Origin of the sequence: Enterobacter sp. SORGH_AS_0287, assembly GCF_031453695.1 — a bacterium.
Taxonomy (GTDB): Bacteria; Pseudomonadota; Gammaproteobacteria; order Enterobacterales; family Enterobacteriaceae; genus Enterobacter; species Enterobacter ludwigii.
The window spans coordinates 1609664-1723072 of sequence record NZ_JAVIZW010000001.1; the positions used below are offsets into that span (position 1 = coordinate 1609664).

Annotated in this window: 112 protein-coding genes and 2 pseudogenes (2 of these 114 only partly in view); 54 read left to right on the top strand and 60 right to left on the bottom strand. The window is 54.1% G+C overall.

Annotated features, from left to right (window positions below):
* Positions 1 to 1464 carry the 5' portion of a threonine--tRNA ligase gene (thrS, locus tag QE396_RS07650; RefSeq protein ID WP_014169692.1) on the bottom strand. The gene continues 465 nt to the left of window position 1, outside the view, so only the first 1464 of its 1929 coding nucleotides appear in the window; the start codon lies at positions 1462 to 1464; its stop codon lies beyond the left edge, outside the window.
* 323 nt (positions 1465 to 1787) lie between these two features.
* On the opposite strand from thrS, the gene yncL reads away from it, so the two are divergent.
* Complete coding sequence (gene yncL / locus QE396_RS07655) at positions 1788 to 1880, top strand: stress response membrane protein YncL (RefSeq protein WP_021241082.1); 93 nt, start codon at positions 1788 to 1790, stop codon at positions 1878 to 1880.
* Positions 1881 to 1979: 99 nt separating this feature from the next.
* The gene (yniD, locus tag QE396_RS07660) at positions 1980 to 2087 is read left to right on the top strand and encodes a small membrane protein YniD (RefSeq protein WP_008500658.1); all 108 of its coding nucleotides are present in this window, start codon (positions 1980 to 1982) and stop codon (positions 2085 to 2087) included.
* Between the two features lie 198 nt (positions 2088 to 2285).
* Here yniD and QE396_RS07665 read toward each other — a convergent pair whose 3' ends face one another.
* Together QE396_RS07665 and QE396_RS07670 are read right to left on the bottom strand one after the other, a co-directional pair.
* The gene (locus QE396_RS07665) at positions 2286 to 2519 is read right to left on the bottom strand and encodes a hypothetical protein (protein ID WP_014169691.1); all 234 of its coding nucleotides are present in this window, start codon (positions 2517 to 2519) and stop codon (positions 2286 to 2288) included.
* Positions 2520 to 2791: 272 nt separating this feature from the next.
* Positions 2792 to 3550 carry a YdiY family protein gene (locus QE396_RS07670; protein WP_025204400.1) on the bottom strand — a complete coding sequence of 253 codons (759 nt, stop codon included), beginning with the start codon at positions 3548 to 3550 and terminating at the stop codon, positions 2792 to 2794.
* Positions 3551 to 3845: 295 nt separating this feature from the next.
* Here QE396_RS07670 and pfkB point away from each other — a divergent pair, with 295 nt between their 5' ends.
* From pfkB to QE396_RS07685, 3 genes are all read left to right on the top strand, one after another.
* Positions 3846 to 4778, top strand: coding sequence for a 6-phosphofructokinase II (gene pfkB / locus QE396_RS07675; RefSeq protein ID WP_020884409.1), 933 nt, complete (start codon positions 3846 to 3848; stop codon positions 4776 to 4778).
* A 105-nt stretch (positions 4779 to 4883) separates the two neighbouring features.
* A complete protein-coding gene (ghoS, locus tag QE396_RS07680; protein WP_014169688.1) occupies positions 4884 to 5174 on the top strand; it encodes a type V toxin-antitoxin system endoribonuclease antitoxin GhoS in 291 nt (96 codons plus the stop codon).
* Positions 5175 to 5279: 105 nt separating this feature from the next.
* Positions 5280 to 6140 (top strand): fructosamine kinase family protein, encoded by an 861-nt coding sequence (locus tag QE396_RS07685; RefSeq protein ID WP_014169687.1) that lies wholly within the window; start codon positions 5280 to 5282, stop codon positions 6138 to 6140.
* Positions 6141 to 6176: 36 nt separating this feature from the next.
* Here QE396_RS07685 and QE396_RS07690 read toward each other — a convergent pair whose 3' ends face one another.
* Positions 6177 to 6713, bottom strand: a complete 537-nt coding sequence (locus QE396_RS07690) for a YniB family protein (RefSeq protein ID WP_014169686.1) — start codon at positions 6711 to 6713, stop codon at positions 6177 to 6179.
* A gap of 148 nt (positions 6714 to 6861) precedes the next feature.
* Between QE396_RS07690 and hxpB the strand changes: the two genes are divergently transcribed.
* From hxpB to QE396_RS07710, 4 genes are all read left to right on the top strand, one after another.
* A complete protein-coding gene (gene hxpB / locus QE396_RS07695) occupies positions 6862 to 7533 on the top strand; it encodes a hexitol phosphatase HxpB (protein WP_020884410.1) in 672 nt (223 codons plus the stop codon).
* A 130-nt stretch (positions 7534 to 7663) separates the two neighbouring features.
* Positions 7664 to 8425 (top strand): 2-dehydro-3-deoxy-D-gluconate 5-dehydrogenase KduD, encoded by a 762-nt coding sequence (gene kduD, locus QE396_RS07700; RefSeq protein WP_020884411.1) that lies wholly within the window; start codon positions 7664 to 7666, stop codon positions 8423 to 8425.
* A 93-nt stretch (positions 8426 to 8518) separates the two neighbouring features.
* Positions 8519 to 9109, top strand: a complete 591-nt coding sequence (locus QE396_RS07705) for a metal-dependent hydrolase (protein WP_020884412.1) — start codon at positions 8519 to 8521, stop codon at positions 9107 to 9109.
* A gap of 127 nt (positions 9110 to 9236) precedes the next feature.
* Complete coding sequence (locus QE396_RS07710; RefSeq protein ID WP_014169681.1) at positions 9237 to 10628, top strand: L-cystine transporter; 1392 nt, start codon at positions 9237 to 9239, stop codon at positions 10626 to 10628.
* 51 nt (positions 10629 to 10679) lie between these two features.
* Here the strand turns inward: QE396_RS07710 and cedA are convergent, their stop codons facing one another.
* Entirely contained in the window at positions 10680 to 10934 is a 255-nt protein-coding gene (gene cedA, locus QE396_RS07715; protein WP_071605472.1) for a cell division activator CedA, read from the bottom strand.
* A gap of 187 nt (positions 10935 to 11121) precedes the next feature.
* Here cedA and katE point away from each other — a divergent pair, with 187 nt between their 5' ends.
* Positions 11122 to 13371 carry a catalase HPII gene (gene katE / locus QE396_RS07720; RefSeq protein WP_020884413.1) on the top strand — a complete coding sequence of 750 codons (2250 nt, stop codon included), beginning with the start codon at positions 11122 to 11124 and terminating at the stop codon, positions 13369 to 13371.
* Positions 13372 to 13456: 85 nt separating this feature from the next.
* Here katE and chbG read toward each other — a convergent pair whose 3' ends face one another.
* From chbG to osmE, 7 genes are all read right to left on the bottom strand, one after another.
* The gene (gene chbG / locus QE396_RS07725; RefSeq protein ID WP_020884414.1) at positions 13457 to 14215 is read right to left on the bottom strand and encodes a chitin disaccharide deacetylase; all 759 of its coding nucleotides are present in this window, start codon (positions 14213 to 14215) and stop codon (positions 13457 to 13459) included.
* 11 nt (positions 14216 to 14226) lie between these two features.
* Positions 14227 to 15582 (bottom strand): 6-phospho-beta-glucosidase, encoded by a 1356-nt coding sequence (locus QE396_RS07730; RefSeq protein WP_020884415.1) that lies wholly within the window; start codon positions 15580 to 15582, stop codon positions 14227 to 14229.
* A gap of 110 nt (positions 15583 to 15692) precedes the next feature.
* The gene (gene chbR / locus QE396_RS07735) at positions 15693 to 16532 is read right to left on the bottom strand and encodes a transcriptional regulator ChbR (protein ID WP_014169676.1); all 840 of its coding nucleotides are present in this window, start codon (positions 16530 to 16532) and stop codon (positions 15693 to 15695) included.
* A gap of 8 nt (positions 16533 to 16540) precedes the next feature.
* A complete protein-coding gene (chbA, locus tag QE396_RS07740) occupies positions 16541 to 16888 on the bottom strand; it encodes a PTS N,N'-diacetylchitobiose transporter subunit IIA (protein ID WP_020884417.1) in 348 nt (115 codons plus the stop codon).
* A 47-nt stretch (positions 16889 to 16935) separates the two neighbouring features.
* Positions 16936 to 18294 carry a PTS N,N'-diacetylchitobiose transporter subunit IIC gene (chbC, locus tag QE396_RS07745; protein WP_014169674.1) on the bottom strand — a complete coding sequence of 453 codons (1359 nt, stop codon included), beginning with the start codon at positions 18292 to 18294 and terminating at the stop codon, positions 16936 to 16938.
* Between the two features lie 79 nt (positions 18295 to 18373).
* Positions 18374 to 18691, bottom strand: a complete 318-nt coding sequence (gene chbB, locus QE396_RS07750) for a PTS N,N'-diacetylchitobiose transporter subunit IIB (RefSeq protein ID WP_008500676.1) — start codon at positions 18689 to 18691, stop codon at positions 18374 to 18376.
* 281 nt (positions 18692 to 18972) lie between these two features.
* The gene (gene osmE / locus QE396_RS07755) at positions 18973 to 19317 is read right to left on the bottom strand and encodes an osmotically-inducible lipoprotein OsmE (protein ID WP_014169673.1); all 345 of its coding nucleotides are present in this window, start codon (positions 19315 to 19317) and stop codon (positions 18973 to 18975) included.
* Positions 19318 to 19549: 232 nt separating this feature from the next.
* Between osmE and nadE the strand changes: the two genes are divergently transcribed.
* Positions 19550 to 20377: an ammonia-dependent NAD(+) synthetase gene (gene nadE / locus QE396_RS07760; RefSeq protein ID WP_020884418.1), complete on the top strand. Its 828-nt coding sequence runs from the start codon at positions 19550 to 19552 to the stop codon at positions 20375 to 20377.
* A gap of 123 nt (positions 20378 to 20500) precedes the next feature.
* On the top strand, positions 20501 to 21379 hold the full coding sequence (cho, locus tag QE396_RS07765) for an excinuclease Cho (RefSeq protein ID WP_014169671.1): 879 nt from the start codon (positions 20501 to 20503) through the stop codon (positions 21377 to 21379).
* Here cho and ves read toward each other — a convergent pair.
* The 7 genes from ves to QE396_RS07800 form a co-directional block, all read right to left on the bottom strand.
* Positions 21357 to 21914: an environmental stress-induced protein Ves gene (gene ves / locus QE396_RS07770; protein WP_020884419.1), complete on the bottom strand. Its 558-nt coding sequence runs from the start codon at positions 21912 to 21914 to the stop codon at positions 21357 to 21359. The two genes, cho and ves, sit on opposite strands and share 23 nt — an antisense overlap.
* A 297-nt stretch (positions 21915 to 22211) precedes the next feature.
* On the bottom strand, positions 22212 to 22709 hold the full coding sequence (spy, locus tag QE396_RS07775; protein ID WP_020884420.1) for an ATP-independent periplasmic protein-refolding chaperone Spy: 498 nt from the start codon (positions 22707 to 22709) through the stop codon (positions 22212 to 22214).
* Positions 22710 to 23047: 338 nt separating this feature from the next.
* On the bottom strand, positions 23048 to 24013 hold the full coding sequence (gene astE, locus QE396_RS07780) for a succinylglutamate desuccinylase (RefSeq protein ID WP_279256845.1): 966 nt from the start codon (positions 24011 to 24013) through the stop codon (positions 23048 to 23050).
* Between the two features lie 10 nt (positions 24014 to 24023).
* Positions 24024 to 25349 (bottom strand): N-succinylarginine dihydrolase, encoded by a 1326-nt coding sequence (gene astB / locus QE396_RS07785; protein WP_309950602.1) that lies wholly within the window; start codon positions 25347 to 25349, stop codon positions 24024 to 24026.
* Positions 25336 to 26823: a succinylglutamate-semialdehyde dehydrogenase gene (gene astD / locus QE396_RS07790; protein WP_020884423.1), complete on the bottom strand. Its 1488-nt coding sequence runs from the start codon at positions 26821 to 26823 to the stop codon at positions 25336 to 25338. The genes astB and astD overlap by 14 nt, the downstream gene beginning before the upstream one ends.
* Positions 26820 to 27854: an arginine N-succinyltransferase gene (gene astA / locus QE396_RS07795; RefSeq protein WP_044857183.1), complete on the bottom strand. Its 1035-nt coding sequence runs from the start codon at positions 27852 to 27854 to the stop codon at positions 26820 to 26822. Before astA ends, astD begins: the two co-directional genes overlap by 4 nt.
* The gene (locus QE396_RS07800) at positions 27851 to 29071 is read right to left on the bottom strand and encodes an aspartate aminotransferase family protein (protein WP_309950608.1); all 1221 of its coding nucleotides are present in this window, start codon (positions 29069 to 29071) and stop codon (positions 27851 to 27853) included. Before QE396_RS07800 ends, astA begins: the two co-directional genes overlap by 4 nt.
* Before the next feature lie 433 nt (positions 29072 to 29504).
* On the opposite strand from QE396_RS07800, the gene xthA reads away from it, so the two are divergent.
* From xthA to QE396_RS07830, 6 genes are all read left to right on the top strand, one after another.
* The gene (gene xthA, locus QE396_RS07805; RefSeq protein WP_020884424.1) at positions 29505 to 30311 is read left to right on the top strand and encodes an exodeoxyribonuclease III; all 807 of its coding nucleotides are present in this window, start codon (positions 29505 to 29507) and stop codon (positions 30309 to 30311) included.
* A gap of 30 nt (positions 30312 to 30341) precedes the next feature.
* Entirely contained in the window at positions 30342 to 31001 is a 660-nt protein-coding gene (locus QE396_RS07810; RefSeq protein WP_153852333.1) for a TVP38/TMEM64 family protein, read from the top strand.
* 15 nt (positions 31002 to 31016) lie between these two features.
* Positions 31017 to 32177, top strand: coding sequence for an ABC transporter substrate-binding protein (locus tag QE396_RS07815; protein ID WP_395017140.1), 1161 nt, complete (start codon positions 31017 to 31019; stop codon positions 32175 to 32177).
* Positions 32150 to 33679: a thiamine ABC transporter permease gene (locus QE396_RS07820; RefSeq protein ID WP_309950614.1), complete on the top strand. Its 1530-nt coding sequence runs from the start codon at positions 32150 to 32152 to the stop codon at positions 33677 to 33679. Before QE396_RS07815 ends, QE396_RS07820 begins: the two co-directional genes overlap by 28 nt.
* Positions 33679 to 34299 carry an ATP-binding cassette domain-containing protein gene (locus QE396_RS07825; protein WP_047744471.1) on the top strand — a complete coding sequence of 207 codons (621 nt, stop codon included), beginning with the start codon at positions 33679 to 33681 and terminating at the stop codon, positions 34297 to 34299. The genes QE396_RS07820 and QE396_RS07825 overlap by 1 nt, the downstream gene beginning before the upstream one ends.
* A gap of 73 nt (positions 34300 to 34372) precedes the next feature.
* Positions 34373 to 35680 carry a rhodanese-like domain-containing protein gene (locus QE396_RS07830; protein WP_309950617.1) on the top strand — a complete coding sequence of 436 codons (1308 nt, stop codon included), beginning with the start codon at positions 34373 to 34375 and terminating at the stop codon, positions 35678 to 35680.
* On the opposite strand, the gene QE396_RS07835 is transcribed toward QE396_RS07830, so the two are convergent.
* Positions 35677 to 36294 carry a CDP-alcohol phosphatidyltransferase family protein gene (locus QE396_RS07835; protein ID WP_032677958.1) on the bottom strand — a complete coding sequence of 206 codons (618 nt, stop codon included), beginning with the start codon at positions 36292 to 36294 and terminating at the stop codon, positions 35677 to 35679. The genes QE396_RS07830 and QE396_RS07835 overlap by 4 nt on opposite strands.
* The gene (locus QE396_RS07840) at positions 36287 to 36856 is read right to left on the bottom strand and encodes a carboxymuconolactone decarboxylase family protein (RefSeq protein WP_309950620.1); all 570 of its coding nucleotides are present in this window, start codon (positions 36854 to 36856) and stop codon (positions 36287 to 36289) included. The genes QE396_RS07835 and QE396_RS07840 overlap by 8 nt, the downstream gene beginning before the upstream one ends.
* A 75-nt stretch (positions 36857 to 36931) precedes the next feature.
* Here QE396_RS07840 and QE396_RS07845 point away from each other — a divergent pair, with 75 nt between their 5' ends.
* Positions 36932 to 37348 carry a pyrimidine (deoxy)nucleoside triphosphate diphosphatase gene (locus tag QE396_RS07845; protein ID WP_025204417.1) on the top strand — a complete coding sequence of 139 codons (417 nt, stop codon included), beginning with the start codon at positions 36932 to 36934 and terminating at the stop codon, positions 37346 to 37348.
* On the opposite strand, the gene QE396_RS07850 is transcribed toward QE396_RS07845, so the two are convergent.
* Positions 37308 to 37580 carry a YnjH family protein gene (locus QE396_RS07850; protein ID WP_032677956.1) on the bottom strand — a complete coding sequence of 91 codons (273 nt, stop codon included), beginning with the start codon at positions 37578 to 37580 and terminating at the stop codon, positions 37308 to 37310. The genes QE396_RS07845 and QE396_RS07850 overlap by 41 nt on opposite strands.
* 228 nt (positions 37581 to 37808) lie before the next feature.
* Between QE396_RS07850 and gdhA the strand changes: the two genes are divergently transcribed.
* Positions 37809 to 39152, top strand: coding sequence for an NADP-specific glutamate dehydrogenase (gene gdhA, locus QE396_RS07855; protein WP_014169652.1), 1344 nt, complete (start codon positions 37809 to 37811; stop codon positions 39150 to 39152).
* A 49-nt stretch (positions 39153 to 39201) separates the two neighbouring features.
* Here the strand turns inward: gdhA and QE396_RS07860 are convergent, their stop codons facing one another.
* The 3 genes from QE396_RS07860 to QE396_RS07870 all read right to left on the bottom strand — a co-directional run bounded on the left by QE396_RS07860 (position 39202) and on the right by QE396_RS07870 (position 42825).
* Entirely contained in the window at positions 39202 to 41109 is a 1908-nt protein-coding gene (locus QE396_RS07860; protein ID WP_309950624.1) for a DNA topoisomerase III, read from the bottom strand.
* Positions 41110 to 41113: 4 nt separating this feature from the next.
* Positions 41114 to 42157: a selenide, water dikinase SelD gene (selD, locus tag QE396_RS07865; protein WP_309950627.1), complete on the bottom strand. Its 1044-nt coding sequence runs from the start codon at positions 42155 to 42157 to the stop codon at positions 41114 to 41116.
* Positions 42158 to 42273: 116 nt separating this feature from the next.
* On the bottom strand, positions 42274 to 42825 hold the full coding sequence (locus QE396_RS07870) for an NAD(P)H nitroreductase (protein ID WP_309950630.1): 552 nt from the start codon (positions 42823 to 42825) through the stop codon (positions 42274 to 42276).
* Positions 42826 to 42992: 167 nt separating this feature from the next.
* On the opposite strand from QE396_RS07870, the gene sppA reads away from it, so the two are divergent.
* From sppA to QE396_RS07890, 4 genes are all read left to right on the top strand, one after another.
* A complete protein-coding gene (gene sppA / locus QE396_RS07875; RefSeq protein WP_014169647.1) occupies positions 42993 to 44849 on the top strand; it encodes a signal peptide peptidase SppA in 1857 nt (618 codons plus the stop codon).
* A 63-nt stretch (positions 44850 to 44912) separates the two neighbouring features.
* Positions 44913 to 45929, top strand: coding sequence for an asparaginase (gene ansA / locus QE396_RS07880; RefSeq protein ID WP_020884438.1), 1017 nt, complete (start codon positions 44913 to 44915; stop codon positions 45927 to 45929).
* 9 nt (positions 45930 to 45938) lie between these two features.
* Entirely contained in the window at positions 45939 to 46580 is a 642-nt protein-coding gene (pncA, locus tag QE396_RS07885) for a bifunctional nicotinamidase/pyrazinamidase (RefSeq protein ID WP_309950633.1), read from the top strand.
* 170 nt (positions 46581 to 46750) lie between these two features.
* Complete coding sequence (locus QE396_RS07890) at positions 46751 to 48010, top strand: glycoside hydrolase family 18 protein (RefSeq protein WP_063925075.1); 1260 nt, start codon at positions 46751 to 46753, stop codon at positions 48008 to 48010.
* 54 nt (positions 48011 to 48064) lie between these two features.
* Here QE396_RS07890 and QE396_RS07895 read toward each other — a convergent pair whose 3' ends face one another.
* Together QE396_RS07895 and msrB are read right to left on the bottom strand one after the other, a co-directional pair.
* Positions 48065 to 48328 carry a YeaC family protein gene (locus QE396_RS07895; RefSeq protein ID WP_153852331.1) on the bottom strand — a complete coding sequence of 88 codons (264 nt, stop codon included), beginning with the start codon at positions 48326 to 48328 and terminating at the stop codon, positions 48065 to 48067.
* A 56-nt stretch (positions 48329 to 48384) separates the two neighbouring features.
* On the bottom strand, positions 48385 to 48798 hold the full coding sequence (gene msrB / locus QE396_RS07900; RefSeq protein WP_020884441.1) for a peptide-methionine (R)-S-oxide reductase MsrB: 414 nt from the start codon (positions 48796 to 48798) through the stop codon (positions 48385 to 48387).
* 341 nt (positions 48799 to 49139) lie between these two features.
* Between msrB and gapA the strand changes: the two are divergent.
* Positions 49140 to 50136, top strand: a pseudogene (gapA, locus tag QE396_RS07905) (glyceraldehyde-3-phosphate dehydrogenase).
* 74 nt (positions 50137 to 50210) lie between these two features.
* Positions 50211 to 51095, top strand: a complete 885-nt coding sequence (locus QE396_RS07910; RefSeq protein ID WP_014169640.1) for a D-hexose-6-phosphate mutarotase — start codon at positions 50211 to 50213, stop codon at positions 51093 to 51095.
* A 47-nt stretch (positions 51096 to 51142) separates the two neighbouring features.
* Here QE396_RS07910 and QE396_RS07915 read toward each other — a convergent pair whose 3' ends face one another.
* Positions 51143 to 51997 carry an aldo/keto reductase gene (locus QE396_RS07915; protein WP_020884443.1) on the bottom strand — a complete coding sequence of 285 codons (855 nt, stop codon included), beginning with the start codon at positions 51995 to 51997 and terminating at the stop codon, positions 51143 to 51145.
* 91 nt (positions 51998 to 52088) lie between these two features.
* Positions 52089 to 52838 carry a MipA/OmpV family protein gene (locus QE396_RS07920; protein ID WP_014169638.1) on the bottom strand — a complete coding sequence of 250 codons (750 nt, stop codon included), beginning with the start codon at positions 52836 to 52838 and terminating at the stop codon, positions 52089 to 52091.
* 433 nt (positions 52839 to 53271) lie between these two features.
* Between QE396_RS07920 and yeaG the strand changes: the two genes are divergently transcribed.
* The 3 genes from yeaG to QE396_RS07935 all read left to right on the top strand — a co-directional run bounded on the left by yeaG (position 53272) and on the right by QE396_RS07935 (position 57206).
* Entirely contained in the window at positions 53272 to 55206 is a 1935-nt protein-coding gene (gene yeaG / locus QE396_RS07925; RefSeq protein ID WP_014169637.1) for a protein kinase YeaG, read from the top strand.
* A gap of 101 nt (positions 55207 to 55307) precedes the next feature.
* Entirely contained in the window at positions 55308 to 56591 is a 1284-nt protein-coding gene (locus tag QE396_RS07930) for a YeaH/YhbH family protein (protein WP_014883442.1), read from the top strand.
* A gap of 114 nt (positions 56592 to 56705) precedes the next feature.
* Positions 56706 to 57206, top strand: coding sequence for a YbaK/prolyl-tRNA synthetase associated domain-containing protein (locus QE396_RS07935; protein WP_014169635.1), 501 nt, complete (start codon positions 56706 to 56708; stop codon positions 57204 to 57206).
* A gap of 28 nt (positions 57207 to 57234) precedes the next feature.
* Here QE396_RS07935 and yoaI read toward each other — a convergent pair.
* Positions 57235 to 57330, bottom strand: a pseudogene (yoaI, locus tag QE396_RS07940) (small membrane protein YoaI); the annotation flags it as partial.
* A 145-nt stretch (positions 57331 to 57475) separates the two neighbouring features.
* On the opposite strand from yoaI, the gene QE396_RS07945 reads away from it, so the two are divergent.
* The gene (locus QE396_RS07945) at positions 57476 to 57922 is read left to right on the top strand and encodes a DUF441 domain-containing protein (protein ID WP_014169633.1); all 447 of its coding nucleotides are present in this window, start codon (positions 57476 to 57478) and stop codon (positions 57920 to 57922) included.
* Here the strand turns inward: QE396_RS07945 and QE396_RS07950 are convergent.
* Positions 57906 to 58697, bottom strand: coding sequence for a helix-turn-helix transcriptional regulator (locus QE396_RS07950; RefSeq protein ID WP_020884444.1), 792 nt, complete (start codon positions 58695 to 58697; stop codon positions 57906 to 57908). The two genes, QE396_RS07945 and QE396_RS07950, sit on opposite strands and share 17 nt — an antisense overlap.
* Before the next feature lie 99 nt (positions 58698 to 58796).
* Between QE396_RS07950 and QE396_RS07955 the strand changes: the two genes are divergently transcribed.
* Positions 58797 to 59984, top strand: coding sequence for a CynX/NimT family MFS transporter (locus QE396_RS07955; RefSeq protein WP_020884445.1), 1188 nt, complete (start codon positions 58797 to 58799; stop codon positions 59982 to 59984).
* Between the two features lie 30 nt (positions 59985 to 60014).
* On the opposite strand, the gene QE396_RS07960 is transcribed toward QE396_RS07955, so the two are convergent.
* Positions 60015 to 60722, bottom strand: a complete 708-nt coding sequence (locus QE396_RS07960) for a CTP synthase (protein WP_014169630.1) — start codon at positions 60720 to 60722, stop codon at positions 60015 to 60017.
* Between the two features lie 151 nt (positions 60723 to 60873).
* Between QE396_RS07960 and QE396_RS07965 the strand changes: the two genes are divergently transcribed.
* Positions 60874 to 61218, top strand: coding sequence for a DUF488 domain-containing protein (locus QE396_RS07965; RefSeq protein ID WP_014169629.1), 345 nt, complete (start codon positions 60874 to 60876; stop codon positions 61216 to 61218).
* On the opposite strand, the gene QE396_RS07970 is transcribed toward QE396_RS07965, so the two are convergent.
* Positions 61219 to 61524 carry a hypothetical protein gene (locus QE396_RS07970; RefSeq protein WP_020884446.1) on the bottom strand — a complete coding sequence of 102 codons (306 nt, stop codon included), beginning with the start codon at positions 61522 to 61524 and terminating at the stop codon, positions 61219 to 61221. It lies immediately after the preceding gene.
* A gap of 80 nt (positions 61525 to 61604) precedes the next feature.
* Positions 61605 to 61859 (bottom strand): DUF333 domain-containing protein, encoded by a 255-nt coding sequence (locus QE396_RS07975; protein ID WP_020884447.1) that lies wholly within the window; start codon positions 61857 to 61859, stop codon positions 61605 to 61607.
* Between the two features lie 303 nt (positions 61860 to 62162).
* Between QE396_RS07975 and QE396_RS07980 the strand changes: the two genes are divergently transcribed.
* Genes QE396_RS07980 through yoaJ form a run of 3 tightly spaced genes read left to right on the top strand, consistent with a single transcriptional unit; the run spans position 62163 to position 63410 of the window.
* Positions 62163 to 63191: a sensor domain-containing diguanylate cyclase gene (locus tag QE396_RS07980; protein WP_020884448.1), complete on the top strand. Its 1029-nt coding sequence runs from the start codon at positions 62163 to 62165 to the stop codon at positions 63189 to 63191.
* A 45-nt stretch (positions 63192 to 63236) separates the two neighbouring features.
* The gene (locus QE396_RS07985; RefSeq protein ID WP_014883431.1) at positions 63237 to 63335 is read left to right on the top strand and encodes a YoaK family small membrane protein; all 99 of its coding nucleotides are present in this window, start codon (positions 63237 to 63239) and stop codon (positions 63333 to 63335) included.
* Positions 63336 to 63410, top strand: a complete 75-nt coding sequence (gene yoaJ, locus QE396_RS23500) for a protein YoaJ (protein WP_071605476.1) — start codon at positions 63336 to 63338, stop codon at positions 63408 to 63410.
* 54 nt (positions 63411 to 63464) lie between these two features.
* Here the strand turns inward: yoaJ and QE396_RS07990 are convergent, their stop codons facing one another.
* The 3 genes from QE396_RS07990 to QE396_RS08000 all read right to left on the bottom strand — a co-directional run bounded on the left by QE396_RS07990 (position 63465) and on the right by QE396_RS08000 (position 67163).
* Positions 63465 to 63713: a GlsB/YeaQ/YmgE family stress response membrane protein gene (locus QE396_RS07990; protein ID WP_006174788.1), complete on the bottom strand. Its 249-nt coding sequence runs from the start codon at positions 63711 to 63713 to the stop codon at positions 63465 to 63467.
* A gap of 275 nt (positions 63714 to 63988) precedes the next feature.
* Complete coding sequence (locus QE396_RS07995) at positions 63989 to 65461, bottom strand: sensor domain-containing diguanylate cyclase (RefSeq protein ID WP_020884449.1); 1473 nt, start codon at positions 65459 to 65461, stop codon at positions 63989 to 63991.
* 181 nt (positions 65462 to 65642) lie between these two features.
* Positions 65643 to 67163 (bottom strand): cyclic diguanylate phosphodiesterase, encoded by a 1521-nt coding sequence (locus tag QE396_RS08000; RefSeq protein ID WP_020884450.1) that lies wholly within the window; start codon positions 67161 to 67163, stop codon positions 65643 to 65645.
* A gap of 237 nt (positions 67164 to 67400) precedes the next feature.
* Here QE396_RS08000 and QE396_RS08005 point away from each other — a divergent pair, with 237 nt between their 5' ends.
* Entirely contained in the window at positions 67401 to 68912 is a 1512-nt protein-coding gene (locus tag QE396_RS08005; RefSeq protein ID WP_047366431.1) for a cyclic diguanylate phosphodiesterase, read from the top strand.
* Here QE396_RS08005 and QE396_RS08010 read toward each other — a convergent pair.
* The 5 genes from QE396_RS08010 to icd form a co-directional block, all read right to left on the bottom strand.
* Entirely contained in the window at positions 68909 to 69604 is a 696-nt protein-coding gene (locus QE396_RS08010) for a hypothetical protein (protein WP_020884452.1), read from the bottom strand. The two genes, QE396_RS08005 and QE396_RS08010, sit on opposite strands and share 4 nt — an antisense overlap.
* Positions 69605 to 69847: 243 nt before the next feature.
* A complete protein-coding gene (locus tag QE396_RS08015) occupies positions 69848 to 70093 on the bottom strand; it encodes a YmjA family protein (RefSeq protein ID WP_014169620.1) in 246 nt (81 codons plus the stop codon).
* Positions 70094 to 70169: 76 nt separating this feature from the next.
* Positions 70170 to 70520, bottom strand: coding sequence for a DUF1304 domain-containing protein (locus tag QE396_RS08020; RefSeq protein WP_020884453.1), 351 nt, complete (start codon positions 70518 to 70520; stop codon positions 70170 to 70172).
* A 199-nt stretch (positions 70521 to 70719) separates the two neighbouring features.
* The gene (locus QE396_RS08025; protein WP_020884454.1) at positions 70720 to 71766 is read right to left on the bottom strand and encodes a glycosyl hydrolase; all 1047 of its coding nucleotides are present in this window, start codon (positions 71764 to 71766) and stop codon (positions 70720 to 70722) included.
* Between the two features lie 588 nt (positions 71767 to 72354).
* Positions 72355 to 73605, bottom strand: a complete 1251-nt coding sequence (gene icd, locus QE396_RS08030; RefSeq protein WP_014169617.1) for an NADP-dependent isocitrate dehydrogenase — start codon at positions 73603 to 73605, stop codon at positions 72355 to 72357.
* 117 nt (positions 73606 to 73722) lie between these two features.
* Here icd and rluE point away from each other — a divergent pair, with 117 nt between their 5' ends.
* The 8 genes from rluE to QE396_RS08070 all read left to right on the top strand — a co-directional run bounded on the left by rluE (position 73723) and on the right by QE396_RS08070 (position 81530).
* A complete protein-coding gene (gene rluE, locus QE396_RS08035; protein ID WP_020884455.1) occupies positions 73723 to 74376 on the top strand; it encodes a 23S rRNA pseudouridine(2457) synthase RluE in 654 nt (217 codons plus the stop codon).
* Between the two features lie 9 nt (positions 74377 to 74385).
* Positions 74386 to 74859 (top strand): NUDIX hydrolase, encoded by a 474-nt coding sequence (locus QE396_RS08040; RefSeq protein ID WP_020884456.1) that lies wholly within the window; start codon positions 74386 to 74388, stop codon positions 74857 to 74859.
* A gap of 40 nt (positions 74860 to 74899) precedes the next feature.
* Positions 74900 to 76012 carry a tRNA 2-thiouridine(34) synthase MnmA gene (mnmA, locus tag QE396_RS08045; protein WP_032670452.1) on the top strand — a complete coding sequence of 371 codons (1113 nt, stop codon included), beginning with the start codon at positions 74900 to 74902 and terminating at the stop codon, positions 76010 to 76012.
* A gap of 27 nt (positions 76013 to 76039) precedes the next feature.
* Entirely contained in the window at positions 76040 to 76669 is a 630-nt protein-coding gene (hflD, locus tag QE396_RS08050) for a high frequency lysogenization protein HflD (protein ID WP_014169611.1), read from the top strand.
* A gap of 19 nt (positions 76670 to 76688) precedes the next feature.
* On the top strand, positions 76689 to 78059 hold the full coding sequence (gene purB / locus QE396_RS08055) for an adenylosuccinate lyase (RefSeq protein ID WP_020884458.1): 1371 nt from the start codon (positions 76689 to 76691) through the stop codon (positions 78057 to 78059).
* A gap of 122 nt (positions 78060 to 78181) precedes the next feature.
* Entirely contained in the window at positions 78182 to 78853 is a 672-nt protein-coding gene (gene phoP, locus QE396_RS08060; protein ID WP_032670531.1) for a two-component system response regulator PhoP, read from the top strand.
* A complete protein-coding gene (gene phoQ / locus QE396_RS08065) occupies positions 78854 to 80317 on the top strand; it encodes a two-component system sensor histidine kinase PhoQ (RefSeq protein WP_020884647.1) in 1464 nt (487 codons plus the stop codon).
* 91 nt (positions 80318 to 80408) lie between these two features.
* The gene (locus QE396_RS08070) at positions 80409 to 81530 is read left to right on the top strand and encodes a cupin domain-containing protein (RefSeq protein WP_020884648.1); all 1122 of its coding nucleotides are present in this window, start codon (positions 80409 to 80411) and stop codon (positions 81528 to 81530) included.
* A gap of 58 nt (positions 81531 to 81588) precedes the next feature.
* On the opposite strand, the gene pepT is transcribed toward QE396_RS08070, so the two are convergent.
* Positions 81589 to 82812, bottom strand: a complete 1224-nt coding sequence (gene pepT / locus QE396_RS08075) for a peptidase T (protein WP_047366429.1) — start codon at positions 82810 to 82812, stop codon at positions 81589 to 81591.
* 233 nt (positions 82813 to 83045) lie between these two features.
* On the opposite strand from pepT, the gene potA reads away from it, so the two are divergent.
* The 4 genes from potA to potD are packed head-to-tail and all read left to right on the top strand — an operon-like array spanning position 83046 to position 86857.
* Positions 83046 to 84197, top strand: a complete 1152-nt coding sequence (potA, locus tag QE396_RS08080) for a spermidine/putrescine ABC transporter ATP-binding protein PotA (protein WP_171032980.1) — start codon at positions 83046 to 83048, stop codon at positions 84195 to 84197.
* A complete protein-coding gene (gene potB, locus QE396_RS08085) occupies positions 84181 to 85038 on the top strand; it encodes a spermidine/putrescine ABC transporter permease PotB (protein ID WP_020884651.1) in 858 nt (285 codons plus the stop codon). Before potA ends, potB begins: the two co-directional genes overlap by 17 nt.
* On the top strand, positions 85035 to 85826 hold the full coding sequence (potC, locus tag QE396_RS08090; RefSeq protein ID WP_014169603.1) for a spermidine/putrescine ABC transporter permease PotC: 792 nt from the start codon (positions 85035 to 85037) through the stop codon (positions 85824 to 85826). Before potB ends, potC begins: the two co-directional genes overlap by 4 nt.
* Positions 85823 to 86857, top strand: coding sequence for a spermidine/putrescine ABC transporter substrate-binding protein PotD (gene potD / locus QE396_RS08095; protein ID WP_014169602.1), 1035 nt, complete (start codon positions 85823 to 85825; stop codon positions 86855 to 86857). Before potC ends, potD begins: the two co-directional genes overlap by 4 nt.
* 47 nt (positions 86858 to 86904) lie before the next feature.
* On the opposite strand, the gene QE396_RS08100 is transcribed toward potD, so the two are convergent.
* Positions 86905 to 88134 (bottom strand): EAL and HDOD domain-containing protein, encoded by a 1230-nt coding sequence (locus tag QE396_RS08100; protein WP_020884653.1) that lies wholly within the window; start codon positions 88132 to 88134, stop codon positions 86905 to 86907.
* Positions 88135 to 88371: 237 nt separating this feature from the next.
* Between QE396_RS08100 and QE396_RS08105 the strand changes: the two genes are divergently transcribed.
* Entirely contained in the window at positions 88372 to 90303 is a 1932-nt protein-coding gene (locus QE396_RS08105; RefSeq protein ID WP_020884654.1) for a methyl-accepting chemotaxis protein, read from the top strand.
* A 46-nt stretch (positions 90304 to 90349) separates the two neighbouring features.
* Here QE396_RS08105 and cobB read toward each other — a convergent pair whose 3' ends face one another.
* The 5 genes from cobB to lolC are packed head-to-tail and all read right to left on the bottom strand — an operon-like array spanning position 90350 to position 95289.
* Positions 90350 to 91171, bottom strand: a complete 822-nt coding sequence (gene cobB / locus QE396_RS08110; protein ID WP_014169599.1) for a Sir2 family NAD+-dependent deacetylase — start codon at positions 91169 to 91171, stop codon at positions 90350 to 90352.
* Positions 91172 to 91185: 14 nt separating this feature from the next.
* Positions 91186 to 92097 carry an N-acetylglucosamine kinase gene (gene nagK, locus QE396_RS08115; RefSeq protein ID WP_025204444.1) on the bottom strand — a complete coding sequence of 304 codons (912 nt, stop codon included), beginning with the start codon at positions 92095 to 92097 and terminating at the stop codon, positions 91186 to 91188.
* A gap of 54 nt (positions 92098 to 92151) precedes the next feature.
* Positions 92152 to 93396 (bottom strand): lipoprotein-releasing ABC transporter permease subunit LolE, encoded by a 1245-nt coding sequence (gene lolE / locus QE396_RS08120; protein WP_014169597.1) that lies wholly within the window; start codon positions 93394 to 93396, stop codon positions 92152 to 92154.
* On the bottom strand, positions 93396 to 94097 hold the full coding sequence (gene lolD / locus QE396_RS08125; RefSeq protein WP_020884656.1) for a lipoprotein-releasing ABC transporter ATP-binding protein LolD: 702 nt from the start codon (positions 94095 to 94097) through the stop codon (positions 93396 to 93398). The genes lolE and lolD overlap by 1 nt, the downstream gene beginning before the upstream one ends.
* Positions 94090 to 95289, bottom strand: coding sequence for a lipoprotein-releasing ABC transporter permease subunit LolC (gene lolC / locus QE396_RS08130; RefSeq protein ID WP_032681244.1), 1200 nt, complete (start codon positions 95287 to 95289; stop codon positions 94090 to 94092). Before lolC ends, lolD begins: the two co-directional genes overlap by 8 nt.
* A 256-nt stretch (positions 95290 to 95545) precedes the next feature.
* On the opposite strand from lolC, the gene QE396_RS08135 reads away from it, so the two are divergent.
* The 3 genes from QE396_RS08135 (at position 95546) to QE396_RS08145 (ending at position 101330) form a co-directional block, all read left to right on the top strand.
* A complete protein-coding gene (locus tag QE396_RS08135; protein ID WP_047366428.1) occupies positions 95546 to 96619 on the top strand; it encodes an acyltransferase family protein in 1074 nt (357 codons plus the stop codon).
* 148 nt (positions 96620 to 96767) lie between these two features.
* Positions 96768 to 100214, top strand: coding sequence for a transcription-repair coupling factor (gene mfd, locus QE396_RS08140; RefSeq protein ID WP_025204447.1), 3447 nt, complete (start codon positions 96768 to 96770; stop codon positions 100212 to 100214).
* A 150-nt stretch (positions 100215 to 100364) separates the two neighbouring features.
* Positions 100365 to 101330: a L,D-transpeptidase family protein gene (locus QE396_RS08145; protein ID WP_032681246.1), complete on the top strand. Its 966-nt coding sequence runs from the start codon at positions 100365 to 100367 to the stop codon at positions 101328 to 101330.
* A 90-nt stretch (positions 101331 to 101420) separates the two neighbouring features.
* Here QE396_RS08145 and bhsA read toward each other — a convergent pair whose 3' ends face one another.
* On the bottom strand, positions 101421 to 101678 hold the full coding sequence (gene bhsA, locus QE396_RS08150) for a multiple stress resistance protein BhsA (RefSeq protein WP_013097102.1): 258 nt from the start codon (positions 101676 to 101678) through the stop codon (positions 101421 to 101423).
* A gap of 244 nt (positions 101679 to 101922) precedes the next feature.
* On the opposite strand from bhsA, the gene comR reads away from it, so the two are divergent.
* Entirely contained in the window at positions 101923 to 102558 is a 636-nt protein-coding gene (gene comR / locus QE396_RS08155; RefSeq protein WP_014169591.1) for a TetR family copper-responsive transcriptional repressor ComR, read from the top strand.
* 60 nt (positions 102559 to 102618) lie between these two features.
* Here comR and QE396_RS08160 read toward each other — a convergent pair whose 3' ends face one another.
* The 8 genes from QE396_RS08160 to hinT form a co-directional block, all read right to left on the bottom strand.
* The gene (locus QE396_RS08160; protein ID WP_008500779.1) at positions 102619 to 103158 is read right to left on the bottom strand and encodes a glycine zipper 2TM domain-containing protein; all 540 of its coding nucleotides are present in this window, start codon (positions 103156 to 103158) and stop codon (positions 102619 to 102621) included.
* A gap of 192 nt (positions 103159 to 103350) precedes the next feature.
* Positions 103351 to 104655, bottom strand: coding sequence for an NAD(P)/FAD-dependent oxidoreductase (locus tag QE396_RS08165; RefSeq protein ID WP_025204449.1), 1305 nt, complete (start codon positions 104653 to 104655; stop codon positions 103351 to 103353).
* Positions 104656 to 104891: 236 nt separating this feature from the next.
* The gene (ycfP, locus tag QE396_RS08170) at positions 104892 to 105434 is read right to left on the bottom strand and encodes an alpha/beta hydrolase YcfP (RefSeq protein WP_013097106.1); all 543 of its coding nucleotides are present in this window, start codon (positions 105432 to 105434) and stop codon (positions 104892 to 104894) included.
* Positions 105435 to 105468: 34 nt separating this feature from the next.
* Positions 105469 to 106494: a beta-N-acetylhexosaminidase gene (nagZ, locus tag QE396_RS08175; protein ID WP_020884661.1), complete on the bottom strand. Its 1026-nt coding sequence runs from the start codon at positions 106492 to 106494 to the stop codon at positions 105469 to 105471.
* Positions 106495 to 106505: 11 nt separating this feature from the next.
* Positions 106506 to 107330 carry a thiamine kinase gene (thiK, locus tag QE396_RS08180; protein ID WP_047366427.1) on the bottom strand — a complete coding sequence of 275 codons (825 nt, stop codon included), beginning with the start codon at positions 107328 to 107330 and terminating at the stop codon, positions 106506 to 106508.
* Positions 107311 to 107958: a penicillin-binding protein activator LpoB gene (gene lpoB / locus QE396_RS08185; protein WP_014169586.1), complete on the bottom strand. Its 648-nt coding sequence runs from the start codon at positions 107956 to 107958 to the stop codon at positions 107311 to 107313. The genes thiK and lpoB overlap by 20 nt, the downstream gene beginning before the upstream one ends.
* Before the next feature lie 10 nt (positions 107959 to 107968).
* The gene (locus QE396_RS08190) at positions 107969 to 108343 is read right to left on the bottom strand and encodes a YcfL family protein (RefSeq protein ID WP_014169585.1); all 375 of its coding nucleotides are present in this window, start codon (positions 108341 to 108343) and stop codon (positions 107969 to 107971) included.
* A 1-nt stretch (position 108344) separates the two neighbouring features.
* Positions 108345 to 108704 carry a purine nucleoside phosphoramidase gene (hinT, locus tag QE396_RS08195; RefSeq protein WP_309950658.1) on the bottom strand — a complete coding sequence of 120 codons (360 nt, stop codon included), beginning with the start codon at positions 108702 to 108704 and terminating at the stop codon, positions 108345 to 108347.
* Between the two features lie 350 nt (positions 108705 to 109054).
* On the opposite strand from hinT, the gene fhuE reads away from it, so the two are divergent.
* On the top strand, positions 109055 to 111244 hold the full coding sequence (gene fhuE, locus QE396_RS08200; RefSeq protein ID WP_047366426.1) for a ferric-rhodotorulic acid/ferric-coprogen receptor FhuE: 2190 nt from the start codon (positions 109055 to 109057) through the stop codon (positions 111242 to 111244).
* Between the two features lie 57 nt (positions 111245 to 111301).
* Here the strand turns inward: fhuE and ptsG are convergent, their stop codons facing one another.
* Positions 111302 to 112735 carry a PTS glucose transporter subunit IIBC gene (gene ptsG, locus QE396_RS08205; protein ID WP_014169582.1) on the bottom strand — a complete coding sequence of 478 codons (1434 nt, stop codon included), beginning with the start codon at positions 112733 to 112735 and terminating at the stop codon, positions 111302 to 111304.
* 297 nt (positions 112736 to 113032) lie between these two features.
* Positions 113033 to 113409, bottom strand: partial view of a metal-dependent hydrolase gene (locus QE396_RS08210; RefSeq protein ID WP_014169581.1) — the 3' portion only. 418 nt of this gene lie beyond the right edge of the window; only the last 377 of its 795 coding nucleotides appear in the window; its start codon lies off the right edge, out of view; it ends in the stop codon at positions 113033 to 113035.

A 113409-nucleotide genomic window follows, 5' to 3' on the forward strand; every position in this document is an offset into this window, starting at 1 on the left:
GGAGAAGTCCAGCTGTACAGTACCGCACTGCCATGCGCGATCGAGGCAGTCATACAGGGTAAATTCAATTTTCGGACCGTAGAATGCGCCCTCGCCCAGCTGGTATTCGAACGGAATGCCGTTCTCTTCCAGCGCCACGGCGAGATCCGCTTCTGCGCGATCCCAGGTCTCATCGCTACCGATACGTTTTTCCGGACGCGTTGAGAGTTTGACGACGATCTTCTCGAAGCCAAAGGTGCTGTACATATCGTAGACCATACGAATACAGGCGTTAACTTCATCACGAACCTGATCTTCAGTACAGAAGATATGCGCATCATCCTGAGTAAAGCCACGAACACGCATCAGACCGTGCAATGCACCTGATGGCTCGTTACGGTGGCAGCTACCGAACTCTGCCATACGCAGCGGCAGATCGCGGTAGGATTTCAGACCCTGGTTGAAGATCTGAACGTGGCCAGGGCAGTTCATTGGCTTAATGCAGTATTCACGGTTCTCAGAAGAGGTGGTGAACATCGCATCTTTGTAGTTGTCCCAGTGGCCGGTTTTTTCCCACAGCACACGGTCCATCATGAACGGGCCTTTCACTTCCTGATACTGGTACTCTTTCAGCTTGGAGCGTACGAACGTTTCCAGTTCACGGAAGATAGTCCAGCCGTCATTGTGCCAGAACACCATACCCGGCGCTTCTTCCTGCATGTGGTACAGGTCAAGCTGCTTACCGATTTTACGGTGGTCACGTTTAGCCGCCTCTTCCAGGCGCTGCAGGTAGGCGTTAAGGGCTTTTTTATCGGCCCACGCGGTACCATAGATACGCTGCAACATCTTGTTGTTGCTATCGCCACGCCAGTAGGCGCCCGCGATTTTCATCAGCTTAAAGTGATGACAGAAGCGCATGTTCGGCACGTGCGGACCACGGCACATGTCGACGTATTCTTCGTGATGGTACAAGCCAGGCTTGTCATCATGAGAGATGTTTTCATCAAGAATAGAGACTTTATAGCTCTCGCCACGCTTCACGAAGGTTTCACGCGCTTCGTGCCAGCTGACTTTCTTCTTAATGACGTCATAGTTAGTTTCGGCGAGCTCGTGCATACGTTTTTCGAGCGCGTCGATATCTTCCTGAGTCAGGGTATGGTCAAGATCAACGTCATAGTAGAAACCGTTGTCGATAACCGGACCGATCGCCATTTTGGTGTTCGGCCACAGCTGTTTGATCGCATGACCTAACAGGTGTGCGCAGGAGTGACGAATGATCTCCAGACCTTCTTCGTCTTTCGCTGTGATAATAGACAGCTGCGCATCGCTTTCAATCAGGTCAGATGCATCAACCAGCTCACCATTAACACGGCCAGCGATGGTTGCTTTCGCGAGTCCAGGACCAATGTCCAGGGCAACATCCATTGGGCTTACAGCGTGGTCGTAATGGCGTTGGCTGCCATCAGGAAGAGTAATTACAGGCATTTTATATCCTTATTTGCAGTGATGCCCCACACATAAGAGCATATACAAAGAAAATAATCGTGATTTGACAATAGATTACGACACCATCTGACCAACAATCGTCAAATTGGCTCGCGATCATTCACCCGCCGAAAATCAGATAAATGCGGATTTACGGCAAGCCCTGCAATGGTAACACTAACAAAAGAGAGATTGCACCCTTTGCGGGCAGATTGCTGCGCTGGCACTTTCGCATGAATTTGCAGGGCGCATATCTCCGGTGCTCGCATTCCAGAGATGCTGGGCTACTCTTGAACAAGTCTTTAAACCCAAAGGTGCATACCATGAACGTATCAAGTAGAACGGTTGTGATATTGAACATCCTTTCAGCCACCGGTTTATTGTTGATTCTTGCAGAACGATTCCACTGGTTCTAACCGAACCGGAAGCAGGCATAACCTGATTCACCACTGGAGAAGGGGCATTTCCCCGCCCTGTTTGGTAGACTGTTCGCATCAACTTACAAGGATCAGGTTATGCCAACAAAACGATTTGCCGTAAAACACTGGAAAATGGTACTGGTGCTGATTGCCATCTGCGGCGCGATGCTGCTTCTGCGTTGGGCGGCAATGATTTGGGGCTGAACGTGAATATAAATAACTGCGCAGGGAATAACATCGTTATCCGTAATAACCTTTTGCGGGTATTCACCGCCAGGACGAAATACGGACGATAGGTTTACGTCAAATAGGTTTACCGCGAAAAAACCGGTACCACAAAATCCGGTTTTTTTGGCGCGTTGAATTAGCGTTTAAACGTCAATAACAACACGGCAAAACCCATCAGGACCATTCACCTGCAACCAGTTTATGGACGTCAAAAGCATCATTCATAGACTGACCGGTGGACTGAGAGGCTGGCGCGATGTTAGACCCGGCTTCAACGTCAGCGGCTTTCGCAATGCCGATTTGGCTGTGGGTCTCACTGGCTGTCGGGGTGGTTTCATCAGCAGCAAATACGCCAAAAGACAGTGCGGAAAGCACCATCGCTGCTGCGGCAGTTTTGATTTTTTTCATAATGTTTTTTCTCTTTCTACATTTAATACTAATAATGCTAAATACCTTAAGGCCGAATTCTGCCCGTGCTAAGAGTGTAGATCCAGATCACACTTTTGCCTAGCCTGTTACGTTATCAATTCGTGTCAAATAAGCCGCAAATTAATGAAAGTGCATTATGAAGAAATTATGGAGATATCAGCAGACCAGATATTTCAAAACAGTGTTTAATATAAAACAGCACAGTTTCAAAAAATAAAAAACGGGCCGATAGCATAATCGGCCCGAGAATATTACATTTTATAACCCAGTGAAACCGTGGTTCTGCGGTCGGTATGATCCGGAGCAGAATCAGGAGGAGAAGAGTTCCAGGTGACGTTGTAGGCCACTTTCAGGCCAAAGTGTTCGTTGATGGCCACGTTCAGCGCTGTTTCTGAGTTCAGCGTCGTATCGTCGGCACCAAACACAGACACCCCCTGGGTAAATTTGGTGTTGTCAGTCATCTGCCAGGCATAGGTGCCGGAAGCGTAACCGAGCGGTTGAGTTTTGGTTTCGCCGTCGGTGTACTCGTCGTAGCGCACACCTGGACCGAATTCAAAACGTAAACTGTGTACCGGACCGTTCAGGAACTGACGACCATAACCGGCAGTGAACACATCACGCTGGCGATAGCCGTTGTAACGGTCAGTTAACCAGCTGGCCTGACCAAACAGATAGTCAAAGTCGGTCATGTTGTAACGGCTACGTCCGCCAACCGCATATTTCTCGGAAGAGCGTTCGTCATTCGCGGAGGTGTTACTGGCATTTCCCCACAGAGACCAGGCGGTGGTATTACCGTACCAGGTCAGCGTACTGTCCGCCGTGAGAGAGGAGCTTTTCGTGTTACCGGATTGTGCAAGATAGCCAGCGTTCAGGTTACCTTCAAACGGTTTTTGCGCGGTGGCTGGATCGTCCATGACAGTAAAAACGGAATCATCTGCGGTCGCGTTCATTGCAGCAAACACGCCACCCGCCAGCATCAGTGCAGCGGGTACTGTCTTCAAAAGCTTCATTTTATTAAGGAGTCCGTACAACAAAAAAAGAGACCACACGGTCCCGGAAACTTTCTTGAGGATCAATGACAAGGCGTCCAGAGAAAGGTAACAAATTATAAAAAGCCGCAAATAACATAGCAATGATTTCTTATTTCATTTTTTGAATAAGAACGATCTCAAAAAGCGTTTTATTTTATATAAGCCGCAGCAGACTTTATGTCAGTATTCATATTTAAAATCATACTGTTATTTACATTGCCTTCCTGACAAATGGTGCCAGACTAAAAGGAACCCACGCTAAAAGGAGGTAATGATGGTTTCTATCTACACCCTGACGCTCTCCCCTTCCCTCGACTCCGCCACCCTGACGCCCCAGATTTACCCGGAAGGTAAATTGCGCTGCAGCGCCCCGGTGTTTGAGCCCGGCGGCGGCGGTATCAATGTGGCGCGAGCCATAACGCACCTCGGTGGAAAGGCGACAGCAATTTTCCCCACAGGCGGCGCGACCGGTGAGCACCTGGTCTCTCTGCTGGCCGATGAACAGGTGGCCTCGCAGACCGTCGAGGCCAAAGACTGGACGCGGCAAAACCTGCATGTGCACGTGGAGTCCAGCGGCGAGCAATACCGTTTCGTCATGCCGGGTGCAAAACTCAGTGAAGATGAGTTTCGTCAGCTTGAAGAGAAGGTGCTGGCCATTGAGAGCGGTGCTCTGCTGGTGATAAGCGGCAGCCTGCCGCCCGGTGTCAGCACGGAAAAACTGACGGCGCTGATTCGGGCCGCGCAGCAACGCGGTATCCGCTGCATTGTCGACAGTAGCGGCGAGGCACTGCAGGCAGCCCTGACGCCGGGCAATCTTGAGCTGGTTAAACCCAATCAGAAAGAGTTAAGCGCGCTGGTGAACCGCGAGCTGAACCAGCCGGACGATGTCCTCACCGCCGCGCAGGAGCTGGTTCACAGCGGCAAAGCGCGACGGGTCGTGGTCTCCCTTGGCCCGCAGGGTGCCCTGGCTGTGGACGAAACGGGGTCCGTTCAGGTTGTCCCGCCGCCGATGAAAAGCCAGAGTACCGTGGGCGCAGGTGATAGCATGGTTGGAGCGATGACCCTGAAACTGGCCCAGGGTGCTTCATTACTGGAGATGACACGCTACGGCGTCGCAGCGGGTAGCGCTGCCACCATCAACCAGGGCACACGTCTCTGTTCGCTTAGCGACACGCAAAAAATCGTCGATTACCTGTCCCGAAATTAATCCCCCTTTTCCCCTTCTCTGTGAAGGGGAAATACGCGGCATAGTCGCCAAACGCAGCCTATCGACTATGCTAAGAAAACTTCCAAGATAACAATGAGGTGAATTATGAGCAGTGGTGACATCACCCGCTACGTCGTTACCATCAACATTCATCAAGCGTCGCTGACCGAGCTTAATGAGCTCAACAACGCCTTTACCCGGGCCAATTTCCTGCTCACACTCACGGATGACGAGGGCAATATCCATGATTTAGGCACCCTGACGTTTGGCCTGATCAGCGCCCTGAGTAAAGAAGAGGTTCACGCTCTGGCGGCCAGTCTGGTCGAAAGCGTGACCGACAAAGCGGCAGAAATTGATCTTGATACCTGGGAAAGCTGGCAGAAAAAAGAACAATAAGTGCCCTGCATGAATTTAAACCGCTCAGGTGTGCGTTAGTTCGTATTTTTTTACCGCAATTATGCGCTAACTTTATGATCTGGCAGACAACATGGGAGAGACAACATGTGGCAGGCTATCAGTCATCTTTTAAGTGAGCAACTGGGTGAAGGTGAAATTGAACTGCGGAACGAACTGCCAGGCGGAGAAATCCACGCCGCATGGCACTTACGCTACGCCGGGCGCGATCTCTTTGTTAAATGCGATGAGCGAGAGCTGCTTCCGATTTTCACCGCCGAAGCCGACCAGCTGGAACTGTTGTCGCGCAGTAAAACGGTGACGGTCCCGCAGGTCTGGGCCGTGGGCAGCGACCGCGACTACAGTTTTCTGGTCATGGAATTTCTTCCTGCCCGCCCGTTAGACGCCCATAACGCCTTCATTCTCGGCCAACAGTTAGCGCGACTGCATCAATGGAGCGACCAGCCGCAGTTTGGTCTCGATTTTGACAACGACCTCTCCACCACTCCACAACCTAATGCCTGGCAACGACGCTGGTCGACATTCTTTGCTGAGCAACGCATTGGCTGGCAGCTGGAACTGGCTGCGGAGAAAGGTCTGGAGTTTGGCAATATCGATGCCATCGTCGAACACATTCAGCAGCGTCTGGCATCCCACCAGCCTCAGCCGTCTCTGCTGCACGGCGATTTGTGGTCAGATAACTGCGCGCTGGGTCCTGACGGCCCCTATATCTTCGACCCGGCCTGTTACTGGGGCGACAGGGAGTGTGACCTGGCGATGCTGCCACTGCACCCTGAGCAACCGCCGCAAATTTACGACGGGTACCAGTCCGTGCTGCCTCTGCCGCAGGGTTTTCTTGAGCGCCAGCCGGTGTATCAGCTGTACACACTGATGAACCGCGCCATTCTGTTTGGCGGAGAACATCTGGTCAATGCCCAGAGGGCACTTGAACGTGTGCTTGCCGCGTAATGGCGGGACGGGTGGCTATGTCGCCACCCTTATCGGTTACAGGAATCCCAACAGCGAAAAGAAGAAGTACCCCGCCACGATGATAATGACTGGCAGGATATACAGCGGGAAAATTTGCAGGAAAATGGTGTGACGCGGCACAACAATGCGGGACTCAATCTGCTCGCGGCTCATCCCTTCCGGGCCTTTCGCCTGTTCGAGAATCATCTGGTCTTCCACACCTTCGCGTAAAAAGCGCGTCTGACGGCTCATGCGTGCGCCAGAGGCCTGCAACGCCATACCAATAAAGATCAGCGCGTAGATCACCCAAAACCCGAGATTCAACTGCTGATGAAAATTCGGCGTCGGCGAATTGAACCAAAAGACATTCAGAAACGGCGTGTTAAAACGCATCATTTCAATCATGACATGAGCAAAATCAAGCATTACCGCATTAATACCTGGCTGTTTTTCACTGTGATCGTACATAAACTTGAGCACAGAGATCAGCGTCGAAATGACGGCTGGAATAAAAATTACCCAGCCAGCAATACGTTTTAAGACAGCAATGCGTCCAGCTTGTTGATACGTCATCAGTTCCCCTTCATAAAGACGCGTTATTTCTGCCTAAGTCTACCTGCTGACCATCATTTTCGCCCGCTCTTTAAAGGCAATATGCTAAATTGCAGAGTGCACTTAGCATTTATCGTCTGTCGTACACCCTGGATAAGGAGACGTTGTGATGTCGACACCGCGCCAGATTCTTGCCGCAATTTTTGACATGGATGGATTACTGATCGATTCCGAACCGTTGTGGGATCGCGCCGAACTGGACGTTATCGCCAGCCTGGGCGTTGATATCAGCCGCCGTAATGAACTTCCGGATACGCTTGGTCTGCGCATCGATATGGTGGTGGACCTGTGGTATGCCCAGCAGCCGTGGGTGGGACCCGACCGCGACGAAGTGACCGCGCGTATTATCAGCCGCGCCATCTCACTGGTGGAAGAGAGCAAGCCCCTGCTGCCCGGCGTGCGTGAAGCCGTCGCGCTGTGTAAAGCGCAGGGGTTGAAAGTTGGCCTGGCGTCAGCTTCACCGCTGCATATGCTGGAAAAAGTACTGACCATGTTTGAGCTGCGCGACAGCTTCGACGCGCTGGCCTCAGCGGAAACGTTGCCATACAGCAAGCCGCACCCGCAGGTCTATCTCGACTGTGCCGCTAAACTCGGTCTTGATCCCCTCTGCTGTGTCGCGCTGGAAGATTCCGTTAACGGAATGGTGGCCTCGAAGGCCGCACGCATGCGCTCGATTGTTGTTCCCGCGGAGGAAGGCCGACACGATCCCCGTTTTGCCCTTGCCGACGTAAAGCTGTACTCACTGGTTGAGTTGACGGCGCAGCACCTGCGCGGCGAGTAACCCGCCCTTTTCAGGCAGCGTCAGGCTGCCTGCTTTAAAAACAAAACATCGTTTCATTTTGTTTGCTTTTCTTATCCCCCGCTTCTATCCTTAGCGTCAGAATGACAATAACCTTACTTCTGAGGCGCGTATGATACTGGATAACTTCACTCTGTCAGGAAAAGTGGCCATCGTCACCGGATGCGATACCGGTCTGGGACAAGCCATGGCCATTGCGCTGGCGCAGGCGGGATGCGACATCGTGGGTGTTAACCGCAAAGCGCCGGAGGAAACGGCTGCCTGCATTAGCGCGCTCGGAAGGCGGTTCAGGGCGATTCGGGCCGACCTCAGTCAGCAGGAGAGTCTTCAGGACGTTGTTGACAGCGCGGTTGCTGAGATGGGGCGAGTCGATATTCTGGTGAACAATGCCGGGACCATACGCCGTGAAGATGCTCTCGCGTTCAGCGAAAAGGACTGGGATGACGTCATCAACCTGAATCTGAAATCGCTTTTTTTCCTCTCCCAGGCCGTGGCTAAACAGTTTATTGCGCAGGGCCAGGGCGGGAAAATCATCAATATCGCCTCGATGCTCTCATTCCAGGGTGGCATCCGCGTGCCCTCTTACACCGCGTCCAAAAGCGGCGTGTTGGGGATCACGCGTCTGCTGGCCAATGAATGGGCGACACACGGCATCAATGTTAACGCCATCGCGCCAGGCTACATGGCGACCAACAACACTCAGCAACTGCGGGATGATCAGCAGCGCAGCCAGGAGATCCTCGACCGGATACCTGCCGGGCGCTGGGGAGTACCGGAAGACCTGCAGGGACCGGTGGTCTTTTTAGCCTCCGCCGCCTCGGATTACGTGAACGGTCATACGTTAGCCGTCGACGGGGGCTGGCTGGCGCGCTAGGCGCGTTTGTGACATACAGTTACACCGTCACCTCTTTCGTCTACTGTATAAAAACCCTATACTGTATGAATTGACAGTTTTGTGGGTTTTATCATGACGGCGGAAGGCCATCTGCTTTTTTCCATTGCGTGCGCAGTTTTTGCCAAAAACGCTGAACTTACCCCTGTGCTCGCACAGGGGGACTGGTGGCATATTGTCCCGTCCGCCGTGTTGACCTGTCTGCTGCCCGATATCGACCATCCAAAATCGTTCCTGGGACAGCGGCTAAAGTGGATATCAAAACCCATCGCCCGCGCGTTTGGTCACCGTGGGTTTACCCACAGCCTGCTGGCTGTATTCGGCCTGCTCACCCTTTTCTATTTAAAAGTCCCTGAGAGCTGGATAGTGCCCGCCGATGCCATCCAGGGAATGGTGCTGGGTTATTTAAGCCATATCCTTGCCGATATGCTGACACCTGCGGGCGTGCCGCTGCTCTGGCCATGCCGCTGGCGGTTCCGTTTGCCCATTCTTGCGCCGCAGAAAGGTAATCAGCTTGAGCGTGTGTTGTGTATGGCGCTCTTTGCCTACGCCGTCTGGATGCCGCAAACCTTGCCCGAAAACAGTGCAGTGCGCTGGTCATCCCAGATGATCAATTCGCTGCAATTTCAGTTCAATCGTTTCATTAATCACCAGATTGAACACTAAGCACACAAATTATTTCCATTTGTCATAACCCATTCCATTTGGATATAAGCGCCACATCACACTTCTGATAATCTTGCGCCAACAGGATCGGTAAAAACCGACCGTATAATAAATCAGGAGAACGGGGATGAATTTTCCACTCATCGCGAACATTGTGGTGTTCGTTGTATTGCTATTGCTTCTCGCGCAGGCGCGCCACAAACAGTGGAGCCTCGCGAAGAAAGTGCTGGTTGGTCTGGCCATGGGTGTCGTGTTTGGTCTGGCGTTGCAGGCTATTTACGGCTCCGATAATCCAGTTCTGAAAGATTCTATTCAGTGGTTCAACATCGTCGGTAACGGCTATGTCCAGCTGCTGCAGATGATCGTTATGCCGCTGGTGTTTGCCTCTATTCTGAGCGCCGTTGCCCGTCTGCATAACGCCACCCAGTTGGGTAAAATCAGCTTCCTGACCATCGGTACGCTGCTGTTTACCACGCTGATTGCAGCTCTGGTCGGTGTGCTGGTCACCAACCTGTTCGGGCTGACCGCTGAAGGTCTGGTCCAGGGTACGGCTGAAACGGCGCGTCTTACCGCGATTCAGACCAACTACGTGGGTAAAGTCGCTGACCTGACGGTGCCACAGATGGTGCTCTCTTTCGTGCCGAAGAACCCGTTTGCTGACCTGACCGGTGCCAGCCCAACCTCCATTATCAGCGTGGTGATCTTTGCGGCCTTCCTCGGTGTGGCGGCGCTGAAGCTGCTGAAAGACGACGCGCCGAAAGGCGAGCGCGTGCTGGTGGCTATCGATACCCTGCAAAGCTGGGTAATGAAGCTGGTCCGTCTGGTGATGCAGTTGACCCCTTACGGTGTTCTGGCGCTGATGACCAAAGTGGTTGCCGGCTCTAACCTGCAGGACATTATTAAGCTGGGTAGCTTCGTCGTCGCCTCTTATCTGGGTCTGGGCATTATGTTCGTGGTGCACGGTATCCTGCTGGGCGTCAATGGCGTTAGCCCGCTGAAATACTTCCGTAAAGTGTGGCCGGTACTGACCTTTGCGTTTACCAGCCGTTCCAGCGCCGCGTCTATTCCGCTGAACGTTGAAGCGCAGACCCGTCGTCTGGGCGTACCGGAATCTATTGCCAGCTTCTCTGCCTCCTTTGGTGCCACCATTGGTCAGAACGGTTGCGCAGGTCTCTACCCTGCAATGCTGGCGGTAATGGTTGCTCCGACCGTGGGTATTAACCCACTGGATCCCGTTTGGATTGCCACGCTGGTCGGGATTGTTACCATCAGCTCCGCAGGCGTTGCGGGTGTTGGCGGTGGCGCAACCTTCGCCGCGCTGATTGTCCTGCCGGCCCTGGGTCTGCCGGTGACGCTGGTTGCCCTGCTGATCTCCGTTGAGCCGCTGATCGATATGGGTCGTACTGCGCTGAACGTGAGCGGTTCCATGACCGCCGGTACGTTGACCAGCCAGTGGCTGAAGCAGACCGATAAAACCATTCTGGAAAGTGAAGACGACGCTGAACTGGCGCACCGTTAATCACGGATGGATAAATGAAAAAAACCGCCTGATGGCGGTTTTTTTTGGCTGTTATTCTTCAATCTCTTCATCCTGGCGGACCTGGTTCGCCCATCGCTGGGCCGACTCCGGCCCCGAAAACGCGGGCGAACGGCGGAAGTGTTCTCCCATCAGAACAAACGCTACGTATTTACCGCGCAGTTGCCAGACATCACGAAAACCATCCACCTTCAGGGCGTGTTCGGGCGGCGCGGGTTCGACGCGGGGCACGTAGCTAATGACAGGGCGGTTTTGTTGACGAAAAGGTTTCATAAGCGACGGGTTCACTAAAGCACATTCTGGAAGCAGGAAAATTCTATGATAGCCGATCCTCCCCCCACGCGTCGCGCCCTGCATCGCTCTGATAGCGCATTCCTTAACCAGGTCATCTGAAAACTCTTAGTTCGCCCGCCCTTTCGCCACATTGTTCTATAGTTAACAAGGTTTTTAGCAATGGATAAAGGAGAAGCGTGCAATGTCGAACAAAGATAAAACACATCAATCACCCATTCATGGCACTGAAGAATCTCAACCAGGCATGGACTCTCTGGCCCCAGCGGACGGCTCTCACCGCCCGTCCCCCGGCCCTTCCGCACCTGGCGAACAGCCTACCGCGCCGGGAAGTATGAAATCCCCGGATACCGGAAACGAGAAGCTGAAATCCCTTGAGTCCCACCGTAAAGGCGGCGAAGGTTTTGCACTTACCACCAACCAGGGCGTGCGCATTGCTGACGATCAGAACTCGCTGCGTGCGGGAACGCGCGGACCGACCCTGCTGGAAGACTTTATTCTGCGGGAAAAAATCACCCATTTTGACCATGAACGTATACCTGAGCGCATCGTTCACGCGCGTGGCTCCGCGGCACACGGCTACTTCCAGCCCTACAAAAGCCTCAAAGAGATAACCAAAGCGGATTTCCTTTCCGATCCGGACAAAATCACACCGGTCTTTGTCCGCTTTTCAACCGTACAGGGCGGCGCGGGTTCGGCAGATACCGTGCGTGATATCCGCGGCTTCGCCACCAAATTTTATACCGAAGAGGGTATTTTCGATCTCGTCGGCAATAACACCCCGGTGTTCTTCATTCAGGATGCGCATAAATTTCCTGACTTTGTCCATGCGGTAAAACCGGAGCCCCACTGGGCCATACCGCAGGGACAAAGTGCGCATGACACCTTCTGGGATTATGTCTCACTGCAGCCAGAAACGTTACACAACGTGATGTGGGCGATGTCAGACCGGGGCATTCCGCGCAGCTACCGCACGATGGAAGGCTTTGGTATTCATACCTTCAGGATGATCAACGCGGACGGGAAAGCCACATTCGTGCGCTTCCACTGGAAGCCTGTGGCGGGCAAAGCCTCGCTGGTGTGGGATGAAGCCCAGAAGCTGACCGGGCGCGATCCGGACTTCCACCGTCGTGAGCTGTGGGAGTCGATTGAAGCCGGTGACTTCCCGGAATATGAACTGGGGTTACAGCTGATCCCGGAAGAGGATGAGTTTAACTTCGATTTTGACCTTCTCGACCCGACAAAGCTGATCCCAGAGGAGCTGGTGCCGGTTCAGCTGGTGGGTAAAATGGTGCTCAACCGTAACCCGGACAATTTCTTTGCCGAAAATGAGCAGGTCGCGTTCCACCCGGGGCATATCGTTCCGGGGCTGGATTTCACGAATGATCCCCTCCTGCAGGGGCGGTTGTTCTCCTATACCGATACGCAGATCAGTCGCCTTGGCGGGCCCAACTTCCACGAAATTCCGATTAACCGTCCAACCTGTCCGTACCACAATTTCCAGCGCGACGGGATGCATCGCCAGGATATCGATACCAATCCGGCTAACTATGAGCCGAACTCCATCAACGATAACTGGCCGCGCGAAACGCCGCCGGGACCGAAACGCGGTGGTTTTGAGTCGTACCAGGAGCGCATCGATGGCAATAAAATCCGCGAGCGTAGCCCGTCATTCGGCGAGTATTATGCCCAACCTCGCCTGTTCTGGAACAGCCAGACGCCGATCGAGCAACAGCACATTATCGGCGGCTTTAGCTTTGAACTGAGCAAAGTGGTGCGGACTTACATCCGCGAGCGCGTGGTCGATCAGCTCGCCCATATCGATATTCAGCTTGCCCAGAGCGTGGCGGATAACCTTGGCATTACGCTGACGGACGAGCAACGCAATGCGGCCCCACCGAAAGACGTTAACGGACTGAAGAAAGATCCGTCCCTGAGTCTGTATGCGGTGCCGGGTGGCTCGATAAAAGGCCGGGTAGTGGCCATTCTGCTGAATGACAAAACCCGTGCCAGCGACGTGCTGGGGATTATGCAGGCGCTGAAAACCAAAGGCGTTCACGCCAAACTGCTCTATTCCCGCATGGGGGAAGTGACCGCCGACGACGGTTCAGTGCTGCCGGTTGCGGCCACCTTTGCCGGAGCACCATCGCTCACCGTTGATGCGGTGATTGTGCCGTGCGGCGACATCGACAGTCTGCTGAACAATGGCGATGCGATTTATTATCTGCTGGAAGCCTATAAACACCTGAAGCCGATCGCCCTTTCCGGCGATGCGCGACAGTTTAAAGCGCACCTGAAGGTGGCTGAGCAAGGCGAAGATGGCATTGTCGAAGGCGATAATGTCGATGATGCGTTTATGACCAAGCTGTTCGATCTGCTCGCAGCGCACCGTGTGTGGTCACGCAGCAGTAAGATTGATCGGATACCGGCATAAGAAAAGCCGGGTCTGGCTTTGCCCGACCCGGCGCTGATTGACATCGTTTACTCAGCCCGGCAGGCACCGCGCCTCCGGGCTATTTTCATACATCCTCAAAGGTGCCCAGATGGTACCCACGCTCGGCAATGGCGTATTTCAGCGATGCCGACGTCAGCACATCCAGTTCCGCCAGTCGCGGCCAGCAGTAGGCACTTTTACGCACAATGTTATCGACAAACGCAGGGTGTGCCATCACTTCCAGCGACCGTTCCCCGCGCGCGGCGGACTCATCCAGCACCTGCAGAAACAGCGCTTCGCTAATCTCGTCGCCGTAGAACGCGCTACTGAACCCGTCCGTTGTGGACACAGAAGACAATGACAGCCCGTGCAGCGCCTGCACCTCACGATCCACGCGCATTGCCACACCTTTGCGCTGTGCAAATTCCGCCACTGACGGGAAAAGTGCCGGGATCATATGCACGTGATGATGGCTGTCAATATGCGTGGGTTCACGGCCAAAGAGATCGACGAAACGGTTGAACTGACAGTCCAGCTCGCGGGTAATCTCCTCGAGCGGCAGCGTGCCCTGCTCTGCCTGCTCCCAAATCCATTTGCCCAGCTGTCCGTCCCGCGTCAGTCCTGGCATCGGTGAAAGCGGCATCCCGAGCGTCAATACAAAGTGCATGCCGACGCCCAGCGCTGGCACCTCGCGGCTGAGCTGCGCCGCGTGTTCAACCGCGTCACCATTAACCAGTGCCGTAGTTGAGGTCACCACACCCCGGCGGCAGGCTTCAATAATGCCGTAGTTTTGACCTTTTGAGAGGCCAAAATCATCAGCATTGACGATCAGCAGGTTTTCCATCACACATCCTCTCAGTGCTGTTTGAATTTCAGCTTCTCAATCGTGGCGGTAAAATTAGGCAACCATTTTTCATGCGCCAGAATCATTTCGCTGGCCAGTTGCTCGGCATCGCGATCGGAATGGACCAGCGGGCTGAGATTGAGTGCCAGAAGAACGTCATTGAGTTCACCGCTCAGCGCCGCATTGCTGGCTGCCACTTCAAACCCTTTGATGGTGTGGATCAACCCCATCACTTTGTCGTCAAAGTGGGTAATCCGTGGATGCGGCCTGGCGCCATCACGTCCCAGAATGCAGGTCATCTCAACGGCCCAGTCAGCCGGGATGTTGTCGATATGGCCGTGATGCGGCACATTGACGTAGTGCTCGGCCTGCTTGTCGTTGTAAATGGCGTTGATCACTTCGCACGCCGCATCGGAATAATACGCTCCGCCGCGCAGCTCAAGCTCTTTCGGTTTCACGTTCAGGTTCGGATCTTTATACAAATCAAACAGCTGCTTTTCAACTTTCTGCACCACCTGAGCGCGTGCGCCACCCTTATAGTACTCACCCATCTCGATGGCCAGCATCTCTTTCTGTTTGAAGTAGTAAAGCAGGTATGAGCAAGGCAGCAGATTAAGCGAGCGGATCAGCCCTTCGCTGAACGGCAGGTCAAAGATGTTTTTCACTGACGCAGCGGTCAGGCGTCCGGAGGCTACGCCGTCAAGCAGTTCGCTAAAGCGAGACTGACCATTCACGATGACATCTTTGATAAACACCATGTGGTTCAGGCCAAAGAGATCGATAGAAAGATCGTCGGTATCGGTCAACTCCAGCACATCGCTGATGAACATCTTCATGCCAATCGGAATATTACAGACGCCGATAAAGCGTTTGAAACCGGTGTGGCGATAGACCGCCTCGGTCACCATCCCGGCCGGGTTGGTGAAGTTAATCACCCACGCGTTGGGGCAGATCGCTTCCACATCGTTGATGATGTCAAAAATGACCGGAATGGTACGCAGCCCCTTGAACAGGCCGCCCGCGCCGTTGGTCTCCTGCCCCAGATAGCCGTGGCTCAGTGGAATACGTTCATCCATTTCACGCGCTTTGAGCTGGCCGACGCGCAGCTGGGTCGTTACGAAGTCGGCATCCTGCAGCGCCAGGCGACGGTCGAGGGTTTTATGCACGGTCAATGGCACACCGGCTTTCGCGACCATCCGCTTGCAGAGCTCAAAAATGATATTCAGTTTCTCCTGACCTTCCTCAACGTCCACCAGCCATAATTCGCTGACCGGTAATTCATGATAACGTTTCAGGAAACCTTCGAGTAATTCCGGGGTATAACTGCTGCCGCCGCCAATGGTTACGACTTTTAATTTCTTCTGCATAATATCTCCCTTAGCATATCAGGTTAATCGCCTGCAAGGTGTAGCGTACTCTTCCCGCTCTGTGGGCAAGCAATCAAGGCAATATTTGTGGCGGGTAAATCCGCCGAAATTTAATTAATTACCGTCAGGTTCTTCCGGTAACTGTTCGGTGTGAACGAGGTCAATTTCTTAAAGGTCTTAATAAACAAGCTGGGGCTACTGTAGCCTGACTCATAAGCAATATCGGTAACCGAGTAGTTGGTTATTTCCAGCTGTTTTTTAGCAAAATTAATGCGGATTTCATTAATAATTTGCACTGGCGTTTTACGATAATAACGCTGAGTTGCTCGGGTCAGATATTCCTGTGATTTACCGGACAAAGCGACCATATTTTCCAGCGCATTTTCGCTGAATTGCCCTTTATCGTGCATCAGTTCAACCGTACTGCGCAGCCACTGCGGAATATCATCGCTTACCTGCTGCTCTTCACGATGATGGCGCAGACGGTTCATCACATAAAACGTCACCGTTTCAATAAACTCATCAAATTCATTCTCGCGAAAGTTAAGCGAGGCGATAACCGTTTCAATCCAGGTCATGAACTCGTTTTTGATGCGATAGACCTGCGAGGCCACAAAGCAGAACGGCACCAGCGGCAGATAGTGTTTCTCAAAGAAGCGTCTGCTGACACCTACATTAAGAATGCGGGTTGCACCAAATTCATAAAAGCTCTGGTGATGGGACCCCATCGGCAGGAAGACGAAATCTCCCCGCTCAAGCAGGACGCGCTTGCCGTTGATTTCCTGGTAGTAGCGACCGGTCAGAACAATCGTGAACTCATAGTAGTCATGCTGATGCAGACCGCTCGCGCTCTCCGTCTTGTTGTAAATAATCACGTGAAAATTTTTGCCATTAAACAGTTGCTGTTCAAGTGCGGTTTTTATTTCCATCGCGCTGACCTCCTGCTGCAAAATCTGCCTTACTGCATCTTCTCGTGAAGCTCAATTAACTCGGCCACCAGTTCACGTGCCAGCATCGACGTCATCAGATGATCCTGCGCATGCACCAGCACCAGACTGACCTTCATCTTGCCTTCACCCTGGTCGCTTTCGATAAGCTTTGTCTGCACCAGGTGCGCTTCATTCAGCGCCGTACGGGACTGTTCCATCATGGTTTTCGCGGCTGCGAAATCACCCTGCTTGGCCTGCTTGAGCGCGGCATACGCCAGGCTACGCGCCTGCCCGGAATTGATGATAAGCCCCATCACCACCTCTTCCAGATCGTTCTCTGCGGTTTCTTCTGCGACAATACTGTCCAAATCTAACATTTTTAAGCTCCTTTTGGCTGGCGCGGGTTGCCCCGCGCCGTGCAATTTTAGAATTTCAGTGCGAGGGCGATATCCTCTTCGCTCTCTTCTTCATCGATAACGGTTGCAGCTTTGTTTGCTATCGCCACGAATGGCATATAGAGCAGTGTTGCAATCCCGAGGTTGAATATCGCCAGCAGGAAGGCAGCCACGCTACCGTTGGTGTTGAAGAACGCCCCCAGACCCGCCGGCATGGTCCACGGCGCAATGTTGGTGACGGGCGGGATAATGCCCAGGTAATAGGCCGTCAGGGTAATGGCCGCCAGCAGTGGCTGAACCAGAATGAACGGAATGAACATTACCGGGTTCATGATGATTGGCAGACCAAACAGAATCGGCTCGTTTATCTGGAAGATGCCTGACGGCAGTGCCAGCTTCGCAACCTGACGATGGTCAGCGCGACGAGAAACAATAAAGACCGCGATGATCAGACCCAGCGTCGCCCCGGTACCCCCCAGGAAGATATAAGAGTCGAGCATCGGCTTCGCCCACACATGGAAGGTTTTACCGGCTGCCAGCGCCGCGTCAACAGAGCCGTACTGCTGGTAAAGTGCAACGTTTTCCAGTGCCCATGGGGTCATGATACCGCTGTCCAGCGCCGCCAGTGCCAGTGAACCATGCACGCCAAAGAACCACAGCAGGGAGGTGAAAATCACATACGCCCAACCGACCACGCTACCCATTGACGCCAGCGGCGTTGAGATAGAGTCCATGATGATCTGGTGGAAGTTAGTGCCCCAATGAGAGAGCGCCCAGGCGATAATCCCCATGATGGAGAGAATAATGAAGCCTGGAATCAACGCGGAAAATGAACGAGAAACGGACGCCGGCACGCTATCCGGTAAACGGATAACCCAGTTGCGACGAATAATAAAGGTGAACATCTCCGCAACCACCAGACCGATAACGATACCGGAGATAATATTAGCGCCCCCCAGCCAGTTGGCCCCTACGGCATAGGCCTCACCGACGCTGTATGGCGTCACGGTCATAAAGGCGGCAATGGATAATAAACCTGCGGCCAGCGGATCCACTTTCCGCTCTTCCGCCAGTGCCATGCCAATAAAGAAAGGTGCCATCAGCGACATAATACCTAACGTACCGTTATATACGTTGCCGCCGATGGCTTTTAAACCATTAAGGGTTTCAATTGTGGAAGCGTCTAATCGAATTCCTAATGAATAAAAAAAGGAACCTTCACCAAAGCTCAGAAAAACGTTGTTAATTAAAACGAACATTGCCCCAGCCAGCGTCAACGGCATTAATCTAATAAAACCGTTTTTGATGGCATTAACGTGAGGCTGCTTTCCTATTTTAACAGCAAAAGGAAGGAGTACCTTTTCAAGTGAAGCGATGACTTTACTCATAGGAAAATACCCTTAAATGCCGCAACGCGGGTTACGGCGTATTGTGTGTGAAATAACTCTTTGACGGGAAAAATAAAAATTAATTAGCAGCTTTTTTAATTGCTGCAACAGCAGCTTTCAATACACCTAAACCATCAATCTTGCCGTACAATCCCGAATCGATCACTTCGACCGGTTTATTGGGTAACAGACGTTGAATTTCGGGCAACATATAGGCAATTTGCGGCCCCAGTAAAACGACATCGGCTGTCTGGCCTTTTTCGCCCGCCAGCGTCTCCGGAAACGCTTCGATCACCACCGGGACTTCATACTTCTCAGCCTGAGCACGCATCTTTGACACCAGAAGCGAGGTTGACATGCCTGCTGAGCAGAACAGATAGATATGTTTCTTTTCCATAGTAACTTCCCTCTCGTATGACTACCTGCCATCGCGCTATCACTCGACTCGCTATCCTGGCAGACAGGTAGTTTGCTTACTGTTGTTTGTCGTTGGAGTGAGTATACGCAATGGTACAGACAGGAGATAATTCTGCACAGGGGCAAATTGTCTCTCATTGACCTGTCGTGTTGACTACCTTCACATTTCAGGCAAATAATTCGCGAGAAGAAATAAGATTTACGTATGTATAAAAAAACCGGCCCAACGGCCGGTTTGTTAACATACTCAGGCAAGAAGGGTTACTGCGCCTTAGGTGCCTGCGGATCGGTATCGTATTCAGTACAGGTCTGGTAACCGGAGTTGATCACATGACCAGTCTCATCCAACGCAACGAAGTAGGTCTCTGCCTTACCATCACGTTGACCCAGGATATAGGTCTGGCAGGTACCGCGTGCATGAATCATTGTCACTTCCGAAGAAGGCTTGCCGGCAATCGCAGCCACCTGCGAACGGGTCATGCCTTTTTTGACATCTTTCACTACGGGCTGTGTAAACTGATCTTTGGTGCGGTCGTAGGCCGTACACCCTGCCAGCATAGTCAGTACCGCCGCTGCGCTAAGAATTCCTGCTACGTTCTTGTTCATATTCCGTCCTCTTGTTTATCAGCGTGTTATCTAAGCATGGAATAAAAAGTACTATTGTTCAACTTTGTGAATTCCGCCAGACGAATTTCGGAAAATTCTAATAAAACAACGATAACCTGCTAAATCGCCGCAATTTAGCGCACTCGAAACTGTGATCCTTGTCGTTTCTCGTTCAAAGGGTTAGTTTTAACAGTTAACACAATCTGTTTATGTTCTGCATATGGAGGGCGTGATGGCTCTGCAACAAGAGATTATTCAGGCGCTGGGCGCGAAGCCCGCGGTAGACGCACAAGAAGAGATCCGCCGCAGCGTGGATTTTTTAAAGTCTTATTTAAAAACTCACTCGTTCCTGAAATCCCTGGTGCTGGGCATCAGCGGCGGTCAGGACTCTACCCTGGCCGGTAAACTCTGCCAGATGGCAATTTCAGAGCTCCGCGAAGAGACGGGTGATGACGCGCTGCAGTTTATTGCCGTGCGTCTTCCCTATGGCGTGCAGGCTGATGAACAGGATTGCCAGGATGCCATCGCCTTCATCCAGCCCGATCGCGTGCTCACCGTCAATATCAAAGGATCGGTGCTGGCCAGCGAGCAGGCGCTTCGCGAAGCAGGCATTGAGTTGAGCGATTTTGTCCGCGGCAATGAAAAAGCCCGTGAACGTATGAAAGCGCAATACAGCATTGCCGGGATGACCAAAGGCGTTGTGGTCGGTACCGATCATGCGGCAGAAGCCATCACGGGTTTCTTCACCAAGTATGGCGACGGCGGTACCGATATTAACCCGCTCTTCCGTCTGAACAAACGTCAGGGTAAGCAGCTGCTTGCCGCGCTGGGTTGCCCGGAGCACCTTTACAAGAAAGCGCCAACGGCGGATCTGGAAGACGATCGCCCCTCCCTGCCGGATGAAGCGGCCCTGGGTGTCACCTATGACAATATTGATGATTATCTGGAAGGCAAAAAACTGGATGAAGGTACCGCGAAGATCATTGAAAGCTGGTATCTGAAAACCGAGCACAAGCGTCGCCCACCGATCACCGTGTTCGATGATTTCTGGAAAAAGTGACACTCTGGCACCCTCTCTCTGGGGAGGGGGTGTTCTCCCGCACCGTCCGTTGCGCCATCCGGCTCTTTTTTAACCAAACCGGCTCTGCTACACTGTATGCCTGAACAGTATATGGAGTAGTATGTGAGCAGGCGTCAATCCGCCCCGCGTCTTGAGTTTGAAGCGGCGGCTATCTACGAATATCCCGAACATCTTCGCCCCTGGCTTGAGGAACTGCCTAAACAGCCGGGCGTGTATATCTTTCACGGTGAGAGTGACACCCTTCCGCTCTACATTGGCAAAAGCGTAAATATTCGCAGCCGGGTCATGTCTCATCTGCGTACGCCAGACGAGGCGGCAATGCTGCGCCAGTCGCGACGCATCACCTGGTTTCGTACCGCCGGAGAGATGGGCGCGCTCTTACTGGAAGCCCGGCTGATCAAAGAGCAACAGCCGCTGTTCAATAAGCGTCTGCGCCGCAACCGGCAGCTCTGCTCCCTGCAGATAAACGCCGGTAAGCCGCAGGTTGTCTACGCACGCGAAGTCGATTTTTCTCACGCCCCCAATCTCTACGGGCTGTTCGCAAATAAACGGGCGGCTCTGCAGGCTCTGCAAACGCTGGCCGATGAGTTACAGCTGTGCTACAGCCTGCTAGGCCTCGAAGCAACCACCCGCGGGCGTGCCTGTTTCCGCTCAGCGTTGAAGCGCTGCGCAGGTGCCTGCTGCGGGAAAGAAAGCATTGAGGAACACCACGCCCGGCTCCTCGCAGGGCTGGCAGCGCTTAGCGTTAACTGCTGGCCGTGGGAGGGTGCCGTTGCGCTAAAAGAAGTTGGTGACGCGATGACCCAGTATCACATCATCAATAACTGGCTCTGGCTGGGTGCTGTTGACGATGTAAACGATGCGGCAACCTTGCTGCGCACACCCGCCGGTTTCGACCACGATGGCTACAAAATTCTCTGCAAGCCCGTGCTAACCGGCAAGTATGAGGTCATAGAGCTTAGTGCCCCGGCAGCCAGTTAATTTCGCTGAATAATAAGGTGCCTTGAGCCTCCAGCAGGCGGAGAGTATGGACGCCCTCCTCCCAGCTGGCGCCCTGATCGGCCGTCAGCAACTTATCGCCAAGCTGCCACGCCCCGCTTAACACGAACGCGACGCCCCCGCGGGAGCCGAACGTGGTAAAGGTGCGGTCAGCGACACGCACTTTCGCCTGACAACGGTCACGCCGGGTCATGATGTTGAAATCCATCGACATCCGTCCTTCGGAAAGCAGCGCTTTCACCGGCTGATCGCCGGAAAAATGGTATGGCTGATGATGTTTCAGGGTATGGCAGAACGCCTGACCGGCATCCAGCGTTACCTCACCCCCTTCAAGCAAGGTAATCACCCGATCGACACCGGGAAAAGAGGAGAATTCGCCATTGCTGGCGATGGTCGCGATACTGGCACGCCAGTAAAAATCGCGCGTTGCGGGCGGAAAACAACAAATTTCCCGCGTCTCGCCTGCGCCATTGCGCCAGAGGCTGACCGGCATCTTACGGATATCAAAGAACTCCATCACCACTCCTGAAAGGCACAACCTGTGCTAGGGCAAGGATATCGCTATCGTTGCTGTCTTGTTTGTTATCGTTGGGTTTTCACAGACACAGTATCGGCAGCAAAGCGGGCAGGCCTTAGCGGAACGTTAATAAAAATTATAACGCCATGACTCTGCAAACATTCTCTGAAGCGACTACAGGAGAATACCGCTCTGGCGGCGGCAGACAAGAGGGCAGGAAAGAAAAACCGCCGGTCCTGTCCACAGCGTTAGCGCTTTTGTGGACAGGATCCCGGCGGTCTTAAGATGTTGAACCGATTATTCAGTTGGTGCTGGCATTTTACCTTCCATTGCTGGACGTTCTGTCAGACGCTTCTCAAAATTGGCATTAAATTGTTTTTTCTGTTCCGGCGTCAGAATGTTGTAGATCTTGTTCTGGGTTTCCATATGCGCCAGCATGCGGGCTTTATGCTGCTCAGCCATTTTGTCGATCTGCGCTTCGGCTTTTGCTTTATCGAAGCTGTCGCTGGCGATGATGTCATGCATCGCGCGGCGTTCGTCCAGTGACGGACGTTTCATCTGGTCGCGCTGGCTTTTCATGATGTCGCGGACCTGCTGTTTCTGTGCATCCGTCAGGTTCAGATCTTTAAACATCATCATCTCGTGGTGCATACCCGGCTTGCCTTTATGATGCATCATCATTTTGCCTTCGACAGGCGCGGCAGTGGTGGTGGTCGCGGTATCTGCAGCGAACGCCATGCTGGTAGCGCCCAGAGCCAGGGTAGAAGCAACAAACAGTGCAGTAAACTTACGCATAATTTATTTCCTTACTTTCAGTTATTCTTCGGCGCTATGCCGTGTTGACGAGATTAACTTTACGGGGTTTATCGTCAATTAATCAGAGCAACAGTAAAACAATGAAAGTGTAAAAAACAAATTACCGCCAAATGTGGAGGAATTAAGGATAAAGGATGGAGAGTTGCAACGAAAATATTCAAAATGATGATTTTCAAAGCAATTTAGAAAAGTATAGCGAAGTGAAGACCAATAATAAAGCAATTCACCAGGAATATTCTGCAATAGTTGTCATTGCGCTTTAATCGCTAAGAAAAATATTTTGACGCTCCCCTCTCAGGCAATGAGAGGGGAAATGTTCAGGACACTTTTTCCAGCATCAGCCCGGCACGCAGGCCAAACGCTACCGATGGATTAGGGAACAGAACATATTCAGTGGTTTTCTGCACCTCGTAACGCTCGTCGCCATCTTCCGCCAGCAGAACGCCTTTGCGAAAAGGGGTGAAGTTCAGCGTGTGGGCGGCCATATGCAGCCGGAAGGCCTCGCTGCGGCGAGTGATCTGCTGTACGACCCGATAGCGCACGACAGTCTGTTGCGTTGGCTCGGGTGCCAATCCTCCAAGCAGCGCGCGAAGCGCAAGGTGCGTTGGCGCGAAGCGCGTGAGATCGTTCTGGCCAAACGGTAGCGCTTTTCCCAGCTCCAGCGTGCAGGCCAGCGCGCCGAAATGCTCACAGGTGAAATGGGTAAATGTGCCCCCCGGCGACTGATGAAACACCAGAGCCTCCAGCCCGGCGTCGCCCAGCCAGCTCAGAAACGCCTCCTCCCACGGCTGGTTACGCTGGGGCAGAACACCAAAGCGCACATGATAAGAGGCGCGAATTGCCGTATGCAGGTCGAGATGCCAGCGCACGGGACCGGCCGCGGCGAAAAATGTGGCAACCACGTGCTCAAGCCACTGCGCCCGCGACGTTTCATCGCCCGGCACAAACTGTGACCAGCGGCCGCCAAACATGCGGTTAAGGTCGCTCTCAAGATAACGTTTGTTTTGCGCCAGCGCAGGCGGGTTGCCAAACACCACCAGCAGACGGCACTGCAGGGTGATATCTCCCCGATACAACGCGCGCAGCAGCAGGTCGACAATTTCAACCGGCGCGGTTTCATTGCCATGGATGCCGGTTGAAAGCAGCAGCGATAACTCACTCTTCGCGGTCGGTGTCAGTTCAAGGACGCCGCGGCCCAGCCACCGCCAGTGAAATGAGGGGCCCTCCCCCTCACGCTGTTCGGGGGTCTCATCGGCCAGTGTCAAGGCCAGTAAATTTTCCATAACCACTCCTTTAGCGCTGGAACGGATAAACCGCTCCCAACTGCAGGATTGTTGTTAACGCGTCCAGTGCCTCACGCCCTTCACGCAGTAGCTGAGGGTCGACCAGATCGGCCTGCGTTAATCTGTCGCGATAGTAACGATCCACCCAGTCATTCAGGGAGTTAAACAGCGTCTCATTCATCATCACGGCCGGATTAACAGCCTGCATTTCGTTCTGCGTTAGCACTACGCGCAGGCGTAAACAGGCCGGACCGCCGCCGTTGGCCATGCTTTCGCGCAGGTCAAAGACGCGCAGTTCATCGATCGGGTTATCGGCTTTCACCAGTTCAGACAGATAACGCCACACCCCTTTATGGTCCTGCGACTCTTGCGGCAGCACCAGCATCATGCTGCCGTCCTCACGGCTCAACAGCTGGCTATTAAAGAGGTAAGTTTCAACCGCGTCCTGCACGCTGACCGCCTGGGTCGGCACCTGAATCGGCATAAACCCCGGCACCCGCTCATGCAGCGTAGCGAGCAGCTTCTCCTGATGGGCAAACGCCTGTTCATGGCAGAACAGCACCTGGCGGTTAGAGACGGCAATGACGTCGTTGTGGAAAACACCCTGGTCAATCACCTGTGGGTTCTGCTGAGCAAAAATCACCTGTGAGGGATTCACCTGGTTCAGCCGCGCGACGGCCTGGCTTGCCGCCAGCGTCTGGCGGGCGGGATAACGGACAGGCGCCGAATGGCCGCCCTCTTCTCGCCCGTAAATGAACAGCTGCACGCCGGGATCGCCATAATCCCCCCCAAGACGGTTATGGTTTGCCGCTCCTTCATCCCCGAACATGGCCACCTGTGGCAACGCCTGATGGACCTCAAAGTGGGCCTCATCACGGAAAATCGCACGCAGTACGCGCTCGGTCGTCTCCGCTTCGGTAGCACGGTGGAATTTGTTATTCAGGTTCGCCACCGTTAAATGCACTTTGCCATCCAGCGTATCAGCCGACGGTGCAACGGTAGCAGCGTTTGCCACCCACATCGACGAGGCAGAGCTCGCCGCTGAAAGCAGGTGCGGCGTCTGCGTACCCGCTTTTTCGATAACCTGCTCATCGCTGCCGCTAAAGCCGAGCTGACGTAACACCGCCACGTTCGGACGCTCCTGCGGCGGGATCACCGCCTGCGGGAAACCGGCATCCGACAGGGCTTTCATTTTCAGCAGCCCCTGCTTCGCTGCCAGTTTCGGGTTGGAGACCTGAAAACGGTGCTTCGTCGAGGCTTCATTACCAAACGAGAGGCCGGCATAGTGGTGCGTCAGCCCCACCAGCCCGTCAAAGTTAACTTCACGCGCTTTCATGACGATCCCCCTGAGTAAAATCCAGCCCCGGACTCAGCGTTTCCGGCAGCGTCAGCGCAGGCGTTTCCAGGCTCGCCATCGGCCACGCGCAGTAATCTGCGGCATACCATGCGCTGGCGCGGTGGTTACCCGAAGCGCCTACCCCGCCAAACGGTGCCGTACTCGCCGCACCGGTAAGCGGTTTATTCCAGTTCACGATCCCGGCGCGTGCTTCGAGCAGCAGCTGATCAAATTTCTCACGATGCGGGGAAATCAGACCGCTCGACAGGCCATAGCGGGTGTGATTGGCCATCTCAATGGCACTGTCAAAATCGTCATAACGCCAGACGCAGAGCAGCGGGCCAAAGACCTCTTCATCCGGCACGTTGCGTGCGCCACTCATCTCAACAATGCCCGGCGTCAGGAGCGATGTTCCGGGCTTGATTTGCTTTGGCTCAAGCAGGGTTTTCGCCCCGCGCGCCACGTGATCCTGCCAGGCTTTCAGCACGTTCAGCGCGGCCTGCTCGGAAATCAGCCCCCCAATAAATGGCTGTGGGTCGGCATCCCACTGCGCAGGCACCAGACGCGCGCTGATTTCCACCAGCCGCGCGAGGAAGGCATCGCCCTGTGCACCCCGTTTCACCAGCAGACGACGCGCGCAGGTGCAGCGCTGTCCGGCGGTAATAAACGCTGACTGGAGGGTCAAATGCACCGCCGCGTCGATATCATCAGGATCTTCAACGATCAGCGGGTTGTTACCGCCCATCTCCAGCGCGAGAATTTTTTCCGGCTGCCCCGCCAGCTGGCGATGCAGTTGGTAGCCTGTTCCGGCGCTGCCGGTAAACAGCAGGCCGTCGATATCACTCAACGCACTCAGCGCCTGGCCGGTTTCACGTCCCCCCTGCACCAGGTTGAGCACCCCGTGCGGCAGACCAGCCTGTTCCCAGAGCTTCACCACCACTTCACCGGTCAGTGGCGTTAACTCACTCGGCTTGAAAATCACGCTATTGCCCGCCAGCAGCGCGGGCACGATATGCCCGTTCGGCAGATGCCCCGGGAAGTTATAGGGGCCAAATACCGCCAGCACGCCGTGCGGACGGTGGCGCAGCGTGGCCGCGCCGTCAGGCATATCGGTATGTTGCTCGCCGGTACGGGTATGGTACGCCTTCACCGAAATGGCGATTTTATTGATCATCGCCGTCACTTCCGTGGCCGCCTCCCAGCGCGGCTTGCTGGTTTCCTGAGCGATAACGCGCGTCAATTCGGCTTTATTGGCCTCCAGCAGTGATGCAAATTTCTCGACTATTCCCTGACGTACGGAGAACGGTTGTTTCGCCCATCCCGGGAAAGCGCGACGGGCAGCGTGACAGGCCTGTTCGACCTGTCCGGCGCTGGCGTCATTTCCCTTCCAGAGCACTTCTTGTCCGACCGGATTGGTCTTTATGCGCGGCTCGCCTTCGCCCGTGACCCAGTCACCGTTGATCCATAAAGTCATGCTGTTTTCTCCTCAGGGCAGAGACGCACCAGGCGAACCGTGTCGCCGGCGTTACATTTCAGGGCATCCAGTTGCGCGGCCGTCAGCACCAGACGTTCACATTTCGGGTTGGTTCGCACCAGCATGGCGCGGAAATTGTTGTACTGCTCGTTAGCCACCAGACATGCTGGCCACTCACCCGGTGCAGGCTGGCCTTCGGAAACCTCAACCAGCCGGCTTTTACGGATCGCACGCACGCGGTCGATATCGCACTCCAGGGTGGGTCCGCCGTCAAAGATGTCCACATAGTTACGGTAGCGGAAACCCTCTTTTTCCAGCACCGCCCGGGCCGGCGCGGTTTGCGGGTGCACTTCGCCAATCACCGCCTGCGCCTGTGGGCTTAAGAAATGGGTATAGATGGGGTGTTTCGGCATCAGTTCGGCGATAAACGCTTTCTGCCCGGTGCCGCACAGATAGTCCGCCCGGCTGAACTCCATCGAGAAGAAGCGCTCGCCGAGGCTCTCCCAGAAAGGTGAATAGCCGGTGTCGTCGATCACGCCGCGCATCTCGGCGACGACCTTTTCGTTAAAACGATCGCGGAACGCGGCCATAAACATGAAGCGCGACTTGGAGAGCAGATAACCGTTGCCCTCTTTCCGCCACGCAGGATCGAGGAACAGCGTGCAAAGCTCGCTGGCTCCCGTGTGGTCATTACAGAGAAAAAGCGTGGGCAGCGCGTTATAGACGTTCAGCTCTTTTGAGGCGTGAACCATCGTACCGACACGGTAGTTGTACCACGGGTCGTTAAGCCCGACGGCCACTTCGATTGCGCAAATGCCGGCCACGGTACCGGTGTCGGTATCTTCGAGAACGAACACATAACCCTGTTCGCTTTTTGGCAACGTCCCCTGCCAGGTTTGCAGGGCGCGCTCAATGCGCGCCGACAGCGTTTTTTCATCGGCAGGAAGCGAGGTCAGCCCGCCTCCCGTCTTACCGGCAAGCTGCATGAGCCCGGCGATATCGCCGCGCTCAACGGGACGGATGACCATCATGATGACACCCCGGACTTCACATGTTCACAGGCCAGTGCAAAACGGTCTAAACCGGTTCTCACCTCTTCCTCGCTGACAATCAGCGCAGGGGCAAAACGCACCACGTTGGCACCGGCAATCAGTACCATCACGCCCATTTTTGCCGCTTCCTGTGAAATAAGTTTAGCTTTTCCGGCAAACTCAGGTGTGAGTTCGCAGCCAATTAACAGACCCAGACCGCGGATCTCTTTAAACAGTCCCGTCTTGCTGTTGATGGCGTTCAGGCGCTCAACAAACCAGTCATGACGTTGTTTAACGCCCTTGAGCACTTCCGGCGTGTTAATGATGTCGAGAACCTGCCCGGCCACGGCGGTAGCCAGCGGGTTACCACCGTATGTTGTACCATGCGTACCCACGGTCATTACGCTGGCGAATTTATCAGTGGTCAGCATGGCGCCAATCGGGAAGCCACCGCCCAGCGCTTTCGCCGTAGAGAGCACGTCCGGCGTTACACCGTAGTGCATATAGGCATACAGCTCACCGGTACGCCCCACCCCCGTCTGGACTTCATCGAAAATCAGCACCGCGTGATGACGATCGCACAGCTCACGCAACCCCTGCAGGAACGCTTTTTGCGCCGGAAGGACCCCGCCCTCACCCTGCATAGGCTCGACGATCACCGCACAGGTGGTGTCGTTGATAAGCTCACTGGCGGACTGCAGATCGTTATACACGCCGTGACGAATATCCGGCGGCAGTGGCGCAAAATCCTGCGAGTATGACGGCTGACCGCCGGCGCTGACGGTAAAGAGCGTGCGGCCGTGGAACGCGTTTTTAAACGCCACAATGCCGCTCTTATGAACGCCAAATTTATCGTGTGCATATTTGCGCGCCAGCTTCAGGGCCGCTTCGTTTGCTTCCGCACCTGAGTTACAGAAAAAGACTTTTTCGGCAAACGTTGCGTCATTCAGCTTTTTCGCCAGTCGCAGAGCGGGCTCGTTGGTAAAACCGTTACCGGTATGCCAGAACTTCGCCGCCTGGTCGTTTAACGCCTGACGCAGCGCAGGGTGCGCGTGACCCAGCGCGTTTACCGCAATCCCGCCTGCAAAGTCGATATACTCTTTGCCCTGTTGATCCCACAGGCGTGAGCCTTCCCCCCGTACCGGAATAAAAGCCGCCGGAGCGTAAACCGGCATCATCCATTCATCGAAATTTTCACGCGTAATTGACAGAGACATAGCGACCTCATCCGGTAAATAAAAGGTTATTTAGATGTTAAATAATTGAGTGTTTGCACTGTGAATGTAGATTGCAGCCTTCGTGCCAGCCAGCGATAAAAATGCATAAACGGGTTAGGGTTACAGAATATCAATAAGTTACGATATGGAGTTATTCACTGTTATTGCATAAAAAGTGAATATTTTTACGACAAGCGGCGCTTTGCCGCACGAAAATAAGAAAGAGTATGCAGAAGCCAAATATAATTCTGGAATTGTGATCGCTCGCGAAATTTATCGGTTCTTTACGCCCTGCTGGGGGGCAATGCGCGTCAGAATGGTGCAAATATTGCACCGTTGGTATGATCTGTCGCAGTTATTGGTCGAACCCCGTAACAGTTGACGCAAATTCTGCTACCATCCATGCACTATTCACCTTGCATTGGCAGCGACTATGAAATTTGTCTCTTTTAATATCAACGGCCTGCGTGCCCGCCCTCACCAGCTTGAAGCAATTGTTGAGCAACATCAGCCAGATGTGATCGGCCTGCAGGAGACAAAAGTTCACGACGATATGTTCCCCCTCGAAGAGGTGGCGAAGCTCGGTTACAACGTCTTCTATCACGGACAGAAAGGTCACTATGGCGTGGCGCTGCTGACCAAAGAGACGCCAGTTTCCGTACGTCGTGGCTTCCCGGGCGATGATGGCGAAGCGCAACGTCGCATCATCATGGCGGAAATTCCCTCACCACTTGGCAATATCACGGTGATTAACGGGTATTTCCCGCAGGGTGAGAGCCGCGACCATGAGACAAAATTCCCGGCCAAGGCAAAGTTTTATCAGGATCTGCAGGATTACCTGACCACCGAACTGAAAAAAGAGAATCCGGTGCTGATCATGGGCGACATGAATATCAGCCCGACCGATCTCGATATCGGCATTGGAGAAGAGAACCGCAAACGCTGGTTGCGTACCGGTAAATGTTCTTTCCTGCCGGAAGAACGCGAGTGGATGGAACGCCTGCTCGGCTGGGGTCTGGTTGATACTTTCCGCACCGCCAACCCGGAAACGCAGGATCGCTTCTCGTGGTTTGACTACCGCTCAAAAGGCTTTGATGACAACCGCGGTCTGCGTATAGACCTGCTGCTGGCCAGCCCGCCGCTGGCGGAACGCTGCATCGAAACCGGCATCGACTACGATATCCGCAGCATGGAAAAACCGTCTGACCATGCGCCGGTCTGGGCGAAATTCAAACTGTAACCTCGTGTGAACACGCAAAAAAGACTCCTGATGTGCGCCCTTCTGGGCGCATTTGTTCTGACCTTCGTCTTTCTTCCGCCGGGGACGCTCTCCCTGGAAACCATCAAAACGCACCAGCAGTCGCTCCTCTCGCACGTGGAACAGGCACCGTGGCAAAGCGCGTTTTTCTTTTTCGCCCTCTACGTGTTGGTCTCCGCCCTGTCGATACCCGGTGCGGCGATACTGACGCTGCTGGCGGGAGCGCTGTTTACGCTGTGGGAAGGCACCCTGCTGGTCTCGTTTGCTTCTACCCTCGGCGCCACGCTGGCGATGCTTGCCAGCCGTTATCTGCTGCGCGACTGGGTACAGCGGCGATTCACATCGCAGATGAATACGGTGAATGCCGGTATGGCGCGAGACGGTGCAGGGTATCTTTTTGCCCTGCGACTGATGCCCTTGTTCCCGTTTTTTCTGGTGAATCTGCTCATGGGGCTGACCCGTATTGCGGTCAGTCGCTACTGGTGGGTGAGCCAGGTCGCCATGCTGCCTGCAACCATTATCTTTCTGAACGCCGGACGCGCGCTGGGGAAAGTGAATTCGCTTCGCGATATTTTATCGCCGGGACTGATATTCGCCTTTACACTACTGGGGTTATTGCCGCTGGCGACGCGCTGGCTGTTTTCCCGTTTTACCCCTTCATCAAAAAAGTGAGGCATTATGCGCCGTGTGCGTTTTTGCACGTTTCTGAGCGGTCTGCTGCTGGCAGCCCCGCTGTTTGCAGCGGACAACTGGCAGGCTATCCAACAACAAGCCAAAGGCCAGACCGTCTGGTTTAACGCCTGGGGCGGCGATCGGGCGGTAAACCGCTACCTCGAGTGGGTAAGCGGTGAGATGAAAACGCATTACGACATAACCCTTAAAATCGTCCCACTGGCGGATGCCGCCGATGCGGTCAAACGTATTCAAACAGAAGCCGCCGCAGGCCGGAAAACGAACGGGTCAGTCGACCTCTTATGGGTCAACGGTGAGAACTTCCGTACCCTGAAAGCCGCTAACCTGCTGCAAACCGGATGGGCGCAGACCTTGCCCAACTGGCGCTATGTCGATACCCGTAAACCGGTTATGGAGGATTTTGCTGTCCCCACCGATGGCGCGGAATCCCCATGGGGCGGTGCGCAGCTCACCTTTATTGCCCGCCACGCAAGCCTGCCTGCGCCCCCAAACGATCCTCAGGCGTTACTGGCGTATGCGCAGCAGCATCCGGGCAAAGTCAGCTACCCACGCCCGCCCGATTTTACCGGTACGGCATTTCTGGAACAGTTGCTCCTGACCCTCACCGCTCACCCGGAGGCGCTGCAAAAAGCCCCTGATAACACATTTGCCCAGGTGACGGCTCCGCTGTGGCACTACCTGGACAAATTACACCCGCTGCTGTGGAGAAAGGGAGAGGACTTTCCTCCCTCGCCCGCCAGAATGGATACCTTGCTTGCCAGCGGTAGCCTCAATCTCTCCCTGACCTTTAACCCGGCACATGCGCAGCAAAAAGTGGCCAGCGGTGAACTGCCTGCCGACAGCTACAGCGTTGGTTTTGACAACGGAATGATAGGCAACGTCCATTTTGTGGCCATTCCGTCGAATGCCAGCGCAAGCGCAGGTGCGAAGGTGGTCGCCAATTTCCTCCTTTCACCGCAGGCGCAAATCCGCAAGGCCGACCCGGCCATCTGGGGAGACCCGAGCGTACTGGATGCGAAAACACTGCCCGAAAAAGAAGCGAAGCAGCTCACTGCCCATACGCCGGCAGGGCTGCCAAAAATGCTTCCCGAGCCGCACGCTGCCTGGGTTAACGCGCTGGAGCAGGAATGGCTGCGTCGTTACGGCACCCGCTGAGCTGGCTCGTCTGGCTGGCGATGGCGGTCATCTATCTGCCGTTGCTTCCCGCCGCCGCCATACTGTTTGCCCCGGCATTCTCGCTGAACAACTGGCAGTTGCTGTTTAACGACCCGCAGCTGCCACAGGCTACGGTCGCCACGCTGGTCTCAACGCTTATCGCGACGCTGGGGTCGATGTTTATCGCTCTGGTGATCGTGGCCCTCCTGTGGCCGGGCGAGCGCTGGCGACGGCTCAGCAGCCGGCTGACGTGGCTGCTCGCCGTTCCTCATGTGGCCTTTGCCACCAGCGCTTTACTGCTGTTTGCCGAAGGGGGCCTGTTGTATCAGGTGTGTAGCGTCTGTACGCCGCCGCTTGACCGATACGGTGCAGGGCTGGGGCTGACGCTTGCGGTAAAAGAGAGCGCGTTTGTGCTGTGGGCCCTTTACGCCGTCCTGCCGGAAAAACGCCTTGCGCAGCAAAAGGTCGTGCTGCATACCTTCGGCTACGGGCGTTTTCAGGCGCTGAACTGGCTCATCCTTCCAACGATCGCGCCGGCTCTTGGCGCGGTGATGCTGGCGGTGCTGGCCTGGTCCCTGTCGGTTGTGGACGTGGCGATGGTGCTCGGGCCTGGCAATCCCCCGACGCTTGCCGTACTGGCGTGGCAGTGGCTCAGTCAGGGCGATGCGCAGCAGCAGACAAAGGGAACGCTGCTGTGCCTGCTTCTCCTTCTGCTGCTGGCCGCGTTTTCTGCACTGGGTTACGGCGCATGGAGACTCTGGCGTCGCACGTTACCGGACCTGAGCGGACGCCGTCGAATGTCGCTTATCGCGCCACCAGCGCGTCTGTTCAGCGGATTTCTGCCCGCCTGCGGGGTGCTTTGCGCGGTCGTGCTGCTCATGCTGGCGCAGCGGGACGACATCGGTGCGGTTGGCACCAGTCTCTCCTTTGGCCTGCTCGCCAGCCTGATTTCGCTGGGGGTAATTGTTCTCTGGCTTGAGTGGGGACCGCAGCGAGGCACACAGTGGGTGTGGTTGCCGCTGGCGCTGCCGGCGCTGCCCCTCGTTACTGGGCAATACGTTATCGCGTTGCGACTGGGTATCGACGGGCACTATGCCGCCGTGCTGTGGAGCCATCTGCTGTGGGTTTTACCGTGGATGTTGTTGGTCCTCCAGCCAGCCTGGCAGAGGATCGATCCCCGGCTGATCCTTACCGCCAGAACGCTCGGCTGGCGGCGGGGAAAAATCTTCTGCTTACTGAAATGCCCCTTGCTGGTACGCCCGGCGCTGCTGGCTTTCGCGACCGGGTTTTCCGTCAGCATGGCGCAATACATGCCAACCCTCTGGCTGGGCGCAGGCCGTTTTGCGACGCTGACCACTGAAACCGTGGCGCTCAGCAGTGGAGGCAGCATTCCGCTTCTGGCTAACCGGGCGCTGGGGTTGCTGTTGGTCACGGGGAGCGTGTTTGCCCTCGCCGCCCTGCTATCCCGGCTCGCAAGCCGTTACCGACGAGGATTACGTTAATGCTGCAGGTCAGCAATCTCACCATTGAACCGCTTTTCCGCGAGGTCAATTTTTGTGTGCCACGCGGCGAAATAGTCACGCTGATGGGGCCTTCCGGCAGCGGAAAATCAACCCTTTTTGCCTGGATGGTGGGCGCACTGTCAGACGACTTTCAGGCTCAGGGCGAACTGTGGCTTGATGAACGTCGCTGCGACGGACTGCCCGTGGAGGCCCGCGGGTTGGGGATCCTCTTTCAGGATGCCCTGCTGTTTGACCATTTCAGCGTCGGACAAAATTTGCTGCTGGCATTACCTGAACGGATTGTCGGACGAGCGCGGCGGGAAGCGGTCGAGCAGGCGCTCGGTTCTGCCGGGCTTGCCGGGCATTACGCCAGCGATCCGGCGACCCTTTCCGGCGGCGAACGTGCCCGGGTCAGTCTGCTGCGTGCCCTGCTTGCAGAGCCGCAGGCGTTACTGCTGGATGAACCGTTCAGCCGTCTCGATAATGCGTTACGCGCCTCGTTTCGGGCATGGGTATTTGACACTACCCGCGCACGCAATATTCCGGTGGTTCTGGTCACGCATGACGACGAAGACGTGCCCCCGGGCGGCGAAGTGATTGAGATTTCTCGCTGGCAATAATGTGCTAACGCAATGTTTTACCTTTCAGGAGAGACGACAATGCCCCCCTCTTTTACTGACGTCAGGTTATTCGATGAAACGTGTTTCTCAACTGACCGCGCTGGCCATGCTGTGCGGCCTCGCTTCATTTTCCTCTCTGGCTGCTGATATGCCGCACGCCATGACGCTGTCTCAACTTCAGGCACAACACGGCGCGGTGATCGACACCCGCGCCAGCGCGTTTTACAACGGCTGGCCGCAAACGCTGAGCGCGCCCTCCGGGCATGAGCCCGCCGCACTTAACCTTTCCGCCTCCTGGCTTGGCGCGATGAGCGATGACCAGATTGCCGTCTGGGCCAGACAGCACCAGCTTACGCCGGCCATGACGATCGCGCTCTACGGTCGCGACGCCGATAATCAGGCGGTCAAAGCGCGGCTGGAAAAAGCCGGCTACCACCAGATTTCCGTGCTCAACGATGCCCTGCAGGTACCTGAGCGTCTGCAGCGTTTGCCGCACTTTGAACAACTCGTCTACCCGGAGTGGATCCACCAGCTTCAGCAGGGTAAACCCGTCACTGCCGCGCCGACGGGCGACTGGAAAGTCATTGAAGCCGCATGGGGCGCGCCGAAGTTTTATCTGCTGAACCATATTCCCGGTGCCGGCTACATTGATACCAACGAAGTGGAAAGCGAACCGCTGTGGAATAAAGTTTCTGACGACATGCTAAAAGCGATGCTGGCGAAGCACGGGATCCGTCACGATACGACCGTCATTCTGTATGGCCGTGACGTATATGCCGCCGCCCGCGTGGCGCAGATCATGCTGTATGCGGGCGTGAAGGGCGTCCGCATTCTTGATGGCGGCTGGAAAGCCTGGTCTGACGCGGGTCTGCCGGTTGAACGGGGAATGCCCAAAGACGTGAAGCCCGCCCCCGATTTTGGTGCACCGATCCCTGGCCAGCCGCAGTTGATGGTGGATATGGCGCAAGCACGCGGGATGCTGCATCGCCAGGACGCGTCGCTGGTCAGCATTCGTTCCTGGCCGGAGTTCATCGGCGAAACCAGCGGCTACAGCTACATCAAGCCAAAAGGTGAGATTGCCGGTGCCCGCTGGGGGCATGCCGGTAGCGACGCCACCCATATGGAAGATTTCCATAATCCGGATGGCACCATGCGCAGCGCTGACGACATCGCCGCCATGTGGAAAACCTGGAACATCCTGCCGGAACAGCACGTCGCGTTTTACTGCGGCACCGGCTGGCGTGCGTCCGAGACGTTTATGTACGCACGGGCGATGGGCTGGAAAAATGTCGCCGTCTATGACGGCGGCTGGTACGAGTGGAGCAGTCATCCACAGAACCCCGTCTCCAGCGGAAAACGCGGGCCAGAAAGTTCACGCTAACGGGTAAGTGACTTCAGCGTCACATACCCGCTCCAGATGCGCGTTGTGGTGGTCAGCCAGCACAACGCGCCAAATATCCACGCCAGCACGCTGAAGTGCGCCGGAAAGAGGCAGCACAGCACAAACAGCGCGATCGTCTCCGTCCCCTCCGTTAACCCACCAATATAGTAAAACGACTTATGCGCGTAGCCGGGGTTGTCGATGTTGTGTTTCGCTGCCAGCGCGGCAAATGCCAGAAAACTGCTCCCGGTACCGATAAAGGCAAACAACAGCCAGCCAGCGGCAAGCGCATTCTCTGCGGGGGCCGCCAGCGCGAATCCGAAGGGAACCAGCGCGTAAAACAGAAAATCGAGGGCAATATCAAGAAAGCCTCCCGCATCCGTCAGCCCGCGCCGTCGCGCCAGCGCACCGTCCAGACCATCCAGCAGGCGATTCAGCACGATGGCGACGAGCGCCGCCGGATACCAGCCGAGGGCCAGAAACGGTAAGGCCAGCACGCCTATGGCAAACCCGGTCAGGGTTAATCCGTCAGGCGTGATCCCCGGCTTATCCAGTACTGACACCAGCCGGTTGAGCGTGGGTTTAATCCGCGGGTGCAGATGACGATCAAGCATGGGGATCCTCTTTAAACGTGGCACATAACCCCTGCGCCGGGATGTCCAGTGCGGCATTAAAGCGTGCAGAGAGATTCTGAAACGCAATCAGCGCCGTCATTTCGGCGATCGCGTCCTCGTTGAAATGGCGTGTGATCTCACTTTTGATTTCGTCATCCACGCGGGGCGGCGTCGCGGTGACAGCCTCGGCATAGGCCAGCGCTGCACGCTCCTCTTCGCTAAAAAGAGCGGAATCACGCCACGCGTTGACGGCCTGAACCTTATCCAATGCGCCCGAGCGTTCCGCCAGGCGCAAACTGTTGGCATCGATACAAAAAGCACAGTGACAAAGCTGCGATACCCGGGTCATTAACAGCGAACGAAGCACCGGCGACAGGCGCGCGTGACGACGTTCGAGAAAACCGACGAACAATGCCACCAGCCAAAAAAGACGTGGCATCCTTCCCCACCAGCGCGTGGGGTTAAGCACGGCACCAAAGTGTTTTTTCTGCATGGCGGCAATCGGTTTTATGCTGACCGGAAGGGTGGCGATGGGATCTACCCAGGTGGACGTCTCTTTCACCTGATTCTCCTGATGGCTGGACTCTTAGAAAGGGCACGATAATATGGTGTTTTTCGCTAACAAGTATTGACGACCATGCTAAAAACAGTCGATGTCGTTGCGGCAATCATCGAAAAAGACAACAAAATTTTACTGGCCCAGCGCCCGGCTCATGCCGACCAGCCGGGCATGTGGGAATTCGCAGGCGGAAAAGTAGAAGCCGGTGAGACGCAGCCCGAGGCGCTTGTCCGCGAGTTGCACGAAGAGCTCGGCATCCACGCGCAGCCAGGTGAGTATGTGGCAAGCCATCAGCGTGAGGTGTCACAGCGGTTAATCAACCTTCACGCCTGGCACGTTCCGGCGTTCAGCGGCGCGCTGACGGCGCATTACCACAGTGCGCTGGTGTGGTGTACGCCCGAAGATGCATTTGGTTTCAACTTAGCGCCTGCGGACATCCCGCTGCTGGAGGCGTTTATTGTTTTACGCGACGCCAGACCAGCGGATTCGTGCTAATGGTGCGTTCATCACGCTGGCACTGCAACAGAATGCCGTCCGCTTTTACCACTGCCCCTTCCGAATAGTTCTGATCCTGATAGATGCAGCACTGGTTACACGGCTGCGCTCGCTGGCCGCTGGAGCTGAACACCTCCGGCGGCACATTCACGTCCACATCCGGGCGAATGCGGTCTGCCTGCGCGCCTGCGGTAAACATCAAACATAACGCGGTTATCACGTAACGGTTCATAGACTTATCTTCCTGTTGTGCCCTGATAAAGACTATAACGGTAAACCGGTGCAGAACCTTTAATTTATCTCGTCATCGCTTTTGGTTATGACGCAGCCCCGCTGATTAATTTCCCTTTCGGCATACATTTCTGCTTGCTTCACAAAGCGGTACGGATGGTATAGTCAAAAAAACAACACAATTCGTATAAGCAATATACATAAAATAATATAAGGGGTTCTTATATCTATGGATCAGACACGCTCTCTGGAAACTTTCCTCTCTTATGTTCAACAGCGCGACCCGCATCAAAGTGAGTTTGCGCAGGCCGTACGTGAAGTCATGACCACGTTATGGCCGTTCCTTGAAGAAAACCCGCGTTATCGCCAGATGTCACTGCTTGAGCGCCTCGTGGAGCCGGAGCGCGTGATCCAGTTTCGCGTGACCTGGGTAGATGACCGTAATCAGGTCCAGGTTAACCGCGCGTGGCGCGTGCAGTTTAATTCCGCCATCGGCCCGTTTAAGGGCGGGATGCGTTTCCACCCTTCCGTGAATCTGTCGATTTTAAAATTCCTCGGCTTTGAGCAGACGTTTAAAAATGCCCTTACGACTCTGCCCATGGGCGGCGGGAAAGGCGGCAGTGATTTCGATCCGAAAGGCAAAAGCGAAGGCGAAGTGATGCGTTTCTGTCAGGCGCTGATGACCGAACTCTATCGTCATCTTGGTCCCGATACTGACGTTCCGGCGGGCGATATCGGCGTTGGTGCGCGTGAAGTGGGCTTTATGGCCGGCATGATGAAAAAGCTCTCGAATAATAGCGCCTGTGTCTTTACGGGCAAAGGGCTCTCCTTTGGCGGCAGCCTGATCCGTCCGGAAGCCACCGGCTACGGGCTGGTCTATTTTACCGAGGCGATGCTGAAGCGCCACGGCTTAGGGTTTGAAGGTATGCGCGTGGCGGTGTCCGGCTCCGGTAACGTGGCTCAGTACGCTATTGAGAAGGCGATGCAGTTTGGTGCCCGCGTGGTTACCGCGTCAGATTCACGCGGTACCGTGGTGGATGAAGCCGGTTTTACGGCCGAGAAGCTGGCACGCCTGTGCGACATTAAAGCCAGCCGCGACGGCCGTCTGGCGGATTATGCCCGTGAATTTGGTCTGACCTGGCTCGAAGGTAAACAGCCGTGGGGCGTGCCGGTCGATATCGCCCTGCCATGTGCGACCCAGAACGAACTGGATACCGAGGCCGCACGTACCCTGATTACCAACGGCGTGAAGGCCGTGGCCGAAGGGGCGAATATGCCAACCACCATCGAAGCGACCGATCTGTTCCTTGAGGCTGGCGTGCTGTTTGCGCCGGGCAAAGCCGCGAACGCCGGCGGCGTGGCGACCTCTGGCCTGGAGATGGCGCAAAACGCCGCGCGCCTCGGCTGGAAGGCAGAGAAAGTGGATGCGCGTCTGCACCACATTATGCTGGATATTCACCACGCCTGCGTCGAGTACGGCGGTGAGGCATCGCAAACCAACTACGTGCGCGGAGCAAATATCGCCGGGTTCGTGAAGGTCGCGGATGCGATGATGGGGCAAGGGGTTATATAAGCACGCTGTCGCCCTTTCCCGTCGGGAGAGGGCGACAACCGAAAGCACATCAGGCTGCGCTTTTTTTCTTTTTGAACGGTTTCTTCGGCGCACCACCCGGTGCAACCATCCCCCGGAACTGCTTCACCGGCGTATTACGCGCCTGGTTAATCAGCTCGTACAAAGTCCCCACCAGCGGCTGCATAAAGTCCTGATAGCGACACTGCTTTTCACTGATTTGCGTCAGCACAGATTCCCAGTGTGCCGTCATGTCCGGCCTTGCGGCCAGCTCAGGCAGTGAGTGGATCAATGCGCGCCCCGGTTCAGTCGAGTGGATATAGCGCCCTTTTTTCTCCAGAAAACCGCGCTTAAACAGCAGCTCGATAATGCCCGCACGGGTCGCTTCCGTGCCCAGTCCGTCGGTGGCACGCAAGATCTTCTTCAGATCCTTATCCTGAACAAAACGGGCGATCCCGGTCATTGCCGAGAGCAGTGTCGCATCGGTGAAGTGGCGCGGCGGTTGGGTCTGGCGTTCAACCACTTCGCCTTTCTCACACAGCAGCTCGTCATCTTTGGCAACCACCGGCAGCGGCGTGCCGTCATTCTCTTCGTCACGCTCTTTGTTGCCAAGCAGCGTGCGCCAGCCAGCCTCCGCCAGGAAACGCGCCTTGGCGATAAATTTCCCCTTGGCAATTTCCAGCTCAATCACGCATTTGCGGAACACTGCGTCCGGGCAGAACTGCATCAGGTACTGACGAGCCACCAGGTTATACACCTTCGCTTCGTTTTCCGTGAGGTTAACGTTACTGGTGCGCGCCGTCGGGATAATCGCATGGTGGGCATCCACCTTTTTATCATCCCAGCAGCGGTTATGAATGTCCGGATTCACAACCGGTTGTGGCAGCAGATCCGGCGCGTGAACGGCAATGGCGTTCATCACCGAGTGACGGCCGGCAAAGTGCTCTTCCGGCAGATACCGGCTGTCCGAACGCGGATAGGTAATGAGTTTGTGGGTTTCGTAGAGCTTCTGGCAGATATCAAGGACGTTCTGCGCGCTCAGACCGAAGCGTTTCGCCGCTTCAATCTGCAGCGCGGAAAGCGAGAACGGCAGCGGCGCGGGTTCTGATTCCCGTTTATCGTTATAGCTGGTGACAATAGCAGGCTGACCGGTAATCCGGTTGACCACGTGCTCCGCCAGCGGACGGTGCAGCAACCGCCCCTCTTCATCCTGATACGATTCGCAGGCATCGCTTGGCTGCCAGACGGCGGTAAAGCGCTCGTCTTTCGGCGTGACGATATGCGCTTTAACCTCAAAGAAATCTTTGGCGACGAAATTCTCAATCTCTTCGTCACGACGCACCACCAGCCCCAGCACCGGCGTTTGCACACGCCCGACGGAGAGGACGCCCTGATAACCGGCATTACGCCCCAGAATGGTGTAGGCGCGGGTCATGTTGATCCCGTAAAGCCAGTCCGCACGAGCGCGGGCCAGCGCGGAAACGCACAGCGGAATAAACTCGCTGTTCGCGCGCAGACGTGAAATGGCCCGCTCCACGGCCTGCGGATTGAGGTCGTTAATCAGGCAGCGCTGGACCTGCTGGCGTTTTTCCGGCGCCAGCTCCAGATAGTCCAGCACCTCATCCACCAGCAGTTGCCCTTCCCTGTCCGGGTCACCTGCGTGGATGACTTCCGTCGCGTCATGCAAAAAACGTTTAATCACGTTGAGCTGTTTGGTGACGGAAGGCCGTGGCTGCAGGCGCCATTTTTCAGGGACGATGGGCAGGTCATTGAGGTTCCAGCGGGCATAGCGGCTGTCGTAGACATCCGGCTGCGCCTGCTCAAGCAGGTGACCGATACACCAGGTGACCACCTGCCCGTTACCGCATTCGATAAAGCCGTCGCCCTTGCGATGCGGCTTCGGCAGCACATCGGCAATGGCACGGGCCAGACTCGGCTTTTCGGCAATAAACAACCGCATTGAATTAACGGATCTCAATCATCGGTCGGCCACCGCGCGCGGTCACCAGTTCACCGATCGCCGTCAGGGTAATACCAAACTCTGCGGCCGTCGCCTGGACGTCGGCTTCAGTGTCTGGCGTGACCGCCAGCAGCAAACCACCGGACGTTTGCGGATCGCACAGCAGATTGCGCCACGCTTCAGGCATTTCGCCCATCAGATGACCATAGCTGGCAAAGTTACGCTGGGTACCGCCCGGAACGGCGCCCGCTGCAATGTACTCCTCCACACCCGGCAGCTTCGGCACGTCCTGATACCAGACCTGCGCCTGTACGCCCGCGCCCTGACACACTTCGGAGAGGTGTCCGAGAAGGCCAAAACCGGTCACGTCGGTCATGGCTTTCACGCCGTCGATATTCGCGAAAGCCGCACCCGCGAGATTCATCTGGCACATGACCTCGGTTGCCAGCCCCTGGTGTTCCGGCTTCAGCAGCGATTTTTTCTCCGCAGTAGTGAGGACACCAATGCCCAGCGGTTTGGTGAGGAACAGCTTGCAGCCCGCCTGCGCGGTGCTGTTGCGTTTCACGCGCTCGGTGGGCACCACGCCCGTGACCGCGAGACCGAAGATCGGCTCCGGCGCATCGATAGAATGACCACCGGCCAGCGCGATCCCCGCCTGCTGGCAGGCAAAACGCCCCCCTTCGATCACCTCACGGGCAATTTCAGGGGCAAGGGTGTTAATCGGCCAGCCCAGAATGGCGATCGCCATAATCGGTTTGCCCCCCATGGCGAAAATATCGCTGATGGCGTTGGTGGCCGCAATACGCCCGAAATCGAACGGGTTGTCGACAATCGGCATAAAGAAGTCGGTGGTACTGATAATGCTGGTGCCGTTACCCAGGTCATAAACTGCAGCATCGTCACGCGTTTCGTTACCGACAAGCAGGTTCGGGTCGACAAACTTCGCCTGTTCACTGTGGAGAATGGTCTCCAGCACTTTCGGGGAAATTTTACAACCGCAACCGGCTCCGTGGCTGTATTGCGTTAAACGAATGGTTTGCTCGCTCATGGACATCTCCTGTCATCTCAATCGCGCTATGGTAGCGCTCATTCCATAAAGAGGTAAGTATGACTGTCTGAATTCTGCGGCAGATGCTCAGAATCCAGACAGTTTAGCGCGCGTTATCAGAAACGGCTGACGAAAGGCGTGGTGTCCGGCACATTAATGGTGGCGGAGGCTTTAAGCTGAGGCGTGCCGAGATAGAGGAAGCCGACAATTTTATCATGTTCGCCACAGGCGAATCCGTCGCGAACCGGCTGGCTGTTGATCAGCGGCCCTGTGCGCCAGATACCGTTAAACCCTTGCGCCACGGCGGCCATTTGCATTGCCATGACGGCACAGCCGGCAGACATTTCCTGCTCCCAGACCGGTACTTTGTGGTCGGCCTGACATTTCGCCACGACAGCGATGATCATCGGCGCACGGAATGGTGCACTGCGGGCTTTCTCAATACCCTTCTCATCCTGACCTGCGGCAACCGCTCCCTGCTCCAGTATCTGACTGAAACGATCGCGGCCTTCACCTTCAATCACAAAGAAGTGCCATGGCTGCAGCGTACCATGATCCGGTGCACGCAGGCCGGCACGCAGAATATTCTCCAGTTGCTCCCCTGCCGGCGCCGGCTCGGTGAGACGTGAAGCGCTACGGCGGTTAACAAGCAGTTCAAGTGCGTCCATTGGTTAACTCCTTTCTTGAAATTTACTCACAAAATTAACACGGCGGCAGATTTTGTTACAGCGTAGCAGGCGATTCCTGCTGACAAGTGACGGTTGGGTCATTACGATAACCGCACATTGCCGTCCCGTGGCGACGGAAACAGTCATTTTCTGGTTAGGGAGAATACATGCGAACCCTTTGGCGAATCATTGCCGGTTTCTTTAAATGGACGTGGCGACTGCTCAACTTCGTCCGCAACCTGGTGATGAATATCTTCTTCATCCTCCTGGTTCTGGTTTGCGCAGGCGTCTGGATGCATATCAGCAACGCAAATCAGGCGCAGCATTCGACTCGCGGGGCGCTGTTACTTGATATCACGGGCGTCATCGTCGATAAGCCGTCCACCAGCAATCGTCTGGGCGTTATTGGCCGTCAGCTGTTTGGCGCGACATCAGACCGTCTTCAGGAAAACTCCCTGTTTGATATCGTCGACACCATTCGTCAGGCAAAAGATGACCGCAACATTACCGGCATCGTGCTGGATCTGAAAGATTTTGCCGGCGGCGACCAGCCTTCAATGCAATACATTGGTAAAGCGTTGCGCGAATTCCGCGACAGCGGCAAGCCGGTGATTGCGGTCGGGGACAGCTACAGCCAGGGGCAGTATTATCTGGCCAGCTTCGCCAATAAAATCTGGCTCTCCCCGCAGGGTACGGTCGATCTGCATGGCTTTGCCACTAACGGTCTGTATTACAAATCGCTGCTCGACAAACTGAAAGTCACCACCCACGTCTTCCGCGTCGGAACCTATAAATCCGCCGTGGAGCCGTTTATTCGTGATGATATGTCCCCTGCGGCCCGTGAAGCGGACAGCCGCTGGATTGGTGAGCTGTGGCAAAACTATCTGAGCACCGTGGCCGCTAACCGCCAGATAACCGCTGAACAGGTGTTCCCTGGCGCGCAGGGCGTGCTGGAAGGCCTGCGCAAGGTTGATGGTGATACCGCAAAATATGCGCTGGATAACAAACTGGTCGATGCGCTGGGCACCAGCGCGGATATCGAAAAATCACTGAGCAAACAGTTTGGCTGGAGCAAAGAGGATAAAAACTTCAGCGCCATCAGCATGTACGATTATGCGACCAAAAAGCCGGATGACAGCGGTGACAGCGTCGCGGTGGTCTTTGCTAATGGTGCCATCATGGACGGCGAGGAAACGCCGGGTAACGTGGGCGGCGATACCACCGCATCGCAAATCCGCGATGCTCGCCTTGATCCGAAAGTGAAGGCGATTGTACTGCGCGTAAACAGCCCTGGCGGCAGCGTCAGCGCTTCTGAAGTGATCCGCGCTGAACTTGCCGCGGCACGTGCAGCCGGCAAGCCGGTAGTGGTGTCGATGGGTGGAATGGCGGCCTCGGGCGGTTACTGGATTTCAACCCCGGCTAACTACATCGTCGCCAACCCGAGCACGCTGACCGGCTCGATTGGCATCTTTGGGGTGATTAACACCGTGGAAAACAGCCTGGATTATCTGGGCGTCCATACCGATGGCGTTGCCACTTCACCGCTGGCGGATGTGTCGGTCACTAAATCGCTGCCGCCTGAAGTCTCTGAGATGATGCAGCTCAGTATCGAGAACGGCTACAAGCGCTTTATTACGCTGGTGGCAGAGTCCCGTAAAAAGACACCGCAACAGATCGACGACATTGCGCAGGGCCACGTCTGGACCGGCCAGGATGCGAAGAATAATGGTCTGGTAGACAGCCTGGGCGACTTTGATGACGCGGTGAAGAAAGCCGCCGAGCTGGCGAAGCTCAAGCAGTGGCATGTTGAGTATTACCAGGACGAGCCGTCGTTCTTTGACCTGGTGATGAACAGCATGTCCGGCTCCGTGCGTGCCATGCTGCCTGAGGCGCTGCAGGCGTATCTGCCTGCGCCAGTCGCGACGGCGGCTAAAGCGATGAAAGCGGAAAGCGACAAACTGGCGGCCTTTAACGATCCACAAAGCCGTTACGCGTTTTGTCTGACCTGCGCAAACGTCCGTTAAACACCGTCCCCTCTTCCCGTGAAGAGGGGATTTTTTTCTTTTGAAGAACAAGAACTCACTACCATGCAGAAGAAATCGATTTATGTAGCCTACACTGGCGGTACCATCGGTATGCAGCGCTCTGAAAACGGCTATATCCCGGTCTCCGGCCACCTTCAGCGCCAGCTCGCGCTGATGCCTGAATTCCACCGTCCTGAAATGCCTGACTTCACCATTCACGAATACGAGCCGCTGATGGACTCCTCCGATATGACGCCGGAAGACTGGCAGCATATCGCGGACGACATTAAAGCCCATTACGACCAGTACGACGGCTTTGTGATCCTGCATGGTACCGACACGATGGCGTTTACCGCCTCGGCACTCTCCTTCATGCTGGAGAATCTGGGCAAGCCCGTCATCGTCACCGGCTCGCAAATTCCGCTGGCGGAGCTGCGTTCTGACGGGCAGATCAACCTGCTCAACTCCCTGTATGTGGCAGCGAATTACCCGATTAACGAAGTGTCGCTGTTCTTCAACAACCGACTGTATCGCGGCAACCGGACCACGAAGGCGCACGCCGATGGCTTTGACGCTTTCGCCTCACCGAACCTGCAGCCGCTGCTGGAGGCGGGCATCCATATTCGTCGTCTTGGCACCCCGCCTGCGCCGAGCACGGCGGGCGAACTGATTGTTCATCCGATCACGCCGCAACCGATTGGTGTGGTAACGATTTACCCGGGTATCTCTGCAGATGTGGTGCGTAACTTCCTGCGCCAGCCGGTGAAAGCGCTGATCCTGCGCTCTTACGGCGTGGGCAATGCCCCGCAGAACGGCGAGTTCCTGAAAGAGCTGCAGGAAGCGAGCGAGCGCGGGATCGTGGTGGTTAACCTGACGCAATGCATGTCCGGTAAAGTCAACATGGGCGGTTACGCCACCGGTAACGCCCTCGCGCATGCAGGCGTTATCAGCGGATTCGATATGACCGTTGAAGCTACGCTGACTAAACTTCACTATTTACTGAGTCAGGATCTGGACATTCAGTCCATCCGCAGCGCGATGATGCAAAACCTGCGCGGCGAACTGACGCCGGACGAATAAGGAGGCACCATGACGCAACGCGCCCTGTTACTGGTCGATTTGCAAAATGATTTCTGTGCGGGCGGCGCACTGGCTGTCGCTGAAGGTGACAGCACCGTAGACGTGGCGAATACGCTGATTGAGTGGTGCAAAACGCGGGGTGAGGCGGTCGTCGCAAGCCAGGACTGGCACCCGGCTGATCACGGCAGTTTTGCCAGCCAGCACGGCGTTGAGCCCTTCACGCAGGGTGAACTTGACGGCCTGGCACAAACCTTCTGGCCGGATCACTGCGTGCAACAGACGGAAGGTGCGCAGCTGCATCCGCTGCTGAATCAGAAGGCCATCGACGCGGTGTTTCATAAAGGGGAAAACCCGTCTATCGACAGCTACAGCGCCTTCTTTGATAACGGACATCGCCAGAAAACGGCGCTGGACGGGTGGTTACGCCATCACGAAATCACCGAACTGATTGTGCTGGGTCTGGCGACGGATTACTGCGTGAAGTTCACCGTGCTGGACGCCCTCCAGCTAGGCTATACCGTCAGCGTCATCACCGACGGCTGTCGTGGGGTGAACATTCAACCGCATGACAGCGCACAGGCGTTTATGGATATGGCCGCGGAAGGCGCCACCCTGTATACCCTGGAAGACTGGCTGGAAACGCACGCCTGACCTTCTCGCCGGGCAAGCCACAGTGCTGCCCGGCACGCCCCGTCTCATTCCCCATAAAGTGAACTCCCTCGCATCACCAGCGAAGCGGCAATGCTATTCTCTTCAGGCTGTTTTTTCGCCACGCCTTTTCCGTGGCGTGGTTATTTTTGTTAAGTCAAAGAGGAACTTGTATGAAACGTTTGCCTTTGCTGGCAGCATTACCCTTGCTTTGCGCGTCAGTTGCTTCCGCCACTCCCCTGATGTCTGTGGGATATTTTAATGGCGGTGGCGATGTCACCGCCGGTCCCGGTGGTGATATCAATACGCTCGACGTTCGTCAGATTACCCACCTGAACTACTCATTTGGTCTGGTCTATAACGATGAGAAAGACGAAACCCATGCTGCGCTGAAAGATCCGGCGAAACTTCATCAGATCTGGCTGTCGCCAAAAGTCGCCGCCGATCTGGCGCTAATCCCGATGCTGCGTAAGCAAAATCCAAACCTGAAAGTGCTGCTCTCCGTGGGCGGATGGGGTGCGCGTGGCTTCTCCGGCGCAGCCGCGACCCAAGAGAGCCGTGCGGTGTTTATCCGCTCGGCTCAGGAGATTGTCGAAAAATATGCACTCGACGGCATCGATCTTGACTGGGAATACCCGGTAAATGGCGCATGGGGACTGGTGGCCAGCACGCCAGCCGATCGCGATAACTTCACCGCACTGCTGAAAGAATTGCGCGCCGCCTTCGGCCATAAAAAACTGGTCACCATCGCGGTGGGGGCAAATGCAGAAAGTCCGAAAAGCTGGGTGGATGTGAAGGCCATTGCCCCGCTGCTCGACTACATCAACCTGATGACCTACGACATGGCGTATGGCACACAGTATTTCAACGCCAATCTGTATGACTCCAGCGACTGGCCAACGGTGGCCGCCGCAGATAAATACAGCGTGGATTTTGTGGTGAACAACTATCTGGCGGCCGGGCTGAAGCCGCAGCAGATGAACCTCGGGATTGGTTTTTACGGCCGCGTGCCGAAACGCGCCGTGGAGCCCGGTATTGACTGGACAAAACCCGATGCGCAAAACCATCCGGTGACCCAGCCCTACTTTGGGCCTCAGGAAACCGGCTTGTTCGCGTCACTGGGTTACGACCTGACCAAAGATACGTATGTGAAGTACAACGATATTGTGAAAAAGCTCTTAAACGATCCGCAGAAGCGTTTTACCGAACACTGGGACGAACGGGCGCAAGTGCCGTGGCTTTCAGTGAATGCGGCGGACGGCAAGGCGCTGTTTGCCCTTTCCTATGAGAACCCGCGTTCCGTCGCCATCAAAGCGGATTACATCAAGGAGAAAGGTCTCGCCGGGGCGATGTTCTGGGAGTACGGCGCGGATGACAATAACCAGTTAGCGAAACAGCTGGCGGAGTCGCTGGGAATTAAACCCAAAGAGTAAGGTAAGCACGCCCTCTCTCCAGAGAGAGGGCGCTGGCAGGACTGCCGCCCACCGTTACTGCATTTTTATCGTCGCGATCGGCTTTGGCGTGATACCAAAGTCCTCTTTCAGCTCGCGCTTGCTCTTCATCACCATCTGGCCTTGAGTGTCGATAGTCATGTGTTGCGCGTCGGTATTGTTACGCGCCTGCCAGAGCATCACCAGTTGCAGACTGTTCTCTTTTTGCTCCGGCGTGAGCGCGACACCGTCCGGCCATTTTCCCAGTTCAACAGCAGTCACCAGGCGCTGATACACCTCCGGCGTCATACCGCTAATCATGTCATCAATATTCACGATCTCTCCCTTTCAAAGGAATAATTTGCTGAATCGTTTTTTCAACCTTTGATCTGGTCACCGTTTTCATCATCGGTGAAGCTCATCGACGCTGAATTCACACAGAAACGCTCACCCGTCGGTTGAGGGCCATCCGGGAAGACGTGTCCAAGGTGGGCGTCACAGGTTCCGCAACGAATTTCAGTTCGCACCATGCCGTGCGACGTGTCGCTCAGGTAGCGGATCGCATCGTCGCTGACCGGCTCATAAAAGCTTGGCCAGCCACAGCCAGAATCGAACTTCGTTTGGGAATTGAACAACGGGGCGTCACATACCAGACAGTGGTAGACACCGTCGCGCTTGTTGTGCAGTAAACGGCCGGTAAAAGGCGGTTCGGTTCCGTGATTTTGCGTCACGTAAAACTGCATTTCGGTGAGGTTTTTTTTCAAATCGTCAGGGTTACGTTGGTTCGACATATGCTTACATCTCGCTGTAGAAACAGACACCTTTTAACCCGGATTCTAACAAAACATTAACACCCTTGCGTGCACTTTTGTTCTAAACTTATGTGTCGCAAAAAGGCGGTCAGGCAATTGTGATCATGTTCACATTTTTATCCTGCGAGGACTTTAAAATGCCGCGCGCAGCCCCCATGTGGTTGCTAGCTCAAAGGGAAAGTGAGGCGAGTCAGTCGCACAAACGTTAGTCACAGGATTGATTTGTCGCAATGATTGACACGATTCCGCTTGACGCTGCGTAAGGTTTTTGTAATTTTACAGGCAACCTTTTATTCACTAACAAATAGCTGGTGGAATATATGACTATCAAAGTAGGTATCAACGGTTTTGGCCGTATCGGCCGTATTGTTTTCCGTGCTGCTCAGAAACGTTCTGACATCGAAATCGTTGGTATCAACGATCTCCTGGACGCTGAATACATGGCGTACATGCTGAAGTACGACTCAACTCACGGTCGTTTCGACGGCACCGTTGAAGTGAAAGACGGCCACCTGGTTGTTAATGGCAAAACCATCCGCGTTACTGCTGAGAAAGACCCAGCTAACCTGAAATGGAACGAAATCGGTGTTGATGTTGTAGCTGAAGCTACCGGTATCTTCCTGACCGACGAAACTGCGCGTAAACACATCACCGCGGGTGCGAAAAAAGTTGTTCTGACCGGTCCTTCTAAAGACAACACCCCAATGTTCGTTCGTGGTGCAAACTTCGAAACTTACGCTGGCCAGGACATCGTTTCTAACGCATCCTGCACCACCAACTGCCTGGCACCGCTGGCTAAAGTAATCAACGACAACTTCGGCATCGTCGAAGGTCTGATGACTACCGTTCACGCGACCACCGCGACTCAGAAAACTGTTGACGGCCCGTCTCACAAAAGACTGGCGTGGCGGCCGTGGCGCGGCTCAGAACATCATCCCATCCTCTACCGGTGCAGCTAAAGCTGTAGGTAAAGTACTGCCAGAACTGAATGGCAAACTGACTGGTATGGCGTTCCGCGTTCCAACTCCTAACGTATCCGTTGTTGACCTGACCGTTCGTCTGGAAAAAGCTGCTTCTTATGAAGAAATTAAGAAAGCAATCAAAGCTGCTTCCGAAGGCGCAATGAAAGGCGTTCTGGGCTACACCGAAGACGACGTTGTATCTACCGATTTCAACGGCGAAGTGTGCACTTCCGTGTTCGATGCTAAAGCGGGTATCGCACTGAACGACAACTTCGTGAAACTGGTTTCCTGGTACGACAACGAAACCGGCTACTCTAACAAAGTACTGGACCTGATCGCTCACATCTCCAAATAAGTTGAGATGAGTTCTTGATCCAAAAAGGCGACTTCGGTCGCCTTTTTTATTGTTTTTAGACAGAGGATTGCTTAATGATTAATAAAATTTTTGCACTTCCGGTAGTCGAACAACTTACCCCTGTGCTCTCCCGTCGCCAGATTGATGGTGCGGATATCATCGTCGTTGACCACCCGCGCGTAAAAGCCTCCGTGGCGCTGAACGGCGCACACCTGCTCTCCTGGAAACCTGAAGGCGAAACGGAAGCACTGTGGCTGAGCGACGCGACCTCCTTTAAAAAAGGGGATGCGATTCGCGGCGGCGTGCCTATTTGCTGGCCATGGTTTGGTCCTTCCGCTGAGAAAGGCCTGCCTTCTCACGGTTTTGCCCGTAACCAGCAGTGGACGCTGAAAGCGCACAATGAAGACGATAACGGTGCGGTACTGACCTTTGAGCTGCAGGCGAATGAGGAAACCCGCGCCCTGTGGCCGCACGATTTCACCCTGTACGCACGCTTCAAGCTGGGCAAAACCTGCGAAATCGAACTGGAAGCGCACGGTGAATTTGAAACCACCTCCGCCCTGCACACCTATTTCAACGTTGGTGACATCAGCGCTGTGAAGGTGAGCGGCCTTGGCGATACCTTTATCGACAAAGTGGATAACGCGAAAGAAGGAAAACTGAGCGACGGCATTCAGACGTTCCCGGACCGTACTGACCGCGTTTACCTGCATCCGGAAGCGTGCAACGTGATCCACGACAGCGCCCTGAACCGTGGTATCGAAGTGGTACACCACCATCACAGCAACGTGGTGGGCTGGAACCCAGGCCCGGCACTTTCTGTCAGTATGGCCGACGTGCCTGATGACGGTTACAAAACGTTCGTCTGTGTGGAAACGGCGTGCGTCACTGCGCCACAAAAAACCAGCGAAGAAAAACCGTCTCGCTTAGGGCAGACAATCAGTATTGTGAAGCGCTAATACGCTTCTGCCCCTCTTCCTGTAAAGGAGAGGGGCATGCGTCAGGATTAAACGACATCCAGCGGGAGTTTATGGGTGGGTGGCGGGAAAGCATTATCCAGTTTGTGACGTTCTTCCGCGGTGAGGGTTATCTCCAGCGCTCCAGCGTTGGCGTTAACATGCTCAATCGAGGCCGCTTTCGGTATGGCAATAACACCCTGATGGCGGATAACCCACGCCAGCAGAATTTGGGCGGCAGTGGCGCGGTGGTTATGCGCGATGGCATTCACGACCGGATGGTTCATCAGCCCCGAACGCAGGCGCCCGGCCTGAGCCAGCGGGCAGTAAGCCATCACCGGCATCGCCTGTTGCTGACACCAGGGAAGCAGATCAAATTCAATTCCCCGTGACGCCAGATGATAAAGCACCTGATTAGTGGCACAGGCGGAACCGCCCTCTTCGCGCCACAGCGCCTGCATATCTTCATAATCCAGGTTTGAGACGCCCCAGCGGCCAATTTTTCCCTGCTGCTGGAGTGTGTCCATCAGCGTAATGGTTTCATCCAGGCCATAATTACCGCGCCAGTGCAGAAGGTAGAGATCGATATGGTCTGTCCCGAGACGTCGCAGACTGGCATCACACGCCGCCTGGCCTTTCTGACCGCCAGCGTTCCACGGGTAGACTTTTGATACCAGAAAAACGTTGTCGCGCTGGCCCTTAATGGCCTCCCCGACCACCTCTTCCGCTCCGCCTTCGGCATACATTTCAGCGGTATCAATTAACGTTAACCCCAGATCAATGCCCGCCCGCAGTGCATTCACTTCGGATTTACGCTGGCTGGCTTTTTCTCCCATATACCAGGTACCCTGTCCAATAGCCGGAAGTGGACGCCCTGCGGAAAAGGTCACGGTTTTTACGCTCATATCATCCCCTCTTTTTCGTTGCACCACACCAATGCAAACGGGGCGCAAGCGCCCCGTTTTGATGCAATGATTGCACTGTTTTAATGCACAATCAGAACTTGTAGGACACACCGACTGAGAATATGCCCGCCCAGGACTTATCAACCATCGGGCTGTCTTTCACTTCATCGCTCAGACGCTCATAGCGCCCGGTACCGTAGACGTTCCAGTCACCGAGGAAGTTATAGCTCGCCGTCAGTTCAAGGTACGGATCCCAGCCGTCGTCCGCACTGTAGCTCTTCAGACCGCTACGACGGGATTCGTTCTTAGAAACACCATAGTAGTAGTCGTTGTAGTTCTCACTGTTATATTGCACACCGATACCCGGGGTTAGCGTTAACGCGCCGTTGGTGTAGCGATAGAGCCAGGCCAGATCCCAGATAAAACCGTTGCTGTTATCCAGCGTATCCCCCGCAAGTGCGGTACGCAGGAAGCCATATTCGGTGTTATGCACATAAGAGAGTCCCGCCATCATGGTGCTCTTACGCTTGTCGAGCTGGCGAAGCGCATGGCTGTCGCTGTCACCCGGCTTGAAGTGCGTCGGATCGTAGTAAGCCATGATGGAGAGCTTGTCGGCCGTATCATTCCAGAGATAGTAGCCACCGCCCAGACCGCGGAACCAGAAGTTATCGCCTTCATAGGTGACAACCGGAACTGGATAAACATCACGATCATACTGTTTGTATGGGCTGTTAATCACGCCAACACCCGCGCCAACAGTCCACTGACTTTCCGCCGCCTGTGCGGTGCTAACAGCGGTTGCGGCAAGTACGCCCAATGCCAGAAGTTTGAGTTTGGTCACAATCCATTCTTTCCTGTAGTCAAATAATCAGCGAGAGAAGTTTAACCGCCATTGTCGTACATCCCAAAATTTTTTGCCTGCTAATCAGTCTGATTAACCCGTTATTTTCAACTTTTCAGGTGACAGCCTGCTTTCATTTATATGACTACTGAATGAAAAACGTGCTTTTACCCTAAAACAGCAGGGTAAATTTTTGGATGAGTTATTGATATGTCATTGAAATTAGATTTTATCGGCATGCAAGTTTTGCAAATGCCATCTACGCTTTAAATTAAGAAGAGTTTTTTCTGAACACCCTGCGGTTCTTAGCGTCTGACCTGGCACACAGGTTGCTGCTCTGGCAGTGAGGTGCGAGAGATTCTCTTCCGGGAGCCTCCCACTACTCATACGAACGGCTCTTATCCTGTGCTAAAAAACGAAAGGACGGCATGCCATGAATATATTCGATCACTATCGCCAGCGTTATGAAGCTGCCAAGGACGAAGAGTTCACACTGCAGGAGTTTCTTACCATTTGTCGGCAAGATCGCAGTGCCTATGCCAATGCGGCAGAACGGCTATTAATGGCTATTGGTGAGCCAAACATGGTTGATACTGCCCTGGAACCTCGGCTTTCCCGTCTCTTTTCGAATCGGGTGGTCGCCCGCTACCCGGCGTTTGAAGAGTTCTATGGTATGGAAGATGCCATCGAACAGATTGTCTCCTACCTGAAGCATGCCGCCCAGGGTCTGGAAGAGAAGAAACAGATCCTTTATTTACTCGGCCCTGTGGGTGGGGGTAAATCATCACTGGCTGAACGTCTGAAATCACTGATGCAGCGCGTCCCTATCTATGTGCTGAGCGCTAACGGTGAACGCAGCCCGGTGAATGACCATCCGCTGTGCCTGTTTAATCCGCAGGAAGATGCGCAAATTCTGGATAAAGAGTTTGGTATTCCGCGGCGCTATCTTGGCACCATCATGTCGCCTTGGGCGGCAAAACGCCTGCACGAGTTTGGTGGGGATATCACCAAATTCCGCGTCGTCAAGGTGTGGCCATCCATTCTGGAACAGATTGCTATCGCCAAAACTGAACCGGGGGATGAGAACAACCAGGATATCTCCGCTCTGGTGGGTAAAGTCGATATTCGTAAGCTGGAAAACTACGCGCAAAACGACCCGGATGCCTACGGTTACTCGGGTGCGCTGTGCCGCGCCAACCAGGGGATTATGGAGTTCGTCGAGATGTTTAAAGCACCGATTAAAGTGCTGCATCCGCTGCTGACGGCCACCCAGGAAGGGAACTACAACGGTACGGAAGGTATTTCCGCCCTGCCGTTTAACGGCATTATCCTCGCGCACTCAAACGAATCTGAGTGGGTCTCCTTCCGTAATAACAAAAACAATGAGGCGTTCCTTGACCGTGTCTACATCGTCAAAGTGCCTTATTGCCTGCGGATCTCCGAAGAGATCAAAATTTACGAGAAACTGCTTAACCACAGTGAGCTGGTACACGCACCTTGCGCACCAGGCACTCTGGAAACGCTGTCACGCTTCTCCATTCTTTCGCGCCTGAAAGAGCCGGAAAACTCCAGCATCTACTCGAAAATGCGTGTGTATGACGGGGAAAGTCTGAAAGATACCGACCCGAAAGCGAAGTCTTATCAGGAGTACCGCGACTACGCCGGTGTGGACGAAGGGATGAACGGTCTGTCCACGCGTTTCGCCTTTAAGATCCTCTCCCGCGTGTTTAACTTCGACCATGCGGAAGTGGCGGCCAACCCGGTTCATCTGTTCTATGTGCTGGAGCAGCAAATTGAACGCGAGCAGTTCCCGCAGGAACAGGCTGAACGCTACCTTGAGTTCCTGAAAGGCTACCTGATCCCGAAATATGCGGAGTTCATCGGCAAAGAGATCCAGACCGCCTACCTGGAGTCTTATTCAGAGTACGGGCAGAACATTTTTGACCGTTATGTCACCTATGCTGACTTCTGGATCCAGGATCAGGAGTACCGCGACCCGGATACCGGACAGCTGTTCGACCGGGAATCCCTGAACGCAGAGCTGGAAAAAATCGAGAAGCCGGCCGGGATCAGTAACCCGAAAGACTTCCGTAACGAGATTGTGAACTTCGTCCTGCGCGCCAGAGCGCATAACAACGGACGTAATCCGAACTGGACCAGCTACGAGAAACTGCGCACGGTAATCGAGAAGAAAATGTTCTCCAATACCGAAGAGCTGTTGCCGGTGATTTCGTTTAACACCAAAACGTCAACCGATGAGCAGAAAAAGCACGACGATTTTGTCGACCGTATGATGGAGAAAGGCTACACCCGCAAACAGGTTCGCCTGCTCTGCGAATGGTATCTGCGCGTACGTAAATCGTCTTAATACAAGTACAAGTGCCCGGTAGCGCATACGCCTGCCGGGCTACAAAAAAATGTCCGGCACGTCCGGACACTGCAAGTTGGCAAATGCAGTACGGGGGATATATGACCTGGTTTATTGACCGTCGTCTTAACGGCAAAAACAAGAGCACGGTAAATCGCCAGCGCTTCTTGCGCCGTTATAAAGCGCAAATTAAACAGTCGATCTCCGAGGCCATCAACAAACGCTCGGTGACCGACGTCGACAGCGGCGAATCTGTCTCCATCCCCACCGATGACATCAGCGAACCGATGTTTCATCAGGGACGTGGCGGCCTGCGCCATCGCGTACACCCAGGTAATGACCACTTCGTGCAGAACGACAGAATCGAGCGCCCGCAAGGCGGCGGGGGCGGTTCAGGAAGCGGTCAGGGACAGGCCAGCCAGGACGGTGAAGGACAGGATGAGTTTGTCTTCCAGATTTCAAAAGATGAGTATCTCGACCTGCTGTTTGAGGATCTGGCGCTGCCGAATCTGAAAAAGAACCAGCATCGTCAGCTTAACGAGTACAAAACCCATCGCGCGGGATATACCGCAAACGGCGTGCCCGCCAACATCAGCGTGGTCCGTTCGCTGCAGAACTCTCTGGCGCGACGCACGGCCATGACGGCAGGTAAACGGCGCGAACTCCGCGAGCTGGAGAGCAGCCTGAAGGTGGTGGAAAATACGGAACCGGCGCAACTGCTGGAAGAGGAACGCCTGCGTAAAGAGATAGCCGAACTCCGGGCTAAAATAGACCGGGTACCGTTTATCGACACCTTCGACCTGCGCTACAAGAATTACGAAAAACGCCCCGAACCGTCGAGCCAGGCGGTCATGTTCTGTCTGATGGATGTCTCCGGCTCGATGGACCAGGCCACCAAGGATATGGCGAAGCGTTTTTATATCCTGCTCTATCTGTTCCTGAGCAGAACCTATAAGAACGTGGAAGTGGTCTATATTCGCCACCACACTCAGGCGAAAGAGGTGGATGAACATGAGTTCTTCTACTCGCAGGAGACCGGTGGCACCATCGTGTCGAGCGCTCTGAAACTGATGGATGAAGTGGTGAAAGAGCGTTACGACCCGGCGCAGTGGAACATCTATGCCGCGCAGGCATCAGATGGCGATAACTGGGCAGATGACTCCCCGCTGTGTCACGATATTCTGGCGAAGAAAATTCTGCCGGTGGTGCGTTACTACAGCTATATCGAAATTACCCGCCGTGCTCACCAGACGCTGTGGCGTGAGTATGAACATCTGCAATCGATGTTCGATAACTTTGCCATGCAGCATATCCGCGATCAGGATGATATCTATCCGGTGTTCAGGGAACTGTTCCATAAACAGTCAGCCAACAGCAATGCCTGACCCAACAGCCAGCGAATCCGCTGGCTGTTTTCTTTGCGTCCTGCCTATCCCAACGGCGAAATATTCTGTGCTAAGGTTAAACGCTGCATATTGGTATTTAACAGGTAAATCGCTATGTCTGATGACGTTAAGGGAACAACAACCCACCAGCAACTCATTACGTTGTTAACCCAGCAGGGCGCGCGATTTCGCGTCATGGAGCATGACGCCGTGGGGAAATGTGAAGCGGTGAGTGAGATCCGCGGAACCGATCTGGGGCAAGGGGCAAAAGCACTGGTCTGTAAGGTGAAGGGAAACGGCGTAAAAAAACACGTTCTGGCGATCCTCGCCGCCGATCTGCAGGCCGATTTAAGCCAGCTTGCCAGCCATTTTGGGGGGATAAAAGCGTCTCTCGCAAGCCCTGCCGAAGTCGATACCTTGACCGCCTGCGTTTTTGGCGCCATTCCGCCTTTTAGCTTCCATCCCGATCTGGCACTGGTGGCCGACCCGCTCCTGTTTGAGCGTTTTGATGAAATCGCGTTTAACGCCGGTCTGCTGGAAAAATCCGTGATTATGGATACGCAGGATTATTTGCGTATCGCCCGTCCTGAGCTGGTGACGTTCCATAAAGCGTAATCGTGTAGGCTGGCATCCCGTCAGCTTTTTTTTCCAGAAAAATAACTGACGCGACCAGGATAATGGCAACAGCGAAAAACGATGAAGAGATGATCAGCGTTTCGACAAACATGTGATCGTACATTTTTGCGACCCTTTTTCGATGCCTGCCCCTGTTTTATCCCCCGTAAATGACAGGGTTATGACAGCAGTAAAATCTTTTTAAAAACTGTCTTCAGCCGTGTTTCCGCGTAAAGTAAGCAGGCTTACTCTTTTGGCAAGGATTCCTTATGTTTGACCCGACACTGCTCATTCTTCTGGCCCTCGCTGCGCTTGGCTTTGTCAGCCATAACACCACCGTCGCTATCTCAATTCTGGTGCTGATCATTGTGCGCGTGACCCCGTTAAACACCTTTTTCCCGTGGATAGAAAAACAAGGTCTCACCATCGGGATCATCATTCTGACCATTGGGGTGATGGCACCTATCGCCAGCGGTACGCTGCCTGCCTCGACGCTGCTGCACTCGTTTGTGAACTGGAAATCGCTGATAGCGATAGCGGTAGGCGTTTTTGTCTCGTGGCTGGGCGGGCGTGGCGTTACGCTGATGAGCAGCCAGCCCTCGCTGGTGGCCGGTCTGCTGGTGGGAACCGTGCTCGGTGTGGCGCTCTTTCGTGGCGTTCCGGTGGGCCCGCTGATTGCGGCCGGGCTGGTCTCACTGTTTATCGGGAAGTCATAGTCAGGCTGGCAATATAGCGCGCTGGCGTCTGCCCCAGCCCCTTCTTAAACATCGTGATAAACGCGGTGGTGGAGTCGTACCCCAGCGACTGCGCCACCTGCTGTACCGACTTCCCCCCAATCAACAGCTGTAACGCCACAATAAGCTGCAGCTGATGCCGCCAGCGGCGAAAGCTCAGGCCCGTCTCTTTTACCACCAGGCGCGCCAGATTGCGCTCACTCATGGCGAAGTGGCTCGCCCATTGCGCCAGCGTCTGCCAGGCAGCAGGCTCTTCCGCCATCTTCTCGCTCATCAGCCGGATTTTTGGATGAGGCGAAACGGGCAGTTGCAAATGTTCCTGACGCTGCAGCGGTAGCTCGTCAAAAAGAACATCCACCAGACGCGATGTGGCAGCAAGCGAAAGCGCTTCACGTGATTTTTCCGCCAGCGATAAGATCAGTTCCCGCACCAGAGGGGAGATCTTCAGGGTGCAGCAGCGATCGGGCAAACTTACCGCTCCGGGTTCAATAAACAAAAAGCAAAGCTGGGCACCCGGCGTGGCCTTATTGCTGTGCGGCATCTGGCCAGGGATCCACACGGCATATTGGGGCGGTACCATCAGCATGGCGTTTTCCACTTCGCAGGTAATGGCTCCCCCCAGCGCCAGAATCAGCTGTCCCTTACGATGTTGGTGTCGCGGAATGTATTGTTCCTCCGCCACCACGCGGATGCGAAACGCGACAGCCGCATCATGCTGGCTATCGGGATCGTAGCCGTCCAGTCCGAGACCAATCATCAGGTTGTCCGATATTAGCGATAAACTGTCATTTTAGCCTGATTTCAACCGTGGAGAAAATCGGTATTGTGTGCGCTCGCTTGAACGTATGAGAACACAATGACTACTGCAATTCGGGTTTCAGGAAAACAGGGCGCGCTACTGATCGCAGGTATCCTGATGATTGCCACTACGCTTCGCGTCACCTTTACCGGAGCAGCACCGCTGCTCGATACCATTCGTCTCGATTATGGCTTGAGTACAGCGCAAACCGGTCTGCTGACCACCCTGCCTCTGCTGGCTTTCGCCCTTATCTCCCCGCTCGCCGCAGGTGTTGCCCGGCGTATCGGCATGGAGCGCAGCCTGTTTATCGCCCTGCTGCTGATTTGCGTCGGCATTGCTGTGCGCTCCCTGCCTTCCGCCCCCCTGCTTTTCATCGGTACGGCGGTGATTGGCTGCGGTATCGCACTGGGCAATGTGCTTTTGCCTGGGTTAATTAAACGTGACTTCCCGGGACAGGTTGCCAGACTCACCGGCGCGTATTCCCTGACAATGGGGATCTCCGCGGCGTTAGGTTCCGCACTGATTGTTCCGCTGGCGCAAGGGGAAGCCGGCTGGCATGGCGCCCTGCTAATGCTGATGGCCTTTCCGCTGGCGGCGTTACTGCTCTGGCTGCCACAGTGGCGTCAGAAACACGTTGCGACGGTGACCGGTGCAGGCGCGTTACATAACCGCGCCATCTGGCGCTCTGCCCTCGCCTGGCAGGTCACCCTTTTTCTGGGAATTAACTCGCTGATTTACTATGTTATCATCGGCTGGCTACCGGCGATCCTGCTCAGCCACGGGTATAGCGAAGCCCAGGCGGGTTCTGTGCACGGACTCTTACAGCTGGCCACCGCCGTTCCGGGTCTCGCTGTCCCGCTGATCCTCCATCGTCTGAAGGATCAGCGAGCAATCGCCGGCGTCGTGGCGCTGTTGTGCGCGATAAGCGCAGCAGGATTGTGGTTTGCGCCGGGAATGGCGGTCATGTGGACGCTGGTGTTTGGTTTTGGTACCGGGGCAACGATGATCCTTGGCCTGACCTTCATCGGGCTGCGCGCCAGCTCTGCGCATCAGGCCGCGGCCTTGTCCGGCATGGCACAGTCGGTTGGCTATCTGCTGGCCGCCTGTGGCCCGCCGTTGATGGGCAAAATTCACGATGCTGCCGGTGACTGGCGGTATCCGCTTCTGGCCTGTGCACTGGCCGCCGTGATCATGGCCATTTGCGGTATGCTTGCCGGGCGTGACCGGGAGGTAACGCCCCGTTAGTAGAATGGCAGACCACCAGGTCTGCCTTTTTTATCCGCGCGCCGCGCGCAGCATTGCCTGTACCAGCACCACCGGTCGACCTTCCAGCGCGGCACGTTCATGCTGGAATAAAGTGATCACGAAGAACGGATGGGTCAGTAGCTCCGCGGCGCGAATTTCACCCTGCTCGTCCCAGCCGGTGACGCGCATTTCGCCACTCTCCAGCTCCCGTGCAAATTCCGGCGACACACCGTAATTGCAGTGATATCCCTCCACGATTTCCGGTTTGCCATAGGCTTTGGCGATGAGCGTATTGTTGCGCAGCTCAATTGCATCGGTTTTTTCCACCAGCGAGCAGGTTAATGGCGCAATCACCATTGTGCCTTCGGTATCCGTTTCGGCGTGAGCCGCATCGTGCCAGCCCAGCACATTACGGGCGTACTCAATCAGCGCATGCTGGAACCCGCCGCAGGTGCCGAGGAAGGGAATGCTGTTTTCGCGTGCGTAGCGTGCAGCGATAAAGGCCGCCGCTGTGTTTTTGTACGGGCTTGCGGGAACCAGCCAGATAGCGTCATAACCTACCAGATCTTCCGGGCTGGTCAGTTCCGTGGTCGCGAGCCAGTCATAATCAGCGGTGAGGTCAAGAACGGCAGCGGCGTCGTCAATTGCCAGCGGGATCGCCTGGTGCGCAATAACATCGGGATTGTAATCGCCAACCAGCGCAATGCGCAGTGTGGTTTTAGCCGGGAGGTGTTCCATGAAAGGTTCCTTATGCCTGAGTATTAGCAGATAACATAAGGAACCTCAGACTACCGATCTTCTGCAATTATCACAATACCTTAAATTGGGTGGGTAAAGACAAAGTGCTAGAGTAATACGCAGAACGTTTTGCCGCAGGTGAGGAGAAAAGATGATCCAGTGTAAACGCGTATACGAACAGGCAAGCCCGGACGATGGTTATCGGGTGCTGGTAGACAGACTCTGGCCGCGTGGCGTGAAGAAAACCGATCTCGCGTATGATGAATGGTGTAAAACGCTCACCCCGTCCAATGATTTACGCAAGGCGTTTCATAGCGAAACCCTTGATTTCAACGCCTTCAGCAAGGCGTACCGGGAAGAGCTGGCGCAGCACAAGGACGAGGGGTTGCGTCTTGCGGCGCTGGCCAGCAAGCAGACCTTAACCCTTCTCTATGGCGCGAAAGATAAGGAACACAATCACGCCCTGGTGTTAGCCGACTGGCTGCGTAATGTCTAGTCAGTCGATCATCAGTTCATCAAGGATTTGCGGCGCCGTATCCGGGGTAAGCGGCATCAGATGTTCGGCGCGAATAAACGCAAAGCCGTGCTGATTGTCAAACGCGAAGACATCACCGGTCACCAGCCAAAGCGCGCGATCCGAGGTGGTGGGTAACTGCGTCATGACGCCATTGACCGGATTAACGAAACGCTGGCCGGGCTGACACAGGCCAAACAGTTCAACAGATTTACCAATATTACGACGGCCGGACGCCGTGCGGGCACCGATGATCATCGCCATGCTGCCCGGTTTAAGCTGAAACATACTTCTCTCACGATAACGGTAGCCATCGAAAGGCTAAGAATAATCCTAAAGAGAAGTGTACCGCAGCCACTGTCCCGCTGTCACCTGGCAGGTTGCGGATGATCGCGACGATAAAGCGCCCATTCATCGATCACTTCGCCACCGGGCAACTTGCACTCCGTGCGAACCCCTTGCGGGCTCTGAACCGGGACCTGTTCCCCGCCTTTATTCAGGCAGTAGACGGAGGCGGGATTAGCCATCCCGATAACATGGGGCGGTTTCGGGGCATCAGGCGGGGATGTTTTGGAGGTACAGGCGGCCAGCGGTAACGCCAGTGCCAGAAGCAGTAATCTCATCTCATTGATCCTTTTAACTTCATCAGATTTTAAGGGTAACGGGTCATCGCCGCTTTCTCCACGATTTCTCCATCTTAACTGCACTTTTCCACACTACAGTGGCACGTGTTCTCAATGACCAGAGAACATCATTCCGTAATCAAGATGTCTTTGCCCCGGTCTCAACATCGGGGCTTTTTTCTCCCCCGCTCCCCTGTGATGAATATTAATATTTTTATATTCATGTTTTACTATGCCCGAAGTCGAAAAATTCAGCATAACATGCAGATGCAGACGTCTTCTGCATGGGAGTGAGCCTACGTCATGTCGGATATTATCCTTGCCCGTGTTTCAGAAACGCTCGCCACTGAGCAGTCCCTTGAAAGTCTCGTCCGCCAGCTGCTGGAGATGCTGGAGATTGTGACTGAAATGGAGTCCACCTACCTGACGAAGGTCGATATCAATGCGCGGCTGCAGCATATCCTCTACGCCCGCAACAGCAAGCAGATGCAGATCCCTGAGGGGCTGAGCGTTCCATGGGGCGACACGTTGTGTAAGCGCGCCATCGAGAGTGGTACGTTGTTCAGTAACGAGGTGGCTGAGCGCTGGCCGGATTGCGATGCCGCGAAAGCCCTTGGCATTACAACCTACATGAGTATCCCTATTCACCTTGCGGATGGTTCACTCTATGGCACGCTCTGCGCCACCAGCACGGAAAAGAAACATCCCAGTGACCGCGGTGAACAAGTTCTGAAATTATTTGCCGGGTTGATTGCCCAGTATATTCAGAAAGAATCACTGGTGATCCAGCTTCGGGAAGCCAATGCGGCACTCATTGCGCACTCTTATACCGATGCCCTTACCGGATTACCAAACCGCCGCGCCATCTTCGAAGAGCTGACGACCCTGTTTTCACTGGCAAAGCACCTTAAACGCAACGCCATCATCGCGTTTATCGACCTTGATGATTTCAAGCTGATTAACGACCGTTACGGACATGAATCAGGCGATCGGTTCCTGATTGAAGTGGGTAAACGTCTGACTGAAGAAAAACAGGCGGACGAAATAATTGGCAGGCTGGGCGGTGATGAGTTTCTGGTGGCCTCGCTTAGCCAAACCAACAGTACGGGTGAGAACACACAGATTAACCTGCTTAAAACGCGCCTCGACGCCCGTATTGCAGGAGAATACTGGCTGGGGAGCGTGAACATTATTTATCCTGGCGCCAGCTTCGGTGTGATTGAAGTTGACCCCACAGTGACCGATCCGGACAGTGCGTTACGCGCGGCTGATGTCGCGATGTATCAGCATAAGAAAGGAAAAAGCAAAACGCGCTTTCTCGCGATGGATTAACCCCGTACACTCTACGGCGTTATAAAAACCGAAACAGGTGATGGTATGAGAATAGGGATCCTCTTCCCGGTCGTTATTTTTATAACGGCGGTAGTGTTTTTGGCCTGGTTTTTTGTCGGTGGTTACGCTGCTCCGGGGGCATAAATGAGAAAAACAACCCTCATTATGCTGATCGTGGCAATCGTGGCTGTTGCAGGCTCGCAGCTAGGCTGGTGGTAAACCCACCACGTAAAAAGGCCGCCATATGGCAGCCTTTTTCAACATTTATCAGGCTTAGCTTTTGATTTTTCTGTAGATAAACAGAACAACCAACGCACCGATCACCGCGACAGCGAAGCTGCCGAAGTTAAAGCCATCGACCTTACCAAAGCCGAACAGCGTACTGATCCAACCGCCCACCACTGCACCGATAATCCCCAGTATTACGGTGACGATAAACCCACCGCCATCTTTGCCCGGCATAATCCACTTCGCCAGAATACCTGCAATAAGCCCAAAGATAATCCAGGATAAAATTCCCATAAGTTTCCTCTCCGTATGGTTTTTGTCATTAAATCAACGACACAAGAAAGGATAGCACAGGATTTCAGAAAGGAAATTTGTGATAAGCATCACAGTGAGAGAGTGCGCGTTTATTCATCAACAGCACCACAAGAAATATGGGGTTGCATCTTTAGTTGAGAAAGATTATCTTTCTCAACACTGAATAGTTGAGCGAAACACTCAGGTATTCAGTACGACATTGCTCACATTGCTTCCAGTATTTCTTGCCCACTCTAGAGTGGGCTTTTTTTTGCCTACACCGCAACAAAAGCGTGCCGGTTTCGCCCTGCACGTTTTGCCTGATAGAGCGCCTGGTCGGCGGCTATAATGATGTTCTGCTGGCTGCCCGCGATATCCACGGCACGCGCAGTGGAGATCCCGACGCTAACCGTGACCCGCCCGAAGGGACTGAAAGCATGTTCAATATGCAGCGAAAAGACATTGCGAATGATCGTCTGACCGAGGCGGAGCGCTTCCTGGATATCCGTGTCTGGCAGGATCAGTGCAAACTCTTCCCCACCATAGCGCGCCACAACCTGGTTGTCCCGGTTGAGGCTCTCCCTGAGGCTATTTCCCAGCAGGGTTAAACAGCGGTCCCCTTCGGGATGACCATAGTTATCGTTGTATTTTTTGAAGTAGTCCACATCGACAATCAACACCGAAATCGGGGCGTCGCTGGCCGCACAGGCCGCAATTTCTGACAGAATTTTTTCATCAAAAATGCGTCGGTTGAAAAGCCCGGTTAGCGCATCTTCAGACGCAATAATCTTCAGCGCTCTGTTATCCCGTGTTTTTCTGGATAAATCGGAATAAAGGAAACAGGACGCCGCAATGAGTATCGCGGTAAAAACCAAAATGAGTACAGAAAGCTGGAGAGCCTGCTTGCGCCAGGGGGCGAGTGCTTCTTGCGTACTGACCGCCACGGTGGTGACGAGCCCGTAGCGCTTGTTCTTCTCGAAGGCATAAATGCGTTCGATTTTATCAAACCGTGAGACAGAGCTGGCGATACCCGCGTTTTGTACCTTGAGGTATGTCCTGAAGAGAGGCGAATCCGAAACAATTGCGCCGATGTAATTATTTTTAAACGGATGACGTACCAGCAACACGCCTGACTGGGTTGTTAAGCCGATCACGCCTGAGTGACCAATATTGATCTGCCCGTATAACGCCAGAAAATTTTCGATACCCAGCGTAACCACAACGACACCGTTAAACGCGCCGGTAGGGGTTTCCAGCCGACGACTAATGGTTATGACCCATTTACCATTCGTTCTGCTGACCACCGGCTGGCCAATAAAAATCTGCTGGCTCTTATTTTCTTTGTGGTAGATAAAAAACGACCTGTCCACCCCTTTCCGGGGTCCGGAAAAACTTTCATGGAGTGCCGTAAAAATATTCCCTTGCGCATCGTAAACAACCACATTATTTATCTGGATAAGAAGATTATCCTGATTGCTTATCATCCGCTGGATATTTTTGGCCTGTTGTGGGGTCATGCCATAAATTTTGATTATGTCGGAAACCGAAGTAATCAACATTTCACTTTGGCGCATGATCCCTTCGCTGTACACGTCTAAGGTATGGCTCAGGTTGGCAACGCTCGTGTTTATTTGCTGGATTGACTGCTGCCTGGACGTGGCAATTTGGACGGCAAGCGACAGCGAAATGATCAATGAGACAATGATGACGGTAATAGTTGTTGTGTAAAAAGTATTTTTCACATGCACGAGCTCTTCCACCTTATCACGCCTGACATCCCTGGCTGACAACTAGAGTCACTGTAACAAAGCTCAGGATAAGAGGAAAATGAATTGCACTTAAGCATACAACAGAAATCTGATGATATTTCGCTTTTCGCAAACGGGCATCAGATATTATTACTGGGCCCCTTTCACAGAAAAAAATCTCTTACAGACTGACCTTCTCCAGGGGCTTAGATAAGATGACTTTAATAAATTCTTTATACGAGACCGGTTTACCAAAATAGTATCCCTGCAACAGGGTAATCTGATTACGGTTGAGATAGTCCAGTTGCTCCTTCGTTTCTACCCCTTCAGCCACGATATGCAGTGAGAGTTTTTTCGCCAGGTCAATCACACAGTCCAGCAGGATCGTAGAGTCTTTCGCCTCTGATACCCGGTTCACGAAACTTTTATCGATTTTAATATAATCAATCGCCAGCGCGTGCAGACAGGAGAGTCCGGAATACCCGGTCCCAAAGTCATCAAGCGCAATGACGAAACCGGCGTTATGTAACGCATTGAGATTTTCCACCAGATGAGGATTATCGATCAGCGGTTCACGCTCGGTCACTTCGAGAACCAGTTTGACCTCTTTACCATAAAAGCCTTTTCCAAAGACCCGGCAGTCAGCGATAAAAGAAGGCGCATTGATGTGTCTGGCGCTGATGTTCACCCCGATGTGAAATCCGTCCGGCAACTTAGGCAAAAGCGGCTTAAGCTCGGTCACCACTTTCGCCATTAAACTTTTGGTCAGCGGAATTATCAGACCGCTGCGCTCGGCAATCGGAATAAAAACATCCGGTGGGATAAAGCCTGATTTTGAGTGCTTCCACCTTGCCAGCACTTCCACGCCATACAAACCGCCGGTATCGCCATTCACGATCGGCTGATAGTACGGAACGATCTGGCCGTGGATGATGGCTTTACGCAGATCGTCTTCAAACGAGCTGCTTTTCCCCCTGTAGCGACGGATAAGAATGCCGACAGCCGCAGATAACGCAAGGATAAGCAGTATCACGCTCCATCCCTGATGCAGTAAACGCGTCAGGCTGTAAAAGGCGGGAGGCTGCCAGGCCATGCTAAACGGAAAATGTGCCGATGCTGTTAAGGAACCCGCCCACTTCACGGGGGGCCAGCCGGTCACATCGCCCGCGCCGGCTATTGCTTTATCGCCAACAACCAGCCTCAGTCCCGTGTTGTTTGCTGCACTCGCAATAACATCCCGCAAATGCGCGTCGCTAACGCTTACGATAACGCGCCCTTTCGCGACAGGCATCTGAAAAAGTAACACCGGAATGCCGTTCACCAGGCGATTACCGGGGAGCAGCATCAATCCTTTGTTGGGCAGCGTCTGCGGGCGAACAATCAATACGCCGTTTCCGGGAAGGGAGGTACAGACGATCCTGCCCTGCTGCTCAATCATAATGGCGCGAAGATGCGGTTTCAGCGCAGCTTCCGAACCCAGTTCACGCTGTCCGGTGTCGGTACACCCTTTGGCGGCGACCCGTTTTGCGGTATTTGCAGCACTGACAGCCTCAGCAAGAATGGCCTCAATTTTACGCGTGCTTGCGGCGGCGGTTTCGGCATAATTTGACCGGGCCATATGCCACAACTGCCAGTTAATGATCAGCATGCCACTCAGAAACACAAATAAGGCACACAGAATGGGGAGCATAACGTTGCGCACGATTTTTTCCTTAAGAGAAAAATGCTCATTTATGACCTGTATAAGGCGATCGCCTGGCAAACTCTGCGCTGCTTAAAGCAATGTGAAAAGTTTAGTTAAGATTTATCTTAAAAAACTGGTACTTCCGCATGAGTTACTCTGACTGAATAAGATAAACCTCCGTTATTATCAGGCTTGTGCCTTGCCCTGGCTGTGTTAAGATTTGTGCAATCAGGGAGCGGACGGGACCACTGGAAAATGAAAAAGATCATTGCCGTTGCTATCATTTCAACGTTGCTGGTCGCCCTCTCTCTCTACGCGGTTAATGCGGTTATCGTGGCCCAGCAAAAGAGCAAACAGCTCGAGGTTTCCCATTCCCTTTTGCAATATTCAGAAGGCCTCTCTCAAAGTGTGGCGCAGGCGCTCAAAAGCATTACTACACAGGGTTGTGATAAAACCAGTCTCGATAGTTACAGGCAGATAAAGTTAGATAGCCTCTATTTCGGGGATATCGGTTTTATTGAAAAGGGGAAAATAGCCTGTACTGCTTTTTGGGGTAAACTCGCCACTCCCGTTGCCCTTCCTGCAGAGCTGCATAAAACGCCACGGGGTTTTCTTCTGGCACAGTTTTCCAGAAAAGATTTTTTTACAGGCAATGCGGCAATTTATAATAACGTGATTATATTCACCTCCCGCTATGCTTACGATAAGTTCACGCCGATTACGGCGAACTATTCACTGAGTACGACGACCAAAGATTTCGGCAGAACATTTTTCTCAGCCTCCCCGGTGATAAAAGAACAGAGCTGGCTGCATTCGAATCTGTTTACCTTAACCCTGACGCAGTGCAGCGCCGTATGGGATTTGTGTGTGATCGTGAAGCATCACAACGCAGGGCTGGCTTCATTGTCTCTGGTGGTGTTTACCCTTCTCACGGCAATTCTGGCTTTCATCTGGATAGCGATCACGCTGTTTTTCTTCCGCATCTATGAAGATCGGTTCTCACTGGAGCGCACGCTGGTTAACGCGGTAAAAGCCAATACCATCAGCGTTAACTACCAGCCCATTATTCGAATCCAGGATAAAAAAATGGTGGGCGTTGAAGTTCTGTCGAGATGGCGCGATAACAATCATGGAGAGGTCTCGCCTGAGCTCTTTATTCCCTTAATTAAGAAAATTGGCCTGTATCAAAAGTATTATATCAATATCATCGAAAAATCCCTGGCAGAAATCGCCTCGCTGGCGATTAAACATCAGCTGGTGATTTCATTAAATATTGGCCGAACCGAGATTGAAGACGGGCAATTCATTAAGATTCTGTGTCGTGAGTGTTTAGTGAATAGCATTCCACTCTCCTTGATAAAAGTCGAACTCTCTGAAAAGGCGGTTTCCACTGCGGATGTTCTCGAAGGGTTCTGTCAGGCGTTAAAATCATTGGGTGTGAGAATATCAATTGACGATTTTGGAGTACAAAACTCTAACCTCGCCCGCATATCGCTTCTGGAATACGATGAGATCAAAATAGACAAATCGCTGGTAGATGGTATTAATGAGCATTATAAACAGAATATATTCGTCATCTTTAGTGACGCCCTCGCCAGACTGAATAAAACGCTCGTCTTTGAAGGTGTGGAAAGCGAAACGCAATATCGCTTTATCGCTGACCGGTATCCTGATGCCCTGATTCAGGGGTGGTATTTCTCTAAATCACTGACCATTGGTGAACTGACGCAGCAACTTAACAACGATAAGCAAAAACCAGCGCGTTAACGTGTCAACATTGACGACGTGACGGCTCTGCATAGCGTCCAGTTATAATTCACGACGTTGAGTTTTAGCTCTCCGCAAACCTCACCGTAACGCTGCATGCGGCGCTCCCGGAAAAACGCCCTCAGTGATTCAGGCAGACAGTCTGCCTGGTAGCGCAACAGCGTAGTGTGCCAGAACGGCGCTGGCAAAGGGGTATTGCCATGGCGTAAGCGCAACGCCGCTTGCCAGTCCGTGGTTAACAGACGTTCACAAAACGCCTGCCGCTGCCTCAAGGCAAGTGTATCGGGTATGCCTGCAAGCAAGAGCTGGTTGGGCAATGCCACCAGCCTGAGTTCCCGAACCGTGATGCCCAGACCGGCAAAAGGGGTCCATGCGTCGATAAGCTGATGCGTCTTCGCCGGTAACGGTGCATTCTCGTCGTAGAGAGGGAGCGTTATGGGTACGAAGGTGAAATGGAAGCCGGATGGCGGCTGGAGGTCTACTAACGAGTCGTGGCGGGTCAACGCCCGCAGTTCCCGAAACAACATGTCGAGAGACGCGGTCATTTCCGGCTGGAAACCTGTCGCCAGTGCGAGCTTTTGCGTAGCATAAAACGGCTCCCTTACCGCTCCGATACCGTCCCGCGTTTCCCAGAGCGCCAGCGTCTTCGCGTTGGTGTCGTGGTAATGTTTTTCCAGATCAGACGTTTCCATTTCTTTCCTAAAAACATATAGTCGTCACATTCAGACCGTAGATTACCCTGAAGCACACTCTCATTTGGTTAAAACGTGAAAAATTCTCTGTTGTTTCCGCTGGTACTCTTTTTCCTGATCGTTATTTTCGCCCTGCTCATCGGTAAACCCTCAACGCACATCCCGGATAAAAAATGCATGTGGTCCGATAGCGTGATGCTGAGCTGTTTAGCAAAGCATCATCACAACGGTTTTTGAGGCGGACTATTCATTTCCCCACTGATTGAGGAAGTTCGCAATATCATCAATGCGCGCGCTACGGATGCCGGCTTCACTGGCCATCTCTTGCTGGGCTTCCTCGCTGATCTCTTCATTGTTCGATAAACGGGTGAGCAGCAACTGGAAATAACAGGCAAGAGGATCGCGCTCTGCCTCACTTACCGGCTCCGCGGCTTCCGACGCGTATTCATCGACGATGTCATAATATTTAAGTGGAATTTCATTGTGCATAAATAGTCTCTTCTCTGACCTTTAAGGGTAATGCCTGAGTATATCGGACGGCACTCTTAGACCAAAGCCTTGTTAATCAACGCAACCACAATGCAATCAATGCAGCCAGCGCCGGTAAAGCCTGAACATAGAGTATTTTTCGGCTGGCGGTCATGGCACCGTAAATGCCCGCAATCAACACGCAGGTCAAAAAGAAGAAGACCACAGGAACACCGCTTTCACCAAGCCACAGTCCCCAGAGCAGTCCCGCTGCCAGAAAACCGTTATACAACCCCTGATTTGCGGCCAGCACGCGGGTATCGCGTGCAAAATCAGGGCTGAGATTAAATGCCTTGTGGCCTGTTTTTGTGTTCCACAGGAACATTTCCAGCACAAGTATGTAGAGATGAATTAATGCAACAATAGCGACAAGGATCGTAGCTAACATCTTGCAGTCTCCCGCAGGCAGAGGAAAAAAACGGGGACCTTCTGGCCCCCGTTCACGTTTAACCCAGAATCTGGATGACATATTCGCGATGATCGCGTCGCCAGACTCTGAACATTTTAGCATCTTCTATAGCGTTAACGATCGGGCCAGCGACTTCAACCATTTTATATGGTGCATCAACGTGACACCGGAACGTACATTAACTCAGAACGCTGCCGTTCCATACATCTCCGAGATTTATTACCCGGTCATTATTGTATGCACCAGAGGCTTTCAGGTTTTTCAGCGGGCTCCAGTCATTGTTCCAGGGGATAAACATGGTTGCTTTAGGGTATTTCTGAAGAATAACACTCACTAAGTTTGCATAATCAAACTGGCCGTTAATTGTTGATGGCCCCACTTCTGCAAAGGCAAACGGCTTATTCAATGCCACCATTTCATCGTAACCGTTTACAGTGGCAGGATTGTCTGTATACAAGTCCAGGCCAGTAATATCAACATACTCTGCGCCAGGGTAATAAGATGTCTTATAATCCCGGTTTGCATCAGGAGAGAAGACCCAGAGTAAATTGTTTAACCCTTTCGTTTTAACGAAATAGTTAAAGATATCCTGATACAGGCGTCGATACAGATCCATACGTACAGTATCGTTTGTATTCTCACCGGTTGCCCCCCACCAGAACCACTCGCCATTCATCTCATGCAAGGGTCGATAAAAGACGGTGACACCTTTCTCATTCAGTTGCTGTAGGCCCTGAGCGACCTTATCAAGCATTGCCAGCCAGCGTCCACGCGACGGTGTTCCAGACTGTAAGATTGCAGAAAATTCATCATTACTCACAGGATGCTTGAGAGCCCCCTTTCCATCACCAGGATTATTCCCCGCAAAACAAGGGTTTGGTAAATGGTGGCTGATCGCGACCAGTCCGCCTTTTTTCCAGTGGTCGATCAGATCGGCATTACAACCAAAATCGATCAAACTGGCTTCCTCTCCTGGGGTGCAGGCATCCCAGCCACGGGCATAGTCAGCGCTATAAATAGCGGGGAATTTCCCGGTCAGGGCCTGCAGGTCTTTTCCTTGTTGCAAGGAAAAAGCATCGACGCCGCCGATATTGCTATAGCCACCAAAAATACCTGAAATGAGCTTTTTACCCTGTCGTTCGGACAGACCACTCAACCACTGATAAATCATTTTCGCATTATTATCTGCAGACTGATTTGCGGGTACTACAGTAAAAGTACTCATTTGTAGAATATCCTTACATCTCGATTGGAAAATACATGGCAATGAATGACCATGCGTGTTTGCTATGTACACAATAAAACCGATATTGCCCGGCTTTATTTTTTCGTACAGTTTGTCTGGCTTTTCCCACTACCGCGGACAGTGCCAGCGCAGCAATACCGTTTGATTAGACAACTTGCTGCGACAGGGATATTTATATCAGCCGTCTGCTTAAAATGATGCTAATTCACGTTGTGCTATCTCCCGTAATACGAGTGATATTCCGCACACCAGAAAGTTATGCTGACAACAGAATTAATGAGGGTTTCACCGTAACCGTCGCACCCGATAAGTTAGATCAGGTATTCATGAGCGCGGCACCGGTTGAGGCCGGACACCATAACAATGAATTTAGTGAGATGTGGAATTAAGATATTCAAGAAATTTTGGGGCATACATCGCCGAATCAAACGGCGAAAGCGCATGATGGCCCGGTAGAGCGTGGACGGTAAATGCTATTTAAGGGAGGGGTTTTGATAACCGTACGAAATCGAATAATAAAAAACGGGAACCCATCGGCTCCCGTTCTTGTTTAACCCAGCAAGTGGATTACATGTTCGCGATAATCGCGTCGCCAAACTCTGAACATTTCAGCAGCTTAGCGCCTTCCATCAGACGTTCGAAATCGTACGTTACGGTTTTGGCGTTAATCGCGCCTTCCATACCTTTAACGATCAGGTCTGCGGCTTCGAACCATTCCATATGACGCAGCATCATTTCTGCAGACAGGATGATAGAACCTGGGTTCACTTTATCCTGGCCGGCATATTTTGGTGCCGTACCGTGGGTCGCTTCGAACAGTGCGCACTCGTCACCGATGTTCGCACCAGGGGCGATACCAATACCGCCAACCTGCGCCGCCAGGGCGTCAGAGATGTAGTCACCGTTCAGGTTCATACAGGCGATAACGTCATATTCAGCAGGACGCAGCAGGATCTGCTGCAGGAACGCATCGGCGATCACATCTTTAATGATGATCTCTTTGCCGGTGTTCGGGTTCTTGATCTTCTGCCATGGACCACCGTCAATCAGCTCACCACCGAACTCTTCCATCGCCAGCTGGTAGCCCCAGTCTTTGAATGCGCCTTCGGTGAACTTCATGATGTTGCCTTTGTGAACCAGCGTCACAGAGTCACGGTCGTTGGTGATCGCGTATTCAATAGCCGCACGCACCAGACGTTTAGTCCCTTCTTCGGAGCAAGGCTTGATACCGATACCGCAATGTTCAGGGAAGCGAATTTTCTTCACGCCCATCTCTTCGCGCAGGAATTTAATCACTTTCTCTGCGTCAGCAGAGTCCGCTTTCCACTCGATGCCCGCGTAGATGTCTTCTGAGTTTTCGCGGAAGATAACCATGTCGGTCAGTTCAGGGTGCTTAACCGGGCTTGGGGTGCCCTGATAGTAACGAACCGGACGCAGACACACGTACAGGTCCAGCTCCTGACGCAGCGCAACGTTCAGGGAACGAATACCGCCACCGACTGGAGTTGTCAGAGGGCCTTTAATAGCAACGCGGTAGTCGCGGATCAGGTCCAGCGTTTCAGCTGGCAGCCAAACGTCCTGGCCATAAACTTGAGTAGATTTTTCACCGGTGTAAATTTCCATCCAGGAAATTTTACGCTCGCCTTTGTAGGCTTTCTCAACAGCGGCATCAACCACTTTCAGCATTGCCGGGGTAACGTCTACACCGATACCGTCACCTTCGATGAACGGGATAATCGGATTGTGAGGAACGTTAATCTTGCCGTTTTGCAGGGTGATCTTTTTACCTTCCGCCGGAACAACTACTTTGCTTTCCATTAACCTCTCCTTCGAGCGCTTCTGGTTGTTACTGATCTTATGTTAATAAATTGTAATGAGCCCTTCGATAGTACCTGATTGTCCGACGCCATGAAAGGTCTTCGTTAATAGGCTATAATGCGGCAATTGATAACGTCTGAAAATACCATGAAGAAAACTTCTTTTACAAAACACCGGGTTGAGCGATTCAGCTCACGACAAGCCGCCAGAAGACCACAAGAATCCCAGCCAAAGCGGGTGATTTTGTTCAATAAACCCTACGATGTTTTGCCGCAGTTTACTGACGAAGCCGGACGCAGCACGCTGAAGGATTACATTCCTGTTCAGGGCGTCTACGCCGCTGGCCGTCTGGACCGGGATAGCGAAGGACTTCTGGTCTTAACCAACGATGGTGCCTTACAGGCCAGGCTCACTCAGCCGGGCAAACGCACGGGAAAGATTTACTTCGTCCAGGTTGAAGGTGAACCGGATGATGAGACGCTGGCGACATTACGCCGCGGCGTGACGTTAAACGATGGTCCTACCTTGCCTGCAGGTATTGAGCTCGTCAGCGAGCCGGAATGGCTGTGGCCACGCACGCCGCCTATCCGCGAGCGCAAATCCATCCCGACGAGCTGGCTCAAGATCACCCTTTATGAAGGCCGTAATCGCCAGGTTCGCCGGATGACCGCACACGTGGGCTTCCCTACCCTGCGACTTATTCGCTACGCCATGGGCAACTTCACCCTGGATTCACTGGCAAACGGTGAATGGCGGGACGTTACCCCTTAAGGAGTCACTATGTTTAAACCGCATGTCACGGTCGCCTGCGTGGTTCACGCGCAGGGTAAGTTTCTGGTCGTAGAAGAGAGTATTAACGGCAAGGCGCTGTGGAACCAGCCTGCCGGGCACCTAGAAGCCAATGAAACCTTACTGCAGGCCGCTAAACGCGAACTGTGGGAAGAGACCGGTATCCACGCGGAGCCGCAGCACTTCATCCGTATGCACCAGTGGATTGCCCCTGATCACACCCCGTTCCTGCGCTTTTTATTTGCCGTCGAGCTTAGCGAAACGTGCGCCACAGAGCCGCAGGACGATGATATCGATCGCTGCCTGTGGGTCACTGCCGAAGAGATCCTGAACGCGCCAAACCTGCGCTCGCCGCTGGTTGCCGAGAGTATCCGCTGCTGGCAGTCTGCTGGTCGCCTGCCGCTTGAGGTGATTGGAGAATTTAACTGGCCGTTTACAGAGGGTGCCAATGGTGGGGGGGCGTGATAGAATACGCCGCCTTGAAGTTCAATGTCGTGAGTATTCCATGTCAGATAACAGCCAGAAAAAAGTGATCGTCGGCATGTCCGGCGGTGTCGATTCCTCCGTTTCCGCCTACCTGTTGCAACAACAGGGCTATAAGGTGGAGGGCCTGTTCATGAAGAACTGGGAGGAAGATGATGGCGAGGAATATTGCACTGCTGCTGCGGATCTCGCCGATGCGCAGGCGGTGTGCGATAAGCTGGGCATTGAACTGCACACCGTTAACTTTGCCGCAGAATACTGGGACAACGTCTTCGAGCTTTTCCTTGAAGAGTACAAAGCCGGTCGTACCCCGAACCCGGACATTCTGTGCAACAAAGAGATCAAATTTAAAGCCTTCCTGGAATTCGCCGCAGAAGATCTGGGCGCAGACTATATTGCGACCGGGCACTACGTGCGTCGTGCCGATGTGAATGGCAAAAGCCAGCTGCTGCGCGGTCTGGATGGCAACAAAGATCAAAGCTACTTCCTTTATACACTCAGCCACGAACAGATTGCGCAAAGCCTGTTCCCGGTAGGCGAGCTTGAAAAGCCGCAGGTGCGTAAAATCGCCGAAGAGCTGGATCTGATCACTGCTAAGAAAAAAGACTCTACCGGTATCTGTTTTATCGGCGAGCGTAAATTCCGCGATTTCCTTGGTCGTTACCTGCCGGCACAGCCGGGCAAAATCGTTACCGTCGACGGTGATGAAATTGGTCAACATCAGGGGCTGATGTACCACACGCTGGGCCAGCGTAAAGGGCTGGGTATTGGCGGCACCAAAGAAGGCAGCGAAGATCCGTGGTACGTCGTAGATAAAGATGTCGAAAACAATATTCTGGTTGTTGCTCAGGGCCACGACCATCCGCGTCTGATGTCCGTCGGCCTCATCGCACAACAGCTGCACTGGGTCGATCGTGAGCCGCTGAAGGGTACGCTGCGCTGCACGGTAAAAACACGCTATCGCCAGACCGATATCCCTTGTACCGTCACCGCGCTGGATGATGAACGCATTGATGTGCGTTTCGACGAGCCGGTTGCGGCGGTCACCCCAGGCCAGTCCGCCGTATTCTACAGCGGCGAAATCTGTCTGGGCGGCGGGATCATTGAACAGCGCCTGCCGCTGCCGGCCGTTTAACACGATTGCACACATAAAGGAGAACGTGTGGCGAAGAACTATTATGACATCACCCTGGCACTGGCTGGAATTTGCCAGTCTGCCCGTCTGGTGCAACAGCTGGCGCATCAGGGTCATTGCGATGCTGACGCGCTGCACGTTTCACTCAACAGCGTTATCGACCTCAACCCCGGTTCGACTCTGGGTGTCTTCGGTGGGAGTGAAACCAATCTTCGTCTCGGTCTTGAAACTTTGCTTGGCGTGCTTAACGCCAGTAGCCGTCAGGGGTTGAACGCGGAGCTGACCCGCTACACGTTAAGCCTGATGGTACTGGAGCGTAAGCTCAGTGCGGCCAAAGGTGCGCTTGATACGCTCGGTGACCGCATTGCCGGGCTGCAGCGCCAGCTCGACCATTTTGATCTGCAGTCCGAAACGCTGCTCAGTGCCATGGCCGGCATTTATGTTGACGTCATCAGCCCGCTGGGCCCACGTATTCAGGTCACCGGCTCTCCTGCCGTGCTGCAAAGCCCGCAGGTTCAGGCAAAAGTCCGCGCCTCCCTGCTGGCGGGTATTCGTGCCGCCGTGCTGTGGCATCAGGTTGGCGGTGGCCGCCTGCAGTTAATGTTTTCTCGTAATCGCCTGACGACTCAGGCAAAACAAATTCTTGCTCATTGTTAACCTCCCGGAGTTGCGAATTATGGAATTATCCTCACTGACCGCCGTATCCCCTGTAGATGGACGCTACGGCGATAAAGTCAGCGCGCTGCGCGGGATCTTCAGCGAATATGGTTTGCTGAAGTTCCGTGTTCAGGTTGAAGTACGCTGGCTGCAAAAGCTGGCCGCCCAGGCAGCAATCAAGGAAGTTCCTGCTTTTGACGCCCAGGCAAACGATTACCTCGATAAAATCGTTGCTGACTTCAACGAAGAAGATGCTGCGCGCATTAAAACTATTGAGCGCACCACCAACCATGACGTAAAAGCGGTTGAGTATTTCCTGAAAGAGAAAGTGGCAAGCGTGCCTGCGCTGCATGCCGTGTCTGAATTCATTCACTTCGCCTGCACCTCAGAAGACATTAACAACCTGTCTCATGCACTGATGCTCTCCACCGCACGTAAAGACGTGGTGCTGCCTTACTGGCGTAAAATCATCGACGCGGTAAAAGCACTGTCTGTCGAATATCGTGATATTCCGCTGCTGTCCCGTACCCACGGTCAGCCGGCCACTCCCTCCACGATGGGTAAAGAGATGGCAAACGTGGCGTACCGTATGGAACGTCAGTATCGTCAGCTGGAGCAGGTCGAGATTCTGGGTAAAATCAACGGTGCGGTAGGTAACTACAACGCCCACATCGCCGCCTACCCGGAAGTGGACTGGCATCAGTTCAGCGAAGCGTTCGTGACCTCTCTGGGCATTCAGTGGAACCCGTACACCACCCAGATTGAGCCGCACGACTATATCGCGGAACTGTTTGACTGTATCGCTCGCTTCAACACCATTCTGATCGATTTCGATCGTGACGTGTGGGGTTACATCGCGCTGAACCACTTCAAACAGAAGACCATCGCCGGTGAAATTGGCTCCTCAACCATGCCGCACAAAGTCAACCCAATCGACTTCGAAAACTCCGAAGGCAACCTGGGCCTGGCGAATGCGGTGCTGCAGCACATGGCGAGCAAACTGCCGGTTTCCCGCTGGCAGCGCGACCTGACTGACTCCACCGTGCTGCGTAACCTGGGCGTGGGTATTGGATACGCGCTGATCGCGTATCAGTCCACCCTGAAAGGTGTAAGCAAACTGGAAGTGAACCGCGACCGTCTGCTGGACGAGCTGGATCACAACTGGGAAGTGCTGGCAGAGCCCATTCAGACCGTCATGCGTCGTTATGGCATTGAAAAACCGTACGAGAAACTGAAAGAGCTGACGCGCGGCAAACGCGTAGACGCCGAAGGCATGAAACAGTTTATCGACAGTCTTGAACTGCCGGAAGACGAGAAAACCCGCCTGAAAGCGATGACCCCGGCAAACTATATCGGCCGTGCCATCACCATGGTTGACGAGCTGAAGTAACCTCTCTTCCCCCTTTCCGCCTGGAAAGGGGGCTGCTTTTCCCCGGTTTACTTAATGTTTATCCCCACAACAACATAATCAGCGTTAAACTATTCATACCATTCATATAGGGAGAAAAGATGATGCGCGTACTGGTTGTTGAGGATAACGCATTGCTACGCCATCACCTGAAGGTTCAGCTTCAGGAGATGGGACATCAGGTGGACGATGCCGAAGATGCAAAAGAAGCCGATTATTATCTCAATGAGCACCTGCCGGACATCGCCATCGTCGATCTCGGATTGCCTGATGAAGACGGTTTGTCGTTGATTCGTCGCTGGCGCAGCCATGATGTCTCCCTTCCGGTTCTGGTGTTGACCGCACGTGAAGGCTGGCAGGACAAGGTTGAAGTGCTCAGCGCAGGTGCGGATGATTACGTTACCAAGCCGTTTCACATCGAAGAAGTGGCGGCACGCATGCAGGCATTGCTGCGCCGCAACAGCGGCCTGGCCTCCCAGGTGATTTCGATTCCCCCTTTCCAGGTTGATCTCTCCCGTCGTGAATTCTCGATCAATAATGAAGTCATTAAGCTGACCGCGTTTGAATACACCATCATGGAAACGTTAATCCGCAACAGCGGCAAAGTGGTGAGCAAAGACTCCTTAATGCTTCAGCTTTATCCGGATGCCGAGCTGCGTGAGAGCCACACGATTGATGTGTTGATGGGACGTTTGCGCAAGAAAATTCAGGCGGAGTACCCGCAGGACGTGATCACGACCGTCCGTGGTCAGGGTTATCTGTTCGAAATACGCTAAATGAAAGGGATCTTGCGTCATATTCTGCCCCTCTCGCTGCGGGTTCGCTTTTTACTGGCAACAGCCGCCGTCGTGCTGGTGTTATCCCTCTCCTACGGCATGGTGGCTCTGGTGGGCTACAGCGTCAGTTTTGATAAAACAACTTTTCGACTGTTGCGTGGTGAAAGCAACCTGTTTTATACCCTGGCGAAATGGGAAAACAACACGATCACCGTCGAAATGCCGGAAAACCTTAACCAGCAAAGCCCGACCCTGGCCCTGATTTATAACGAAAAGGGAAAACTACTTTGGGCACAACGCGATATCCCATGGCTGGTTAAAAGTATTCGTCCGGAATGGCTTAAGACCAATGGTTTCCACGAACTTGAAGCCGATCTGAACACCACCAGCTCGCTGCTGCGCGAGGACCGCTCCCTGCAGCAAAAGCTGAATGAGATCCGCGCAGACGATGCCGAAACAGAAATGACGCACTCCGTGGCGATTAACCTCTACCCGGCCACGATGAACATGCCGCAGTTGACCATCGTGGTGGTCGATACCATCCCGGTCGAACTTAAACGTTCTTATATGGTATGGAACTGGTTCGTCTATGTTCTGGCCGCGAATCTGCTGCTGGTGATCCCGCTGCTGTGGCTCGCCGCGTGGTGGAGTTTACGCCCCATCGAATCGCTGGCGAGAGAGGTGCGCGAGCTGGAAGAACATCATCGTGAGAAGCTCAACCCGGAGACTACCCGCGAGCTGACAAGCCTGGTGCGTAACCTCAACCGTCTGCTGAAAAGCGAACGTGAGCGCTATGATAAATATCGCACCACCCTCACCGACCTCACGCATAGCCTGAAAACGCCGCTGGCGGTGATGCAAAGTACCCTGCGTTCGATGCGCAGCTCAAAGCTGAGCGTTGATGACGCCGAGCCGGTGATGCTGGAACAGATCAGCCGTATTTCTCAGCAAATTGGTTACTATCTGCACCGTGCCAGCATGCGTTCCGGCAGCGCGTTATTGAGCCGCGAACTGCATCCTGTGGCACCGCTTCTGGATAACCTCACCTCCGCGCTCAACAAGGTTTACCAGCGCAAAGGGGTCAATATCAGCCTCGATATCTCTCCCGAAATCAGCTTTGTTGGTGAAAAAAATGATTTCATGGAAGTGATGGGCAATTTGCTGGATAACGCCTGTAAATATTGCCTGGAATTCGTGGAAGTTTCCGCGCGTCAGACGGATAACGAATTGCATATTATCGTTGAGGATGATGGCCCGGGGATCCCACGCAATAAACGTGATGTGGTATTCGACCGCGGTCAGCGTGCGGATACGTTACGCCCCGGCCAGGGGGTTGGGTTAGCGGTGGCACGCGAAATCGTCGACCAGTACGACGGAAAAATTGAAACCGAAGACAGTTTACTCGGAGGCGCCAGAATGGAGGTCATTTTCGGTCGCCAGCAGCCCATATCGAACGATAGTTAACCCGTTATGTGAAAAATGCGAGGATCTCGCACCCAGGCTCCTGTGCTTCCGTTATAATCCGAGTCAGTAAGAGCCTGCGGAATAAAAAAATATGGATTATCACTTAACACTTAACTGGCCCGAATTTATTGAACGTTACTGGCAGAAACGCCCGGTCGTTCTTAAACGCGGGTTCAGCAATTTTGTCGATCCTCTCTCCCCTGACGAACTGGCCGGTCTGGCCATGGAGAGTGAAGTCGACAGCCGCCTGGTAAGCCACCAGGACGGGAAATGGCAGGTCAGCCACGGTCCTTTCGAAAGCTACGATGACCTCGGTGAAAACAACTGGTCATTACTGGTTCAGGCGGTTAACCACTGGCATGAACCGACTGCGGCGTTAATGCGTCCGTTCCGCGCCCTGCCCGACTGGCGAATGGATGATCTGATGATCTCCTTCTCCGTGCCAGGAGGGGGCGTTGGTCCGCATCTGGACCAGTACGACGTGTTCATCATTCAGGGTACAGGCCGCCGCCGCTGGCGCGTGGGCGACAAAGTGCCGATGAAACAGCACTGCCCGCATCCGGACCTGCTTCAGGTCGATCCGTTTGAAGGGATTATCGATGAAGAGCTGGAGCCGGGTGATATTCTCTATATCCCACCAGGATTCCCGCACGAAGGGTATTCGCTGGAAAACTCGCTGAACTACTCCGTCGGATTCCGCGCACCAAGCGGTCGCGAAATGATCAGCGGCTTTGCTGACTACGTGCTGCAGCGTGAACTGGGCAGCCATCGTTACAGCGACCCGGATGTGCCTGCGCGCGAGCACCCGGCTGATATTGTGCCAGCCGAACTGGACAAGCTTCGCGGCATGATGCTGGATTTGATCAATGAACCGGCGCATTTCAGCCAGTGGTTTGGTGAGTTTATCAGCCAGTCACGCCATGAGCTGGATGTGGCACCGCCAGAGCCGCCATACCAGGCCGACGAGATTTATGACGCACTGCAACAGGGCGACAAACTGGTTCGTCTGGGCGGGTTGCGCGTACTGCGCATCGGTGAAGATGTTTTCGTTAACGGCGAGAAGCTGGACTCCCCTCACCGTCCGGCGCTGGAGGCTATTGCCAGCCACCTGACCTTAACGGCCGATACCTTTGGCGATGCGCTGGAAGATCCCTCTTTCCTCGCGATGCTCGCCGCGCTAGTGAACAGCGGGTACTGGTTCTTTGAGGACTAAACCGTAAAGAAAAGCGTGCCGGGTGGCGGTTTCGCCTGACCCGGCCTTTTTTTTGTCATTACCGCGCCGCGGTCAGCTCCGCAATTCGCACAATCACCTTCACCGCTTTTTCCATTCCTTCCAGCGTCACGAACTCGTGCTTGCCGTGATAGTTGTAGCCACCGGTAAACAGATTCGGGCAAGGCAGCCCCATGAACGACAGCTGCGAACCGTCTGTGCCACCACGAATCGGTTTTAACAGCGGTTCAATATCACAGTCACGCATTGCCTGCTGCGCGATATCGAGGATATGCGGATGCGCCATCACTTTCTCGCGCATATTGTAGTAGCTGTCTTCAATAATCAGCTCGATATAGCAATCCGGATGCAGGCCCTTACCGACCTTTTTGGCTATCTCCATCATCTTACGTTTACGCGCTTCAAATGCTTTACGGCCAAAGTCGCGAATGATGTAGTGCATCTGCGCACTGTCTACGGTGCCTTTAATGCTGGTCAGGTGATAAAAACCTTCATAACCGTCGGTCTGTTCCGGGCTCTCTTCTGGCGGAACTTCCGCATGAATACGCGACGCCAGCGACAACGCATTCACCATGACCCCTTTGGCGGAGCCAGGATGAACGTTGTTTCCGACGATTTTGATTGTCACGGACGCGGCGTTGAAATTCTCGAACTCCAGTTCCCCTACGCCGCCACCGTCGACGGTATAGGCCCACTTTGCGTTAAAGGCATCTACGTCGAAGTGTTTTGCCCCCTTGCCGACCTCTTCATCCGGCGTAAAGGCGACACGGATATCCCCGTGCGGGATATTTTTCTCTTTCAGCACCGCCAGCGCCGTCATGATCTCGGCAATCCCCGCTTTGTCATCGGCACCCAGCAGCGTTTTGCCGTCGGTGGTGATGAGCGTCTGACCGAGCAGCTGGTGCAGCACCGGGAACATCACCGGCGACAGTACTTCGTCACCAATCCCCAGCGCAATGTCGCCGCCGCGGTAGTTTTCAACAATCTGCGGGTTGACATGTTTACCGCTAAAATCCGGAGAGGTGTCGACATGAGAGATAAAGCCAATCGCCGGGATATCACCGGAGACATTCGCAGGCAGCGTTCCCATCACAGTGCCTTTCTCGCTTAACGTGACGTTAACCAGCCCCATGGCGTCGAGCTGCTCTTTGAGCAGGTTTAATAACTTCCACTGGCCTTCGGTGCTTGGCACCTGGCGGACACCCGGTTTAGATTGGGTATCCAGCGAAACGTACTGTAAAAAACGCTCAAGTAATTTATCCATGCAGTCACCCTCACTTTTTGTGACAACATTATCAATAAGCATCAAAAGGCAAATATTGCGTCAGGTCACTTTTATCCCGCAAACGAGAATATTTTCCGTTTATATCGTATCCGTTAGTAAATGTAGCTTATGAATCAGTGACAAGGATTGGCGATTACAGTGGTTTGCCGTAGAATGTCCGCCCTCATTACGAGTCACCAAGGTGGTTACACACAAACCCCGCTTCGGTCTGCATCCCGGAGCGTCTATATGGGACAGCGCAAAAATTGAATACACAATCCCGTTCACGTTCACCGCTGGTGCAACTGGAACGAATTCGTAAAAGTTTTGATGGTAAAGATGTTATTTCCGGGCTCAACCTGACCATCAATGACGGTGAGTTCCTCACGCTGCTTGGCCCCTCTGGCTGCGGCAAGACAACCGTACTGCGCCTTATCGCCGGACTGGAAAACGTCGATAGCGGTCACATCCACCTTGAAAACCAGGATATCACCCAGGTCCCCGCCGAAGAGCGGCACGTGAATACCGTCTTTCAGAGCTATGCCCTGTTTCCGCACATGACCGTGTTCGAGAACGTCGCATTTGGCCTGCGGATGCAAAAAACCCCGGCCAGCGAGATCCCTGCTCGCGTTACCGACGCGCTGCGCATGGTGCAACTGGAAGAATTTGCCCAGCGTAAGCCACACCAGCTTTCCGGCGGCCAGCAGCAGCGCGTTGCTATCGCCCGCGCTGTGGTCAATAAACCGCGTCTGCTCCTGCTGGATGAGTCACTTTCCGCGCTGGACTATAAACTGCGCAAGCAGATGCAGAACGAGCTTAAAGCCCTGCAGCGCAAGCTCGGCATTACCTTTGTCTTCGTTACCCACGATCAGGAAGAGGCACTCACCATGTCGGACCGTATCGTGGTGATGCGTGACGGCAAAATCGAGCAGGACGGCACGCCACGTGAAATCTATGAAGAGCCGAAAAACCTGTTCGTGGCCAGCTTCATTGGGGAGATCAACATTTTCAACGCCACGGTGATTGAACGCCTGGACGAACAGCGCGTGCGGGCCAACGTAGAAGGCCGCGAGTGCAATATCACCGTGAATTTTGCCGTCGAAAAAGGGCAAAAGCTCAACGTCCTGCTGCGCCCGGAGGATCTGCGCGTTGAAGAGATCCACGGCAATACTGATGCCGAGGGCCTGATTGGCTATATCCGGGAGCGCAACTATAAAGGGATGACGCTGGAGTCTGTCGTCGAACTGGAAAACGGTAAGATGGTGATGGTCAGTGAGTTCTTTAATGAGGACGACCCTGATTTCGACCACTCCCTCGACCAGAAAATGGTTATCAACTGGGTAGAAAGCTGGGAGGTTGTACTGGCTGATGAAGAACACAAGTAAATTCCAGAATGTGGTGATTGCTACTATCGTCGGTTGGCTTGTGTTGTTTGTCTTCTTACCCAACCTGATGATCATCGCCACCAGCTTCCTGACCCGCGACGATACTGACTTCGTAAAGCTGGTCTTTACGCTGGACAACTACTCGCGTCTGCTCGATCCGCTCTATTTTGACGTGCTGTTGCACTCGCTTAATATGGCGCTGATCGCCACCGTTGCCTGCCTGGTGCTGGGTTATCCCTTTGCATGGTTTCTGGCACGTCTGCCGCAAAAAGTGCGTCCACTGCTGCTCTTTTTGCTGATCGTGCCTTTCTGGACCAACTCCCTGATCCGCATCTACGGGCTGAAAATTTTCCTCAGCACCAAAGGCTATCTGAACGAGTTCCTGTTGTGGCTGGGCGTGATTGATACGCCAGTGCGCATCATGTTTACGCCGGGTGCGGTCATTGTGGGTCTGGTCTATATCCTGCTGCCCTTTATGGTGATGCCGCTCTATTCCAGCATTGAGAAGCTGGATAAACCGCTGCTGGAAGCTGCGAGAGACCTGGGCGCCAGCAAACTGCAGACCTTTATCCGGATTATCATTCCGTTGACCATGCCTGGCATCATTGCAGGTTGTCTGCTGGTAATGCTGCCGGCAATGGGCTTGTTCTACGTGTCCGACCTGATGGGCGGCGCGAAAAACCTGCTTATCGGCAACGTGATTAAGAGTCAGTTCCTGAACATTCGCGACTGGCCGTTCGGTTCCGCTACCAGCATTACGCTCACGGTGGTGATGGGCCTGATGCTGTTGATCTACTGGCGTGCTTCACGATTACTGAATAAAAAGGTGGAACTCGAATGATCGGTCGACTGCTTCGCGGCGGTTTTATGACCGCCATCTATGCCTATCTTTATATTCCGATCATTATTTTGATCGTGAACTCGTTTAACAGCTCGCGTTTCGGCATCAACTGGCAAGGTTTCACTACCAACTGGTACAGCCTGCTGATGAACAACGACAGCCTGCTGCAGGCTGCTCAGCACTCCCTGACGATGGCGATTTTCTCCGCCACCTTCGCCACGCTGATTGGTTCGCTTACCGCCGTGGCGCTCTATCGCTATCGCTTCCGGGGTAAACCGTTCGTCAGCGGGATGCTGTTTGTGGTGATGATGTCGCCGGATATCGTCATGGCGATTTCGCTGCTGGTGCTGTTTATGCTGCTGGGCGTCCAGTTGGGCTTCTGGTCACTGCTGTTCTCCCACATCACTTTCTGCCTGCCGTTTGTGGTGGTCACCGTCTTCGCACGCCTGAAAGGGTTTGACGTACGCATGCTGGAAGCCGCAAAAGATCTGGGTGCCAGTGAGATGACGATCCTGCGCAAAATCATCCTGCCGCTGGCGATGCCCGCCGTTGCTGCCGGATGGCTGCTGAGTTTTACCCTGTCGATGGACGATGTGGTGGTCTCCTCCTTCGTCACCGGCCCGAGTTATGAAATTCTGCCATTGAAGATCTATTCAATGGTGAAAGTCGGCGTCTCGCCCGAGGTGAACGCGCTGGCGACCATACTGTTAGTGTTCTCGCTGGTGCTGGTGATTGCCAGCCAGGTTATTGCTCGTGATAAAACAAAATCTCAGGGGACAATGAAATGAAAAAAATGCTTGCCGCTGCGGCACTGGTGCTCGGAATGGGTGCCGCGCACGCTGATGACAGCAAAACGCTCTATTTCTATAACTGGACCGAGTATGTGCCACCTGGCCTGCTCGAGCAGTTCACGAAAGAGACGGGCATCAAGGTTATCTATTCTACCTATGAGTCGAATGAAACCATGTACGCCAAGCTCAAAACTTACAAAGAAGGCGCGTACGATCTGGTCGTCCCGTCGACCTATTTCGTCGATAAAATGCGCAAAGAGGGCATGATTCAGAAGATCGATAAAACGAAGCTCACTCACTTCAACAATCTCGATCCGGAGATGCTCAATAAGCCGTTTGACCCGAATAACGACTACTCCATTCCTTACATCTGGGGCGCAACCGCCATTGGTGTCAACAGCGAGGCTATCGATCCGAAAACCGTTACAAGCTGGGCCGATCTGTGGAAACCGGAATACAAAGGCAGCCTGCTGTTAACCGACGACGCGCGCGAAGTGTTCCAGGTAGCGCTGCGTAAGCTCGGCTACTCAGGCAATACGACGGACCCGAAAGAGATTGAAGCGGCCTATAACGAGCTGAAAAAGCTGATGCCTAACGTGGCGGCATTCAACTCTGATAACCCGGCAAACCCCTATATGGAAGGCGAAGTGAATCTGGGCATGGTGTGGAACGGCTCCGCGTATGTTGCCCGTCAGGCCGGTACGCCGCTGGAGGTAGTGTGGCCGAAAGAAGGCGGGATCTTCTGGATGGATAGCCTCTCTATTCCTGCAAACGCGAAGAACGTTGACGGTGCCCTGAAGCTGATTAACTTCCTGCTGCGCCCGGACGTCGCGAAACAGGTTGCGGAGACCATTGGTTATCCCACCCCGAACCTCGCTGCGCGTAAGCTGCTCAGCCCGGCCGTCGCGAACGACAAATCGCTCTATCCGGATGCGCAAACCATCAGTAAAGGCGAGTGGCAAAACGATGTCGGTGACGCAAGCCGCATCTATGAAGAGTATTACCAGAAATTAAAAGCGGGCCGGTAAGCGGCCAGGCTTTCTTCCTCACTCCGTCTTAGCGGAGTGAGGAACGATTAACTGACGGCGTTCTCCCCGGCCCAGATCGTGGCCTTCCTCATCGCCTCTACGATGTCTTCCTCTGCCAGTCCCAGCGCGTGACTTATTCTGCTTGCCTCATCCCACTGCTGCTGCTCGTAGTAATGGCAGAGGCGAACCATATCCGCTAACTGCCCTTCCTGATGGCACAACGCATTACTCACGCTCTGCGGGACAGCAATTTGTGTCATCAACTCTGCCATCGGCAGCTCAAGCAGGGTATCAAGCAGTGAGAACAGACCGCACATGAACGCATTCTCAGCCAGCATTGGCTCATTCAGTTTCTCAGCAATCAGTTCACAGAATTTCCCGCGCATCATACTCATCGGGTAAAGCTCGGTGACGGTGTCGTTGGCTGCACTTGCCAGCACTACAACGGCCACAAACCTTCTGAGCTGATTTTCCCCGAGATACCTCAGCACTTCACTCAGGGTTAACTTGCTGAAATTACAGGCCCCCATGTGTTTAAAGGCGGTGTGCTTCATATAGCGCATGATTTTATAGGACAGCGTGAGATCGCTTTTGATTAACGCCTCGATGATCCGAAAGTCAGGTTTATTGCGCCCTACTTCCATTTGCAGACGGAAAATTGCAAGCTGATTTTGCGATAGCCGTTTATATTTAATCACCTCCGGACGACAGAAAAAATATCCCTGAAAAAGAGAAAATCCGGCATCGCTGTATTGTTTGAATTCCTCTTTAGTCTCAATTTTTTCAGCCAGATATTTAATATGCCCGGTCAGGCTTTTACGCTCACTCAGGTAATTTTTAATTTGCGCTAAGGTGTAATTCTGGACATCAAATTTGATGATGGAAATATAGGGCAAAAAAACATCCCATTCCGGTGCGAGAGTGAAATCATCGAGCGCAAAGCAGTACCCGTGCTCATACATTTCTCTCACGGCCTGCAAAAGCGCCTCACCCGGGTCAGCATCTTCAAGGATCTCAATGACCACGTTGTTTTTGTCCAGCGCCTCAGCGCTGCGGTCGATGATCATCCGGGAAGGAAAATTGATAAACGACGTATGTTCCCCGGCGATGCGCTGAGATGGCACGGATAAGAACTGGTCTGATATCATTCTGGACGTGGCATATTCCGCCGACACATCCGGGAAACGGTTGGTCATTCCGTCTCTGAAAAGCAGCTCATAGGCCACGGTATTCATATCGAGGTTAAAAATGGGTTGTCTCGCGATAAATCCATACATATCCCATCCTCCTGAACGTCTTTATATTTATTAGCATCCCCTATCTGCACAACGATAACGAGCATTATCGAACACTAATTTGATTGAATGCACAAAATAAAAGCATCCACACTAATTAACGGGAATTAGCGATCAAAAATTTAAATTAAATATACCCGGTGCTCTACAGAAACATGGCGAAATATCCGATAAGTGATCTGTGCCTGCCCGACATGCACGTCATTACGGGAGTTGAGAATGAAAGACGCCATGGTCCGAAAACAAAAAATAAGAGTCAAGACGTTGATGCTATTGTCCATTTTCCTCACCGTGACGGTGGGCTTTACGGCAACGATCGGTTTTATGATGTGGCAGTGGATGGATCAGCAAGAAGTGCTGGCTAAAAAACACATCCGCCAGATTGCTGAAGTGCAGTCGTTGCAGGTCAGTAAACAGATGGATTCCGCCCTGGCGGCCGCGCGTGACATGGGAAATAGCGCTCAGGCACTGCGCGACGCGAGCATCGCTGATCGACAGGGGCTCAACCAGCTGCTAATCCATTATCTCTCAGCGCACCCTCAGTTTCTTTCAATGTCGATGGCCTTTGAACCTGATGCCTTCGATGGCAACGATGCCACCTTTGCCGGTCAGAGCGGTGAAGATCCCGCCGGACGTTACGCCCGCTACGTTGACCGCGACGCCACAGGCAAACCGGCATTACATCTGCTGACGGACATCGAAACGCCCGGCAGCGGCGATTATTATCTGCTGCCGAAGCAACGGCAAAAAGATGTCATCATCGAACCCTATATTTATCCCTACAATGGGGTGGACGTAATGCTCACCTCGATTGCCGCCCCCATCATGCGTGAGGGTCAGTTCCTGGGGTCCGTCACATCGGATTTCTCACTCGCTACCCTGCAATCGATGATCGGGGCGATTAAACCGTGGAACGGTACAGGCTACGCCCTGCTTCTGTCGGCGGGCAACAACGTGGTTTCCAGCCCGGATAAACGTGCCGTAGGCAAGCCTTACACTGGAACCGTCACAGGGGATGAGGTGATACGCACAAACGATCCTCAACTGAAGGAAGAGGCGTTTATCACCTGGCAGGCGATTACCATCGGCAACAGTCAGACGCCCTGGAAGCTGGCTATTGTCACCCCGGTCAGCGAAGTGATGGCCGAGGCAAGACAATTTTTACTGAAAGCCATCCTCCTGATGGTGTTAAGCATTGTGGTTGTCAGCCTGGTCATGGCGCAAATCTTTACCCGTAAAGTGGACCGCCCGGTGGGGGGCGAACCGTCAGATGCCGCCGGGATCGCGCTGGCCGTGGCCGGAGGCGACCTGAACAACGCTATCCCGGTGCGTCCCGGGGATACCAGCAGTATTTTTTACGCCCTGCACACCATGCAGATGCAGCTCAAGCGCATCGTGGGTAACATCAGCGAAGCCAGCCACTCCGTTCACGGTGGCACCAGTGAAATTTCGGCAGGCAATCTCGATCTGGCCTCACGCACCGAAGAACAGGCAGCGGCGATTGTCGAAACCGCGGCCAGCATGGAAGAGATTTCGGTCACGGTGAAAAATAACGCCGACAATGCGCACAAAGCTACCACCCTTACCGATCGCGCCGCGACCCTTGCCGGACATGGCGAGACGCTGGTCAACGATGTCGTGGTGGTGATCGGGGAAATTGACGAAAGCGCCCGTAAGATTGGAGAGATCAACAGCATTGTGGACGGTATCGCCTTCCAGACCAATATTCTGGCGCTAAATGCCGCCGTAGAAGCGGCGCGCGCGGGCGAACAGGGGCGCGGTTTTGCAGTGGTGGCGGGTGAAGTGCGCAACCTTGCCCAGCGAAGCGCCAACGCGGCAAAAGAGATCTCCCAGCTGATAGCCGAGTCTTCAGGCCGTGTCAGCAAAGGCGTTGAGCTGGTCAATGAAACCGGCGTCATGATGAAGCAGGTCATTGAGGCCGTGTCGCATGTGCATCTGGTGATTAACGATATTGTTCAGGCTCTGGATGAGCAGAATCGGGGAATTAGCCAGGTCAGCATTGCCGTCAATCAGATGGACAGCACGACCCAGCAAAACGCGTCCCTGGTACAACAGATCTCGGCAGCGGCCCTGTCACTGGACGAGCAGGCGAAATCGCTGGAGAAAACGCTGGCGTACTTTACGCCATAAACAAAAAAGGCACCCGCAGGACGGGTGCCTTTTCAGGCTATCGCGATTACAGCCCTTTCAGGAGCTTATCGACAAACTCCGGTACGACGGTACTGGCCAGGCCATAGTGCTTCTCTTCGAACTCGCTGCCCACCTGGCTCGGCTCAAGATTCAGCTCAACCGTATGCGCGCCGTGCAGCCGCGCTTCGTGAACAAAGCCGGCCGCCGGATAGACATGGCCAGACGTGCCAATGGCGATAAAGACATCCGCCATGGCCAGCGCGCTGTAGATGTCATCCATACCAAGCGGCATTTCACCAAACCAGACCACATGCGGGCGCAGGCGCGACGGAAACTGGCAGCAGTGGCACTTATCTTCAGGCAGCACGTCCTCTTTCCAGTCCAGCACCTGACCGCTCCAGGCGCAGCGAACTTTCAGCAGTTCACCGTGCATATGGATGATGTTTTTGTTACCGGCCCGTTCATGCAGATTGTCGATATTCTGCGTAACCAGTAAAAAACGATCGCCAAGCGCCTCTTCCAGCTTCGCCAGCGCCAGATGCGCCGGATTAGGCACAACCTCTGGCTGCTGCAGCTGACGACGGCGGGCGTTATAAAACGCCTGCACAAGATCCGGATCGCGGGCAAAGCCTTCCGGCGTCGCCACATCCTCAACACGGTGCTCTTCCCATAACCCGTCCGCAGCGCGGAAAGTACGAATACCTGACTCTGCGGAGATCCCCGCCCCGGTCAGCACCACCACTCTGGGTTTATCCATCGCTTCTGGCATCATTCTGTCTCTGAAAAAGATCCGCTGGCGCAAGCGCTCACGTAAGCGGCGTTTATTTTTGCGAAAACGGCTGAGTCGACCTAAGCGACGCGACAGCATAAAAACCTCGTAAACTAATCGGTGAGATGAAGGAATGCGGCTCCGCGCATCCCTCCTGCGTCCCCGTGTCGCGCACGTTCAATACGCGGCACGCGGGCAACCGGCAATAAATGTCGGGGCAAACGCCCGGACAGCTGTTCCGTTAACGCGCTAAAGTTTGAAAGCCCTCCCCCAATCACCAGCAGATCCGGGTCGACGATGGTGAGAATATTTCCCAGACACACCGCCAGCAGATCCAGATAGCGCTCAACGTGCTCTCGCGCCTGCGCATCCCCCTGCTCCCACAAGGTAATGATTTGAGGGGCTTCAAGTTTCTGATGATAGAAGTGTTCGTAAAGCCATGCAAACCCACGTCCGGAGAGGTAGTTCTCAATACAGCCATGCTGACCGCAACCGCAGCGGGTCAGCGGGAAGTCGCGCCCGACGACCGCCAGGGCATCAACCGGCAGGCGGATATGGCCGAACTCTCCCGTAATGTAACTGCGCCCGGTAATCGGCTTACCGTTGATGACGATCCCTCCCCCTACGCCCGTGCCGAGGATCAGCCCCATCACCAGCGGATAGCGCTGAAACTCATCGTCCCAGGCTTCGGAGAGTGCAAAACAGTTGGCATCATTATCTAAACGCACGTCGCGTTCAAGCAGAGCGGAGAGATCGGCGCGCAGCGGTTTACCGCTGGCAGCAGGAACGTTGGCCGCATACAGCGTACCATCGTCAGTTTCGGGCATTCCCGGAATACCAATGCCGACGCTGCCTTTCACGCCAAAACGTGAATCAGCTTGCGCCACCAGCGCGGCAATGGCAGTTAAAAATTCATCATAGCTTTCGCGTGGTGTGGGAACGCGGGTTTCCCACTGCAGTTTGAGGTTTTTATCAAACACGCCCAGCGCAATTTTGGTGCCGCCAATATCAAATCCATAATACATCACGCATTCCTCTTTTTGATTTGGCGGCCTGACGACCGCTAAATCATGACGTAATTACTGGCCACTTAGTACCCTCGCCGGATCAATTCGGCTTGCGCGACGCGCCGGATACCAGCTTGCCAGCAGACTCAGTAAAAGTGCCGTTACCAGCACATAAAAAACGTCCAGCCAGTGCAATTCAGACGGCAGGAAGTCAATAAAATAGATATCACCTGACAGGAACTGGTGGCCAATAAGCGCCTCGATGCCATTGATAATTGGCGTCAGCTGCAGAGAAACCACCACGCCAATCACCACGCCACAGAGGCTCCCGAACAGTCCAGCCAGCAGACCGTACCAGACAAAGATGGCGCGAATAAGACCGTCTTTTGCCCCCAGGGTACGCAGGACGGCGATGTCGCCGCTCTTGTCTTTGACCGCCATCACCAGCGTCGAAACGATATTAAAGCACGCGACCCCAATCACCAGCACCATCGCCAGATACATAATGGCGCGGATCATCTGGATATCACGGTACATATAACCGTAAGTGCCAATCCAGCTTTTGATGTAGACATAGTTATTGGTCACGCTGCCGGCATCACGCACCAGCTTATTGGCGTTGAAGACGTCGTTGACCTTAATGGCAATCCCCGTCACGCTGTCGGCCATGTCGAGATACTGGCGCGCATCTTCCATCGGCACCATCGCAAAGCTGTGATCGAGCTGGCCGCTTAACTGAAGAATACCGGTGACGTGCAGACGTACGCGTTTAGGCTGCTGCAGCTTGTGGTCGGCACTGGCGTTCGGGATCATGATAGAGACCCAGTCGCCCTGCTTAACCTTCAGGGCCTCGGCAACGCCTTTGCCCATAATAATTTGCTGTTCACCGGCCTTAAAGTTTGCCCACGCGCCGTTTTGCACATATTTCGGCAACGCGCTGAGGCGCTCTTCCTGCACCGGGTTCACCCCTTTTACCTGAATGGCGCGCAGGTTAACGCCGCTCTCGACCAGCCCTGTAAAGTTAATGTAAGGCGCGGCCGCCACGATGCCTGGCACTTTTTCGATTTTGCTCAGGGCATCGCTCCAGTGCGTCCACGGCTGATTCACCGGTTCGATTTCACCGTGCGGGACCACCGCCAGGATGCGGTTATTCAGTTCACGCTCAAAACCGTTCATGGCGCTAAGGCCCACGATCAGCACCGCCACCCCCAGCGCAATACCGATGGTGGAGATCACCGAGATCAGTGACACCATGCCGCCGCGACGACGTCCGCGGCTAAAACGCAACCCTATGAGTAACGATAACGGTGAAGCCATTACTCCGCCCCCATCAGGGTCAGTTCTGGGTTCAGATGACCGTCGCGCATCTCAAGCTGACGTCCCATCCGTTTTGCCAGCTGGAGATCGTGGGTTACCACCAGAAACGCGGTTCCCTGCGAGGCATTCAACTCACCCAGCAGCTGGAAAATACTGTCCGCGTTGCGGGCGTCCAGGTTACCCGTTGGCTCATCCGCCAGTACCAGGCGCGGATTGTTGACCAGCGCACGCGCAATGGCCACACGCTGGCGTTCACCGCCGGAAAGTTCAGAAGGACGATGATTACCGCGATGCCCAAGCCCAACCGCTTTCAGCATATCGCTGGCGCGGGTGTTAATTTCTGCGGGTTTCTTTTTACCAATCAGCAGCGGCATCGCCACGTTTTCCAGCGCCGTGAAATCCGGCAGCAGGTGGTGAAACTGGTAGATAAAGCCCAGCTCGCGGTTACGCAGCTCCGCTTTTGCCGCAGATGACATTTTGCTCATCGGCTGGCCGGAGAAAATCACGTCACCGCTGGTGGGTGTATCCAGCCCACCGAGCAGGTGTAATAACGTACTTTTCCCGGAGCCGGAACTGCCCACAATCGCCATCATCTCACCTTCGCCTACGCTGAAGCTCACGTTGTGCAACACGTCAGTCTGCACAGTGCCTTCCTGATAGCGTTTGGACAGGTTGTCGCATTGCAACAGGATCTTATTCATAACGTAAAGCCTCAGCGGGTTGAGTGGCGGCAGCGCGCCAGGAAGGATAAAGCGTAGAAAGCAGCGCAATGGCCATCGCAGCCAGCGCAATTCCAATCACCTGTAACGGTTCGATAGCCACGGGCAGCGCCGCACCATCAAGCAGAGCGCCGATGATCGGCATTAAATTGTTAAGCTGGCTGGCGAGCAGCGCCCCCAGCGCCGCACCGAGTAGCGCACCGATAATCCCGGCACTGGCACCCTGCACCATAAATACCGCCATGATCTGGCGCGGCGTTAGCCCCTGAGTCTGCAGAATGGCGACCTCACCCTGCTTTTCCATCACCATCAACCCCAGTGAGGTGATGATGTTGAAGGCCGCGACCGCCACGATCAGGCTCAGCAGCAGCCCCATCATATTTTTTTCCATCCGCACGGCCTGGAACAGCTCGCCCTTGCGTTCACGCCAGTCCTGCCATTTGGTCCCTTCCGGCAACGTTTGCTGGCTGAGGGTATCCACTTTTAGCGGGGCGTCGAGCCACAGGCGCCAGCCGGTGATATTCCCCGCCGGATAGCGCATCAGACGTGACGCGTCCTGAATATTCACCAGCATCTGATAACCATCGACTTCGCTGTTGGCGGCAAACGTGCCAACCACCGTGAACAAGCGCTGGCTTGGCAAACGTCCCATCGGCGTAAACTGACTGGCCGACGGCACCATTACGCGCAGCTGGTCGCCACGGTTGACGCCAAGCTGCCCGGCCAGTTGCTCGCCGAGGATCACGTTATATTTGCCGGCTTCCAGGTCGGTCTGCTTCACGTTCACGAGGAACGGCGTCAGCGGGTCGTTTTGCGCCGGGTCAATGCCCAGCATCACGCCGACCGCCACGCTACGGGCGCTTTGCAGCACCACATCGCCCGTGGTTAACGGCGCAACGCGCGTGACACCCTGTAACTTCGCCGCGCTTTCCGGGAGCTGTTGTGGGTTAACGGAACCGTTGGTTGAGGAGAGGATAGCCTGCGGCATCAGCCCCAGGATGTTGTTTTGCAGCTCGCGCTCAAAGCCGTTCATGACGGAAAGAACCGTCACCAGAGCCATTACGCCAAGCGTAATGCCAATAGTCGAAAGCCAGGAGACAAAGCGACCGAAGCGGTCCGCGGCGCGCCCACGCATATAACGTAAGCCTATGAAGAGTGCGACAGGTTGGTACATGAAATCCGTCTGTTTGCTGATAGCAGACCCACGAGTATATAAGCGAATCCCTTAAGCGTAAATGACTGAAACCGTAAGCTTTGGTAATCATTTTTCTGAAAAATTCAGATAAATCAGGGTACTACTCTCTGAAACCTCACTGTACAGCCTCCACCTTTTCCGAAAAACCTCCTGATACAGACTGTTACCCGTTACATCACGGTTTTGTTTAACAACAATTGTTCGTTCGTTTATGGCAAAAAGGTAGTCGCGAACAATGAAGCAAAAAGCATTATGGATTAACCAGATAAAAGGGCTGTGTATCTGCCTGGTGGTTATCTACCATTCAGTCATCACCTTTTATCCCCATCTCAATGGGTTACAACATCCGTTATCCGGTCTTCTCGCCAAATGTTGGGTCTATTTTAATCTCTATCTTGCTCCCTTCCGCATGCCGGTGTTTTTCTTCATTTCCGGCTATCTGATTCGACGTTACATCGATGAGGTGGACTGGCGTACCAGTCTCGATAAACGGATCTGGAGTATTGTCTGGGTGCTGGCGCTGTGGGGCGTTCTGCAATGGCAGGCGCTGAGCCACCTCAACGCCTGGCTTGCTCCCGAGCGTGAACTGGCCACTTCCTCCAATGCGGCCTATGCCGATTCCCTTTCCGGGTTTGTGAAGGGAATGCTCACCGCCAGCACCAGTCTCTGGTATCTGTATGCCCTGGTGGTCTATTTCACGCTGTGTAAACTGCTGAGCCGCTGGAAGCTGCCGGTACTGGGGCTGCTGGCACTGGCGAGCGTCGCGATAAACTTCCTGCCGCTGCCGTGGTGGGGAATGAACAGCGTGGTGCGCAACATGATCTACTACAGCCTCGGCGCGTGGTATGGCGCTGAGCTGATGGCGTGGATGAAAGGGTTCAATCTGCGTCGCGCCTGGCTGGCATTAGCCGCGTTCGCTGCCGTTTCTGTGGTGCTGTGGTTTGCTAACGTCCCGCTGCTGCTCTCCCTGCTGTCGATTGTGTTAATCATGAAGCTTTTCTACAGCATTGAGCAACGTTATGCCGTCCATCCTAATAATCTGCTTAACGTGATCGGTTCTAATACCATCGCGATTTATACCACCCATCGCATCCTGATTGAGGCCTTTAGCCTGTTCCTGATTGGTGAGATGAATGCCGCATACTGGCCGGTCTGGGCGGAACTGACGTTGATTCTGGTCTACCCGTTTGCCAGCCTGTTGCTCTGCACCGTTGCCGGGCTTGGGGTCCGTAAGATCTCCACCGCACTGTTTGGTGATGTGTTCTTCTCCCCGCCTTCCACGCTTTCTCCGTCATCGGCCAGCCGCTGATGCGCTTTTCGCCCCCTTTTGGGGGCGAATTTCCTCCCTGTGCGGTTCCGGTTTGATTATGTAAAACGATCGAGGATAATAAAGACATTGCGTATCAGTGATATGCCCCAATACTGTTGGTATATCCCCAAGAGACTCTGACATAGCCATGCCTGAACACTATCGATATTCCTTGCCTGTCAAAGCGGGCGATCAGCGCCAGCTGGGCGAACTTACTGGCGCGGCGTGCGCCACGCTGGTGGCAGAAATCGCTGAGCGACACCCGGGTCCGGTGGTACTGGTTGCCCCGGATATGCAAAATGCCCTGCGTCTGCATGATGAAATCCGCCAGTTCACTGACAATCTGGTGTTCAGTCTGGCCGACTGGGAAACGCTGCCGTATGACAGTTTCTCGCCGCACCAGGAGATCATCTCCTCTCGTCTGTCGACCCTGTATCAGTTACCGACGATGCAGCGCGGCGTGCTGATCGTCCCCGTAAACACCCTGATGCAGCGCGTCTGTCCGCACAGCTATCTTCATGGCCATGCGCTGGTGATGAAAAAAGGCCAGCGCCTGTCCCGGGACGCCCTGCGCGCGCAGCTCGACAGCGCCGGTTATCGCCATGTCGATCAGGTGATGGAGCACGGGGAATATGCCACGCGTGGTGCACTGCTCGATCTTTACCCGATGGGCAGCGACCAGCCGTATCGTCTGGATTTCTTCGATGATGAAATCGACAGCCTGCGCGTGTTCGACGCCGACACGCAGCGCACGCTGGAAGAAGTGGACTCCATCAATTTACTGCCCGCACATGAGTTCCCGACCGACAAAACCGCAATCGAGCTGTTCCGCAGCCAGTGGCGCGACAGATTCGACGTCAAACGCGATGCCGAACATATCTATCAGCAGGTCAGCAAAGGGACGCTGCCGGCGGGTATTGAATACTGGCAGCCGCTGTTTTTTAACGAGCCTCTGCCCGCGCTGTTCAGCTATTTCCCGGCCAATACGCTGATTGTTAACACCGGTGATATCGACGCCAGCGCCAGCCGTTTTGAGAGCGAAACTCGCGCCCGCTTTGAAAACCGGGGCGTGGACCCGATGCGTCCGCTGTTGCCACCGGAGGTGCTGTGGCTGCGCACTGATGAGCTGAACGCCGAGCTGAAACGCTGGCCGCGTATGCAGCTAAAAACCGATTCGCTCGCCGACAAGGCCGCCAATACCAACCTCGCCTTCCGCACGCTACCGGATTTATCCGTTCAGGCGCAGCAGAAGTCGCCGCTGGATAATCTGCGCAAGTTCCTCGAATCCTTTACCGGGCCGGTCGTGTTTTCCGTTGAAAGTGAAGGCCGCCGGGAAGCGCTGGGTGAACTGCTGGGGCGGATCAAAATTGCGCCGAAACGTATTTTGCGCCTGAGTGAAGCCACCGGTAATGGCCGTTATCTGATGATTGGCTCCGCCGAGCACGGGTTTGTGGATACCCTCAACAATCTGGCGCTGATTTGCGAAAGCGACCTGCTGGGGGAACGCGTGGCGCGCCGCCGTCAGGACAGCCGTCGCACCATTAATCCGGACACGCTGATCCGTAACCTCGCCGAACTGCACCCCGGCCAGCCGATTGTTCACCTCGAGCACGGGGTTGGCCGTTATCAGGGCATGACGACGCTGGAAGCCGGTGGCATCAAGGGCGAATACCTGATGCTGACCTACGCCAATGACGCCAAACTCTATGTGCCGGTCTCTTCCCTGCATCTCATCAGCCGCTATGCCGGCGGTGCAGAAGATCATGCGCCATTACATAAACTGGGCGGCGACGCCTGGGCGCGCGCGCGGCAGAAAGCCGCGGAAAAAGTGCGTGATGTGGCGGCAGAACTGCTGGATATCTACGCCCAACGCGCGGCCAAAGAAGGCTTTGCCTTCAGGCATGATAAACAACAGTACCAGATGTTCTGCGATAGCTTCCCGTTTGAAACCACGCCGGATCAGGCCCAGGCCATTAATGCTGTGCTGAGCGACATGTGCCAGCCGCTGGCGATGGACAGGCTGGTTTGCGGGGATGTCGGCTTCGGCAAAACCGAAGTGGCGATGCGCGCCGCCTTCCTCGCGGTAGAAAACAACAAACAGGTCGCGGTGCTGGTGCCTACCACCCTGCTCGCCCAGCAGCATTTTGACAACTTCCGCGACCGTTTCGCCAACTGGCCGGTTCGTATCGAGATGCTGTCGCGTTTTCGCAGTACCAAAGAGCAGACGCAGATTCTGGAACAGGCCAGCGAGGGTAAGATCGATATTCTGATCGGTACCCACAAGCTGCTGCAGAGTGATGTGAAGTGGAAAGATCTGGGGCTGTTGATCGTCGATGAAGAACACCGCTTCGGGGTCCGTCATAAAGAGCGTATTAAAGCGATGCGTGCCGACGTCGATATCCTCACACTGACCGCCACACCGATTCCGCGAACGCTGAATATGGCGATGAGCGGCATGCGCGACCTGTCGATTATCGCCACGCCGCCGGCACGTCGTCTGGCGGTAAAAACCTTTGTTCGTGAGTACGACAACCTGGTCGTCCGCGAGGCTATTCTGCGTGAAGTACTGCGCGGGGGTCAGGTCTATTATCTCTATAACGACGTGGAAAATATCCAGAAAGCGGCGGACAGGCTGGCAGAACTGGTGCCGGAAGCGCGCATCGCTATCGGTCACGGTCAAATGCGCGAGCGCGAGCTGGAGCGGGTGATGAACGATTTCCACCACCAGCGCTTTAACGTCCTGGTGTGTACCACCATCATTGAGACCGGGATCGATATTCCGACGGCCAATACCATCATTATTGAGCGCGCGGATCACTTTGGACTGGCGCAGCTTCACCAGTTGCGTGGCCGCGTTGGCCGCTCGCACCATCAGGCCTACGCCTGGCTGCTGACCCCGCATCCGAAAGCGATGACCACCGATGCGCAAAAACGTCTGGAGGCTATCGCGTCGCTGGAAGATCTGGGCGCGGGCTTCGCGCTGGCGACACACGACCTTGAGATCCGCGGTGCAGGTGAACTTCTGGGCGAAGACCAGAGCGGCTCGATGGAAACCATCGGCTTCTCGCTCTATATGGAGCTGCTGGAAAATGCGGTCGATGCCCTGAAGGCCGGACGTGAGCCATCGCTGGAAGATCTGACCAGCCAGCAGACTGAGGTGGAACTGCGCATGCCTTCCCTGCTACCGGATGATTTTATTCCGGATGTGAACACGCGTCTGTCGTTCTACAAACGTATCGCCAGTGCGAAAAATGAGAACGAACTGGATGAAATTAAGGTAGAGCTGATCGATCGCTTTGGCCTGTTGCCGGATGCCGCGAGAAACCTGCTGGATATTGCGAGGCTGCGCCAGCAGGCACAGAAGCTGGGCATTCGTAAGCTCGAAGGCAATGAAAAAGGTGGCGTGATTGAATTTGCCGAGAAGAATCACGTTAATCCGATGTGGCTAATCGGTCTGCTCCAGAAACAGCCGCAGCATTTCCGTCTGGATGGTCCAACGCGTCTGAAATTTACGCAGGAGCTGACGGATCGTAAAAACCGGATGGAGTGGGTTCGTCACTTTATGCGTCAGCTGGAAGAGAACGCTGTTGCATAATTCCCCCTTCCCCCCGTTGGCGCAATGCTTACGGGGGGACAATTTACAAACTCTTTGCACTTCACCTGGATTTCCCGACATACCCATTCGCCATAATTATCGTTAACGCCTTATAAAACAATAACCTTATTATTTATATGGATTATGGTGATGATGACCTCTTCGCGTTTTACCCGCTGGATAACCGTGTTTGCGCTGGCAGCAACGGTAGCTGTTGCGCTTCCTGCACGCGCAAATACCTGGCCTCTTCCCCCTGCTGGCAGCAAGGTCGTGGGCGAAAACCGTTTTCATGTGGTTGAAAATAATGGGGGATCGCTCGAAGCGATTGCCAAAAAATATAACGTAGGCTTTCTGGCTCTGCTGCAGGCTAACCCTGGCGTCGATCCCTATGTGCCACGCGCTGGCAGCGTCCTGACCATCCCGTTGCAGACCATTCTCCCGGATGTAGCGCGCGAAGGGATCGTGATAAACCTTGCCGAGCTGCGTCTTTACTATTACCCGCCGGGTAAAAATGAAGTCACCGTTTATCCAATCGGTATTGGCCAGCTGGGCGGCGACACGCTGACCCCAACAATGGTCACCACCGTATCGGATAAACGTGCCAACCCAACCTGGACGCCAACGGCTAATATTCGTGCTCGCTATAAAGCACAGGGAATTGATTTACCGGCTGTGGTGCCAGCGGGTCCGGAGAATCCGATGGGTCACCACGCGATCCGTCTTGCGGCCTATGGTGGCGTTTACCTTCTGCATGGAACAAATGCGGATTTCGGTATCGGGATGCGCGTCAGTTCCGGCTGTATTCGTCTGCGCGATGATGATATCAAGACGCTCTATAGCGTGATCACCCCTGGTACCCGAGTGAATATTATTAATACGCCCATTAAGGTTTCTGAGGAGCCGGGTGGCGTAAGACTGGTTGAAATTCACCAGCCGTTATCGAAAAACATTGGCGACGATCCGCAGACACTGCCAATAAATCTGAATGCCGCGATGGTGAGCTTTAAAACGAATGCCCGCACGGATGGCATCGTGATGGAGCGTGCGATGGAGGCGCGTTCCGGGATGCCCACCGATGTCACCCGGCATCAGGATGTCACCCAGCAGTCGATGTGATCCCCAATAAAAAAAGCCCTGCTAAGCAGGGCTTTTTTACAGTGGCATCGCAGTGGCATCGCAGTGGCATAAATGAGGGTTTAGCCAGGCTTATTTGTAGATAACAGCGGTGCCGTGCAGGGTGTTAGGACCGGTCACTGAGGTGATGCGGAAAGATTTTGCACCCATCTCGTCAGCTTTCTGCGCCAGCTGATCTTCCAGTGAGCCCAGGTTAGTCCCGGCAGAAGCAGAGATAGTCCCGACTTTATGCTGGTCAGCAGGGGTTGATTGCACTTCAACAGCAGCGAAGCTTGCGAAAGAAAGTGAACTCAGAACAGCAGCAGCGATGAGGGTTTTTACGTTTTTCATGATTTTTACCTTTGGGCAGATGATTTGGAGGTCGTTAGCTATTTAGTTAACGATCGATAGGTAAATCATAAATGTGATCCAGCTCACGCGTCAACATCTTTTTATAACGAACATTAATTAAATTTTAAATTCGTTATTTTTCATACCCATATGATTAATTTATTTTTCTCTCATCAGTGCTGGTGGTCACCCGCGATTATTTTTATAATGATTATTCAACAAACCAACAGAGGACCAACGGCAAATGACAACCGACGTGACGAGTTGCGCGAAGAAAAGCCGTGGCCGACCAAAAGTGTTCGACAGGGATGCAGCGCTTGATAAGGCCATGACTCTCTTCTGGCAACATGGGTATGAAGCGACCTCGCTTTCCGATCTGGTGGAAGCTACCGGTGCCAAAGCACCCACGCTGTATGCTGAATTCACCAATAAAGAGGGGCTGTTCAGGGCGGTGCTGGACAGATACATTTCGCGCTTTGCGGCGAAACACGAAGCCCAGCTGTTTTGTGAAGAGAAAAGCGTCGAACAGGCGCTACGGGACTATTTCACCACCGTCGCGACCTGCTTCACCAGTAAAGATACCCCTGCGGGCTGCTTTATGATTAACACCTCTGCCACCCTTGCAGCCTCCTCAAAAGAGATTGCCAACACGGTGAAATCGCGCCATGCCATGCAGGAAGAGACGCTAAGCGCGTTCCTGTCTCAGCGCCAACAACGAGGTGAAATTCCTGCGCATTGCAATCCACAGATGCTGGCGCAATACCTGAACTGTATTTTGCAGGGTATGTCGATAAGCGCTCGTGAAGGGGCTACGCTGGAAAAACTGCAAACCATTACCGCGACCACGCTAAAACTGTGGCCTGAACTGCTCAAAATCTGACGCAAAAAAAAAGCTCCTCAGCCTGAGCGCTTGAGGAGCTAAGTTCAGAGAACATCTTTTTTACACTTTGTTATTCAGTACCAGCTGACCGTTTCCATCCAGCGGAATTTGAGTACCCGGGTCTTTATCCATGCGGATCTTGCCCTGCTGATCGCCAATTTTGTACGTCACGTCGTAACCCAGCATTTTCTCCGACTTGTCATAGACGGTTTTGCAGCGCTGCTGAGTCGTCGTGTACGTGTCGTTATCCTGCATAGCGCCCTGCACCTGGTTACCGGCATAGCCGCCGCCCAGCGCGCCGACCACGGTCGCCACATCTTTACCACGACCACCACCAAACTGATGGCCAATCACACCACCGGCAACCGCACCCAGTACTGAACCGGCGATACGGTTTTCATCCTGTACCGGACGGCGATGGGTCACGGAGACGTTACGGCACTCCTGACGAGGCGTTTTCACGGTTTCTTTAATCGGGGTAGCAGACACGACCTGTGCGTATTGTGGGCCGCGATCCAGTACGTTGAGACTGGCAACGGCAGCCACACCTAACGCAGCAGCGACGCCAATCCCTATACCCGCCAACATTGATTTATTCACGGGACTTCCTCCTTTGTTGCTATTGGTAACAATTTTGCAATGCAGGTCGCGCTTCGCCAATAAGACAAAGGATCAAAAAGTGGATGTGGAGGAGAGATATATAGTGTTTAGGAGAACTCTTAAGCACTCAATGTACGATGAGCAGCATGATATGCTAAAAATTCCCTCCGGAGGCCCCGGAGGGAGAGAATATTAGTGCAGCTTCAGGCGTGGTCGAATAACGCGGTTGATTCGTCCCACCAGCATCATCAGCCCGGTTTTAAAGTAACCGTGCAGGGCAATCTGGTGCATACGATAGAGCGAAATATAGACAAAGCGTGCAATACGCCCTTCCACCATCATAGAGCCGCGCATCAGGTTACCCATCAGGCTGCCGACGGTAGAGAAGTTCGAGAGCGATACCAGAGAACCATGGTCTTTATAGACATAGGCTTTCATCGGCTTACCTTTGTACTGCGCCAGAATATTGTGCAGTACCAGGCTTGCCATCTGGTGCGCTGCCTGAGCACGCGGAGGCACAAAACCACCCTCCGGACGCGCGCAGGAAGCACAGTCGCCGATGGCGAAAATGTCCGGATCGCGTGTGGTTTGCAGGGTCGGCTCGGTCACCAGCTGGTTAATACGGTTCGTTTCCAGCCCGCCAATCTCTTTCATAAAATCAGGCGCTTTGATGCCAGCAGCCCAGACCATCAGGTCTGCTTTGATGTACTCGCCATCTTTGGTATGCAGGCCGCCGTCGTCCGCGCTGGTCACCATGGTTTGGGTCAGAACCCGCACGCCCAGCTTGGTCAGTTCATTATGCGCCGCACCGGAAATGCGCGGAGGCAGCGCCGGCAGGATACGTTCACCCGCTTCAACCAGCGTCACGTTCAGCGCGTCATTGGTTAAGCCTTTATAACCGTAGCTGTGCAGCTGTTTCACCGCGTTGTGCAGTTCAGCAGAAAGCTCGACGCCCGTCGCCCCCCCACCAACAATCGCGATATTAACTTTCCCGTTCGCACCCATATTGCTGGTGTACTTCAGGAACAGGTTCAGCATTTCCTGGTGGAAACGACGTGCCTGATGTGGGTTATCGAGGAAGATACAGTGCTCTTTTACACCTGGTGTGTTGAAGTCATTGGAGGTACTGCCCAGCGCCATGACCAGCGTGTCATACGGCAGTTTGCGCTCAGGAACCAGCAGTTCCCCTTTTTCATCGCGCAGCTCTGCCAGGGTAATGGTTTTGCTCTCACGATTGATATCCACCACGGAGCCCAGCTGGAACTGGAAATGGTGATTGCGCGCATGTGCCAGATAGCTCAGCGCGTCCACGCCCTCATCCAGTGAACCGGTCGCCACTTCGTGCAACAGCGGTTTCCACAGATGGCTATGGTTGCGATCCACCAGCGTAATTTTGGCTTTTTTGCCGCGACCGAGCTTCTTGCCTAACTGTGTAGCCAGCTCCAGCCCGCCAGCACCACCGCCGACAATCACTATCTTTTTCAATGGCGTAGTCAACGTGACCCCCTCAAATTATTAACCAATTGTTAATTAAAAGTTATAAAAATAACCTTTAATTAACAACAGGTTACAGCACTGAAACCATTCAGGTGCATTGAGAATACCACGTCAGGCGCATTGGTCATACCAAAATTGATATGCATCAAGTTTTGATGGCTTAAAAGTAGACAATTCTGGACAAAAAGAAAGCCCGGCGCTTTCGCGGCCGGGCCTGGCAGGTCGTACGCAGTGGCTTAGCCCAGGGTTTTGAAGGCTTTGATCCGCTGCAAATGCGGGGAGATGTTCTTGAATTTGTGGGTCTGTTCTTCATCCCAGACAATTTCGTAGTAATGATGCAGCAGCTCAGCCGCCCGGTGGCTGTTAAGGGCTTCATCATTACGCGACAAGATCACCAGACAACGGTCGCGGTTTTTCTCCCGAAAATTACTGACGCACTTGGTGGCAATATCGACATACTCTTCAGGGCGGTCAATTTTGCCTTCCATGTTCTCATTCGGGAAAAGATTAGGATTGAACACCACCTGGCGGATATCGCACAGGAATCCAATTCGCTCTGCCCAGTAGCCACCTAATCCCACGCCACAAATCAGTGGACGGTCATCGATGTTGAGCTGCAACATCTTGTCCACCTCTTTGAGCAGGTGCTGCATGTCATGCTTTGGATGGCGTGTGCTGTAACTGATCAGCCGGACATCCGGATCGATAAACTGCAGCTGCAGGACCTTCTCATGATTACCAGGACTGTTTGAGTCAAAACCGTGTAAATAGATGATCATTGTCTTCTCACCACGCTACGCCTTCCGGGAGGATTTACAGGCTGGCTTTATGTGCCTGCCAGCGTTCATTCAGGGCTTCAAGCTGCGCGTTGACCGTCTTCCAGCGCGCCGAGTCCATCAGCTCCTGACGGCTAAATGAACCTTTATGATACAATTGTGTAACACGCTGTGCATTGATCGGCGACAGGTTATCCAGCACGCTGACGGCACCTTTACGATTATTGCAGACGAGGATCATATCGCAACCTGCGTCCAGCGACGCCTGACCGCGCTCGGCGTAGCTGCCCATAATCGCCGCCCCTTCCATCGACAAATCGTCTGAGAAAATCACGCCATTAAACCCCAGTTCCTGACGCAAAACGGTTTTCAGCCAGTGCGCGGACCCGCTTGCAGGACGCGGGTCGACGTCGCTGTAAATCACGTGCGCTGGCATGATGGCGTCCAGCTTGTTATCGGTAATCAGGGAGCGGAACACCGACATATCTTTGGCACGAATATCAGCTTCCGGACGCGGATCGCGCGGCGTCTCTTTGTGCGAGTCGGCGGTCACCGCACCGTGTCCCGGGAAATGTTTCCCGGTGGTTTTCATTCCCGCGTCGTGCATACCGTCAATGAAACAGCTCGCTATCGCCAGCGCAATACGCGGATCTTCATGGTATGAGCGTTCGCCAATGGCGGCGCTGATATGCCCCACGTCCAGAACCGGCGCAAAACTGATGTCGATATCCATGGCAATCATCTCGCTGGCCATCAGCCAGCCAGCCTCTTGCGCCAGTTTGCCTCCCTCTTCCGTGCCCAGTAATGCCGCAAAAGATTGGGCGGCAGGCAGGCGAGTAAAGCCTTCGCGGAAACGCTGTACGCGTCCGCCTTCCTGATCGACGGCCACCACCAGATGATTGCGCGATGCAGCACGGATCTGGCGCACCAGTTCTCGCAGCTGCGCCGGATCGTGATAGTTGCGGGTGAACAGGATCAAGCCTCCCACCAGCGGGTGCGCCAGTATTTCACGCTCCTCCGCATCCAGTTCAAACCCTTCTACATCCAACATGACTGGACCCACACCAACCTCTCTTATCCTTTAGTTTGTAACTGACGCCAGGCATCATCTGCCAGCGCAATAAATTGTTTGTCTCGGGATTGCTGAAAGCGCATTTCAAACCAGCCAGCCATCAGCATGACGACCCATGGTCGCCAGCGCCTCACCTGACGCCTCAGGGCGTCGGCATTCATGTGCGCTATCCGGGCGTAGTCGGTGATGAGCCGCTGCCGCGCAGCATCATCTTCCGACCAGACGGCCGCCAGCTCCAGCGCCACGTCTCCGTCACCGGCATACTCCCAGTCGATAAGCCTCGCACCGAGGGACGTATGAACAATATTTCCGGCATGAACATCCATATGCAGCGGCGAGAGCCGAAGCGGCTGCGGTTCGCCCGTTTTACGCAGCCGTTTTAGCTGTGCCAGCCAGAATGGGGTTCGCCTGTCGGCCGAAGCCTGCTGCCAGTATTGTTCAAGCAACGGCAGCAGCATCACCCGCCACCCCAGACGCGGTTGCCGGTGCAGATGACAGAGCATAGCCGCAAGCACTGCCGTTTCCGGTAGCGTGTTGCCGATCTCCCCTGCCAGATACTCCACGGCCATCCAGCCCTGGCGGTAAAAACGGGGCTTTGGCACCAGAACCGCCGGAAGGCGTTTCAGTGCCCGAAACTGACGGCGGAAATGGGATGATGACGCTAAGGGATCGTGATTCTGCCGCAATACCAGACGTTGCTCGCCCTGCTCTATAATGCAACTCGCGCCGCCAAGCCCGGAAGGGGCCTGCGGCGCGATAAGGCGATACTGTGGAAAATAACGCGTCAGGATCTCTTCACGCGTACAGTCAGAGTTGCGTAACGGCACCTTTACCTGACCAGATAATCTCGCCTGTCTGAACCAGCATCAGCTGCATCTGCAGGGCTGGCGTATTCACGTTACCGGTGGCACTGGAGTAAAGCACATACTGCGCACCGACGTTACGGGCAATCCCAATCGCCTTGCTGCGTGAACCGAGGCTGTCCTGCGGTGACAGGCCCAACTGCTGCTTGGCTACCGCGAGCTGCTGTGCCGAGACCAGCGTAAACTTACCGTTATTGGCCAGGGCATTGCGCAGGGTTTCTGTCGCTTCGCCCGCGTTCAGCGAACCGTTGGTACGGTTATTCACGCTATCAACCAGCAATACGCTGCCCGCGGTCACACCCTGAGCCTGCAGCATTTTGCCGACCATCGGTTGCATCGCACCGTTCCAGTCATAATGACGAACGCGCGGCGCAGGCTGCGATGTCTGATCCGGATGTTCAATTGGACCAGGCTGCGACGGAATAGACGGCACAGTCGGTACGGTTGGCGGCGGCTGCGTTGGCTGTGTCGGCTGCTCGGTACCCGGTTTGGCCTCTTCCACAGGCGCAGGCTCTTCAGTTCGGGTCACACACCCTGCGAGGAACAGAGCGAAAGCAGTCACGAGCGCATAACGGCTCAAATTTTTAATCAAGGTTCACCCCTTACAGATAAAGATAAAGTCTCACCTTATGTGCACCCAGATAGTTGGCGCTGCCATAGAGCGTTACCGACGATCTTGCCGGAATAGTGACGCTGCGCGGCGCTTCCAGCGGATGCATTTCAAGACCTCGTACGTCATACCAGAAAAAACGGTAGTGCACCGTCACTGGTTCTTGTCTTTCATTAAAGAGCGTAGAGGAAGCAGAAGAGTTGATTTCACTGATCGACAACGCAGGTTGTTGCGCCGTGATGCCCGCAGCAAGTACGGAGGATTCCATCACCAGCGTCTGTTCATCGCTGACGGGGATCGCCGGACGCGTGCTGCACCCTACGATCAACATCGTCATTACCAGCGCTGCAATACGCCCTTTAAGCATGTCAAAGACCTTTATGTGCCAGCATCGGCCCCAGAGGACGTCCACCCAGCAGATGCATGTGAATATGATAAACTTCCTGACCACCGTGGCGATTACAGTTCATGATGAGACGGTAACCGTCATCAGCAATCCCTTCCTGCTCAGCAATTTTTGCGGCCACTATCAGCATACGACCTAACGCTACTTCATGCTCGGTTTTTACGTCGTTTACGGTCGGAATCAGAATATTAGGAATAATAAGGATATGTGTCGGAGCCTGAGGAGAAATGTCCCGGAAAGCCGTCACCAGCTCATCCTGATAAACGATATCCGAAGGGATTTCGCGGCGGATAATTTTACTAAAAATCGTTTCTTCAGCCATGACCTTTTCCTTTTTTGTTTAATCTGGCGTAGTGCGCCGCCATTAACACATTCTCAGTATTACTGTGTGACACAACACAAGAGTATGAGCGAGATTCTCCTGTCCTTTCAACCTTCTCCACCGATTTCTTTCCTGAATGTCCTCCAGCTGCCTGGAGAGTGAGCGCTGACGTGTCGCGATCGCCTGAAACATTATTTCAGTTCCTTTTGACACATCTGTTTACACCGTTAATCTCAATGCGTATATTTCGCATTTGCATTTTCATGCGCATTTTCAACATAGAAAACGACATCAGCCCGTACATGCGGGACTGATGCAGACCACCTTCACTATTCATTAAGGGTTTGATGATGTCTTTCATTACTCATACCAGGGATGGGCAACGCCAGCCTGTCGCAACACCTTCGTTGCTGACAGCCTGTATTGCTATGGCATTGATGCCAACCGTCAGTTTTGCCGCCTCCACGACCGAAGATACGGTAGTTGTGGAGGGTGGCTTTGATAACGTACAGGATCCCTCCAGCGGACAGGATCAGGACTACAGCGTAAAAACCACCACCACCGGGACCAAACTGTTACTTGTTCCCCGCGATATCCCCCAGTCCGTCAGCGTGATTAGCCAGCAGCGCATGGTAGATCAGAACCTGCAGTCAGTCGGCCAGGTATTGACCAACACCACCGGCGTAACGGCCCAGGTGCAGGACAGCGACCGCACCGTATTTTACTCGCGCGGATTCTTCGTCAGTAACTATGCGTTCGATGACCTGCCGACCTCCATCAGCGAAGTATGGAACTTCGGCGACACCGCCGCCGACACCGCCATTTATGACCGTATAGAGGTGGTTCGCGGCGCTACCGGGCTGATGTCCGGCACCGGTAACCCATCCGCCTACGTCAATATGGTGCGCAAGCACGCAGACAGTAACGTATTCAAAGGGAACGTCTCCGCCAGCTACGGCAGCTGGGACAAGCAGCGCTATGTGCTGGATTTACAGGCCCCGCTGGTAGAGTCTGGCAATGTGCGCGGTCGTCTGATCACCGGTTACCAGGACAACGACAGCGCTGTGGATAACTACCACTACCGTAAAAAATTCCTCTATGGCGTGGTGGATGCCGACGTCACCGACAGCACAACCCTCTCCGTAGGCTATGAATACCAGGAAAGTCACACCGCCGATCCCACCTGGGGCGGGCTGCCAACCTGGTATAGCGACGGAAGCAAAACCCATTACAACCGCAGCCAGACCGTTGCGCCTGACTGGGCTTACTCGGATAAAGACAACACCCGTATCTTTGCCAACCTGACCCAACGTTTTGACAACGGCTGGGAAGCGCACATCAACGGCATGCATGCGGAAACCCATTTCGACAGCAAACTGATGTATATATCAGGCTATCCGGATAAAGAGACCGGGGTGGGCATGGTCGGCTACGGCGGCTGGAACCGCGGTGAACGGAAGCAGGATGCCATCGACGCCTTCCTGCGTGGCGATTTCAGCCTTTTTGGTCGTCAGCATGAGATGATGTTTGGCGGGAGCTTCAGCCGCCAGCGTAACCATTACGATAACAGCATGCCGGATGCGTTATACGGTATGGTGGATGTGGGTAATTTTAAAAACTGGAATGGCAAAATCGCCGACCCGCAGTGGACACCGTGGAAGCTCTATAGCCAGGACGACATTCGCCAGTCATCGGCGTATACCTCGGCCCGATTCTCGCTGGCCGACCCGCTACACCTGATCCTTGGCGCGCGTTACACCAACTATAACATTCGCTACAACCCGGCAGGCTCCCCGGATACCCGTCTGGAAAGTTCCAAAGATGACGTAACGCCTTATGCAGGACTGGTTTATGACATCAATGAAGACTGGTCGACCTATGTCAGCTACACCTCTATTTTCCAGCCACAGGACAAGCGTGACGCGAGCGGCCGTTACCTCGACCCTACGACCGGGAAAAGCTACGAAGCGGGGGTGAAAGCGGACTGGTTCAACACCCGCCTGACCACCTCACTGGCCGTTTTCCGTATTGAACAGGATAACGTGGCGAGCAATACCTACACCTATATGCCGAGCGGCGAATCTATTTATGAATCACTGGATGGCGTAGTCAGCAAAGGGATTGAATTTGAGCTAAACGGTGCACTGACCGACAACTGGCAGTTAACCTTCGGGGCGACACGGTTTATTGCAGAAGATAAGCGCGGGAATGCCATCAGTTCCGATCAGCCACGCACGACCATGAAGCTGTTTACCCGTTATCAATTGCCTATGCTGCCGGAACTGGCGGTGGGCGGCGGGGTGAACTGGCAGAATAAAGTGTGGACGGATGTGGAGGGTGGCCCGGCAGGCCAGTCCCGTGCAGAACAGGGCAGCTATGCGCTGGTGAATCTCTTCAGCCGTTATCAGGTCACCAGGGATCTGGCCTTGCAGGCCAACGTTAACAACCTGTTTGATAAAAAATACTACGACTACGTCGGGTCATACGTTGTCTATGGCGCGCCGCTGAACGTCTCCGTCAGCGCGAATTACTCTTTTTAAGTTTCTACCCATAAAAAAGGCAGCCATTCGGCTGCCTTAGTCTCCCCAGGTCACAGCTTAGCTGTTGCGGATGTACTCATCCATTTCGGTTTTCAGGTTATCGGATTTAGTCCCGAAGATTGCCTGAACGCCCGAACCAGCAACAACAACCCCTGCTGCACCCAGTTTTTTCAGACCCGGCTGGTCTACTTTCGCGACGTCGGCAACGCTAACACGCAGACGAGTAATGCACGCGTCCAGGTTAGTGATGTTCTCTTTCCCGCCGAATGCGGCAACCAGAGCCGGAGCCATTTCGCTTGTCGCGGTGGCTTTGCTGTCTTCTGACGCATCTTCACGACCTGGTGTTTTCAGATCCAGTGCTTTGATCAGCACGCGGAAGATGGTGTAGTAAACAACGGCATAGCACGCACCAACGATTGGGAACAGCCACAGTTTGCTGCTGTTACCGGACAGAACGATGAAGTCGATCAGGCCGTGAGAGAAGGACGTACCGTCACGCATACCCAGCAGGATACAGATTGGGAACGCCAGACCCGCCAGAACCGCGTGAATGATGTACAGGATCGGCGCAACGAACATGAAGGAGAACTCGATCGGCTCGGTGATACCGGTCAGGAACGAGGTCAACGCTGCGGAGATCATGATACCGCCCACTTTTGCACGGTTCTCTGGTTTAGCAGAGTGCCAGATAGCAATTGCCGCTGCCGGCAGACCGTACATTTTGAACAGGAAGCCACCAGACAGTTTACCTGCAGTTGGGTCACCCGCCATGTAACGTGGGATATCACCGTGGAATACCTGACCTGCTGCGTTGGTGAATTCACCAATCTGCATCTGGAATGGAACGTTCCAGATGTGGTGCAGACCAAATGGTACCAGGCAACGCTCGATGAAGCCGTAGATACCAAACGCCACAACCGGGTTCTGATAAGCAGCCCACTGAGAGAAGGTCTGGATCGCGGAACCGATTGGTGGCCAGATGAAGGACAGGATCACGCCAGTGAAAATCGCTGCCAGGCCAGAAATAATCGGAACAAAACGCTTGCCCGCGAAGAAGCCCAGATACTCAGGCAGCTTGATGCGATAGAAGCGGTTGAACATGTACGCTGCAATCGCACCGGAGATGATACCGCCCAGAACACCGGTGTCTGCCAGGTGTTTCGCAGCGATCTCTTCTGCCGGTAAATGCAGAACCAGTGGCGCAACCACTGCCATGGTTTTCACCATGATGCCGTAGGCAACAACTGCAGCCAGCGCAGAAACGCCGTCGTTATTGGTGAAGCCCAGCGCCACACCGATAGCGAAGATCAGAGGCATGTTAGCAAAGACGGAACCGCCTGCTTCGGCCATCACGTGGGAAACTACGGCTGGCAGCCAGCTGAAGTTAGCAGAACCGACACCCAGCAGGATACCTGCGATAGGCAGTACGGATACTGGCAGCATCAGCGATTTACCGACCTTTTGCAGGTTAGCAAATGCATTCTTAAACATAATTGAGAGTGCTCCTGAGTATTTGTGCTTTTTTTACGCTTTCACGCATTGGCCCGGGGGGAGTACCGTGCCGTGGACAGGACATCTAAGCGCCCTTTATTTATTACACAGAGTAAAATAATTCCCTCTGAGTTTGTTTGACGGCTATCACGTTTCAGCTTAAGACGGTCGAAAAACTTTCAGTTATTTACAAAAAGCATTTCTGGATGTGTCTAAATACACCTTCACCGCCCCAAATGAGGCGGTGAACTTTACTCGTTTTATGTATTAATTACGAGCCTAAAAAAAACAGGCGTATCAAACAGATTGCAGGCGGGCGGGGTCGATATGGAACAGCGTAGAGAAGTTGTCCGTCGTGACGCGAGCCAGCTCTTCAATGCTGACGCCTTTAAGCACGGCCATGTACTCGGCTACGTCTCTCGTCATGGCTGGCTGATTTTCTTTACCGCGATGCGGCACCGGTGCCAGATACGGAGAGTCTGTTTCCACGAGGATGCGATCGAGCGGAACATAGCGTGCAGCCTCGCGGAGTTGCTCAGCGTTACGGAACGTCACGATCCCCGAAAACGAGATATAAAACCCTAAATCAAGCAGTTTACCCGCTGTTTCTCTGTCTTCTGTGAAACAGTGTAGTACGCCACCGCAATCCGTCACCTTTTCTTCCTTCAGGATCG

What these genes read in the sequence shown, in the direction of transcription:
- nadE (WP_020884418.1), top strand. Translation starts at nt 19,550, where the DNA reads ATGGCTCTGCAACAAGAGATTATTCAGGCGCTGGGCGCGAAGCCCGCG.
- QE396_RS07945 (WP_014169633.1), top strand. Translation starts at nt 57,476, where the DNA reads ATGTTTGACCCGACACTGCTCATTCTTCTGGCCCTCGCTGCGCTTGGC.
- ycfP (WP_013097106.1), bottom strand. Translation starts at nt 105,434, where the DNA reads ATGATCATCTATTTACACGGTTTTGACTCAAACAGTCCTGGTAATCAT.
- phoQ (WP_020884647.1), top strand. Translation starts at nt 78,854, where the DNA reads ATGAAAGGGATCTTGCGTCATATTCTGCCCCTCTCGCTGCGGGTTCGC.
- QE396_RS08100 (WP_020884653.1), bottom strand. Translation starts at nt 88,134, where the DNA reads ATGTATGGATTTATCGCGAGACAACCCATTTTTAACCTCGATATGAAT.
- sppA (WP_014169647.1), top strand. Translation starts at nt 42,993, where the DNA reads ATGCGAACCCTTTGGCGAATCATTGCCGGTTTCTTTAAATGGACGTGG.
- QE396_RS07665 (WP_014169691.1), bottom strand. Translation starts at nt 2,519, where the DNA reads ATGAAAAAAATCAAAACTGCCGCAGCAGCGATGGTGCTTTCCGCACTG.
- QE396_RS08135 (WP_047366428.1), top strand. Translation starts at nt 95,546, where the DNA reads ATGAAGCAAAAAGCATTATGGATTAACCAGATAAAAGGGCTGTGTATC.
- comR (WP_014169591.1), top strand. Translation starts at nt 101,923, where the DNA reads ATGACAACCGACGTGACGAGTTGCGCGAAGAAAAGCCGTGGCCGACCA.
- selD (WP_309950627.1), bottom strand. Translation starts at nt 42,157, where the DNA reads ATGAGCGAGCAAACCATTCGTTTAACGCAATACAGCCACGGAGCCGGT.
- kduD (WP_020884411.1), top strand. Translation starts at nt 7,664, where the DNA reads ATGATACTGGATAACTTCACTCTGTCAGGAAAAGTGGCCATCGTCACC.
- phoP (WP_032670531.1), top strand. Translation starts at nt 78,182, where the DNA reads ATGCGCGTACTGGTTGTTGAGGATAACGCATTGCTACGCCATCACCTG.
- QE396_RS07685 (WP_014169687.1), top strand. Translation starts at nt 5,280, where the DNA reads ATGTGGCAGGCTATCAGTCATCTTTTAAGTGAGCAACTGGGTGAAGGT.
- QE396_RS08145 (WP_032681246.1), top strand. Translation starts at nt 100,365, where the DNA reads ATGATGACCTCTTCGCGTTTTACCCGCTGGATAACCGTGTTTGCGCTG.
- QE396_RS07845 (WP_025204417.1), top strand. Translation starts at nt 36,932, where the DNA reads ATGCTAAAAACAGTCGATGTCGTTGCGGCAATCATCGAAAAAGACAAC.
- QE396_RS08040 (WP_020884456.1), top strand. Translation starts at nt 74,386, where the DNA reads ATGTTTAAACCGCATGTCACGGTCGCCTGCGTGGTTCACGCGCAGGGT.
- rluE (WP_020884455.1), top strand. Translation starts at nt 73,723, where the DNA reads ATGCGGCAATTGATAACGTCTGAAAATACCATGAAGAAAACTTCTTTT.
- QE396_RS07970 (WP_020884446.1), bottom strand. Translation starts at nt 61,524, where the DNA reads ATGTTTCAGCTTAAACCGGGCAGCATGGCGATGATCATCGGTGCCCGC.
- potC (WP_014169603.1), top strand. Translation starts at nt 85,035, where the DNA reads ATGATCGGTCGACTGCTTCGCGGCGGTTTTATGACCGCCATCTATGCC.
- QE396_RS08105 (WP_020884654.1), top strand. Translation starts at nt 88,372, where the DNA reads ATGAAAGACGCCATGGTCCGAAAACAAAAAATAAGAGTCAAGACGTTG.
- QE396_RS07965 (WP_014169629.1), top strand. Translation starts at nt 60,874, where the DNA reads ATGATCCAGTGTAAACGCGTATACGAACAGGCAAGCCCGGACGATGGT.
- nagK (WP_025204444.1), bottom strand. Translation starts at nt 92,097, where the DNA reads ATGTATTATGGATTTGATATTGGCGGCACCAAAATTGCGCTGGGCGTG.
- xthA (WP_020884424.1), top strand. Translation starts at nt 29,505, where the DNA reads ATGAAATTTGTCTCTTTTAATATCAACGGCCTGCGTGCCCGCCCTCAC.
- chbG (WP_020884414.1), bottom strand. Translation starts at nt 14,215, where the DNA reads ATGGAAAACCTGCTGATCGTCAATGCTGATGATTTTGGCCTCTCAAAA.
- katE (WP_020884413.1), top strand. Translation starts at nt 11,122, where the DNA reads ATGTCGAACAAAGATAAAACACATCAATCACCCATTCATGGCACTGAA.
- astE (WP_279256845.1), bottom strand. Translation starts at nt 24,013, where the DNA reads ATGGAAAATTTACTGGCCTTGACACTGGCCGATGAGACCCCCGAACAG.
- QE396_RS07930 (WP_014883442.1), top strand. Translation starts at nt 55,308, where the DNA reads ATGACCTGGTTTATTGACCGTCGTCTTAACGGCAAAAACAAGAGCACG.
- pncA (WP_309950633.1), top strand. Translation starts at nt 45,939, where the DNA reads ATGACGCAACGCGCCCTGTTACTGGTCGATTTGCAAAATGATTTCTGT.
- pfkB (WP_020884409.1), top strand. Translation starts at nt 3,846, where the DNA reads ATGGTTTCTATCTACACCCTGACGCTCTCCCCTTCCCTCGACTCCGCC.
- icd (WP_014169617.1), bottom strand. Translation starts at nt 73,605, where the DNA reads ATGGAAAGCAAAGTAGTTGTTCCGGCGGAAGGTAAAAAGATCACCCTG.
- QE396_RS07825 (WP_047744471.1), top strand. Translation starts at nt 33,679, where the DNA reads ATGCTGCAGGTCAGCAATCTCACCATTGAACCGCTTTTCCGCGAGGTC.
- purB (WP_020884458.1), top strand. Translation starts at nt 76,689, where the DNA reads ATGGAATTATCCTCACTGACCGCCGTATCCCCTGTAGATGGACGCTAC.
- fhuE (WP_047366426.1), top strand. Translation starts at nt 109,055, where the DNA reads ATGTCTTTCATTACTCATACCAGGGATGGGCAACGCCAGCCTGTCGCA.
- hinT (WP_309950658.1), bottom strand. Translation starts at nt 108,704, where the DNA reads ATGGCTGAAGAAACGATTTTTAGTAAAATTATCCGCCGCGAAATCCCT.
- msrB (WP_020884441.1), bottom strand. Translation starts at nt 48,798, where the DNA reads ATGTCGAACCAACGTAACCCTGACGATTTGAAAAAAAACCTCACCGAA.
- potB (WP_020884651.1), top strand. Translation starts at nt 84,181, where the DNA reads ATGAAGAACACAAGTAAATTCCAGAATGTGGTGATTGCTACTATCGTC.
- QE396_RS08190 (WP_014169585.1), bottom strand. Translation starts at nt 108,343, where the DNA reads ATGCTTAAAGGGCGTATTGCAGCGCTGGTAATGACGATGTTGATCGTA.
- QE396_RS07870 (WP_309950630.1), bottom strand. Translation starts at nt 42,825, where the DNA reads ATGGACGCACTTGAACTGCTTGTTAACCGCCGTAGCGCTTCACGTCTC.
- chbA (WP_020884417.1), bottom strand. Translation starts at nt 16,888, where the DNA reads ATGTTAGATTTGGACAGTATTGTCGCAGAAGAAACCGCAGAGAACGAT.
- QE396_RS07950 (WP_020884444.1), bottom strand. Translation starts at nt 58,697, where the DNA reads ATGATTGGTCTCGGACTGGACGGCTACGATCCCGATAGCCAGCATGAT.
- astD (WP_020884423.1), bottom strand. Translation starts at nt 26,823, where the DNA reads ATGACTTTATGGATCAACGGTGACTGGGTCACGGGCGAAGGCGAGCCG.
- yniD (WP_008500658.1), top strand. Translation starts at nt 1,980, where the DNA reads ATGCCAACAAAACGATTTGCCGTAAAACACTGGAAAATGGTACTGGTG.
- QE396_RS07935 (WP_014169635.1), top strand. Translation starts at nt 56,706, where the DNA reads ATGTCTGATGACGTTAAGGGAACAACAACCCACCAGCAACTCATTACG.
- QE396_RS07960 (WP_014169630.1), bottom strand. Translation starts at nt 60,722, where the DNA reads ATGGAACACCTCCCGGCTAAAACCACACTGCGCATTGCGCTGGTTGGC.
- bhsA (WP_013097102.1), bottom strand. Translation starts at nt 101,678, where the DNA reads ATGAAAAACGTAAAAACCCTCATCGCTGCTGCTGTTCTGAGTTCACTT.
- ves (WP_020884419.1), bottom strand. Translation starts at nt 21,914, where the DNA reads ATGGAGTTCTTTGATATCCGTAAGATGCCGGTCAGCCTCTGGCGCAAT.
- mnmA (WP_032670452.1), top strand. Translation starts at nt 74,900, where the DNA reads ATGTCAGATAACAGCCAGAAAAAAGTGATCGTCGGCATGTCCGGCGGT.
- hxpB (WP_020884410.1), top strand. Translation starts at nt 6,862, where the DNA reads ATGTCGACACCGCGCCAGATTCTTGCCGCAATTTTTGACATGGATGGA.
- potD (WP_014169602.1), top strand. Translation starts at nt 85,823, where the DNA reads ATGAAAAAAATGCTTGCCGCTGCGGCACTGGTGCTCGGAATGGGTGCC.
- lolC (WP_032681244.1), bottom strand. Translation starts at nt 95,289, where the DNA reads ATGTACCAACCTGTCGCACTCTTCATAGGCTTACGTTATATGCGTGGG.
- QE396_RS07710 (WP_014169681.1), top strand. Translation starts at nt 9,237, where the DNA reads ATGAATTTTCCACTCATCGCGAACATTGTGGTGTTCGTTGTATTGCTA.
- QE396_RS08005 (WP_047366431.1), top strand. Translation starts at nt 67,401, where the DNA reads ATGAAAAAGATCATTGCCGTTGCTATCATTTCAACGTTGCTGGTCGCC.
- QE396_RS08020 (WP_020884453.1), bottom strand. Translation starts at nt 70,520, where the DNA reads ATGTTAGCTACGATCCTTGTCGCTATTGTTGCATTAATTCATCTCTAC.
- QE396_RS07690 (WP_014169686.1), bottom strand. Translation starts at nt 6,713, where the DNA reads ATGACGTATCAACAAGCTGGACGCATTGCTGTCTTAAAACGTATTGCT.
- astB (WP_309950602.1), bottom strand. Translation starts at nt 25,349, where the DNA reads ATGAAAGCGCGTGAAGTTAACTTTGACGGGCTGGTGGGGCTGACGCAC.
- QE396_RS07800 (WP_309950608.1), bottom strand. Translation starts at nt 29,071, where the DNA reads ATGTCTCTGTCAATTACGCGTGAAAATTTCGATGAATGGATGATGCCG.
- QE396_RS07810 (WP_153852333.1), top strand. Translation starts at nt 30,342, where the DNA reads ATGTGCGCCCTTCTGGGCGCATTTGTTCTGACCTTCGTCTTTCTTCCG.
- QE396_RS08025 (WP_020884454.1), bottom strand. Translation starts at nt 71,766, where the DNA reads ATGAGTACTTTTACTGTAGTACCCGCAAATCAGTCTGCAGATAATAAT.
- QE396_RS07835 (WP_032677958.1), bottom strand. Translation starts at nt 36,294, where the DNA reads ATGCTTGATCGTCATCTGCACCCGCGGATTAAACCCACGCTCAACCGG.
- QE396_RS07910 (WP_014169640.1), top strand. Translation starts at nt 50,211, where the DNA reads ATGATTAATAAAATTTTTGCACTTCCGGTAGTCGAACAACTTACCCCT.
- QE396_RS07850 (WP_032677956.1), bottom strand. Translation starts at nt 37,580, where the DNA reads ATGAACCGTTACGTGATAACCGCGTTATGTTTGATGTTTACCGCAGGC.
- ptsG (WP_014169582.1), bottom strand. Translation starts at nt 112,735, where the DNA reads ATGTTTAAGAATGCATTTGCTAACCTGCAAAAGGTCGGTAAATCGCTG.
- ansA (WP_020884438.1), top strand. Translation starts at nt 44,913, where the DNA reads ATGCAGAAGAAATCGATTTATGTAGCCTACACTGGCGGTACCATCGGT.
- QE396_RS07975 (WP_020884447.1), bottom strand. Translation starts at nt 61,859, where the DNA reads ATGAGATTACTGCTTCTGGCACTGGCGTTACCGCTGGCCGCCTGTACC.
- QE396_RS08015 (WP_014169620.1), bottom strand. Translation starts at nt 70,093, where the DNA reads ATGCACAATGAAATTCCACTTAAATATTATGACATCGTCGATGAATAC.
- QE396_RS07670 (WP_025204400.1), bottom strand. Translation starts at nt 3,550, where the DNA reads ATGAAGCTTTTGAAGACAGTACCCGCTGCACTGATGCTGGCGGGTGGC.
- QE396_RS07980 (WP_020884448.1), top strand. Translation starts at nt 62,163, where the DNA reads ATGTCGGATATTATCCTTGCCCGTGTTTCAGAAACGCTCGCCACTGAG.
- ghoS (WP_014169688.1), top strand. Translation starts at nt 4,884, where the DNA reads ATGAGCAGTGGTGACATCACCCGCTACGTCGTTACCATCAACATTCAT.
- cobB (WP_014169599.1), bottom strand. Translation starts at nt 91,171, where the DNA reads ATGCTGTCGCGTCGCTTAGGTCGACTCAGCCGTTTTCGCAAAAATAAA.
- QE396_RS07830 (WP_309950617.1), top strand. Translation starts at nt 34,373, where the DNA reads ATGAAACGTGTTTCTCAACTGACCGCGCTGGCCATGCTGTGCGGCCTC.
- yncL (WP_021241082.1), top strand. Translation starts at nt 1,788, where the DNA reads ATGAACGTATCAAGTAGAACGGTTGTGATATTGAACATCCTTTCAGCC.
- QE396_RS07890 (WP_063925075.1), top strand. Translation starts at nt 46,751, where the DNA reads ATGAAACGTTTGCCTTTGCTGGCAGCATTACCCTTGCTTTGCGCGTCA.
- QE396_RS08010 (WP_020884452.1), bottom strand. Translation starts at nt 69,604, where the DNA reads ATGGAAACGTCTGATCTGGAAAAACATTACCACGACACCAACGCGAAG.
- chbB (WP_008500676.1), bottom strand. Translation starts at nt 18,691, where the DNA reads ATGGAAAAGAAACATATCTATCTGTTCTGCTCAGCAGGCATGTCAACC.
- mfd (WP_025204447.1), top strand. Translation starts at nt 96,768, where the DNA reads ATGCCTGAACACTATCGATATTCCTTGCCTGTCAAAGCGGGCGATCAG.
- QE396_RS07705 (WP_020884412.1), top strand. Translation starts at nt 8,519, where the DNA reads ATGACGGCGGAAGGCCATCTGCTTTTTTCCATTGCGTGCGCAGTTTTT.
- QE396_RS08070 (WP_020884648.1), top strand. Translation starts at nt 80,409, where the DNA reads ATGGATTATCACTTAACACTTAACTGGCCCGAATTTATTGAACGTTAC.
- QE396_RS07955 (WP_020884445.1), top strand. Translation starts at nt 58,797, where the DNA reads ATGACTACTGCAATTCGGGTTTCAGGAAAACAGGGCGCGCTACTGATC.
- QE396_RS07820 (WP_309950614.1), top strand. Translation starts at nt 32,150, where the DNA reads ATGGCTGCGTCGTTACGGCACCCGCTGAGCTGGCTCGTCTGGCTGGCG.
- osmE (WP_014169673.1), bottom strand. Translation starts at nt 19,317, where the DNA reads ATGAACAAGAACGTAGCAGGAATTCTTAGCGCAGCGGCGGTACTGACT.
- QE396_RS07730 (WP_020884415.1), bottom strand. Translation starts at nt 15,582, where the DNA reads ATGCAGAAGAAATTAAAAGTCGTAACCATTGGCGGCGGCAGCAGTTAT.
- astA (WP_044857183.1), bottom strand. Translation starts at nt 27,854, where the DNA reads ATGATGGTCATCCGTCCCGTTGAGCGCGGCGATATCGCCGGGCTCATG.
- yeaG (WP_014169637.1), top strand. Translation starts at nt 53,272, where the DNA reads ATGAATATATTCGATCACTATCGCCAGCGTTATGAAGCTGCCAAGGAC.
- lolE (WP_014169597.1), bottom strand. Translation starts at nt 93,396, where the DNA reads ATGGCTTCACCGTTATCGTTACTCATAGGGTTGCGTTTTAGCCGCGGA.
- QE396_RS07895 (WP_153852331.1), bottom strand. Translation starts at nt 48,328, where the DNA reads ATGATTAGCGGTATGACGCCGGAGGTGTATCAGCGCCTGGTGACTGCT.
- lolD (WP_020884656.1), bottom strand. Translation starts at nt 94,097, where the DNA reads ATGAATAAGATCCTGTTGCAATGCGACAACCTGTCCAAACGCTATCAG.
- QE396_RS07985 (WP_014883431.1), top strand. Translation starts at nt 63,237, where the DNA reads ATGAGAATAGGGATCCTCTTCCCGGTCGTTATTTTTATAACGGCGGTA.
- spy (WP_020884420.1), bottom strand. Translation starts at nt 22,709, where the DNA reads ATGCGTAAGTTTACTGCACTGTTTGTTGCTTCTACCCTGGCTCTGGGC.
- QE396_RS07915 (WP_020884443.1), bottom strand. Translation starts at nt 51,997, where the DNA reads ATGAGCGTAAAAACCGTGACCTTTTCCGCAGGGCGTCCACTTCCGGCT.
- QE396_RS07860 (WP_309950624.1), bottom strand. Translation starts at nt 41,109, where the DNA reads ATGCGGTTGTTTATTGCCGAAAAGCCGAGTCTGGCCCGTGCCATTGCC.
- gdhA (WP_014169652.1), top strand. Translation starts at nt 37,809, where the DNA reads ATGGATCAGACACGCTCTCTGGAAACTTTCCTCTCTTATGTTCAACAG.
- chbC (WP_014169674.1), bottom strand. Translation starts at nt 18,294, where the DNA reads ATGAGTAAAGTCATCGCTTCACTTGAAAAGGTACTCCTTCCTTTTGCT.
- QE396_RS07990 (WP_006174788.1), bottom strand. Translation starts at nt 63,713, where the DNA reads ATGGGAATTTTATCCTGGATTATCTTTGGGCTTATTGCAGGTATTCTG.
- pepT (WP_047366429.1), bottom strand. Translation starts at nt 82,812, where the DNA reads ATGGATAAATTACTTGAGCGTTTTTTACAGTACGTTTCGCTGGATACC.